Raw genomic sequence first — 89806 nt, 5'->3', positions numbered from 1 at the left:
TGAGTGTGAGAGGCCCCCAGCTAGACCACTGGGTTGATAGGCAGGATGTGGAAGCAAGGACTAAAGACTTGTGTAGCTGACCTGTACTAATAGGCCGATGACTTTCAACACACAATAAAACAATATTGAACTGATGATTTCAATGCTGTTCGCGTTCACTATGCGGTTACGAGACAACAACCTCTAACCAGCAAATACGGATACAAGACTTTGTAGCACCGGAAAACACTGACCAGGAAACGTTTTGGTTTGTGTGCTTCGTGATTGTTACGGCGGTCATAGCGTGGGGGAAACGCCCGGTCCCATACCGAACCCGGAAGCTAAGGCCCACTGCGCCGATGGTACTGCACTCGTGAGGGTGTGGGAGAGTAGGTCACCGCCGGACTTAACTTGAGTAGATGGTTTGAGGCCCTGGTACCGTTTGGTGCCGGGGCCTCACCTGTTTAACCCGTGCAGGGGCCAGGCATGAAAGCCTGGCCCCTGCACTTGTTTAAGCACTGTTCCTGTTGGCTTGCGGCCTGCCTATTATCGAAGCATCGCAATCGCTTTGAACCGCTTCAAGCCGTCCAAGGAGTGAGAAGACTAGTGGGCTGCTTCTTCGGCTTCAATTATTGACGCGAGTGCCAGGTCTTCGATGGTGAGCATCACGGTGCTATCCGACCGGTCAAATAGCTGCAGGGTGATGCTCCGGCCATTACAGCGCCACATGCCCACCGGCTGATCTTCGTCGTCCCAAGGGCGCTCAGGAGTGCCATACAGTTGGGAAAGCTGCGCCTGCAGGGCTTCGTAGCCATACTGGGCCACCGGGTCCTGGGCGTTCAGCGATCCGTAGAGGTGGGTGCAGACGCTGAGGAATTGCTGACGGTAAGTATCCCAAAAACTCACCATTTTTCCTGGCAGGCCGAGGTCTAGGCTCATCATTTGATGTGGTGAATCGTGGTCTTCGGCATCAACGTTGTTTCCGGAAACGAATCCAAGGGCACCGAACAGGACTTCACGCTCGACTTCGGTCTTTGGCCAGGGGCCTTGGACCAGGCCCTGGACAATGGGCATGAGGTCGCGGGGACCAGGGGACAAACTTGGGGATGAGTCTGGTGGCGGCATACTGCGAGCCTACCTTTGACGCTTAGTCTCCCGGAAGATGAGCGTGAAATTGTATTTCGCTTACAGGTTCTGCATCCAACGCAGATGCTGGGCGGACATCGCCGATGCGAACGGGCCTGTCTTTGCTTTCGCACCGGTTGCCTGATGATGCATCGTCGCTGCTTGACGTGGCTGGCCGGCAACCCTACAGTCAAGGCACCGGGGACCTGGTGGTGAGGCTATAGCTACAGGAGCTAGCGATGGGACAATTGACATTCAGCATCAACGTCACGCTGGATGGCTGTGTAGATCATCGCGAAGGCATCGCCGACGACGAATTGCACGACTACTTCACACGACTGATGAATGCGCACGGAGCGATGCTCTGGGGGCGTGCCACCTACGAGCTGATGGAAGATTACTGGCCGGCCGTCGCTCATGGAGATATCGCAGCGCCACCAGCGCTGCTTCGCTGGGCGCAGCAGCTGGAGGAGAAGCCCAAGTACGTTGTCTCAAGCACCCGCACCGCGTACTCGTGGAAGAATTCGCACTTGCTAAGCGGCGACCTACGCGCCTCGGTGCAGAAGCTGAAGGACCAGTACCCCAATGGAGTGCTGCTCGGTAGCGGCAAATTGGCAACGGTTCTGGACCGGATGGAACTTATCGACGAATACCACTTCCTAGTCCATCCAGTCATCGCCGGGCATGGACCAACCCTGCATGAGGCAGGATTGCAGGATTCCCGTCACCTCCAGTTGATATCAGCGCAGCCACTGGCCAGCGGGGCAATCGCAGCCAGCTATCAGCGTGCAGGCTGATTCCCATGACGATGGCGATTTTGCCTTGGAATTCCGGGGCAGAATCAGGAAAGCGGACACCTTTTCTTGCCGGGTAACTTCGTGTTTTGCACGATGGCAGCAAGTGCTTGCATCCGCAGGCCGAAGCCACGAAAGCAGTCGAAGAAATAAGCGTCTTGGCAGAGGGCAATCTGCGTTGCCAAGGAGCGATGATCGCGTAGCGTAGGAATTATGGATACGCTTTTTTTCGCCCATCGCGGCAGCTCCCATAAATATTCGGAGAACACTCGTGCTGCCTATCTGCAGGCCATCGACGAAGGCGCCGATGGAATCGAATGCGACGTCCATCTGAGCAAAGACGGAATCGTCGTCTGCCACCACGATCCAACAGTCGACCGCACCTCTGATTCAGCCGGTCTGGTTGCCGGATTTACCTTGGCCCAGATGAAAGCCATGGACTTCACTGGAGTCGTTCCGAGCATGGTCCCGGCCGAGTACGGGGCGGAGAATGAACAGCTCCTGAGCCTCGGCGAACTTTTCGAGCTCATTGAAGCACGCGGCAAGCCAATTGGCCTGGCTATCGAAATCAAGCATCCAAGCCCCTATGGCCACCTGCTCGAAAAGGGTGTGCTGCAGGTTCTCGCAGCCCATGGCTTCGACCCGCAGACGGGCACGGCCGGCTCGCAAGGGCAGATCGCGGTGACCCTGATGAGCTTTGAGCCGAATTCCCTGCGCTATCTGGCACGCACCGTCAGCACTTCACTATTGTGCCAACTGATGACCGAGGTCAACCCGGACTATGTCCGGCAGCTCATTGATTCCGGCGACCTGGGGCGAGCAGGTGTCTACGATGTTCTTTACCGCTCCGTGCCTGAAGGAATCGAACTGATCAACGCAGGGGGAGCTGGCATCATTGGATCCGGGGTCGCCTGGACCCGAGCCAATGAGCATCTTGTGCGCCGATGGCTGGAACAAGGGCTGAAGGCGCGCATCTGGACGGTTGACCGTCCCGCGGATGCGCAATTCCTGGTGGACCTGGGTGTCGGGGAATTGACGAGCAACCGCCCGGCAGAACTGCGCAAAGAATTGGAGCTGAGCTAGGCCACATGAACACCGGAGAAATCGCACAGGTCAACCTGTACCTGCAGGACACGTACATTTTTGCTGCGGAGGCCCGAGTCATTGCGACGGGAAGCGGCGAAGACGGGCAGTGGATTGCCCTGAGCCCCAATATCTTCCATCCCCGTGGTGGAGGCCAGCCCGAAGACTCAGGCACCGTGGACGGGCTGCCTGTCTCAGTCCAGCGCGACGCGAATGCACTGGTGGTCTTGTACGGCGCCGGCGCCCGGCAGGTGGGTGATCAGGTCCTAGCTGAGATCGATGGCGAGCTGCGCCTTTCCCATGCCGCATTGCACACCGCAGGGCACGTCCTGGGCTTCGCTGGCGAAGACCGCGGCTGGCAGCACCAGGGCCACTCGCACTTCCCTGGGCAGTCGCGGCTCGACTTCGATCCGGCCAGCCTCGACCTGCCATTGGGTGATGAGAACGAACGGGCCGCCGCCAAGGCCTGGCTCCAAGGACGCGTCGATGAACTCATCGCTGGCGGCGGAGAAATCACAACGGCCACCGATGCTCAGGGCATCCGTACCGTGAGCATCGCCGGGGTGAATGCCGAACCTTGCGGTGGCACCCACGTGAAGCACCTGAACCAGCTGCAGCACGTCGAGATCGGCGACGCAAAGGTCAAGCGCGGTGTCTACAAGGTCAGGTACGATGCACGCCACGTCCGCTAGCTGGTTCACTCCGGCGACCAGGATGGGCCTTTCCATCGCGATCGCCACCGGGCTCTACGGCATTTCCTTCGGGGCCCTGTCCATTGCTGCAGGACTGGATCTGTGGCAAACCGTTGCCTTGAGCGCCTTGATGTTCACCGGCGGATCGCAGTTCGCCTTTATCGGCGTGATCTCAGGCGGAGGTGCTGCCTCGGCAGCGTTCTCCGCCGCTTCGCTGCTGGGAATCCGCAATGCCGTGTACGGGATGCAGATCAAGCAGGCATTGCGGCCTTTGGGACGGCATGTGCCCTGGATGGCCCAGGTGACCATCGATGAATCCACCGCAGTCAGCTTGGGGCAATCGGACCTGGCCGAGAAGCGCCGTGGTTTCTTCACCGCCGGGATGGGCGTCTACGTCCTGTGGAATCTGTTCACCCTCGTCGGAGCCTTGCTCGGAGAACGCATGGGGGACCCCGCGGCTTGGGGGCTCGATGGCGCCGCGGTCGCCGCCTTCATCGGTTTGCTCTGGCCGCGCTTGAAGTCAGTTGAACCGGTCATGATCGCGATTGCGGCCGCAATCCTCACCGCGCTGGCTGTGCCGGTCACCGCGCCGGGCTTGCCGATTCTGGTAACCGCGGCCTGCGCTGCGATCTACGCGGTGGCCACCGGCCGCCGGACCCCGGCTGCGACCGAGCACGGCGATCTGGAAAGCATTGAGGAGGACCAGCCTTGAGCGAATTGAGCTGGTGGATTCTGGGAGCCTGCCTGATGGCCTACGCAATCAAGCTCTGCGGCTACTTTGTGCCACGCAAGGTTCTGGACTCGCCGACCATGTCCCATGTCGCGGCCACGCTGACCATTGCGTTGCTCGCCTCGTTGGTGACGGTCAACGCCTTCACCTCCGGGCAGGAACTGGTGATTGACGCCCGTATCGGTGCGCTCGCGGCGGCGATTATCGCACTGGCTTTCAAGGCACCCTATCTTGTCGTCGTTGTCGTCGGTGCTCTGGCGGCCATCGTCTTGAGGGCGAGCGGACTAGCTGCCTAGATATTGCCTGCAAGGCGGATGACAAGCACAAGGCGTAGTGGGACAGTGGAAGCATGATTGTAGCTTTCTCCGTAGCCCCAAGTAACGACAACCCCAACGGTTCGGTCCACGATGCAGTGGCCGAAGCGGTGAAAATCGTCCGCGATTCTGGCCTCCCCAATCGCACCAGCTCCATGTTCACCGAGATCGAAGGTGAATGGGACGAAGTCATGGAGGTAGTCAAGCAAGCCACCATGGCCGTTGGCCGATTCGGTTCGCGCGTATCGCTGGTGTTGAAAGCCGATATTCGGCCCGGTTACGAAGGTGAGCTCGATGGCAAAATCCAACGCCTGGAGAAGGCTATTGAGGATAGTGAGGAGAACATGTCGTCATGATCCACCATTCTGCAGAGCACCATGCCGCAGCCGTCGATGAATATTTGGAACAGGCGCTGGGGTTGCGCGTTGATGCCTTGGAGGCAGGCCGGGAGCATTCCCATAGTGCCGGGCTTCCACGGATTGAAGTCAGTCCTGCCCAGGGAAAGTTCCTCCAGCTGCTCACCGAGATCACAGGTGCCCGGAGGGTCCTCGAGATCGGAACCCTCGGAGGCTACTCCACCAGCTGGCTCGCCCGGGGCGTCGGTGCAGCTGGTACCGTCATCAGCTGCGAATTTGAACCCCTGCATGCCTCGATTGCGCGTGAGAACTTGCAGCGGGCAGGGCTTTCAGAACGTGTTGAAATCCGGTTGGGGGCCGCTCAGGGTTCCATGGATTCGCTGATTTTCAAACGCGTTGCACCATTTGACCTGATCTTCATAGATGCCGATAAGCGCAACAACGTGCCCTACCTGGAACGCGCACTGGAGCTGGCGCATTCAGGCACCGTGCTGGTGCTCGACAACGTGGTGCGCAGCGGCGCGGTCTTGGATGACCCATCCCGGCATGGGACGCAAGAAGCCGATGTTCGCGGAATCCAGGACTCTTTGCGGTGGTTGCGCGATGACCCGCGCGTATCAGCCACGGCGCTGCAGACTATAGGCGTCAAGGGGTGGGACGGGTTCGCGCTAGCGCGAGTCCTCTAGCGCGTTGGATAGCGCTCGGGGCGCTCGAATTCGAGTTCCCCGGCTTCATCGTGCTTGAACGGCGGCGACTTCAGGATCAAGAAGTACACGCCCAATCCGCAGAGAAGACCCATCGGCGGGCCGACCCACAGGGCATAACCGGTATTGCGCACCAGCCCCGCAACTACCGGGCCAACCAGCATGGGAACGATGTAGTAGTAGTGGTCCGGTTCGGCCGGGCCCCAGAAGCGTTCGAACCTGGCCAGAATGCTGAAGCCGGCGGCTAGGAGAACGCAACCGAGCAAAATCACCCAGAAGGTCGAGGAAAGGCTGATGGTCAGGGTCAGGGAACCGACAAGGCCACCAGTCAAGGCAGCGTATTTTGTATTCCGGTTCAAGTCCGACCCCCCTTTGAGCCAAAAAGTTTACGACTACGTGAATATTTTTTCAAGCATTTGGACAGTCCGCAATACTACTTTAGTAGGAGGGGGCCTTGGTGCGTTGGAAGAAAATAGCGAAGTCACTGCCGTAGGCTAGAGAAGTGCCGCAAATGAACGACTACCGAATCCGACTGGCTACTGAACAAGACGTCCGCCCAGCGCTGCAAATGAAATTGCAAGCCTGGCGAGAAGCGTACGCCACACTTCGCGATGAGTCCTTTTTCGCCCACCATGAAGGCCAACTTGATGGCCAGACAGCCTGGTGGGAACGCGGGCTGGCATCCGGAGCGCAGTTCTTCATCGCGGAAGACCGCGATGGCCGCATCATCGGGCTAGCCGGTGGAACTCCGGTGATCGAAGAAGACCAGGATGCCGGAGTAGACGTCGAATTGGGCATGCTCTATGTCCTGGAAGAGTACTACGGTACCGGACTGGGCCAGCACCTCTTCGATGTTGTCCTTGGACAGCACGACGCCCTGGTCTGGGTCCTGCAAGGCAACGAGAGGGCCCTGGCCTTCTTCGCGAAGCAGGGATTCACGCCTGATGGAACCAGTGAAGCCCTGACTGGCAGCTGGGATGGCTTAATCGAACAACGAATGGTGCGCGCGCGTGGCTAGGGATGCCAAGGAATCAATGCTCGGAGAGTATCCGATCGACACCGGAACGGCGATCATTGAAGCTGATCCCTACGGCGCCAGCCGCTATATCCTGAAGGTCAACGGCGTGCCCTCCTCCCATGTGGACCTGGAGGACCCGGCCTACCTCGATTTCGAGTACATGCGCTGGATGGAACCGGTCTTCGCCATCGGTTTCCCGGCCGGGCAATACGACGGGCGCGCCCGCAAGCTGCGCGTGCTCCACCTTGGCGGAGGTGGCTGCTCCATGGCCCGCTGGGTCGCGGCCAGCTATGAAAACGCCCGGCAGGTCGTGGTGGAACTGGATGCCAAGCTGGCCGAGCTGGTGCGCGTCCACTTCGAGGTTCCGCGCGCTCCGCTGGTACGCCTGCGCGTGGGAGACGCAGCCCAGGTGCTGCCCACCTTGAGCGATGCGAGCCGCGATGTGATCATCCGCGATGTCTTCGCCGGGAGCACCACCCCGCGCGTGCTGACCACGGCGGACTACGCCCGCGAAGCCCAGCGCGTGCTGGATGCCGGGGGCGTCTACATCATGAATTGCGGCGATACCGCGGACCTGTCCGGCGCCAAGGCGGAAGCCGCGACGCTGCTGGAGGTCTTCGAGCATGTGGCCATGATCGCCGACCCGCCGATGCTCAAGGGCCGGCGCTACGGGAACATCGTGTTCCTGGCCAGCGACGAACCGCTCAAGCTCGGCCCTGCATTCGAACGCAGCCTGCGCACTGCGCCGTTGCCGGCGCAGCTGGTTTCAGGGGCGGCAGTGCAGCGCTTCGCCACCGGGGCCGTGCCGATTACCGGCTAGCTCCCGGGGCCCATCCGGTATCCGCTCCCGTCTGCTGCGCGCTGCAGCAGGCCGTGGTCAACCATGTAGCGGCGCAGCAGCGCGACGTCCGGGTGGAATACCCGCAGCCGTTCATTGAGCTGCTCTTCGCGCAGTTCGTCCCCGGCTCCTATCACCGCATTGCGCAGGTAGACCAGCACTTCATGGCGGTCCGCTGGTTTCGCCGGGAGGCTATGCAGCTTGTGTTCGTCGAAGAAGCGGCGGATCCCGACGCGGTCGGCCTTCGCGGCCGAGGCCGAAGCCAAGGTCTTCTCCAGCAGTTCGTCGTTCAGCGCCCAGTCGGACCCCTCTTGGCGCAGAAGCCCGATGCTGGCCCAGCGCTCCAAGTCCTTGCGTTCGGACTTATTGGCCTGCTCGGGTACCCCGTGCCCGCTCAATACGGCCCCGAGAAGCCGGCGCATCGAGGGGTTCTTCAAGCCTGCGGCCACCTGGATCCACTGCCCAGCGGTGTTCTGCTGATCGCTCATAGAGCCCATCCTAGCCAGTGCCCGCCGGGACGGAGGCAAAAAACGCCCCGCCATCGCCGGAGCAATGACGGGGCGCCTGGAGGGCTTCGGGGCTATTTGACCCCGGCCCACATCTCAATCAGTCCGATGCCGAAGAACAGCACGAAAGCCGCGGAAACAACCCACATCAGCGGGTGGATTTCCTTGGCGCGGCCCTGCGTGGCGCGGATGAAGACGTAGGAGATGAAGCCGGCACCGATGCCATTGGCGATCGAGTAGGTGAACGGCATCAGGGTGAAGGTCAGGAAGGCCGGCAGCGCGATGCCCCAGTCGTTCCAATCGATCTTGGAGACCTGGGTGATCATCATGAAACCGACCACGACCAGTGCCGGCGCCACGGCTTCGAAAGGCACCAGGTAGATCAGCGGGCTCAGGAACATCGCGACGATCATCAGCAGGCCGGTGACTACCGAGGCCAGGCCGGTACGGGCGCCCTCGCCGATGCCGGCGCCGGACTCCACGAAGATCTGCGCCGAGGAGCTGGAGGTGCCGCCGCCGACGATCGCGCCGGCCGCATCCACCAGCAGGACCTTGTCCACGTTGGGGATCTGCCCGTTCTCGTCCATGGAACCAGCTTCCGAAGCCAAGCCCACCATGGTGCCCATGGCATCGAAGAAGATCGAGAGCAGGATGACGAAGGCCAGCAGCGAAGCGGCAGTGGCGCCGATCTTGCTGAAGGCGCCGAACACGCTGACCTGGCCGATCAGCGACAGGTCCGGAAGGGTCCACTCCGGCAGCGACGGAACCACCAGCGACCAGGTATTGGTCTCCATCGCGCCGATGTGGAAGACGGCTTCGAGGATGTTGGCAAGGATCGCAGAAACGACGATGCCGATCAGGATCGCGCCCTTGACCTTGCGCACCACCAGGGCCATGGTCAGCAGCAGGCCGACAACGAAGACCAGGATCGGCCAGCCCATCAGCTCTCCGTCGAAGCCCAGGCCCACCGGAACGGTGGTGTTCGCGGCATCCGGGAGGCGCTGGACGAAGCCGGCGTTGACCAGGCCGATCAGTGCGATGAACATGCCGATGCCCACCACGATGGCGGTTTTCAATCCGGCTGGAACCGCATTGAACACCGCGGTCCGGAACCCTGTGAGCACCAGGCCGAACATGACCACACCCGCAATGAGCACCAGGCCCATGACATCAGCCCAGGTCAGTTCCGGGTTGGTTGCCACGGTGATAGCGACGAAGGCGTTGACGCCCAAGCCGGTAGCCATGGCGAATGGGTGGCGGGCCCAGATGCCCATCAGGATGGTCAGGATGCCGGCGACAAATGCGGTCACCGCGGCAACGCGCTGGATGCCCAACTCGCCGCCCGAGGAATCGGCACCGGAAAGAACCAGCGGGTTGAGGACGACGATGTAGCTCATCGCGAAGAAGGTGGCGATGCCGCCGCGAACTTCGGTGGAGAACGTTGAACGCCGTTCCGAAATCTTGAAGTATCGGTCGATGCGCGCGGCCATAGCATTCCCGGACGCGGTTTGTGTGGAGGAGGACATGGAAAAATTCTATGACGTTTCGGGCGCTGATTCATATCGATCCGAGTGTCCAGTAGGCTGTACGCGAAAACTTTAGACCCAACTCACACCTAGAACTGCGGAAGCAAGTACATTGGTGGTAAGGGAAATCACATCCCGTTATATCTGAGGTAGTTGAGGAGCGAGTCTGATGAGTGACGAAGCACCAGTCGCAGCAGAGAAGATTGAAGGAATTGTCGTTGGCGTGGACGGATCCCAGCAGAGCAGATGCGCTTTGCGCTGGGCCGAACGCGAAGCGGTACGCCGCGGCAGCGTGTTGAATATCGTGTCCGCCTACACCATCCCGGTGTTCGCCGCGTCCTCCATGGACGCAGGCTACTCGACCCTGGATGACGACCTGATCCGCGGGGGAGCCGAGGACATTGTGCGCCAGGCGCGCGCAGAGCTTGAAGGCAGCACGGCGGCCATCCGCACCTATATCGAATCCGGCGACCCGTCCGGCGTGCTGCTGGACCTGAGCCAGGACGCCGAATTGGTAGTGGTCGGAACCCGTGGCCGCGGTGGCTTCGTTGGCCGCCTGCTCGGCTCGGTGTCCTCGGCACTGCCCGCGCACTCCAAGTGCCCGACCGTCGTGGTTCCGCTGGCCATGGCCAAGGAGCAGGAAGAGGCCGGTGCCGCCGCGGCGTCGAACCGCAACTGCATCGTGGTCGGCGTTGACGGTTCAGACCGCGCGCGTTCAGCGGTGCTGGCGGCCGCGGACGCGGCCATCGCCAGCGACCTGACGCTGCGCCTGATCTGCGCGGTGCCGCCGGTGGGGGCGGCGCTGGCATGGATGCCGGCGACCGTTGACCAGGAAGCCGTGCTGGAAGATGTGCGCTACCAGATGAGTGTGGGCTCCAAATGGCTGAAGTCGCACTATCCGTCGCTGAAGATGGAAACCGATGTGGTCTCCGGGCCTCCCGTCGAGGTGCTGATCCGCGAATCCGAGCATGCGGTACTGACCGTCACCGGCTCGCGGGGCCGCGGCGGCTTTACCGGGATGCTGCTTGGCTCAACCTCGCAGGGCGTCTTGCACCACTCCAAGGGCCCGGTGATGGTCGTGCCGGACTCGGATGACCCTCGCCTGGAGAACCGCAAGGACTTCGATACGCGGGCGCAGGAGCAGTGACCGCACGCCTGTAGCCAGAATGCAGGAAGGCCGCACACCCAAAAGGGTGTGCGGCCTTCGTGCTCGAGGGGTGGCGCTTAGTAGCGGGCTGCCTTCGGGTAGAGGTTGTTGACGTAGCTCAGTGGAGTCACCGAGATGCCGGCGTTCGGGTTGCGAGCGTGGACGACCTGGCCGTTGCCGATGTAGATAGCTACGTGGTAGAACGAGGAACCGCCGTTGGAAGACGAGAACACCAGGTCACCTGGGCGCAGGTTGCTCAGCGACACGTACTGCGGGGCGCTAGCGAACTGCTGGGACGAAGTACGTGGCAGGCTGATGCCGGATTTGCCGAAAGCTCGCTGCGAGAAGCTCGAGCAGTCGAAAGCATCGGGACCGTTGGCACCGTAAACGTAGTACTTGCTGGGATCATCCGCGGTCTTCAAGGCCCAGGAAAACGCTGCTGAGTAGTTGCTGCCGGACTGCGGCGCGACTTCAGGCTTCGGCTCCGGCTTAGGTTCCGGCTTTGGCTCAGGCTTAGGCGCTGGCTTCGGGGTGACCTTCGGCTTGGGCTCCGGCTTTGGCTCAGGCTTGGGTGCCGGCTTCGGGGTAGTCTTCGGCTTCGGCTCGGCCTTTTTGGTGGGTTCCGGCTTCGGTTCGGCCTTCTTGGTTGGCTTTGGCTCGGCCTTCTTGGTTGGCTCTGGCTTCGGCTCGGCCTTCTTGGTTGGCTCCGGCTTCGGCTCGGCCTTTTTGGTCGGTTCCGGCTTTGGCTCGGCCTTTTTGGTCGGTTCCGGCTTTGGCTCGGCCTTTTTAGTTGGCTCCGGCTTCGGCGCTACGGGAGGCTCGACAGCTTCCGGTTCCTCTTCAACCTTCTCAGGCTCCGACTCGACCGTTTCCTCTTCAGGTTCGGCCTGCTCCAGCTCACGTGGCTTTTCAACCGAGAGCGGCTGAACGGAGTCTTGCTTCGTTTCGGGAACCTTGGCGGTTTCCTCTTCGGCGATGGCGTCCGCGAGAGCTTTTTCCTGCTCCTGCGTTTCGCGCTCTTCAACCGCCTGGCGAACCTCGGCCTCTTCCTTCTGCTTCAAGGTAGCGAGGTGGCCGATCAAGTCATCGCGCAGCTGCTTCTCAGGTGAGATAGCTGCTTCGTAGGTGGACAGGGTGCTGTTCGCGGTCGCTGCGGCTGCGTCATAGTTGGCTGCAGCTTCTTCGGCGGCGTTCTGTGCCGCATCAGCATATTCCTGCCAAGCCGAAACGAGGCCTTCGGCCTCGGTGGCGGTGTTGACGGACTGGACCTTCTGTTCGCTCAACGCGTCGATGGTAGCGGCCTTGTAGAACAGGTCGCCTTCCTGGTTGTCATCAAGGAGCAGGCTCAGGGTCGAGGTGCCTGCGCCATTGCGGTAGATATCCGAAGCGATAGCACCCAGATCGTTGCGGCTCTGCTCCAGGTAAGTCTTTGCGTACTCGAGCTGTTCTACAGCCTTCTCGGCCGCAGCGGTGCGCAGATCGCGCTCTTCGCCGGCGGTGAGCAGGGATTCCTGAGCCTGAGCGGCCTCAGTTTCAACGCGCTTCAGTTCGGCGCGGCTGGAAGCCAGGGAAGCTTCGATGCGCGCGATCATCGCGTTCGTCGAAGCCTTATCCTTCTTTGCGTCCTGGACCTCTGCGTCCGAAGGTAGCGCGGAAGCGCTAGGTGCGGCAGCGATGGCCACAGACTGAGGAAGCAGAGCTGAAGTAGATGCGGAAGCGGGCAAAGCGCCTGCAATGCAGGACACCGCTAGGGCTAGGGTGCTTGCAGCAACACCGAGCGTGTGGCGAGTAGCCATATCGTTCCTCACTAAGTACTTGGATGACGCGGAGTGCGTGAGTCGTGACCTTCACCGATGAGTAGGTCACGATTCGGATAAGACTCCAAATAGCACATTAGGCCAATTAAGACACGCTTGGCAACACTGTTCACATCAGTCACATGAATCCCATTCGTGTAATTCGCCTGGGTATTCGGCGGTGATCTGCGAAGATAGTGGCATTTGGGATCTGTGTGGCTGATCAAGAGTGGCTGGGAAATTACTCAGACATATATCTCGCCTCGTTACCAAGGTATCGATTGTCATGAAGCTTGGGTAACGTGCCGGAGGGGAATGTGCGGCTGCAAGAAGGTTTGCCTTTAAAAGGGAAAGGTACTCCGGGAGGGCGCAAAGCTCTGCTTCGCTGGGTCTGCCTCGGAGGCGCCGGCTCCAATGGCGAAATCCTTTTGAGGGGGTGCGGTGCCGTGCTCCCAATCGGGATCACCTCGCTGCCCTTGGTGGCGGAGGGGCCCAGAGTCGCTGGGTGGACAAGGGCAAGGGGCATGCCAGGTTCCTCCGGCTGGCTGCACCTGATCACGCCCGGATAAAGCAGCCGCCAGCGGGGCAACGGGAAACCGACCGGCGCGCGAATCGTTGAGAGCCGGCTTTTGGGCGGCTTGCCCGCCGGTCGACTGGACCCGGATGGCGATTCCAAGCGCCATGCCTGTGCTTTGGGTCTCTTTCGACCTCGACTCGACCACTGCATTCGAGTATTTTTGTGAGGCAGATCTCAAAAGAAGATTCTGCGGATTTGGGGCTATGACCACCCTAAATCGTGCAATTTCGCGTCGTCGATTCCGAAGTGATGGGCCACTTCGTGCATCACTGTAATCCCAATTTCCCGCACTACATCTTCACGTGTTTCGCAGGCTCGAAGCGTCGGATTCTTGAAGATCGTTATGCGGTCGGGAAGTGCGCCCGTGCCCCAGTCCAGGTCCCGTTCCGTGAGTGCAATGCCCTCGTATAACCCCAGAATTTCAGGGTTTTCTGATTCTCCTGGAAGCGGCTCATACTCGTCTTCGATGAAGAAAATGACGTTGTCCATCATGGCGAATGCAGCCTCCGGAATGGCGTCGATGGCCTGCTCGACCAGGGTCTGGAATTCGTCGTCATCCATCTCAAAAAGCATGCTTCCAGACTAGGCCCGCGCACCCGATTTGGCATGGGTGAAACTCGTCCAGGTGCCGATTTTGCAAAAGCAAAAAACACTGCGTATAGTTATTGGAGTCCGCTACGGAGAAGCAAGAAACCGAAGCGAACAACTTAGGCCCCCATCGTCTAGCGGCCTAGGACACTGCCCTTTCACGGCAGCGGCACGGGTTCGAATCCCGTTGGGGGTACAAACAACCATTATGTGGTTGTCAGATGGAGAAATCCATTGGCTTGCGAAAGCAAGGCCCTGTAGCGCAGTTGGTTAGCGCGCCGCCCTGTCACGGCGGAGGTCGCGGGTTCAAGTCCCGTCAGGGTCGCTCAATTTACTATTTCAATAGTAGATTTGGTGTCCACTTAGTGGTACCAGGCTCTGTAGCTCAGTTGGTAGAGCGTTCGACTGAAAATCGAAAGGTCACCGGATCGACGCCGGTCGGAGCCACGCAGGCCCTCGGTTTATCCCGGGGGTTTTACTGTGTGACTTGAATTTATTCAAAGCACTAGGCCCTGTAGCGCAGTTGGTTAGCGCGCCGCCCTGTCACGGCGGAGGTCGCGGGTTCAAGTCCCGTCAGGGTCGCACACTAAACAGAAGCTCCGGATTCCGGGGCTTTTGCTGTATCCAGGGGCAGTTAGTTCGCGCGGCCAAGATGCCGCGGACCAATCCAGCGATTGCTCAGCCGGCGGTATGCGGCGGCGGCGCTAGTCATGTCCTCGTCTTCCAACGCCTGAATGCCGTGCATCAAGTCGTTCGCGGAATCATCGGGCCACACAATTTCTGCCAACAGGCCATAATCCAGTTCAATGACCGATCTGTTGTCGAAGGATTCCAGCCATCCGCCAAGGCTGCCCAGCTCCTCGAAGAGCTGCGACTGCGGCGCATGGGATGCCAGCGCTTGGACTGCCCAAGCCAGGCGGTCAATGGCCTGTTCGAAAGTGGCGTACATGCGAACCGTCTTCAGCTGCTCACCGCTGTGAACCAGCTCGTGCTCGTCGTCCTCGCGGAAGAGGGCAAACCAGCCCAGCGGGATGCCCCATGAAGAGGTCCTCGTGTGCAGATGGGTCAGGTCATTGGCCAGGCGGTCGGCATCAACGCGTTGTGCGTTAGCTTGCCGCGCTGCCGGCGGTACCAGCAGGTCGAAAACCTCGGCCCGCATGGCTTCTTCGGCTTGTTCGGCAGCGAGCAGGCTGCGTGCCTGCAATTGCCCCGGGCAATAGCGCGTGTGCTCGGCCCCTTGGTAGTCCAAGGACTTCACGCTGCGGAAGAATTCCGGCTCATTATGCGGGAACGGGTCGGAGACATGGCGCAGGGTGCGGCTCCACAGCCGCTCGTTCTCGAAGTCATCCCACTGCTCCGCGGTGCGCCGCGGGGTACGCAGGATGATGGACTGGGCCCAATCCTCGAAAGCATCCAGCGGCTCGTAGACGCGCAGGTGCGCTGTAGCTGCGGTCAGCTCTGCGGCGGGCCCAATCATCTTTGCCGCCATGACTAGTCGGCCAGCTCCACGATGACCGGGGCGTGGTCGCTGGCGCCCTTGCCCTTGCGTTCTTCGCGGTCAATGCTTGCGCCGGTTACGCGTGCGGTGAGCGCAGGCGAGGTGAGCGAGAAATCGATGCGCATGCCTTCGCCCTTCGGGAAACGCAACTGCGTGTAATCCCAGTAGGTGTATTCGCCTTCGGTGTGCGGGCGCACGACATCGGTGAAGCCCAGCTCCTCGAAGGCAGCGAAGGAGGCGCGCTCTGGCGCCGAGACGTGGGTCAACTTGTTCTCGAGGAAGAAGTCGATATCCCACACGTCTTCGTCCTTTGGCGCGATGTTCCAATCGCCCATCAAGGCAATCTGCGCCTCGGGGTTTTCCGCCAGCCATCGGGCGGATTCCTGCTTGAGCACATCCAGCCAGTTCAGCTTGTAGCCCATGTGCTCATCATCCAACGCGCGTCCGTTGGGTACATACAGGCTCCAGACACGCACTCCGCCACAGGTTGCCGCGATGGCGCGAGGCTCCTGGATCGGATTCTTGCCGGCCTTGCCGAATTCCGGCTGCCCGGGGAAGGTGCGCTCAACATCCTCGAGGCCAACGCGAGAAGCGATGGCAACGCCATTCCACTGGTTGACTCCGAAGTGCGCTACCTCATAATCGTTGTTCTCGAACAGTTCCCAGGGGAAATTGTCGTCTTTGCACTTAGTTTCCTGGATAGCCAGGACATCTACATCGGTACGTCGCAGCCAGTCCTCAACACGGTCGGCGCGGGCTCGCAGCGAGTTCACATTCCAGGTTGCAATCTTCACTAGTTCAACCTATCAAGTTTGCTGTCTTGTGCCACTTCAATTTAGTTGGAAGTCCGAGTATATTCGACACTAGTAGGTGACCTCAATCACTCAAAGGAGAGTCTGTTGCCTGAGATTCTGACCGAACGCCGGGGGCACCTGGGGCTCATTACGCTGAACCGGCCGAAGGCCCTGAACGCCCTCAACGCGGACATGTGCCGCGACTTCCTCGACGTGCTGCTGGAATGGCGCGATGACCCGGATATCGCCCAGGTAGCGGTTATGGGCGCAGGGGAGCGCGGCCTGTGCGCCGGCGGGGATATCGTGGCGATCTACCGGGATATCTTGGACCGCAGCGGTGCTTCGGCTGACTTCTGGCGCATTGAATACCAGCTCAACGTCCTGATCGACGAGTACCCCAAGCCGTACATTGCGCTCATGGACGGAATCGTACTAGGCGGTGGCATCGGCATCTCGGCGCATGGCAGCCATCGCATAGTTACCGAAACCAGCCGTTGCGGCATGCCGGAAGTCGGTATCGGATTCTTCCCGGACGTAGGCGGAACGCATTTGCTGGCGCGTGCCCCGCATGCGGCCGGACGATTGGCGGCATTGACTGGAATGAAATTCAGCGCGGCCGACACCATCGCTTTGGGCCTGGCCGACTCGTATGTGCCCAAGGCCCGGATCCCCGACGTGCTCGCAGACCTCGAGGCCCAGCCGGCCGCGTCGGTGCTGGCCAGCTATGCCGAGACTCCGGATCCTGGCTTCCTGCACGAAGAATGGGTACAGGCCTTTGGCGAGGCAAGCACCCCAGCGGTCATGCGTGCACTGGAGCTGCACGACTGCCCGCAAGCCCAAGAGGCGTTGAAGGCATTGGGCGCCGCCTGCCCGAGCTCGGTGCGCTTGGCCGAAGAACTGATCCACCTGGCTGGATCGGATTTGAGAACAGACCTGCAACGAGAGTATCGGGCTGCCGTTCACCGGCTTGATGACCCCGATTTCGCCGAGGGGATTCGCGCCGCAGTCATCGACAAGGACCGCACTGCGCAATGGACGGAAGCAGTCCCGGGGCTAAGCCCGGGCCAGCGCACGCAACGGCATTTGGAGCCCCTGTTCGGGGCAGAACTAACTTTCGCACTGCTCGGTGAAGATCTAGCGGAAAAGAGCCACTCATGAACGCAAAACCAGTTATCGGATTCCTGGGCATGGGCCATATGGGATTGCCCATGGCCATCAACCTGCACAAGGCAGGCTACCGGATCAAGGGCTTCGACGTGGTTCCTGGCGCGGTGCAGGCCGCCCAAGAGGCAGGCATCGGCACTGTGGCTACCGGAGCCGAGGCGGCCGCCGGCGTGGACATCGTCATCACGATGTTCCCTTCGGGCAAGCACGTGCTCGATGCCTACCGCGAATACCTGCTCGATAGCGCCAAGCCCAATACGCTGTTCCTGGAGTGCTCCACAATCGACGTAGCGCAGGCCCGTGAAGCGGCGCAGCTTGCGGTCGCCGCGGGGCATCGAAGCGCCGACGCTCCGGTATCCGGGGGCGTGGTCGGGGCAGAAGCGGGGACTTTGACGTTCATGCTCGGTGCGCAAGCCGAAGATCTCGGAGAGATCACCCCGCTGCTGGAGCACATGGGCAAGCGGATCGTGCACTGCGGCGGGTACGGCGCAGGCCAGGCCGCCAAGGTCTGCAACAACATGCTGCTGGGCATCTCGATGATTGGCGCTGCCGAGGCCTTCGTGCTCGGAGAACGGCTGGGCTTGGAGCACCAGGCGCTCTTCGATGTCATTTCCTCCGCGTCGGGGCAATGCTGGTCGGTCACCACCAATTGCCCGGTGCCCGGACCTGTGCCTGCTTCCCCTGCCAATCGCGATTACCAGCCAGGATTTGCCGCAGCGCTGATGGCCAAGGACCTCGGCCTGGCAGCTAGCGCGCTGGAGCATACGAGTACCGATGCCCAGCTCGGCTCCCTGGCCGCAGCGCTGTACCGCAAGTTCAGCGATGAGGGCGATGCGGGAACCGATTTTTCCGGGATTATCAACGCGATCCGCGACGGATCGCTATAGGAAGTCCCCGGAGGCCTTGCGGAATCGGGCCAGGATCTCGAAAATCTCGGTGGCGTCGGTGCCGGAGAGATCGCTCTGGGCAAAGAGCTTTTCGTTCAGATCGCCGCGGGCCGCAGGCAGCACTTGCTGGCCTGCGGCCGTGAGTTCCAAAAGGCGGGTGCGGCCGTCGGTCGGGTGCGGGATGCGCCGCACCAAACCGGTGGCTTCCAGGCGGTCTACCGAGTTGGTCAGGCTGGTGGCGTGGACCTGCAGGAGCTGGCTGGCCTGGCTCATGGGCAGGGAGCCGCGCTTGGAGAAACCGAGCAAGGCGAGTACTTCGAATCGCGCAAAGGTCAGCCCGTGCGGCTTGAGGATGGCATCGGCTCGCTGCAGGTAAATCGATGCCGTGCGCATCACCGCGGTAATTGCGGCCATGGAGTCGGCCTCGGCTGACCATCCATGGGAAATCCATTGTTCCCTGGCTTGCGCGATTGGATCGCGTGAGAGCGGAGAAGTCATGTGCATACCCCCAAAAGAAGACTTAGTCCAACAATATACTTGGACATCCTATGGTTTGGAAGGAATCCCCGGATGGACCTCTTGAATGTGGCCGGAGAACTAAGTGGAACCGAACGGCAGCGACTGCTTGGAATCAGGCAGGTAGCGCAGCATCAGGTGCGCAAGCAGTCCGTTGGCTATTGGAACCGCGAAGAATTTCCGACCGAGCTGATCGGAAAACTGGCCGAACTCGGACTGGGCGGATTGCAGCTGGGGGACAGCTCGCATTTGCTGCGGGGGCTGATCCATGCAGAACTCGCCCGCGCCGATATTTCAATCTCATCCGTGGTCGGCATCCACAACGAACTGGTGCTCGGGATGATCCGCGAATTGGGGTCGGAAGAGCAGCGCGCGCAGTGGCTGGGCAAGCTCGCCGGCTTTGAAGCCTACGGCGCATTTGCGCTGACCGAACCGGAACATGGATCGGATATCGCCGGCGGCATACGGAGCACCGCGCAGCGCGACGGTGACCAGTACGTTCTGAACGGGGCCAAGCGGTGGATCGGCATGGGCACCTTCAGCGATTTCGCGCTGGTCTGGGCCAAGGACGAGGAAACTTCGCAGGTCGGGGCCTACCTCGTTGAAGCGGACCGCCCTGGATATAGCGCCTCCAAGATCGAACACAAGATCGGGCTGCGCAGCATGCAGAATGCGGATATTCGGCTGGAGAATGTGCGGATTCCCGTCGCGAATAAGCTTCCAGGGGTGACCAGCTTCGCTGCGGCAAACCAGCTATTGATGCAATCTCGCGCGTGGGTGGGGTGGCAGGCTGTCGGCGCGATGATGGCAACGCTCGACATCTGCAGCGAGTACGTCGCGCAGCGCCAGCAGTTCGGGCAGCCGCTGGCCGCTTTCCAGTTGATTCAGCAGCCCCTGGCCGAAATTGCAGGCAACCTGAGCGCCTGCCTTTCCATGATGGGCGATATTGCCCGCAAGCAAGAGCGCGCGGAATTGCACATGGTGGATGCGGCAATGGCGAAGTCGACTGCCACCCGCCTGGCGCGGGATTCGGCCGCCTTGGGCCGAGCGATGCTTGGCGGCAATGGCATTGTGAGCGATTTCGAAATGGCCAAGGTCTTCTGCGATGTCGAGATTCTCCATACCTATGAAGGCACCTATGAAATCAATTCGCTGATTGTGGGACGTGCCCTGACCGGAGTCAGTGCCTTCGTGTAGCCGGGGCATCCGTCCGTTGGAATCTTTCCAGCTAATTCATAACAAGTACTTTCCAAAGTGGAAAGTACTTGTTATGGTTGGGGAACCCGGAAGATCAAAGCCAAAGGAGCAGGACAATGAAGATGCCATTCAGCACCTGGTACACCATCATCACCGTTGCGGCAGGTCTGGCCTTCGCGGCAATGGCCATGACCGCCTATGCCACGGGCAACAACTCCCTGATCTTCATTGGCATGGGCTTCTTCATGGCAATTTGCATGACCATGACGTCCGTCTACGCACAGCGCCAGCAGAAGGCTCGCAAGGCGGCCAGCAAATGAGTTCCGGCAAGAAAATGAGCCCTGAAGAGCAACTGGCCGCCCTGGGGTCGGCGCGGCAGGGAATGCAGCGTGCCGCCGGGTACGGAGCCAAATTGCTGGGCACCTATTGCATCATCTTGGGAGTGCTCATGGGCGGCCTGGCCGCACTGCTGCAGGTCTTTCGTCCCGATGCGGATTTTATCGGCTTCATCGTCATCATGGCGTTGTTCTGCGTATCCGTTGCAGCAATGTCCTTGGCTTACGGGAAGCTCTACCGCTCGCTGCCGCGCGGGCATTCCAAGATGTATCTTCGGGGGTTCATTGCGAGCATGGTGCTTTACGCGGTGGCAGTGGCCTTGCTCGGGGCGGGACCCATGGGCTGGGGCGCCATCGCGTTGATCTGGATTATCGTTGCCGCGCCGTTGTTCCTGACCGGAATTGCGATGGTGCGCAAGTGAATGCCCATGCTCGCGAACGGCTCAACGACGACTTCTCCAACCCGGTACGGCTTTCACTGATGGGCTCCTTGCAAGCCGTGGACGAAGCCGATTTCAAATCCTTGAAAGAAGCCATCGGCATTTCGGATTCGGTGCTTTCCCGGCATCTGAGCGCACTGGAAGCCGGCGGTTACGTGCAGATCAAGAAAGGGTATGTGGGCAAAAGGCCTCGTACCTGGGCGAAGCTGACTTCAGCTGGGCAGGAGGCCTTTGCGCAACATGTCCAGGCGCTGAAGGAAATCACCGGCTTGGGGTAATCCTTAAGCGCGCCACCATTTGTCCCAGTAGGTGGCCGGTACGGTGCGCTTGTGCCGGGATCCCACGAAGCGCCTTTCGATGACCTCGGCTGCCGCAGGGTCAATCTCGCGGCCTTCGAGGTAGTCATCAATCTGCGGATAGGTCAGGCCAAGTTCCTCTTCATCTGCGCGCAGCGGCTGGCCGTCCAGCAGGTCCGCGGTAGGCTCCTTGGCCCACAGCAGCTCAGGAGCCTGCAGCTCGCGCAGCAGTGCCTGGTTCTGGCGCTTATTCAGCCCGGCCAGGGGCAGGAGGTCCGCTCCGCCATCGCCGAACTTGGTGAAGAAGCCGGTGATCGATTCGGCCGCGTGATCGGTGCCCAGGACCAGCATCCCGCGGTCCCCGGCCATGGCGTACTGCATGATCATCCGGGTGCGGGCCTTGAGGTTTCCGCGGTTGAAATCGCTCAGCGCCAGGTGGCCCGCATCGGCCAGGGCTTCATCGAAAGCGGCGACAGGCTTTTGGATGTTCACCTCGAACTGCTCGTCGGCAGCCACGAAATTCATGGCCGCTTCCGCATCGGCCGCATCCTTCTGCACGCCATGCGGCAGGCGCACCGACACGAAGCGCGCCTCGCCGCCGGATTCGCGCACCTCTTCGACGGCCAACTGGGCCAAGCGGCCAGCCAGCGTCGAATCGATGCCGCCGGAGATGCCCAGCACGAAACCCCGGGCACCGGTAGCGGCCAGATAGTCCTTGAGGAAGTCGATACGACGGCGAATTTCGTCGGCCGCGTCGATTTCCGGGCGCACGCCCAGCTCTTCAATGATCTTTGCTTGCAGTTCACGCATGCTTCTAATCCTAGGCATGAGCCCTCGCCGTGCGGTACCGCTGCACAGGCTGGGAACGAAAGTTAATCTGTTCTCAACAAATCCCGGAGGGGCTATTCGGAATCCTGGTCCGGGTCCCAGCCGAGATTGCGCGCGATCTTCTCCAAGGCTTCGACCACCGCGTCATATTCGGAACCGTCCAGATCCTGGCCGAACTGGGTGCGGATCTTTTCCACGAGCTCACTGAGCTTGAGCAACGAGGTGTGGCCCCGATCGGTGATGGAATACTCGCCGTTGATTGCCGTAACCCAGCCGGATTCGATCAACTCGGCAAGGTGCTCTGTCAATGATTGCGGTTCATCCGGCGAGGCGAAGAACGGGGAAAGCCCGGCGTCCAATTGCGCCTCGGTGGCAGGTTGCTGCTCCAGCAGGTTGAGCACCTGCCATTGCCTGCGTGTCACACCGTGCTCTTCCAAAGTCGCTGCAAACTGCTCGTCAATCAGCGAATCCACCAATTTCAGCCAGTAACCCAAGGGGCGTTTTGCGTTCATGGAATCAGCCTAGCCATGATGCCGACTAGAATCGAGGGTATGAGCGAAACCAGCGCCCGTGAGCGACTAAAAGAACTGATCCAAGAACTAGCCATTGTGCGCGGCAAGGTCACCTTGTCCTCGGGCAAGGAAGCTGATTACTACATCGATCTGCGCCGTGTAACCCTGCACCAGGAAGCCTCGGGCTTGGTTGGCGAAGTCATGCTTGGCTTGCTGGACGAGGCCAAGCTGGAATTCAGCAATGTGGGCGGCTTGACCATGGGCGCTGACCCGGTAGGCACCGCCATCATGCACACCGCCCGGGCCAAGGGCCGCGCCATCGACGCTTTCGTGGTCCGCAAGGCGCAGAAGTCCTACGGCATGGGCCGCCAGGTCGAGGGCCCAAGCGTCGAAGGCCGCGATGTCATCGTGCTCGAGGATACTTCCACCACCGGCGGTTCGGCGCTGACCGCTGTCGAGGGCGTGCGCAAGGCCGGCGGCAACGTGATTGCCGTGGCCGTGATCGTTGATCGCGACACCGGAGCCAAGGAACGCATCGAAGAAGAAGCCGGCGTTCCGTACCTGTTCGCCTACGGCAAGAACGAGCTGGGCCTGTAGCCGGCAAGCGATTCCCTGCACAGCACCTCGTTGCCCACCGGAGAATTCCCGGTGCGCGGCGGGGTGCTCTGCTTTTCCCGGCTAGCTGCTGCGCGCGGGGCCCGTGGTCTCGCGCGGGACGAGCACGGCAGGCAGGTGGCCGGGGGAGCGGACGTCCTCGCCCGCAAGCAGGCCCAGCAGCATGCTCACCGCCTGGGCGCCCATCTCATGCAGCGGCTGGCGCACGGTGCTCAGCGGGGGAGAGGACTGTGCCGCGGCCGGGATGTCATCGAAGCCGATGATCGAAAGATCGCCGGGAACCTGCAGCCCGCGCTCGCCGGCCACCTGCAAGGCGGCCAGGGCCGAGAGGTCATTGGCCGCGAAGATCGCCGTGGGCGGCTGGGGCAGGTCCAGCAGGTCATGGGCGGCCTGCACCGCGGCATCATGCTGGTAATCGCCATCGTGCGACAGCTGCCCATCGAATTCCACGCCGGCCTCTTCCAGCGCTTGGCGGTAGCCCTGCTCGCGCAGGTGCGCGGAAGCCAGGTCCCCGCGCCCGCGGATGTGCCCGATGCGGCGATGGCCCAGATCCAGCAGGTGCCGGGTGGCCGTATAGGCCCCGGAACGGTTGTCCACGTCGATGGCGATCGGCATTTCCGGACCGGCATGCGGGTCAATGGCGACGACCGGCACCGAGCTGTGCGGGACTTCCACGGTGGGGGTGACGATGATGGCGCCGTCGATCAGCGTTCCGCCCAAGCGGGACAGGGAGCGGCGTTCCCAGCCGGCATGCCCTTCGGGGGAAAGGTTGCCCGCGTAGGCCATTAAATCGTATTGGGTTCCGCGCAGGGTTGCGGAGATGCCGTTGAGCAGGCCCAGCGAGAAGGGCTCGAACTCCGCCACCAGGATGCCGATGATGTTGGTCCGGGTGCTGCGCAGCGAGGAGGCGACCAGCGAGGTCTCGTAGCCCAGTTCGCTGATGACCTGGTGGACCTTGGCGATGGTGGCCGGGGCGACCCCGTAGCGGCCGTTGACGACCTTCGAGACGGTGGAGACGGAGACCTGCGCGGCGCGCGCGACGTCGTTGATGGTCACGCGTGCGCTGGAAGGCTCGCCGGGGATCTGCGGCTGCTGGGCATTGGCGATCCCGGGGATTCCGGTCTGAGGGGTCATCACGTCACTAACAGTAGCGCAAAATACTCCGGAATTCCGTGACTTCACGGGGGCATGACGACCGATTGCGGATCTTTCGACAACGTTTTCGCAATGGATTTCGAAAACGTTATCGAAAACGATTGACATGACCTGCGTCACGGTGCAATTCTTGGTGGAGCCAATCGCCTGCCGTCCGATGCCGGCAGGTCTTCATCACAGCTGAGGAGCACGAGCATGTTATCCAAGATCCGAGGTGCGCAGATTCTGGCGCTGGCCGCCACGACTGCCCTGCTGGCCACCGGCTGCGCCGCCGATGCAGGCCAGGAAGGGACGTCGGCAGACGGAACCACCACCATCACCTGGTGGCACAACTCCAATAACGGCGACGGCAAGGCCTACTACGAACAGGTTGCAGCCGACTTCGAAGCCGCCCATGAAGGGGTGGAGGTCGAAGTCAGCGCCATGCAGCACGAGGACATGCTCACCAAGCTCGATGCGGCCTTCCAGAGCGGCGACGCCCCGGATGTCTACATGGAACGTGGTGGCGGGGAGCTCGCAGCCCACGTGGCCGCCGGGCTGACCAAGGACCTGACCGAGGCGGCCTCCGAGGAAATCGCCTTCCTCGGCGAGAACGCCGGCGGCTGGCAGCTCGATGGCAAGACCTACGCCTTGCCGTTCTCGCTGGGCGGTGCGGGGTTCTGGTACAACAAGGCGCTGTTCAAGGAAGCGGGCATCGACTCGGCCCCGCAGACCTTCGATGAACTGATTGCGGCCACCGGGAAGCTGAAGCAGGCCGGCATCGACCCGATTTCCATCGGCGCCGGCGACAAATGGCCGGCAGCCCACTACTGGTACTACGCGGCAGTGCGCGAATGCTCCCAGCAGGCCCTGGCCGATTCGGTCGCCAATCTCGATTTCAGCGACCAGTGCTTCACCAAGGCCGGGGAAGACGTGGACCAGCTGATCAAATCCGAGCCATTCAACCCGGGCTTCCTCTCTACCCCGGCGCAGTCCGGCCCCACCTCCGCTTCGGGCCTGCTGGCCACCGGAAAGGTAGCCATGGAATTGGCTGGCCACTGGGAGCCAGGGGTCATGCAGGGCCTGACCGAAGACGGCACTGGCATGGGGGAAGACGCCGGATGGTTCCCCTTCCCTGCCATTGAGGGCGGCCAGGGCGACCCGGCCGCGCAGCTTGGCGGAGGCGACGCCTGGGCAGTTTCCGAAGGCGCCCCCGACGCGGCGGTGGACTTCGTGAAGCACATGCTCTCCGACGAGGTCCAGCGCGGTTTCGCCGAGCTGGACATGGGCCTGCCGACCAACCCGGCGGCCAAGGACGCGATCTCGGATCCGGCATTGGCTTCGCTGATGGACGTGCGCGACAAGGCGCCATATTTCCAGCTGTACTTCGACACCTCGTTCGGCGCCTCCATTGGCGGGGCCATGAACGACGAGATCGCCCTGCTCTTCGCCGGCAAATCCGACGCGCAGAAGATCGTCGACGCCAGCCAAGATGCCGCTGACCTGGAGAAGTGATCCACGCCGTGGCCCCAGAAGTAACCTACGCAGCCAGTCCGCCAGCCAGCGGTGGCCCAGGGCTTTCCGAAAGGCGGCGTTCCACGCCAAGCGGACTGCCGCCTGCCGGTGCCAAGCGCACGCGCAAGCCCGCGCAGCGGCGCAAGAACCTGGAGATCCTGTTCTTCGTCAGCCCGGCATTGCTGCTGATCGCGGTCTTCATGCTGGTCCCCATCATCCAGGCCGTGCGCTTCTCGATGTACAACTGGAAGGGCTTCGGTCCGCTGGTGGACTTCGTGGGCTTCAAGAATTACGTCCGGGTGCTGGGCAACGAGGTGTTCACCGATGCCCTGGTCCATAACCTGGTCATCATCGGCGGCTCCATCGCCCTGCAGCTGCCGATCGGCCTGGGCATCGCCCTGCTGCTGAACCGGAAGATGAAGATCCAGTCCCTGCTGCGCACCATCATCTTCGTGCCCTACGTGCTGTCCGAAGTCATCGCCGGGGTGGTCTGGTTCCAGCTGCTGCAGCCGCAGTACGGGGTGATCGACACCATCTTGTCCAAGCTGGGAATCCAGGGGCCGGCCCAGGGCTGGCTGGGCACGCCGGAACTCGCTTTGTGGACCGTGCTGGCAGTGCTGACCTGGAAGTATCTTGGCCTGGCGGTGATCCTGTTCCTTGCCGGGCTGCAGGGGGTGCCGTCCGAGCTCTACGAAGCGGCGGAAATCGACGGCGCCTCCTGGTGGCAGATCCAGCGCAAGATCACCATCCCGCTGCTGGGCCCCACCCTGCGCACCTGGGGCTTCTTGTCCATGATCGGCTCGCTGCAGCTCTTCGACATGGTCTGGATCCTCACCGGCGGCGGACCGGCCAACGCCACCACCACGATGGCCAGCTTCCTGGTTTCGGAAGGAACCAAGCGCCAGAACTTCGGGATCGCCGCGGCCGCCTCGGTCATCTTGTTCATCGTCGCCCTGGTTCTGGCCATCTCCTACCAGCAGTTCATCCTCAAGCGGGATTCGCAGCCCGATGATGAGCGCACGAAGCGGAAGAAGGCCAAAGCATGAGCGCCACCCTGGCTACCAGGCCCCAGCACACCCCCGCCCAGGCAAAACGCGCCAAGAAGCGCAACGGCCGGCAAGGCGGAAACGTCCTGGTCTACGCCATCGCCTTGGCGGTTGTCGCGATCACCCTGGGCCCGGTCCTCTACGGGGTGCTCGGCGGGTTCCGCACCAACGCGCAGCTGGCCGAGAACCCGGCAGGCCTTCCCGAGCCGTGGGTGCTGGAGAACTACGCCGGCGTGCTGAAGAACCCGGATTTCTGGCAGTACGCGCTGAACTCCACGATGATCGCGGTGATCACCACCATCGTCGTGGTGGTCTTCGGCATCATGGCTGCCTACCCGCTGGCCCGCTACACGTTCCGCCTGCGCGAGCCGATCTTCATGGTCTTCGTGCTTGGCTTGCTGTTCCCGGCCACCGTGGCGATTGTTCCGCTGTTCATCCTGATTACCCGGGACCTGGACATGGGCAACACCTGGTGGGGCGTCGCCCTGCCGCAGGCGGCCTTCGCGCTGCCCATGACCGTGGTCATCCTGCGCCCCTTCCTGATGGCGCTGCCCCAGGAGCTGGAAGAAGCCGCCCAGCTCGATGGCGCCAGCCGCATCGGCTTCTTCTGGAGGATCCTGCTGCCATTGTCCGGGCCGGGCATGGTCACCGTCGGCGTACTGGCCTTCGTCGGCTCGTGGAACGCCTACCTGCTGCCGTTGCTGCTGCTGCAAGGGGATATGCGCACCTTGCCGCTGGGCGTCGCCGACTACTCCAGCGAGCACTCGGCCGACACCGCCGGCGTCTTCGCGTTCACCGCGCTGGCGATGATCCCGGCACTGATCTTCTTCCTGGCCATGCAGAAGCGCATCGTCAATGGACTGCAGGGCGCAGTCAAGGGCTGATCCGCCCCCGCAAGCAATCGAAATCTTTGAAGACAAGGAACTGCCATGAAAACCGTCGAGCAAACCTGGCACGACATCTCACTTCCTGCCGAACAGCGCGTCGCCGCGCTCATGGATGAAATGACCCTGGAAGAGAAAGCCGGGCAGCTGGGCTCGTTCTGGATCCGCCCGGAGGAAGAAAACCAGGACGGGGAAGGCAACGTCGCGCCGATGGCCGACACCTTCACCGCAGGCCCCAGCTTCGAAACCGCCATCAAGGACGGCTTGGGGCATATCACCCGCGCCTTCGGCACCATCCCGCTGGCCCCCGCCGAAGGCCGCGAACGCCTGGTCGAGCTGCAAGAACAGGTCATTGCCGCGAACCGCTTGGGCATCCCGGCCATCGCCCACGAGGAATGCCTGACTGGCTTCACCACCCTTGGCGCGACCTGCTACCCGGCGTCCATTGCCTGGGGCGCCACCTTCAACCCGGAACTCATTGGCGGCATGGCCCGGCGCATCGGCGCCGACATGCTGAAGATGGGAGTGCACCAGGGCCTGTCCCCGGTCTTGGACGTCACCCGCGACTACCGCTGGGGCCGGGTGGAAGAGACCATGGGCGAAGACCCCCACCTGGTTGGGGAGCTGGGTGTAGCCTACGTGCGCGGGCTGCAGGACTCGGGGGTGCACGCCACCTTGAAGCACTTCGCCGGCTACGCGGCCTCGCAAGCCGGGCGCAACCACGCGCCGGTCTCCATGGGCCCCCGGGCGCTGGAAGACACGGTGTTCCCGCCGTTCGAACGCGCGGTTCGCGAGGGTGGAGTGAAGTCCGTGATGAACTCCTATGCGGACGTGGATGGCGAAGCGCCCGCTGGCAGCCACCGGCTGCTCACCGAAGTGCTGCGGGGCCGCTGGGGCTTCGCGGGAACCGTCGTGGCGGACTACTGGTCCGTCAGCTTCCTGCACAGCATGCACGAAGTCGCAGAAGACGAGGACGCCGCGGGCCGGCTGTCCCTGGAAGCCGGCATGGACGTTGAGCTCCCGGAGACCACCGCCTTCGCCAACCTGGCCCAGGCGGTCCGCGCCGGAGCGCTGGAGCAGGAAGTCCTGGACACCGCGGTGCGCCGCGTGCTGGCCCAGAAGCTGCAGATGGGCCTGCTGGATCCGGGCTGGAACCCGCGCCAGGCCTGGCTGGGCGATGACGTGGAACTGGATTCGGCCGATAACCGTGCCCATGCCCGGAAAATGGCCGAGGAATCGATCATCCTGCTGCGCAACGAGCAGATCCTGCCCTTGGCCAGCCCGGCACGCTTGGCGGTCATCGGGCCCAGCGCCTCCCAGCCGCGCACCCACCTGGGCTGCTACTCCTTCACCAACCATGTCTACTCGCGCTTCGCCGAGCAGCAGGACTACGGCGTGCCGATGGCCTCGATCCTCGAAGCCTTGCAGCAGGCTCCCGCGCTCGCCGGATCGCAGATCGAGTATGCCCGTGGCGTGGACTTCACCGATCTGGATGATTCGGGCATCGCCCAGGCGGTCCAGGCCGCCCGCAACGCCGAAGTCGCGGTGGTTGCCGTTGGCGACCTCGCCGGGCTCTTCGGCCGTGGCACCTCGGGGGAGGGCTGCGACGTCGTCGACCTGCGCCTGCCCGGGCGGCAGGGGGATCTGGTGGAAGCCGTGCTGGCCACGGGGACCCCGACGGTGCTGGTGCTGGTCACTGGGCGCCCGTATTCGCTGGGGCAATTCGCTGATCGCACCGCGGCCATCATCCAGTGCTTCATGCCCGGGGTGGAAGGCGGGCCGGCACTGGCTGGCGTGCTGACCGGCGAGGTCAACCCCTCGGGCAAGCTGCCGGTGCAGATCCCCGACCATATCGGCGGGCAGCCGGGCACCTACCTGGCTTCCAAGCTGGCCTGGCATTCAGAAGGCGTAACCAACCTCGATCCGCGTCCGCTCTACCCCTTCGGCTACGGCAGCTCCTACACCAGCTTCGAGATCTCCGGTCTGGAACTGCCGGAAACTGAAATCGCTGCCGACGGCACCATTCGGGTCAGTGCCACCGTGGCCAATACCGGAGCGCGCTCCGGCGCCGAAGTGGTGCAGCTGTACCTGGCTGACGCGGTGTCGCAGGTGGTGCGCCCGCGCCGCTGGCTAGCCGGCTTCGCCAAGGTGCAGCTTGAGGCAGGGGAGTCGAAGCGCGTGGCTTTCACCGTGCATGCGGACCGGACCTCGTTCACCGGGCTGTCCGGGAAGCGCATTGTGGAACCGGGCAAGTTCACCGCGCTGGTGGGAACCAGCAGCGAGGACCTGCCACTGCAGGCCGAGTTCCGGATCACCGGGAAGGTGCGCGAAGTGGCCGAGGGCCGCGTGCTGGACACCCCGGTGGACATCGCGTAGCCGCTAGGCGGTGCGCCGCCGCAGGGTCAGGGAACCGACGATCAGCGCGGCGGCGATCCAGGCGGCGATGACCAGCATGCTGCTTGCCGTCGCCGAATCCACTGTTCCCGCCGCGGCATCCGAGAGGGCGTCGATGGCGTGGGACAGCGGAAGCCAGTCGCCGATGGCCTCCAGCGCGCCGGGCAGCTGCTCGCGGGGCAGGATGATTCCGGACAGCAGGAACTGCGGGATGACCAGCGCCGGCATGAACTGAACCACCTGGAATTCGGTGCGTGCGAAGGCGCTGGCCATCAGGCCGAGGCTGATGCCCAGCAGCGCGTCGAGGGCGGCCACCGCGAACAGCAGCCAGAAACTGCCTTCGATCTCCAAGCCGCAAACCCAGATGGCGAAACTGACCGCGATCATGGTCTGGAGGATCGCAACCAGGGTGAACGCCAGCGCGTAGCCGAAGATGAATTCGCCCTTGGCCAGCGGCATGCTCAGCAAGCGCTCAAGGGTTCCGCTGCGCCGCTCGCGCAGTGTTGCGATGCTGGTTACCAGGAACATGACCACGAATGGGAACAAGGCGATCATTGCGGGGCCAATGCGGCCGAATGCCGGGGTGTCGGTGAAGATCCATGCGATCAGGCCGATCAGCAGGCTGGGCACGATGAGCATCAAGGCAATGGTCCGCGGGTCATGGCGTACCTGGGCCAGGACCCGACCGGTGGTGGCGAGCGTCCGTTTCATGGCTGGTTCCCTTTTGCCGCGATCAGGGCAACGAAGGCATTTTCGGGATTGTCTGCACCGGTTGACTCCATCAATGCAGCCGGGCTCATCTGGCCGAGCAGCTTCCCCTCGCGCAGCAGCAGGATTTCATCGCAACGCATGGCTTCGTCCATGACATGGCTGGAGACGACAAGGCACAGGCCGGTGGCCGCCAACTGCGAGAACATCGCCCACAGATCCGCACGCAGCACCGGGTCCAAACCCACCGTGGGTTCATCCAGGATGACAATTTCCGGCGAGCCGAGCAGCGCGATGGCCAAGGACACCCGATTGCGCTGTCCGCCGGACAGGCCCATGGCCAGCCGGCCAGCCTGGTCCGCCAGGTCCGTGGCTTCGAGGACTCGATCCACTTCGGCTGGGGGGTGGCCGAGGATCTTGGCGAAGTAGGCGATGTTCTGCCGGACACTCAAATCGTCATAGACGCTGGCTGCCTGGGTCATATAGCCGACCCGGTTGCGCAGGGACTTGTGCCCGGCGGGCTTTCCGAGAACGGAGACTGTTCCGCTGCTGATGACCTGGTTGCCCACGATGCTTCGCAGCAAGGTGCTCTTGCCGCTGCCGCTGGGGCCGAGCAAGCCGATGATCCGTCCCGGCGCGAGCTGGAATTCCACGTGGTCCAGGACCAATGCCCTTCCGCGTCTGACGTCGAGCCGCTGCACATCGACACAAGCCGTTTTATTCATCACATAATGAATTAGGGACCTCTGCCAGCAGCATGTCAATGGTTCAACGCAGGCAATTGGCCGGTGAGGTAGCGCTGGATGGTGGGGGCCACCAGCTCGATAACCTGCTCATCATCCATGGAGGCCAAAGGCTCCAAGCCAATGATGTAGCGCGCGACAATCAGGCCGACAATCTGGCTGGCCACCAGGGCTACCCTCGGCTCGGCGCTTTCTTCCGGCAAACGCGCACCCAAGCGCGAGAAGATCTGCTCTTGCAGGAATGGACGGAGGATTTTCGCCGCGCTGCTGCTGGAGACCAAGCCCCGGATCATTGCCGTTGCAGCCGTGCGGAAAGCCGGCTTGCTCCAGGTAGCGAGCAATGCGCGAGTCAGCGCCTCGCCCATCTCCTCCAACGGCGCTGTTGCCGCCTCGGCGATGATTTCCCCTGGGTTGACGGGGATGCGCATGGTCTGGACAAACAAGTCGCTCTTGTCCTTGAAATAGTGGTGAACCAGTGCTGGATCCACCCCGGCTCGGCGCGCTACCGACCGGAGGCTGGCTGCCTCGTATCCGGCACGGGAGAACTCCTTGGACGCGGCTTTGAGGATCGCCGCTCTAGTTGTCCCCGTGTTGCTGCCTTTGGGCCGTCCACGCTTCCGCGCGCTCGGGACCTCGTTCGGTACTTGCTCGGTCACGGTTTCAGCATACTTCCGGAATCTTGCGTCAACGCAGCAAGGCCGGGCAAAAGCCCGGCCTTGCTGAATCCGCTAGCTGCTACTTCTTGGCTGCAGGCGCTTCCGCTGCAGCGGCACCCTTGGCGAGTTCCGCGTGCAGATTCGCCACGGATGGGAACTGCAGGTCCGGGCGGAACGGGAAAGTGTCCATGTCCTCGCGGGCGGTGATGCCGGTGTAGACCAATGCGGTCAGCAGTCCGGCTTCCATGCCCGCAACGATATCGGTGTCCATGCGGTCGCCGATCATTGCGGTGGTTTCCGAGTGCGCATCGATTCGGTTCAGGGCAGAACGGAACATCATTGGGTTCGGCTTGCCCACCACGTATGGCTCGCGGTTGGTTGCACGCGAGATCAAGGCCGCGATCGCACCGGTGGCTGGCATAATGCCTTCGGTGGACGGCCCGGTAGCGTCCGGGTTGGTGGCGATGAACTTCGCCCCGCCTTCGATCAGGCGGATGGCCTTGGTGATGGCTTCGAAAGAGTAGGTGCGGGTTTCGCCCAGCACGACGTAGTCAGGGTTCTGGTCGGTCATGATGAACCCCGCATCATGCAGGGCAGTGGTCAAACCGGCTTCGCCAATGACGAAGGTGCGGCCGCCGGGGCGCTGGCGAGCCAGGAACTCTGCAGTGGCCATCGCGGAGGTCCAGATGTTTTCCTCCGGGACGTCCAGGCCCGAGGCCAATAGGCGGGCACGCAGATCGCGCGGGGTGTAGATGGAGTTATTGGTCAGGACCAGGAAGCGCAGGTTGTTGTCGCGCCAGTAGCTCAGCATCTCGGCGGCGCCCTTGATGGCCTGGTTCTCGTGAACCAATACGCCGTCCATGTCCGTGAGCCAGCATTTGATGTCGTGGACAGTTCGCGTACCGCGGATTGAAGTTGTCACGAGGCGTGGATCCTCCCTAGGGAAATATGTGGTGGGAGCTATCGGCACTGAAAGTATCCCGTTCTATTAAGAGATTACACAGGCGCACGCAAATGCACCGTGAACAAGGGCACGAACATAACGAACTAGGCTTAATACTGTGAACGAAGAAACGCATGAACCAGTTAATGACCCGAGCGCGCAGCATGTGATCGGATTAGGCCCCTGGGAGGGGGAACTGCCAACCGACGGAAAATACGATCCCCAGTTGCTTGCCGAGGGCGACCGGCGCAACGTCGCGGACAAGTACCGCTACTGGACGATGGACGCCATCATTGCTGATCTTGACGAACGCCGCCACGATTTCCATATCGCCATTGAAAACTGGCAGCACGATATGAACATCGGCACCGTGGTACGCAGCGCAAACGCTTTCCTGGCCAAAGAAGTCCATATCATCGGCCGTCGCCGCTGGAATCGACGAGGCGCCATGGTTACTGATCGTTACCAGCACGTACGGCACCATGCAACGGTGGAGGAGTTCGTTGCCTGGGCTGAGGGCGAGGGGTTGACGATTCTGGGAATCGATATCTTCCCGGACTCCGTTCCACTGGAGACCTACGACCTGCCGAAGGACTGCGTGCTGGTCTTCGGGCAGGAAGGTCCGGGACTCAGCCCGGAAGTCCACGCTGCGGCCAAGGACACCTTGTCCATCGAGCAGTTCGGCTCGACTCGTTCAATCAACGCGGCATCCGCAGCCGGGATTGCCATGCATGCGTGGGTACGCAGGCACGTGTTTGGGCAAAAAGTAGGTTAACAAGAAATTTAATACTGACGAGTTTAGTCGAGCATCTGGATTAGTTATCATTTTCCGCCTACTCTGGGTTTTAGTTATGAAAACGTGATCTGGGAGAGGGCGGTCGTGAAACGACGTCATCAAGTAAACCGTGACTTGCTGTTGCCCGGGCTGCCTCGACGCAGAAGGCCATTGGTTATATGGTCCACTTCTATCGTCGCCGCGCTCGGACTGACGGGAGCCCTGGCGATCCCGATCATGGCTCAGGCCGGTGACTCCAGGCAGGGCGATATCCCTGTAGGCATCGATGCTGTGGCAGATCCATCAATGTTCAACGGACCGGTCTACGTCAGTGCAGATGCGCCGCTGAACTCATTTGGCGGTTCCGGCAAGGAGCTGGCTATTGACGGCCGTCCCGTTGGAATGCTTGATGGCGCTGACGCGGGCTCAGAAGCGTCCGGCAATGACAACGAATCCTCAGCTCTGCTTGCGGGCATGGTCGGCGAGCTCGGCAAATTGCCTGGCGACCTGCAACTGATGCACCCGGTCAAGACCCGCAGTATTTCCAGCCCTTATGGCTGGCGTGCCAACCCTACCGGTCCTGGCAACCAGATCCACATTGGCCAGGACTACCCTATTTCCTGCGGCTCGCCGGTCTACGCTTCTGAAGCTGGAACGGTGACCGTATCGGCATGGGCTGGGCACTCCGGCATGCGCGTGACTATCGACCACGGCAGCAATGTCCAGACTGGCTACAGCCACAATTCGAAGTTGATTGCCAAGGTGGGGCAGCGAGTCGAGCAGGGTGAACTGATCGCCCTGGCTGGCACTACCGGCAACTCGACCGGTTGCCACGTGCACTTCGAGGTCATCATCGACGGCCGTTGGCATGATCCGCGCAACTACCTGCCAACCATTCCGGGCCAGCGCCAGGCGATGATTAATTCGCAGCGGCTGACAGTCAATGCGGGCAGTGCTCCCAAGGGCAACGGCTCCCGGGTTCCTGATCGGGCTCCAAGCGGCCCGGATCCAGACGTCATTGTCCCCGAGGATGACACTCCAAGCATTCCACGGCCGAAGCCAAGCCCATCGGAGTCACAGCGCCCGTCGCCGAGCGAGAGTGAAAGTCCGAGCGGTTCGCAGTCTCCAGATGGTTCACAGAGCCCGGACGGTTCGAAGAGCCCTGATAGCTCGAAGAGCCCAGATAGTTCCAAGAGCCCTGACGATTCGAAGAGTCCAGACGCTACGAAGAGTCCAGGCGCTACGGACGGACCCGAAGATCCGGATGCCACTGATGAGGTGGAGGCTCCAGCTCCAGCGCCAACGAAGCCAGAAGAAGAAGTCGCTACGGATACTCCAACGAAGTCAGATCCTGCGCCAAAGACGGATTCGTCGAAGTCGGCCTCGACCGGAACTGAAACTCCGGCGGCTTCCAAGAGCTCTGCATCAGTGCCCAGCACCACGACCAAGACACAGCTAGCTCCGTCGGGAAGCACCTCTGTAAGCGCAACAACCGAATAGAGAACGTAAAAAGCCAGCGGCCAACCATAATGAGACAAGCTCTCATCTGGGTTGGCCGTTTGCTTTGCGGTAAACCGCGGAATTCCCCGTGTCACGATACGAGATTTAGGGCTTAGTTAGTGACATAGCCGATAGGATGGATGGCGAACCGCCGTCAATGGAGACGCGTAACCTCGCTAATCACCAGGAGTGAAGCATGCCTATCGCAACCCCCGATAAGTACAATGCAATGATCGATGCTGCCAAGGCAGGCGGCTACGCCTTCCCAGCAGTGAACGTGACCAGCTCGCAGACTCTGAACGCCGCAATTCGCGGCTTCGCAGAGGCTGAATCCGACGGCATCATCCAGGTCTCCACCGGCGGCGCCGCATACTGGTCTGGTGCATCCATCAAGGATATGGTTACCGGCTCGCTGGGCTTCGCGGCCTTCGCGCGCCAGGTTGCCAAGAACTACGGCGTGAACATCGCCTTGCATACCGACCACTGCCCAGCGGACAAGCTGGACGGTTTCGTGTTGCCGCTGCTGGCCGCTTCGGAGGCTGAAGTCGCTGCAGGCCGCGATCCATTCTTCAACTCCCACATGTGGGACGGCTCGGCTGAGACCCTCGAAGAGAACCTGCGTATTGCTGCTGAACTGCTGCCACGCACCGCTGCCGCGAAGCAGATCCTCGAAGTTGAAATTGGTGCCGTGGGCGGCGAAGAAGATGGCGTCGAGAACGCGATCAACGACAAGCTGTACAGCACCGTCGAAGATGCCTTGGCTACCATCGAGGCTTTGGGCGCCGGTGAAAAGGGACGCTACATCACCGCGCTGACCTTCGGCAACGTCCACGGCGTTTACAAGCCAGGCAACGTAAAGCTGCGCCCAGAGATCTTGAAGGATATCCAGGCCCAGGTTGGTGCGAAAATCGGCAAGGCTAACCCATTCGATCTCGTATTCCACGGCGGATCGGGCTCCTCCGAGCAGGAAATCGCTGACGCTGTTGCCTACGGCGTGATCAAGATGAACATCGACACCGACACCCAGTACGCATTCACCCGTCCGGTCGCAGGCCACATGCTGGGCAACTACGATGGCGTGCTGAAGATCGACGGCGAAGTTGGCAACAAGAAGACCTATGACCCGCGCGTTTGGGGCGCCAAGGCTGAAGAGTCCATGGCTGCCCGCATCGTTGAAGCTGCCCAGCAGCTAGGCTCGGCCGGAAAGTCGCTGAAGTAACCATGGTCGGAGAAAACCTGCTGGGTATCCCGGAAACCCTGCTTCCGGAAGAAACCGAAGTGCTGGCACGCTATGAAGCCGGTGATGAAGCCACGGACTTGGCGGCAAAGTTCCCTGCCTCGTCACTGGTTTGGGCGCTGCTTGCCAACGAAGCGCACAGTGAGGGCCGCATCGTGGAGTCGTACGCGTTCGCACGAGTTGGCTACCACCGAGGCTTGGACTCGCTGCGCAAAGCCGGCTGGCGCGGACAGGGCCCTGTGCCTTGGCGCCATGAGCCAAACCGAGGCTTCCTTCGCTCGCTCTATGCGCTAGGCCGTGCGGCCGCAGCCATCGGCGAGACTGAAGAAGTCGACCGCATCGGCAAGTTCCTGAACGATTCGGATTCGACGGCCAAGGCTGAAATCGAAGCTGGCAAGTAAGCGATACTCCAACAGCTAACGGCGGCTATTCTCGCAGAGAGAATAGCCGCCGTTAGCTGTTTAACGCTTCGAGGGCATGCTCAAGAAGTAAGAGAACTCGTGTGCGCGGAAGCTGAGTAAAACCAGCCAGACGGCACACTCTCCGTCAGCAGAAGGCAAACATGCAAGTCAAGACCTATTCAGTAACATGAGGGCGTTCTCATGTTGTTCTACTTTTGGACTCATTTAGTTCACCTAAAGTTCATTTAGAAGGGATCATCACTTCACACTTTTGAAAGGGATAGCGATGTTGTCATTCTGGACGGGACTAGCCTCAAACGTCATCGGCATTACGGTGCTGGTGTACTTCGTATACTTCCGCCGTCACTTCCGCCGCGACCTCGTGCTCGCATATATCGCCTTGAGCATGGGAATCTTCGCGGTCACCTTGCTGCTTTCAGGCAGCGGCGCAGGCATGGGGCTGGGGCTGGGGCTCTTCGGCATCCTCTCAATCATTCGCCTTCGCTCAGACACGCTGACCCAGGAAGAAGTCGCCTACTACTTCATTTCGCTGGCCATTGGTTTGGTCAACGGCCTGCACCCGGATCCGGCATGGTTGGCTCCGTCGGCCACCGCAGCCCTCGTGCTAGTCATGTTCCTGGCGGATCACCCGAGCTTCGCTCCGCGCACCGAGCGCCAGACTGTGACCCTGGAACGTGCCTACCCGAAGAAGGCGGATCTGCAGGCTGCATTGGAAGAACTGCTGGATGCCAAGGTGCTGCGAACAGTAGTTGTCGAGCTGGACATGGTTCGCGATCTGACCATCGTTGATGTCCGCTTCCGCACCAACATGGCCGGCAGCAAGTCCACTGCCAAGTCCAGCGCATCCGAGAGCTTCTCCGGCACTTATGAATTGGCGAACAGCCAGTCTGCACCGGCAGCGCAGAACGGAGCCAAGCAGGAGACGTGGTCCTGATGACGACATATGCGGCCAAGGGAGCGGACCTCGTCGTCTCCCAGGCGCGCGCGGCTCTCGAAGAAGCCGTCATCGGCCGGGAACCGATCAGTCTCGAAGACGTGATTTCCGAAGCCGCGCTGCAGACCCGAGTCGACAAGAAGTTCCTGCTGGCCCCAGAGGAGTTCACGGCATTATCCGAGCGCTTGGGCGATCAATTCAAGATCATGCAGATCGATGGCCTGCGCACCTTCCGCTACGAATCGGTGTATTTCGATACCGAGGACTACGACCAGTACCGCGCCCACCGCCAGGGGCGGCGACGGCGATACAAGGTGCGCTCGCGCACTTATGCTGACACCGGGCTGTCGATGTTCGAGATCAAGACCAAGGGGCTTCGCGGCTCGACGGTGAAGCACCGCGTCGAGCAGGATCTGGACAGCGCCGGCGAGCTGACCGAAGAGAATCTCGAGTTCCTGGAATCGGTCCTGCGCCGCGAGTACGGGCAGGACGTGCCCCAACTGCAACCTGTGCTGGACAGTGCCTACCGGCGTGCAACTTTCGTGAACCCCATCGATGGCGAACGGCTGACCTGCGACGTGGAACTGGAATACGCCAACGGCGATTCGAGGGTTGACGGACCGGACCTGGTTGTCGTGGAGACCAAGTCCGCTGATGGCCGGGGCGCGTCGGACCAGGCCTTGGCCGAGCTGGGCATCCGAGAGGTATCGATGTCCAAGTATTGCATCGGCATTGCACTGCTGAACCCGCAGCTGCCGGCCAATCGCTGGAGCCGTTTGCTCCAGCAGAGCTTCGTTCCGGACCCGACGTTGCGCTAGATTCCGTGCAGGATTCGGCTAGCGCTCGGAGGCGAGTCGGTAGCCGAATCCGCGTACCGTCTCAAAACGTTCCGAGCCGAGCTTGTTGCGCAGGTAGCGGACATACACATCCACCACGTTAGACCCTGGATCGAAATCATAGCCCCAGACCCGGGAAAGCAACTGCTCGCGGCTGAGCACTTGGCCGGGGTTGCGCAAGAAGGCTTCGGCCAGCGCGAATTCACGCGCGGAAAGGTCGACTTCGCGCTCATTGACCGTCACCCGGCGGCGCAGCAGGTCCATGTTCAGGTCCTCGTGGGCCAGTGAGGAAACCTCGGGTGCGTTGTCCTCGGCGCGCAGGCGCAAGCGCACCCGCGCCAGCAACTCATCGAAGTGGAATGGCTTGGCCATGTAGTCATCGGCACCGTTCTGCAGGCCGGCTACCGTGTCTTCCACGCTGCCGCGTGCGGTCAGGATGATCACCGGAGTATCGATCTGCGCGGCGCGCAGACGCCGCAATACCGAGAAGCCGTCTTCATCCGGCAGGCCGAGGTCGAGGATGATCAGCTCATGGTCACCGTCAATGGCCTGGGTGAAGCCATCATGCCCGGTTTCTGCGATGGATGAGGTCAGTCCCGCAGCACGCAGCCCCTTGGCTACGAACGAACTGATTCGCGGTTCATCTTCAATGATCAGTATCTGGCTCATGCTTCCTTGCTTCCAGTCGTCAACGGCATGTCAATGTAGAACGTCGAACCCTTGCCATGTTCCGAGTTCACCCACACGCGTCCGCCGTGGGTCTCCGCTATGGCCTGCACGATGTTCAGCCCCAGGCCGGACCCGGAAGAACGAACAGAGTTCTGGCCCCGTCCAAAGCGCTCGAAAATACGTTCAAGATCTTCAGCCTGGATGCCCACGCCCGCATCGGATACCCACCAGCGCAAGGTGGTGTTGCCATGCCCATCGCGCACGATCTCGTTGCCCAAGCCGATGCGGCTATCCGCAGCAGAGAACTTCACCGCGTTGGCGCAGAGCTGCAGCATGGCTTGGGTGGTCCGGACCGGGTCGAGAGCCACGGTGGCCTCGGTGCGGTAGTCCACGCGCCACTGGCGAGGCCCCAGGCCGCGGGCCTTGTCGAGGATGTCGTCAAGCAGCTTGCCGACTTCTGCCGGCTCCACCTGGAGAAAATCCGTGCGGTTGGACTTTGCCAGGGTGACTAGGTCATTGATGAGCAAGGACATGCGCCCGAGCTCGTCCATGGCGATATCGCGGCTCTGGGCAACGTCGTCCGGATCGTTGGGATCCATCAGTTCCAGATGCCCGTTGATGATAGTCACCGGCGTGCGCAGTTCGTGCCCGACGTCATCAAGCAGCTGGCGCTGGGAGCTGAGCGCACCTTCAAGGCGATCCAGCATTTCGTTGACTGTGACCGTCAGTTCAGCGAATTCGTCGTTTCCGGAAACTTCAATGCGCTGGGATACGTCGGTCTCCGAGATCTGCTGCGCGGTAGTTTGCAGGCGGCGAATCGGGTCGAGCATTCGTCCAACCACAAGCCAGGCGGCCAGCGCGGCCACGAGCATGACCGAGGCGCCGACGGCACCATAGATCATGAAGTTGCGGTCGTTGGCGATAGCCTCGGCAGAGTAGTCATAGGCCAGCACGAAGGCGCCATGCTCGTGGTCTGCAGGGAGGCTAACCGGAACAACGACGGCGCGGTAGGTCGTGATGTCCGTGTCGACAGTTCCCAAGCGGATATGGTTGGCGTCCTGGACGCTTCTGGCCCATTCGAGGAATTCCGGATCATCTTCCAGTCGGGTGTTGACGATATCCGGTGCGGTCCAACGCACCTCGTCACCAACCAGGGAGAGCATGCCCTGCTTCGGGGAGGGCAGGGTGCGTTGCATTGCGATATACAGCAAGTCTTCGGCGTGCTTGAAGCGTTCCATGGTTCGCGGATCGACACCAGTATCGGTGAGAACTTCGAATTCCTTGACGGTGCGGGTCAATGACTCGTCGAGGCGTTCATTCAGTTCGTGGCGTTGAACCGCAAAGCTCGCGGTACCCGCTGTCAGCAGGGCCAGGCCTACCAGGAGCATCATGCCGGTCAGGACCCGTGCTCGGATGGACCAGCGGCGTTCTGGCGCTCTAGTCATCGTCGTCGTCATCGTCGTAGTCGTCGTAATCGTCATCGTCGTCGTCATCATCGTCGTACTGGGTGCCCGAAGGAGGCAGCGGAACGACGGTCTTCTTTGGCGGTGCCGGTGCTGGAGGTTTCGGCTTGGGCTTCGGTGTCGGGGTAGCGCTAGGCTTAGGCTTTTCCGAGGTTTTCGGCTTGGCGGAGGTGCTCGATCTGGAAGACGGATTTTGGGATCCAGTCGCTGGGGCAGAAGGCGAGGAGGAGGGGCTGTTGGGGGTGCCGCTCGTCGGAGACGGAGTTGCTTCTTCGAAGATGAACCCTTCCCCGAGGTCCTGGTCCGCCGGACCTTCCAAGGCTTGGCTGATTCCGAAAGCGCCAAGAAACACGACTGCGATGACAGCGATTGTCGCAAAGACGCGGCGCAAAGCTTCCTTTCCCATGTTTTTCATTGTGGCTGAAATAAATGAGATATAGATGAGAGACGCCGTTAGATGACAAAAAGCCTGTCTCGGCTAAGCCAGGTGCTCGAAGATAATTACCGTCTGGGTGGATGAGAACGCGCGGTTGGAGCCCAAGTGCGCGGCCACGAATGCCCGTAGGTCTTCGATGCTTCTGGTAGCCACCCGAACCAGCAAATCCGGCGAGCCGCCAAGAACGAAGACTTCCTTGACCTCGGCGAGCTCTTTGAGCTGATGCGCCGAGGAGAGCAAGCGGTCTCGGGCTGTGGACGAGACCACAATAGAGATCATGGCGTTGACGGCCACGCCAAGAAGTTGCTCATTGATCGCAGCATGGTAGCCGGTGATCACCCCCGCCTTGGAGAGGGCTTTCACCCGGCCCAAGCAGGTGGACGGCGCCAGGCCGACTTTTGCAGCCAGGACGTTATTGGCAATTCGAGCATCCTTGCTCAGCTCGGCGAGAATGGACAAATCCGCTTCGTCTACACGAACAGGATTCGGCTTGGCGTCGCCTTGAACTGTCCATAATGAACCTGCCACGGTTGATCAACTCAATTCTTTGGGAAAGTTCAGATTTAGTCGCACTATATCGAATCTGATTCTACGATGGAAACACCATGGAGAACGGAAGTTCTCCCGCTTTGATCTTGGCTGAACAGGAGATCCAATGACCACGGAACTGACCCGAGAGACCCTTGCCCAGTTGGACGCGGCAGACCCGCTGGTGGCCTTTGGCGACCGCTTCAACCTCCCGGAAGGCGTCATCTACCTCGATGGCAACTCATTGGGCGCGTTGCCGAAGGGTGCGGCCGAACGTGCCGCCCAGGTGGTGACCGAAGAATGGGGCCAGGGCCTGATCCGTTCCTGGAACACCGCCGGCTGGTTCGAGATGCCGCTGAAGCTCGGCGACAAGCTGGGGCGGCTGCTGGGCGCGAACCCCAGCGAAACCGCGATCACCGATACCACCACACTGAATCTGTTCAAGGCCTTGGCATCGGCACTGCGCACGCAGAAGGCTGATGCCCCGCAGCGCCGGGTGATTCTCACCGAACGCGACAACTTCCCAACAGATATCTATATCGCCGAGGGATTGGCTGATCTGGTCAACTCGCTCTCGCAGGAAACAGGTGTGGCCTATGAAGTGAAGCTCATCGATGGCGAGGCGTCGCTGCGCGCTGCACTGGACGAGACTGTCGCCGTGGTTGCCCTGTCGCACGTGAACTACCGCACCGGTTCCATGTGGGACATGGACGAGACCACCGCAGCAATCCACGGCTCCGGAGCCCTGGTGGTCTGGGACTTGGCTCATGCCGCGGGTGCAGTGCCGATTGACCTGAATGCAGCAGATGCCGACTACGCCGTGGGCTGCACCTACAAGTACCTCAACGGCGGCCCGGGCTCTCCGGCCTTCATCTGGGTCAATGCCCGCCACCATGAACGTTTCTGGCAGCCCCTGTCCGGCTGGTGGTCGCACAAGTCGCCCTTCGAGATGGCTGATAGCTACACTCCAGCAAATGACATTCGCCGCTTCATGTGCGGTACCCAGCCGGTCACTTCGCTGGCCATGATCGAGGTTGGCCTGGATATCGCGCTGGAAGCGGACATGGACAAGGTGCGTGCCAACTCGCTGGAGCTGGTGGACCTGTTCATCGAGCTGGTTGAGACCCGCTGTGCCGGCTACGGCCTGGAACTGGTGACTCCACGCGAACATGCTGCTCGCGGAAGCCACGTCAGCTTCCGCCATGAGCATGGGTACGAAATCATCGCTGCGCTCATTGACCGGGGTGTCATCGGGGACTACCGCGAACCGGAAGTCCTGCGCTTTGGCATCACCCCGCTGTACCTGACGCGTACCGATATCTGGGATGCCGTGGAGAAACTGCGTGAAATTCTGCACACCAATGCCTGGCAGCGCGAAGAGTACGCCGTGCGTAATGCCGTGACATAACGCAAATTCCGCCGCTTTCAGGCCTTGGTGCCCCGAAGCCAGCGAATCTGCGCGAGAGTAACCTTAAGAGCAGCACGGCATTTTCGATGCCGTGCTGTTCGCATAGGTCTAAAGGGAGCATCGTTGGGCAAGCAGCCGGTACGCGCCACTGAAGTCGGTTCGGGTTTGAAGAAGTCGCTGACTCCTGGGCAGATGTCCATGATCGCGCTGGGCAGTGCCATCGGCACCGGCCTTTTCGCGGGCAGCAAGCTCGCCATCGCCATGGCCGGTCCCTCGGTGATCATCAGCTACCTCATTGGCGGGGTCGTCGCCTTGCTGGTCATGGGCGCATTGGCGGAAATGACCGTCAAGCAGCCGGTGGCCGGTTCCTTCGGGGTCTACGCCGAACGCTATCTTGGACGTTTCGCCGGGTACCTGACCAAGTACCTGTACTGGTCTGCGCTGATCTTCGCCGTGGGCACCGAAGTCAGCGCGGTAGGCGAGTACATGCAGTACTGGTTCCCCGAGATTCCAAGGCTGGTTTGGGTCCTTGTCTTCTCGGCCGCGCTTTTGGGCGTGAACTTCTCCAGCGTGAAGATCTTCGGAACCACCGAATACTGGTTCTCCGCGATCAAGGTCTTCGCGGTGGTCGCGTTCATCATCATTGCCCTCTGGCTGGTGTTCCACGACCCCAGCGACCAATACGGGTTCCATAACTACTCGGCCGAAGGCGGCTTCTTCTCCAATGGCCTGTTCGGCATGTGGACCGCTGTCATCGTGGCGATCTTCTCCTACATGGGCATCGAGGCGATCTCCATTGCCGCCGCAGAAGCAAAGAACCCCAAGATTGCCGTACGCAAGGCCTTCAAGGTCTCCTTCCTGCGCTTGCTGCTCTTCTACGTGTTCACCATGGCCCTGATCCTCGCGGTGGCGCCCACCAGCGAACTGCTGGCCGGCGGATCGCCATTTGTCACTGTGATGTCCCAGATGGGTATCCCGTTCGCCGATTCGGTACTGAACTTCGTGCTCATCATTGCCGCGCTCTCGGCCATGAATGCCCAGCTCTATGCGGCAACCCGCATGCTGCATTCGCTGGCTGATTCCGGGCACGCGCCGCGCCTGGCACACCGGACCAACAGCGCGGGCGCTCCTATCCACGCGGTGTGGATGTCTGCCGGAGGCATCGCCGTGGCAGCACTGGTCTACGCGCTGGTTCCGGAGGGAGGCTTCGGCATCATGATGTCGCTGGCTACCTTCGGTGCCCTGGCGACGTGGTTCATGATCCTGGTGACCCACGTGTCCTTCCGCCGCCAGGTGCGCCTGGACCGGGCCGTCCTGGAGTACAAGCTGCCAGGCTACCCGGCCGCGTCGATTCTCGGCTCGGTACTGCTCGCCGGCCTGCTGGTGACCTCGTTCTTCGTGCCGGAATTCAAGTACACCCTGATCTTCGGTGTTCCCTTCGTCATCGTGATGTCGGTGCTCTACAGGCTGGTTTTCGCCGGCAAGAAACAGCCTGCGGCGAAGTAGCAGGGCAGTCGTCCGCGGTACTGGTTCGCTGGAGATCCGCGGCGCGGGCACTAAGATCTTAAGGGGCCTGCCGGTTGGCAGGCGCCGCAACTTTCGAGGAGCAATGGTGGCCAAGCTGTATTTCCGCTACGGAGCGATGAACTCGGGCAAATCCACGAGCTTGCTGCAGGCTGCCTTCAACTACGAGGAACGCGGCCAGCGTATCCTGCTGGCCAAGCCGGGGGTTGACACCAAGGGCGAGAAATCAATCGTTTCCCGCCTGGGAATCGAACGCGAAGTCGACTTCAGCGTGGGGCCGGAAGAGAACCTCCGCGAGAAGTTCGCGGCCCATTGCCTCGGCGATGACCCTGATGCCTTGCTGCCGCATGTGGATGCGCCGCCGGTAGCCTGCCTGCTGGTCGACGAAGTTCAATTCCTCTCCCGCACCCAGGTCGATGATCTTCTGCGCATTGCCGTGCTCGATGATGTCCCAGTGCTTGCCTACGGTATCCGTACCGACTTCCGCACCCGTGCCTTCCCGGGCTCGGCACGCTTGATGGAACTGGCGCACTCGCTTGAAGAGCTGAAGACCATCTGCCGCTGCGGGCGCAAGGCCATGTTCAATACCCGCCGATCGGGTGACCACATTGTTTTTGATGGAGACCAGGTCGCTATCGACGGTGAAGAGGTCTGGTACGAGTCGCTGTGCGCTGCCTGCTATCTGGAAGCATCCGGCGGCAAGCTGAGCTAGCTCAGCAGCCTTTCGGACCGGCAGCCAGCGGCCGGTCTGCCCAGTGGCGGCTAGTCCGGTAGCAGTCGAGTGCCGCGTTGCGCCGATAGGCAAGACCGTGCGCGCACCGATCGATGCGCTCCTGTGCCGGACAGTGAAACATATGCCCGGCATCGGACAAGCGCGGGAACGATACGACCAGCTCGAAGAGCAGAATGGAAATTCATCCCGCTGGCCTTGCCTCCGGCTCATCAGGATCCCTCGAAGGCGCAAAACCCATGGCGGAAAGAACGGCCTGCGTCCGGCCGCAAGCACATGCCAGCGGTTCCAGGAGGGAGCCGTGAACAAGGAATTGACGCATGATGCGATCGAGCAAGGGTGTACTGCCGGAGCTGTTGCCATGGCAGTGCTCCACGACCTGGCGCGCAGGACGCCCAACCGTACCAGGATTTCGCGCAGGAACGGATCGCCGCCGCTCGGATGTGCGGCACGCCAGTGATTGCGCGTTGGGTGGCTGATATGGCCTTGGCCGAGTTCGCGTAACTGGAGATCCAGTGCAAAGCAGCCTGGCTGCTTGTCGACTCGGTGCAGGAAGCGAAGGACTACCTGGCAAGTTTGGTTGAGGACGCCCCGGCGCGAGGCGCTAGCCGATGAGGCCGGCAACGGCCCGCTGCAGGCCCCAGTCGAAGCCGTCAGCCAGGGGTGCATCGACATCGAGCTGCACGAGGTTCTGGCGGTAGGCGACCGAGCCGAGCACGTGGTTCAGCAGCAGCTGCTGTCCATGGCGGGCATTTTCGGCAGGCAGCCCTGCTGCTTCCAGCAGGGTGCGAAGCTGCAGCACCGGCTGGAGCTCGGTGGCCTGCATTGCGGTGGCGACTTCGATGACCTCGGGGCTGTCCTGGATCGGCAGCAACGCGAGGTAGAGCTTGCGCGCCAGCTGCAGGATTGCCTCGGATGGGGAATTGTAGTCCTCGGCAACCACCGACAGCGCAGGGGTGTTCAGCAGCTGGGCGGCAACCTGCGCCAGCAGCTCCTGCTTGTTCTTCACATGCCAGTAGAGCGCACCGACCTGGACATCAAGTTCCTTGGCCAATCGGCGCATCGACAAATCAGCCAACCCGAACTGTTGCAGGATGCCGACCGCGGTGTCCACGACCGTTAACTGAGTCAATGCCATGGTGACAAGTCTAGTCGCAACGCCTGTGCGCGTTCAGGTTCCAAACACCGTGCGGTTCAGGAAGCCGTTGCGGAACTTGCCGGACGGATCCAGGCGCTGCGCCAAGGCAATGAAGTCGTTGAACTTCGGATACAGCCCGGCCAGTTGCGCGCCGGTGGCTGCGAAGAGCTTGCCCCAATGCGGACGTGCCGCAAAAGGTGCCAATGCTTCCTCGATCCGTGGAAGGAGCGCCTCGACAGCCTCCTGCTGGGGCTTCCACGTGAAGTGCAAGGCAATGCCGTCACGGCCGTAGTTTCCACTGAGCCACAGGTCATCGGCGGCAATGGTGCGCACTTCCGAGACCAGCAGCAGGGGAGTGATGGCAGGAGAAAGACTGCGGACAGCCTGGATCGTTTCGACTGCGTGCTCGCGCGGAACCAGGTATTCGGTCTGCAATTCATCGCCGGCACTGGGGGTGAAGTCCATGCGGAAATGCGCCAAGCGATCCGACCATGCACCGGCCTGGCCCAACTGGATGCTGCAGATCCCGCCGTCGGCGCCGGGCAGCGGGTGCAGCGCAGCGGTCGCCGGGAACCCGCCGAATCGGCCCTGGTCAATATGCTCTGCCAGCGCGTCGCCAACGCGGCGCTTGAGCCAGGCCTGGCCTACCTGCTCGCCGCTCCAGTCAGTGAACAGGCTGACGCTGTAGGCCGAAGCCTGAATGGTGTCGAAGTCCTCGAGCACCTTGTCCCAGGACAGGTCCTGGTAGACGGTCTGCTCCACCTCGAAGCTGGGCACGATATCCAAGGTGAGGTGGGTCAGCACGCCCAACGCACCCAGGCCGACCACGATGCCATTGAAATCCTCGCCGCCGCGCTTCACGCTCAGCTGCGAGCCATCGGCCAGCACCAGTTCCACCGCGCGCACGGCGGTGGCGAGGTTGCCATGGGTTTCGCCGGAACCGTGGGTTCCCGTGGATACCGCCCCGGCAACCGAGATATGCGGCAGGGAGGCGAGATTGTGCAGGGCATAGCCGGCGCGTTGCAGTGCATCAGCCAGGGCGCCGTAGGTGGTGCCGGCGCTGACGCGCACGGCCATGGCCAGCTCATCAATCTCGATGGCTTCTGGCATCTTGGCCAGAGAGATCATCAGCTCCTCGGTATCGGCGATGTCATTGAATGAATGGCGCGAACCCAAGACCTTCACGGATTTTGCAGCACGCACCAGGTTCCGCAACTGTTCAAGGCTGGTGGGGTAGAGCAGTTCTTTGGCCCGGTATTCAAGATTTCCGGCCCAGTTCAGTTCCCTGTTGCGCAGTTCCAAGGCTATTCCCTACTTGTCGAGCCACTGGCTGGAAACCAGTGCGCGGTAGCGTTCCAGTACCTGCGGGGCCGGTTCCATCGCCGGGACTTGGGCAGTGCCCTGTGCCCAGTGGGGGAATTCTCCGGCCAGGACGCCGGCCGCCTGGCGGGCGGCTCCATCGGCCACGTATTCGCCCGGGGCGGGGACCAGGATTGGCAAGCCCAGGATCTGTGCGGCGATCTGCTGGACCGCGCGGGACTGAGCGCCCCCGCCGACCAGGATGACGCGCTGGGCTTGGACACCTTGCGCTTCCAGTGCGCGCAGGCCGTCGGCCAGCGAGCAAACTACCGCTTCCACCGCGCTGCGGGCCAGATTCGCGGCGGTGTAGTTGGCTCGGGTAATGCCATGCAGCGAGCCGGTGGCCTCTGGCAGGTTAGGGGTGCGCTCGCCGTCGAAGTAGGGCAGCAAGGCCAGGCCGTCGCAGCCCGGGGCGGCGGACAGCGCCAGGTCATTGAATTCTTCGAGGCTGGCCTGCAGCAGGCTGGCAGTGGCGTCGAAGATGCGGGTGGCGTTCAGGGTGCATACCAACGGCAGGTAGTTGCCGGTAGCGTCGGCGAAGCTTGCCACCAGGCCGGAAGCATCTGCCGAGGGGGAATCGGCAACCGCGAAGACGGTGCCGGAGGTGCCCAGGGACATCACCGCATCGCCCACCTTGGCGCCTACGCCCAATCCGGCTGCGGCGTTATCGCCCGCGCCGGCACCGATCAATGCGCCAGACGCGGTGCGGCCAATGGATTCCAGCGGGCCAGCGACCGTAGGCAGAATCGGGGCGTGGCCCAGATGCTGCTCCAGCGCCTCGTAGTCATAGGCGTTTTCGGCGGCACGGTAGTAGCCGGTGCCCGAGGCATCCGAACGATCGGTGCGCAGGGCGGCCAGCCCTGCTGCCCCGGAGCCCGGGCCGTAGCCGGCCAGGCGCCAGGACAGCCAGTCGTGCGGCAGGCAGACGGCAGCGACCTTGGCCGCGTTCTGGGGCTCATTGTCCCTCAGCCAGCGCAGCTTGGTCAGCGTGATCGAGGAGACCGGGACGGTGCCGGTGCGCTGTGCCCAGTACCGGGCACCCGCCGCGGCATCGCCCTGGCCTGCCTCGGTGATGATCTGGCTGGCCGCCTGCGCGCTGCGGGTGTCGTTCCACAGCAGTGCCGGGCGGATCACCGCACCGCTGGCGTCGAGCACCACCATGCCATGCTGCTGCCCGCCCACCGAGATGGCGTCCACGTCGTCCAGGCCCCCGGCCTGGGCGATCGCTTCCTGCAATGCGCTGAACCAGGATTCCGGATCCACTTCGGTGCCATCGGGGTGCGAGGCACGGCCGGAGCGGACCAGGGCGCCTGTTGCGGCGTCGCGGATGACCACCTTGCATGACTGGGTGGATGAATCTATGCCGGCAACGAGCGTCATTGTTCTTCGGCTGCTTTCTGCGGTGGGCGGGGGTGAGCGGTCTAGCGGGCGTTGAGCAGGTGCTCGATGGCCAGCTGGTTCAGGCGGATGAACGCGAAGTTGCGCTGCGCTGCGGCGTTGGCGTCGAAGTCGGCGAAGCTTGCCGCATCGTCCATCAGCTGCTGCGCGGTTTCGCCGGCGTCCAGGGTGCTCTCGCCCAGCTCGAACACGCCCGAGAGCTTCATCGCCTCCTGGACCTCGGGGTCTGCGCGGAATGCCTGTGCGCGTTCCTTGAGCATCAGGTACATGGACATGTTTGCCTTGGCGGAGTCCCACACGCCGTCGTAGCCGTCGGTGCGCGATGGCTTGTAGTCGAAGTGGCGGGGGCCATCGTACTTGGGTCCGCCGGTCGGGAAGCCGTTCTCCAGCAGGTCGACGGTGAAGAAGGCGCTGGTCAGATCGCCGTGGCCGAAGACCAGGTCCTGGTCGTACTTGATGCCGCGCTGGCCGTTGAGGTCGATGTGGAACAGCTTGCCTGCCCACAGCGCCTGGGCGATGCCGTGGGTGAAGTTCAGGCCAGCCATCTGCTCGTGGCCGGTCTCCGGGTTCAATCCGACAATGTCCCCGTGTTCCAGCTTCTCGATGAAGGCCAGGCCGTGGCCTACGGTGGGCAGGAAGATGTCGCCGCGTGGCTCATTCGGCTTCGGCTCCAGCGCGATGCGCAGGCTGTAGCCCTTGTCCTTGATGTAGCCGGCTGCGGTGTCCACGCCTTCGCCCATGCGGTCAAGTGCCGCGGCCAGGTCCTTCGAGCCGTCGTACTCGGCGCCTTCGCGGCCGCCCCACATGACGAAGGTTTCGGCGCCCATTTCGGCTGCCAGGTCGATGTTGTGCAGGACCTTGGCCAGCGCGAAGCGGCGGATCGAGCGGTCGTTGGAGGTGAAGCCGCCATCCTTGAATACCGGGTGGCTGAACAGGTTGGTGGTCACCATCGGGACCTTCAGGCCGGTTTCCTTGAGTGCTGCACGGAAGTCCGAAAGGATCTGCTCGCGCTGGGAAGCGGTGGCGTCAAAAGGAATCAGGTCGTTGTCGTGGAAGGTGATGCCGTAGGCGCCGAGCTCGGCCAGCTTGTGGACAGCTTCCACCGGATCCAGGTTCTTGCGGGTGGCGACACCGAAGGGATCGGCACCGGTCCATCCCACGGTCCACAGTCCAAAAGTGAAGCGGTCGGCGGCGGTTGGCTGAAGAGTCATGGGATGCATCCTTGGATCGGGGGTTGGCTGATGCCATTTAGTTTATGTCCTGAACTATATGGGTGGTGATGCGCTAGAGTCAATAGCGAGCAGTGAACGATTCGTCCCAAAAAATTCTCAAGGAGAAGGCATGCGCCAACCAGCGTCTAGCGCCCGTGCCGCAAGCTCTTCGGCCCCGGGTAACGTCGGAGACGTGCGCAAAGCCAACCTGGCCAGGGTCCTATCGGTGATCGCAGGCGCAGGGGAAGACCAGCGGTTATCACGCGCCGATATCGCCCAACTCAGCCAGCTCACCAAGGCCTCGGTCTCCAGCCTGGTCGCCGATTTGCTGGCGGCCGGACTAGTTATCGAAATTGGCGTGCACCGCGACGGGGAACGCGGGCGGCCCTCGGTGGGGCTCATCCTGAACCCCGCACGCTGTGTCATGGGCATGGAAATCAACGTTGACTACATAGCCGCCGGGCTGGTGGACCTCAGCGGCAAACTGCTGGCACACGAAATCCTGCCCAGTGCCAACCACAGCTCAACAGCCAGCGAAGTGCTCGCTGCGCTGGGAGAGCTGAGTCAAAGGCTCCAAGCTGCCGCCCGGGCCCAAGGGCTAATGATTCTCGGCGGCGGGTTGGCTGTTCCTGGTTTGGTCAACGAGGAGCGGTACACCGTCCTGCAGGCCCCTAACCTCGGCTGGGAGCGGCAAGACCTGGATGTCGCAGCATTGCTGCCCGACGCCAAAACCCGCTTCAGGCTCTTTAACGAAGCCAACGCCTCAGCGCTGGCCCAGCAGCAGTTGATGGACGTCCAAGAACGCGACTTCCTGTTTGTCTCCGGGGAAGTGGGCATCGGTGGCGGATTGATAATCGACGCTGAACTTTTTGCCGGTCCCCAGGGACACGCCGGTGAACTCGGGCATGTGGTGATTGCCCCCGAGGGCAGGGCCTGCAGCTGCGGCGGTCGTGGATGCTTGGAAACCATTGCCGGGCAGGAAGCGATCCTGGCTGCCGCTGATCTAGGGGCGATGGTCGATAGCGCCTCGCGCCAACGGCGGATCCACCAGCTATTCCAAGCGCTGGAAACCGGAACCGAACCCGCGCTGAGCGCGGTAGCCGAGGCCGGAAAATCCTTGGGAATTGCGGTGGCCTCGGCCATGCGCCTGTATGACGTTTCCACGGTAGTCTTTGGCGGGCACTTTGCCGCCCTGGAACAGTGGCTACGTCCTGCCATGGAAGCCAGCCTCCAGATGCACGCGCCGAGCATCGCCGGCCAGGCTCGACTGCTGTGCTCGCCGCTGGGCCAAACAGGTGCGCTGGTCGGTGCCGCGCGCAGCGTGGCGGGGGACCTGTTGGAGGCCCCGCATCAGCTGGTGGGTTGAGAAACGCCTACCGGCTGCTGCAGTTCGGTCACCCAATCACCTTGGTCTTCGGAGATGGCACGCACGTAGACTTCGCGGCACGGACCGGTCGGAACCAAACCGCGGGCTAGGACTTCTTCGTGCACGGCCTGCCAGCTTTCATGGATGGTGTCCATGGAGCCGAGGTGCACTCCGCAGATGGCTTCGGGCACCGCGGGGAGCTCGATGATTTCGACATCGGCGAGGTTGGGAGCGTTAGTGGCGTATCCGGCAATGACCTCTACTCCATCCTCAGTTCCGTTGTATTGCGCAATGGGCGTGGCAAGGCTTTGGCCCTGAATGGACTGCGCGATTCTGTCGAAGAGCGGGCCGATGCGACCAGCGATTTCAGGTTGCTCGGACACCGTGAAGCGGCCTGCGGCCAAGCGCACTGCGGGCAGTGGCTTGTGGATGATTTCAATGCGTGACATGAGATTCTCCTTTGAGATCAAGCGCAGGCGCCGTTGCACATCCTGCAGCCGCTGCGTGGCCAGCCGGTGTTCGGCCTCGACCTGCGCGGCACGGTTCTGCAAGTGCTCAGCAATCTTTTCCGCGGTGGCTCCCTGATCCAGGATCAGGGAAACCTCTTCCAGGCCGAAACCCAGCTCGCGCAAGGCCACGATCTGATGCAAGCGCTGGAGCTGGGAAGGGTCGTAGGAACGGTAGCCGCTGCACGGGTCTACGTGGGCGGGCTTGAGCACCCCGGCGGTATCCCAGTGCCGCAGCATGCGGTGGGTAACCTGGCCGATCTGCGCAAACGCCCCGATGGATAGCATGCTTCAGTTCTCCGCCCTCACACTGTGTCAGGGTCAAGCCCTTGGCTGGTTTTGGAATAATTGTTGCATCGCGAGAGTTCTCCCGGGCGGTTTTGACGGCCGGCAAAGTTCCGGAATCTCCGAGCAGCTACGCATGAATCCTTGGATGAGGCAGCAGCTGGCTATAGTCTTCCAGGGTGAAGACCCGTCAAACCGCCTTGCGCTTCCTCAACCTGGCTCGGATACTGTGGGCGCTGGCCACCCTGGGCGCTATCGTGGCGACCTACGCCGACACTGCCTCACGGGGCCCGGTGCAGCCACTGAATTTCTTTGGCTACTTCACCATCCAGTCGAATCTGGTGGTGGTTCTGGTCGGGCTTATCGCAGGACTGATGGGCCTAGCCAAGGGTGCTTCGATGCCCCGCTGGGTTGTGGGCCTGCGTGCCATGGCGAGCGTGTGCATGGTCGTGGTCGGGCTGATCTACCTCACGCTGCTGGCACCCTTAGGGGCCGCAGGCGGGGTTCCGCTTCCTTGGGCGAATTGGGTAATGCATATTCTCGGTCCCCTGCTGGTTCTGGCCGATTGGCTCTTGGCCAGGGACCGTACTTCCCTGTCCTACCGGGCGGTGCCGCTATTGCTGATTTACCCGTTGCTCTGGACCGGGGTAGTGCTGATTCGCGGAGCGTCCGATGGATGGGTTCCTTACCCGTTCCTCGACCCGGATCAGGGATACCCCGTCATTGCCCTGTACGTTGTTTCCATTGCCGTGCTCTTCGCGGGAATAGCTTTTCTGGTTGTCGCTTATGGCCTGCGTGGGCGACATCGTGACGTGCAACTCGAGATTCGCTAATCGTTTCGGTAAACTTTGGTCGTAAGAGCCCCTAACTCTTGCAACGGACCTTCAGGTTTCAGTGAGCAGGACAGGGGCATATTTTTTGTCCGGCACCGTGCCGGGACGGCGCTAAGCACGCCGCAACCGCTGCTTTAAGCAAGGGGGAGGATCCCATGCCAGCAATCGTGATCGTCGGAGCCCAATGGGGCGATGAAGGCAAAGGAAAGGCTACCGACCTGCTCGGTGGCAAGGTCGACTATGTAGTGAAGCCAAACGGCGGCAACAACGCCGGGCACACCGTGGTCGTAGGCGGCGAGAAGTACGAGCTCAAGCTCCTTCCTGCCGGCATCCTTTCCCCGAACGCCACTCCGATTATCGGCAATGGCTGCGTGGTGAACCTTGAAGCCCTCTTCGAAGAAATCGACGGCCTGGAATCGCGCGGCGCCGACACCTCGAAGCTGCGCGTTTCGGCCAACGCCCACCTGGTGGCCCCGTACCACCAGACCATGGACAAGGTCACCGAACGCTTCCTGGGCAAGCGGGCCATCGGCACCACCGGCCGCGGCATCGGCCCCGCCTACATGGACAAGGTCGGACGCCTGGGCATCCGCGTGCAGGACGTCTTCGACGAGTCCATCCTGCGCCAGAAGGTCGAAGGCGCACTGCGCCAGAAGAACGAGCTGCTGGTCAAGATCTACAACCGCCGCAGCGTCGAGGTCGAGGAAATCGTCTCGTACTTCCTCTCCTACGCCGAGCGCCTGCGCCCGCTGGTCATCGACTCCACCTACGAGCTGAACAAGGCTCTGGACGAGGACAAGGTCGTGCTGATGGAAGGCGGCCAGGCCACCTTCCTGGACGTGGACCACGGTACCTACCCATTCGTGACGTCCTCCAACCCGACTGCTGGTGGCGCGTCCGTGGGTTCGGGCATCGGCCCGACCCGCATCACCCGCTCCATCGGCATCATCAAGGCCTACACCACCCGCGTGGGTGCTGGTCCGTTCCCTACCGAGCTGTTCGACGACATGGGCCTCTACCTGCAGAAGACCGGTGGCGAATTCGGCGTAAACACCGGACGCCCGCGTCGTTGCGGTTGGTACGACGCCGTGCTGGCTCGCCACGCTTCGCGCGTGAACGGCTTCACCGACTACTTCGTCACCAAGCTGGATGTGCTCACCAACATTGAGCAGATCCCGGTATGCGTGGCCTACGACGTTGACGGCGTGCGCCACGACGAAATGCCGATGACGCAGACCGAGTTCCACCACGCGAAGCCGATCTTCGAGTACTTCCCGGGCTGGACCGAGGACATCTCGGGTGCGCAGAGCATGGAAGAGCTTCCGGAGAACGCAAGGAACTACATCCTGGCCCTGGAGAAGATCTCCGGCACCCGGATCTCCGCCATCGGCGTGGGACCGGACCGCGATCAGACCATCGTGCGCCACGATCTGATCCAGGACTAGTTCCTGTAGCCAAGGAGCCGCCGCAGTTCATCAGCTGATGAACTGCGGCGGCTCTTTTTCGTTTGCGTAGCGCCAAAGCATGTTGGCCACGAGATCCAGTCACACCCAGATGAAACTCTAGGATTGAATGGTGCCTGCCGGTTGTGCCGAACAGGCGCAACCAGTATGTGGATGTACCAAGAAGGAACTCGAATGCCAGAACAGATTATTGTCAGCGCCGTCATTTTCAGAAACGATGCGGGGCAGGTTCTGACAGTCCGCAAACGGGGTACGGCATCATTCATGTTCCCTGGTGGCAAGCCAGAGCCAGGGGAAGCGGCTATTGATGCAGCGATGCGAGAAGTGAGCGAAGAGCTGGGAGTGAGCTTGGATTCAGCATTGCTGCGTCTCATTGGAACCTTCACGGCCCCGGCGGCTAACGAAGAAGGGCATAGCGTTCAAGCCACCGTATTTGAACATCCGTTGGTACCGATTGCTGAACCTCTGGCCGAAATTGAACAGCTGCGGTGGATTGACCCATTAGCGGAACTGGACGAGCTCGCTCCTTTGCTCAAAGACGTGGTCTTCCCAGTCTTGGCCGCCCAGCACCGAAAGATTCGAAGGCTGGCAGTTTTCACCGGCTCCGCTTCGGGCAATTCACCTATTTATGAGCAGGCGGCAGAAAACTTCGCGCGCACTGTTGCTGCCTCGGGTCGAGCCATCGTCTACGGCGGCGGACGGGTAGGCCTGATGGGATCAATTGCTGATGCTGCCCGAGCGGCCGGTGGAGACGTTTTCGGAGTTATGCCGCAGGTCCTGGTTGATGGTGAACTGGCGCATCCAGGATTAACGAGCTTGGAAGTTGTGCCCGACATGCATGCTCGCAAGCACCGCATGTCAGAACTGGCTGATGGTTTTGTCGCCCTGCCTGGTGGCGCCGGAACGTTGGAAGAGCTCTTTGAAGTATGGACTTGGCAACAGCTTGGAATCCACGCAAAACCGGTAGCACTCCTGGACGTCGACGGATTCTGGCAGCCGCTGCTGAGCATGCTGGATCACATGACGGATCAGGGTTTCCTGGCCCCGAAGTTCCGTGACTCATTGGTGGTCGCCAGCGAACCGGAAGCGCTTTTGGATGCCCTATCCTCGTGGGAAGCGCCAGCGGCAAAATGGGGCGCCGGTTCCAAGAACTGAAGCTCGATGAACCAAACGAGCCCTGTGCCCAGCGGTTTTCACCGCTGGGCACAGGGCTCGAATCTATCTGCTCGACTCGGTATTCCTGGCGGACTAGAGCGTAGGCTCTTGTGCCGTGGCATTGATCGGAGCGTCCTGGATCTTGCCCGCAACCCGCAGGTTCCAGTGCTCAATCACCTGTCGGTCCGTCGACTTGGTCAATAGCGAAACAGCAATGAACGCTGCTGCCGAAGCGATCAGGCCATAGTAGATCGGCTCATTGGCATAGACGCCGTCGAACTTGTTCTCGGCCTGGATCTCCAAGATGATCATGGTGCCCAAAGTAGCTATCGATCCGGCAGCCATGGAGGCCGTAGCGCCAAGGCCGTTGCCGCGCTTCCACAGCAGGCCGCCGATGATTGCCACCAGCAATCCGCCCACCAGGATGTCATAGGCAATGGTCAATGCTGCGACCACGTCATCCACCAAGATCGCCAGCGCGACCGTCACGACGCCCAAGGCCATGACCCAGATGCGGTTTGCGCGCACGTCATGCTCCGGGTTCTCATCGGTATTCACTTCCAAGTGCTTGCCGAACCAGCTGGCGACAAATGGGGTGACGTCGGTGCGGGCCACGGTGGCGGCGGCGATCAGCGCACCGGAGGCGGTGGACATCATCGCGGCCACGGCCGCGGCCATGACCAATCCGCCCACCGCAACGGGCAGCAACTGAGTGGCGACCTCGGCATAAACCACGTCCTTGTTATCCGCCGCGCCGGCGATGTTCGGCAGCGCCACCTTCGCGGCCATGCCAATCAGTGCGCCGGCAGCACCGTAGAAGATGCAGTAGATGCCGGCGGTCATCCCGCCCCAGCGGGCGACCTTCGGGGTTTTGGCGGTGAAAACGCGCTGCCAGATATCCTGGCCGATCAGCAAGCCCAAGGTGTAGACCACGAAGTAGGTGATGATCGACTGCAGCCCCATGCCGGTGAAGCTGAAGAATTCGGCGCCCACGCGCTCGCGGATGCCATCCATGCCGCCTGCGGCATTCATGGAGAATGGCAGCATCAGGGCGAAGATGCCGACGGTCTTGATGACGAACTGCACCTGGTCGGCCAGGGTGATGGACCACATGCCGCCGATAGTGGAGTAGATGACTACGATGGCGCCGCCGATGGCGATGGCCAGCCATTTCTCCCAGCCGAAGAGCACCACGAAAATGGTGGCGTAGGCGCTGGTTGAGGTGGCGCAGAGCATCAGCGTGTAGGCCAGCATGACGATGCCGGAGGTATTGGTTGCCGCCGCGCTGCCGTAGCGCAGGGTCAGCATCTGCGAAACGGTGAAGACCTTGAGCTTCTGCAGCGTCGGGGCGAAAGCCAGCGACAGCAGGATCACGCCTGCGCCAATAGCCACCACGAGCCACATGCCGGAGATCCCGTGCTTGTAGCCCAGGCCAACGCCGCCCACGGTCGAGGCTCCGCCGAGCACCACCGCCGCCATGGTTCCGGTGTAGAGGAAGGGGCCCAGGCGCCGGCCGGCCACCAGATAGTCGCTGCTGTTCTTGGTGCGGGATTTGCCCCACCAGCCAAAGGCCAGCATTGCGGCCAGGTAGGCGGCGACAATCGCGCCGTTGATGAATTCCATGGAGAACCTCGATGTCCGGATAAAAGCAGCGCTTACCTTAAGTAAACTTTTGTTGCATCACAGGCTACTAGCGCTGGCGCTGCCGATCAATGGAAATCGCGAACATTGCCCACCGCACTGCTCTGGCCAGCCGCAATGTGACGAAGCAAACCGTTCCATTCAGTGAAACTTTCTAGACATTTTGCACTCAAATATGATTCATATACGGCATCGTGTCACATATGCGTAGCATTCGATCGGCAATGTGTGCAATCGCAGCTTGTTTAGTACTGTTTCACGTTGACGCAGCGTTGCATCATTGGCCAGCAGGGCCGTTTTCTCCGCCGTTGCGTCAGACGATTTCTCGAAACCAGAAAGACGCCTAGAAGATGAGTGAAAATGGTCAGGGCCTGACAAAGAAGTCGGCCGGACACGTCATTGTCGACACGCTTGCCGCGCACGGCGTGGAACGCGCCTACGTGGTGCCGGGTGAAAGCTACCTGGATGTCCTTGATGGGCTGCACAACTCGCCAATCGAAACCGTGGTCTGCCGCCACGAAGGCGGAGCCACCTACATGGCCGAAGCCGAAGGCAAGATGCACCAGCGCCCCGGCATTGCCATGGTGACCCGTGGCCCGGGAGCTGCCAACGCCCACGTCGGCCTGCATACCGCATGGCAGGATTCGACCCCGCTGGTGCTATTCGTGGGGCTGATCCCGTTCGAGCACCGTGAAAAGGAAGCCTTCCAGGAATTCGATCCCAAGGCATGGTTCGGCACCGGCGCCAAGCGCGTGATGATCCTGGACCACGCCGATCGCGCCAGCGAAGTCGTCGCCGAGGCCATGTTCGCTGCCATGTCCGGACGCCCGGGCCCGGTGGTCGTCGGCCTGCCAGAAGACATCATCCGCAACGAAGTTTCCGCCGAAGTCCATCCGGAAATCCCGGTGGCTACCGGCGGCATGACCGTGACCGACTGGAAGGCGCTGAATACTGCCTTGCAGGAAGCGGATAAGCCGCTGTTCATTTTCGGCGGCAACGACTGGTCCCACGAAGGCGCAGCGGACTTCACTCGTTGGCTCGAGGAACACGACCTGCCAGCCGCTGCCGAATGGCGTTGCGAGGGTACCGTGCCTTTCAACTCGCCATCCTATGTTGGCCCGATCGGCTACGGCCGCCCCAAGCCGACCTATGACCTGCTGGAAGAGACTGATCTGCTGATCTTCGTCGGCACGGTTCCAGGCGACGTCATCACCGACGGCTTCAATGTCCGCCAGAACTGGGACAAGAAGAACTTCCTGGTCACCATCGACCCGTCGCTGCGCGGACGTTCCGGCCCGGTATCGCACCAGATTGTCGCCAAGCCCGATGTCTTCGTTCGCGACCTGCTGCTGATGGATTTGCCGGTCAAGGAATCCTGGAAGGAGTGGACTTCCCGGATGCGCGGCGAGCAGGAGAAGTTCGCCGAACTTCCACCAGCGCAGCCTTCCGCGGGCCAGGCGAGGATGGCGACCATGATGGCTAATCTGGTTGGATCCCTGCCCGAAGACGCCCTGGTGACCTTCGGCGCTGGCGAGCACACCAACTGGGCCCACCGCTACTTCCCAACCAACGGCTACGCTTCGATGCTCTCGGCACGCAACGGTTCCATGGGCTACTCGATTCCTTCCGCCGTCGCCGCTTCGCTGAACTACCCGGGGCGCCGCGTGGTGACCATCGCAGGTGACGGCGAGTTCTTGATGAATGGCCAGGAGCTGGCTACCGCTGCCCAGTACGGCGCCACCCCGCTGGTGATCGTCATGGACAACCAGCAGTACGGCACCATCCGCACCCACCAGGAACGCCAGTACCCGGAACGGGTTTCCGGAACCCAGTTGGCCAACCCCGACTTCGCGCTGATGGCGCAGTCCTTCGGCGGGTTCGGCGTCCGCGTCGAGAATGATTCAGATGTCCCGGCTGCCCTGGAAAATGCGCTGAAGGCCATTGACGAAAACAAGAAATTCGCGTTGATCCATTTGGTGGTAGAGCAGGGAATCAAGGCCTACTAGGCACTGGGTGCGCTCAGCGAACAGTCGGGTCTGCGACGTATAATTCCAGCGGGTGTCGTTTCTAGCGATACCCGCTGGATGCTTTAACCAGCAGAGGCAACAGACCGAGACCTTCAACCGTGGAGCGGCCCTAGAATGAACGATGCCCTTATTGCTAGCCTTCTCCGGGCCGTAGAAGCAGCGCCGGACGACCATGCCCTGCGATTGCACCTGGCTGAACAGCTCGATGGTGCCGGTCGATCCGCCGAAGCGCTGTCCCATGTCAGCATCGTGCTGCAGCAGGAGCCGGGGAACGCGTCCGCGCTGGGAATGCTTGGAGCGATCAGCGCGTCGATGGCCGCAACGATGGCCCCGCAGGCGCCCGTCGCACCCGCAGCGGATGCCGCGCCGGCTGGAAACCAGCAGAACGATACGCCACCAGGCTACGACTGGGAAGCAGGTTCCAAGGAACTCGGCAGTTCGCTGCCGGCGCCCTTTATTGAAGGACGGGTCCCACTGCATTCAGATGCGGGGTCCGATGTTCCGGAAGCTCCCATCGAGAACCCGGCCGGACCGGGAGTCACCCTGGATGATGTGGGTGGCTTGCAGGCGGTCAAGGACCGCCTGCACGAATCCTTCCTGGCACCGATGCGCAACGCCGCAATTGCCAAGGCTTTTGGCAAATCATTGCGCGGCGGGCTGCTGCTGTATGGGCCACCGGGATGCGGCAAGACTTTCCTGGCTCGCGCGGTGGCCGGTGAGCTGAAAGCCAATTTCATGTCTGTCACCATTACCGATGTGGTTGACTCCTACATCGGTGAAACGGAAAAGCGGCTCAAGGCGATTTTCGACCAGGCCCGCAAGAATGCTCCAACGGTTCTCTTCATCGATGAGATTGATGCCATCGGCATCCGCCGCGGTTCGCTGACTGGATCGGGCGCGTGGATGCGCCAGATGGTCAATCAGCTGCTGATCGAGATGGATTCGCTTGCGGGAAACAACGATGGCCTTTACGTTCTGGGGGCTACCAACCACCCATGGGATCTGGACGAAGCACTGCTGCGTCCAGGCCGGTTGGACCGGACCCTGCTGGTGACTCCGCCGGACGCGCCGGCACGTGAGTCCATCTTGCGGTACCACCTGAAGAACCGCCCGATTGCCGGAATCGCCCTGGAATGGATTGCGGCACAGACCGACGGATTCTCGGGCGCGGACCTGGAGCACGTGTGCACCACTGCCGCCGAGAAGGCAATGATGCAATCCATCGAGCGCAACGAGGTTCTCCCCTTGGACATGGGCCATATCAGAACTGCCCTGGCGGAAATCAAGGCGTCGACTTTGCCGTGGCTGGAATCCGCGCGAAATGTGGTGCGCTTCAGCAACCAGCATGGCCGCTACGATGATTTATCCGAGTATCTGGTTTCGCAGAACATGCTCTAGAAAGCACCGGGGGAGTACACCGCATGGAATTCGAGCGACTGCATTACCGGATCACCCACCACCTGGCGATCGGACGGGAAACCGAAGCGATTGCCTTGCTGAAGGATAACCTCAACGAGCACCATCAGGTCCCTGCCTTCTGGATCCTCTATTCGTCATGCCATTTGAGCCTCAAGCAGTGGGCCGAAGCGGAGTCCGCTGCCAGAGCCGGGCTGAATCTGGATCCTGCCAACCCGGTGGCCGGGGAGTGCCTGGCCATCGCCCTGATGCGCCAGCATCGACGGGAGGAGGCGCTGCTGGCGATCCGGCAGGTAATCGAAACGGAACCGGAATACGGCAACGGGCACTACTGGCTGAGCATGATCACGCTCAGCGATATTCGGAGCAACGATGACAGGGTGCTGGCCCGCCAAGCCATCGAGCACGCGATTCGGCTGGAGCCGGGGAACCCCGATTACTACCAGGGCGCGGCAATTGCTGCCGAAGCCCAAGATGACAACCTGGCGGCTCTCGGATTCCTCCAATCCGGGCTGCAGATCGACCCCAATCACCAGGGGCTGTTGCGGGCGGCCGGAAGTATCGGCAATGGCGAAAAAATCGTCGGAGAACAAGGCGATGTGCTGCGTGGATTGATATCCATGGATCCGATGAACGAAGGCCTGCATCAGGACTACGCGGAAACCTTCGTTGCGAAGCAAACTGCCTACGCTAATCGGTTCTGGCTTTTCACTCCGGTGCTGGCAGTTGCCGCCGCCCTGGGGCAGCGGGCTGGTGGAACCGGGGCACTGCTGGCGATTGCCGCCATTGCCATCGTGGCCGGGCTCTTTGGATGGTGGAACAAGAAGGCGTACAGCAAGGCGGCCAGGTCGTTGCCCGCCGGCTACGCCAAGGACATTGATGCGCGCTTCCCCAAACTGCCCCGAGCTATTCGCTCCTACCGGATTGGTTGGCTCCTGAGCACGAGCGGAGCGGTCCTGGGCTGTTTCCTGCCGGTGGCTGGCATCATCGTGATGCTGCTCGGTGTGCTGGCAAGCCAGCTAGGAGCACTGTGGATCCTGCAAGAAAATGCTGGCCCGCCAAGAAAGGGCTCCGACCGCCACGAGCAACGCCGGTACCTGGTCCGGTGCAGCGGCTTGCACGCGGCTGGCTTCTGGAAGCGGGCGTGCCTGGCGCTCATCCAGCTAGTGCTCTTAGGGATTTGCTTGGCCAATGAAAGCAGGATCGCTGCCGTGCCAGCCGGATCGGTGGCCGCCGGACTGCTGGTACCCGGAGTCTCCTTGCTGGCAGCCCAAGTCCGCCTGGGGTTCAAGGAAAATGCCTTCGCCTACGGGCTGGCTGTCAGCTCCTCGGCCAAAAACCGGAACTGGGCCATGCTGCGCGGCAATATCGGCGGCCTGTATTTCATCGGAGTGCATCTGTTCGCCGGACTGCTTGCCGCAGCTGCTTCGCTGGGGCTGCTCATATCGGGAGTGGAGGGTTCGCTGGATTCGCCACCGGAGCCCCGTCATCCAAGCCAGGATAGCGTCCTCGACGAAGACTTGCTGAATCAGCTCAAGGATGTGGAAACTCCGGATTCCCAGCCCCGTGAATACTCGATCCCTTCGCTGCCGGACATGCCCGATATTCCGTCCCTCGGCGTCCCGAACCAGTGAGCAGGAACCTACGCGGAAAAGATCACAACGCCGTGGGCCTTTCTGTCTTGGCACGCGCCCGCTGAAGAAATAAGATGAATTGCTACCGATTCCCGTGAGCACTAGAACCCCAACCACGAGGTGGATAATCTGATGGCACAGATGAGCGAAGAGCTCATTGAGCAGTGGGCTGACGCAACTGCTGAAATCTACAATGAGTCCCTGACTGGCATTAATCTGAGCCGTCTGCCCGAGGCAGTGGCTCAGTACGTCGACCTATTCGCGCAGAGCGAGAACTTGACGTTCAATGGGGAGGCCACCCCCACCGATTACTTCGATAATCACCCATTCCTCGCGGTGACCGCAGTGCTCAACAGCCCAGAGGCGCTGGAAGCCCTGGATTCCGATGCGCAGGACGCGTTGGATGCGATGGTTGACTTCACCGAGGCCTGGTACAACTTCGACCTCGAGAATGAGCCGGAACTCGGTATCTCCGAGGCGGATGGCGACGACGAAGAAGACTGGTAAGCCTTCTGCCGCCCAGGGGCCGGCACCCAGCAGCGTACGCGCGCTGGGTGCCGGCCTTTGCTGCAGGCGGCCGGAAACCGGATTGCATGCCAACAGCCATGAAGCTATTCCATTTGGCCGCCGAGGGTGGCACTATGCGGATATGAGCCAGTTCAGCGTTTTCGAGAGCACCGTGGTCATTCACCTGCCGGTGCACCGTGTCTGGGAGCTGCTTACCGATTGGGCAGCAACACCCTTGTGGATCCATGGGATCGGCTCCATGCATTCGGACGACCCGCAGCTCAAGGTCGGCACCCAGCTGGTATACCGCGTTGCCGGCCATGAACGCGTGTATCGCGTCCATGACCTGATCGAGAACCGCTTGCTGATCCTGCACACCTCGGAGAACCCCGATGGGCTCTCCTACCGCTACGACCTGAAGGACGACGCGGGGCATACCGAGGTAGTGCTGCAGGTGGCAATCATCAACCCGGATCTGACGGTGGAGCAGTGCGAGGAGCTGGCGGCAAATATCCGCGAAAGCGAAGGGGACAAGCTGGACCAGCTGCGGCTGTACGCAGAGCAGGCCCCCTGAGCACCTGCGCGGCGCAAGACTATTTCGTCGCGCCGGGAGCAGGAGCCGAAGCATAGGCCGTCGAATTCTCCAGCTGGCCATTGAATAGCTGGTCCACGGTGACCGGGGTGTAGCCCTCGGCCTTCAGCTTCTCCACGAGATCCGGCAGTGCCTTGACTGAGCTCTCATGGATGTCATGCATCAAGATGATGGAGCCCGGATGGACTTCGTCCATGGCGATGCGCACCGTTTTCTCCGGATCGTGGTGCTTCCAATCCAGGGTGTCAACATCCCACAGCACCAACGGGTAGGGCACCAGCCGGTCATAGACGGCACCGTGATTCCCATAGGGCGGGCGGAAGACGGTGGGCTCGTGGCCGGAGGCCTTTTCTACCGCTTCGCTGGTCCATCCCAGCTCATGCTGGATCTGTTCCCTGGTCAGCGTCGTGAGATCCGCATGGTCCCAGGTATGGCTGCCCAGCTGGTGGCCTTCGGCGGCCATGCGCTTGACCGCGTCGGGGTATTTGGCAATGTTCTTCCCGACCATGAAGAAGGTGGCTGGCGCATCCGCGGCCTTCAGCTCGTCGAGCAGCCGCCCGGTGTACTGGCCAGGTCCGTCATCGAAGGTCAGCGCCACGCATCGAGCCACGGCGCAATCCACCTGCTCGCTTGCCGCGGAGCCCGTGGGCTGCGCATCGGGAGCAGGCGCTGGTGCAGGGGAACAGGAAACCAGGAATGCCGGGCCCAGCGCCAACAGGGCCAGCAGGGCCAGGCGCGCCATGTCGGGCAATCGAGAAGTCATCCTTCCACCTTCCCGTCATGCCCGGTCCGTGCCCGGGAACTACACGCGAAAATCTGCTGGGAGTTTGATCAGTGCCGGCCCAGCGCCAGCTGGTCGCAACCGGTCAACTGCGCTCGCCGTCCAGCTCCGCCGGAACGGGGTCCGAGAGCGGATGCGCTATTTCGTCGCGGGCAAATTTCCCGGCCCACCATGCGATGATTCCGAACAGCGGCGAGGCGAGGCCGGCAATGACGAATATCGCCTGCAAGCTGAGCACCTGGGTCAAAGGTCCCGCCGCCGCCATGGACAGCGGCATCAGCGCCAGCGAAACGAAGAAATCCAGGCTGGAGATTCGCCCGAGCAGGTGTCCGGGAACCCGGCGCTGGAGCAAGGTGCCCCAGATGACCATGCCCACGGCGTCGGTGATGCCGAAGGCCAGCAGGATCGCGAAGAGCATCCACGCGGCATCGACGTAGCCCACCAGGGCCAGGGGCAAGGTGCCCAGGCACCAGCAGGCGGTCATCAAGCTCAAGTAGCGCCGCGGGAATTTCGCGGACGCGACCAGCAGCGAGCCGATCGCCGAACCGAGGCCGAAGAAGGCCAGTGCGAAGCTGAACAGTTTCGCGTCCCCGTGCAGGTTGCCGCTGACGATGAAGGGCAGCAGCACCTCGAAGGGCCCGATGAAGGTGAACACCGAAATGACCGAGAACAGCAGCGTCCACAGCAGCCAGCGGGTGCGCACCGTGTAGCCGATGCCTTCGCGCAGCTGCCGGAACATCCCCGGCTGTCCCTGGCCGTCAACGGGGCCTGGCGCGTTGTACGCCTGGCGGTTGGGGATCCGGCGCAGCATCAGCAGCGCCGCGAGGTGGATTACGCAGATGCCGACGATGGCGTGCGCCGGCGAGAGTCCCGCCACCACGAATCCGGCGGCCATCGGGCCCAGGGCGGTGTGCACCACCGGCCGGGCTGTCCCTTCCAATCCGTTGGCGGCCAGCAGCTGCTCGGCGGGCAGCATCTTGGGCAGCAGTGCGGAGTAGGCGGGGTAGAAGAAGGCCGACCCGGCCCCGCCGCAGAAGCCGGCGAGCATCAGGTGCCACAGCTCCAGGGCACCGGCCATGGCCAGCACCGCGGTGATGCCCATGACTGCCAGCGATAGCGCCTCGACCAGCATCACGATCCGCCGGCAGGAATGGCGGTCCGCCATGATCCCGCCGAGCAGCACGAAGCAGAGCAGCCCGGCGGCACTGGCGGTGGCCACGGCAGAAAGCTGGATGGGCCCGCCGCCCAGCTGGCGCACCTGGTAGACCATTGCCACGGCCCACATGCCGGCGGCGAAGGTGGAGAGGACAAGTGCGCTGGCCAGCAGGGCGTAGTCGCGGTAGGCGAACGGCTTGATGAGGCGCAGTGCAGAGGTTTTGAGCGCGCTCATGGAAGCTCCTGCGGTAGTGCGTAGGAACTATCATCCATCCACTGATTGAGCTTTGTCAATCAGTGGATGGGAATTAAAGAACTCCGGGGACCACGCGATGGCGCGTGGTCCCCGGAGCTCGGCTTCGCGCTACTCGGCGTCGTGGTCGGTTTCCAGGATGGCCGCCAACTGCTCCAGGGCAGCTTCGGCTCCTTCGCCTTCGGCGCGCAGCACTACGGTGGTTCCGTATTCCGCGCCCAGGCCCATCAGCGAGAGGATGCTGGACGCGTCCAGCGCCTCGTCCACGGGCTCGCCCTGAAGGGCGATGGTGACCTCGACCGGCGCCTCGGCCGCGGCCTCGGCGAAGATGGCTGCCGGGCGGGCGTGCAGGCCGACGCGGCTGCCGATGATTGCTGTACGTTCTGCCATGATGGCTCCTTCAGGATCTCTTGAACGGTTGATTGCGGTAAATTCGGGGGCCTAGAGGCCAAATCGGTCCAGCTCGCCCAGCTGCGCGCGCACGGCAGTGCGTGCCGCCTCGGCCGACTCGGCGTCCAAGGCCAGCTGGGACAGGCGCTGCGCAGTGGGCAGGTCTACGGTGCGCAGCACCGCGGCAACCGGTGCCAACGCCCGCTTGTTCATGGACAGGGTGTCCACGCCCAGGCCCACCAGCACCACGGCCAGCGCCGGGTCGGCGGCCGCTTCGCCGCACACTCCGACGGGTTTGCCGCCGGCCGCCTGCGCACCGGCGGCGGTGGCGGCCACCAGGTGCAGCACTGCCGGCTGCCAGGGGTCGTTGAGCTCGGCCAGGGCACCGAGCTGGCGGTCCGCGGCCATGGTGTACTGGGTCAAGTCGTTGGTGCCGATGGAGACGAAATCGCAGCGCTGCAGGATCTGGCCTGCCAGCACCGCCGCCGAAGGGACCTCGATCATGGTCCCGGCGGTGGCCAGGCCAGCGGCCTTGGCCAGCTGCGCGAATTCCTGCGCTTCGGACGCAGTGGAAATCATCGGCGCCATCACCCAGATTTCGGCCTGGTGCTCGCCAGCGGCTTGCGCGATGGCCTGCAGCTGGCGTTCGAGCACGCCCGGGCTGGACAGGTCGGTGCGGTAGCCGCGCACGCCGAGGGCCGGATTCGGCTCGCTGGCATCGGTCAGGAAGGGCAGCGGCTTGTCCGCTCCCGCATCCAAGGTGCGCACCACGACCTTGCGGCCGGGGAAGGCGGCGAAGACCGCACCGTAGGCTGCCACCTGCTCGTCATGGGAGGGCTCCTTGTCCTTGCCCAGGAAGCAGAACTCGGTGCGCAGCAGGCCCACGCCCTCGGCGCCCGCCGCGGCGGCCAGCTGCGCGTCGTCGCCGCTGCCGACATTGGACAATAGCGGCACGCGGTGCCCGTCGCGCAGCTGCCCGGTGCCGGAGAACTCCGGCAGCGCCTCGCGGTTGGCGTAGGTGGCGGCCAGGTGCTCTTCGGCCTCGCCGGGACCGGTGATGACCAGCCCGTCGATGCCGTCCACGAAGACATGGTCCCCGTCGGCCAGCGCTGTGGTGCCGGCAGCGGCCACGATGGCCGGAAGGCCCAGCGAGCGCGCGATGATGGCGGTATGCGATTGCGGCCCGCCATCGGAGGTGACCAGCGCCAGGACCTTGGCCGGATCCAGCGTCGCGGTATCGGCCGGAGCCAGGTCCACCGCGGCGAGGATGAAGGGCTGGTCGGAGTCCGGGATGCCCGGGGCGGGCACGCCGCGCAGTTCGGCGACGATGCGCGAGCGCACATCGAGCACATCCCCGGCGCGTTCGGCCATGTAGCCGCCGAGCGCCGACAGCTGCGTGGCGACCGCGTCGGCGGCCTCCCAGATGGCCGATTCGGCGCAGGTGCCCGATGCCACCAGCTTGGTGGCCGACTTGAGCAGCGTGCGGTCGCTGGCCATCAGCGCGGTGGCCTTGAGCACGGCTTGGGCATCGCCGGTGGCCTGCGCCGCGCGTTCCTTGAGCTGCGCGGCGACCGCCTGCGTGGCCTCGGCCAGGCGCAGGGATTCGGCTTCCGCGCTGGAACCTGCTGGCAGGGGCGCGCCGTCGGCGGGCGGGAGGATGGGGTCGGGCATGCGGCGCACGGATCCGATGACCCGTCCGGCGCTGACGCCTACTCCGGTGAATTTCTGGCTCATGCTGCGGCCTTTGCCTCTTCAGCGGCCCGTGCGGGGGCCTTGCGGACATATTTCTTCAGGATGATCACCAGCGCCGCGGAAACCAGCGTGCCGATCACGGTGGCCACCAGGAACATCGGCCAGGTGCTGTCCATCGCGAAGAAGACGAAGATGCCGCCGTGCGGTGCCTGGGAGAGCACATCGAAGCTCATGATCAGCGAGCCGGTGACCCCGGCACCCACCATGGAGGCCGGGATGACGCGCAGCGGGTCGGCCGCGGCGAAGGGGATGGCGCCTTCGGAGATGAACGCGGCACCCAGCAGCCAGGCCGCCTTGCCGTTTTCGCGTTCCGCCCCGGTGAACAGCTTCGGGGACACCGCTGTGGCCAGGGCCATCGCCAGCGGCGGAACCATGCCGGCAGCCATCACGGCTGCCATGATCATCAGCGGGGCCGGGTTCTCGGCCACCGAACCGGCGCCCAAGCCGGCTACCGCGAAGGAATAAGCGACCTTGTTGATCGGCCCGCCCAAATCGATGGCCATCATCAGGCCCAGGACCAGGCCGAGGATCGCCGCCGCGGTGCCGGACATGCCCGCCAGCCAGCCGTTGAGGGCTTCGGTGAGCTGGGCAATCGGCCCGCCAAGGAACAGGAACATCAGGCCCGAAGCGATGATTGAACCGAGCAACGGAACAATGACCACTGGCATCAGCCCGCGCAGCCAGCGTGGCACGGTCCAGGAATTGATCCAGCGGCAGGCCAGGCCGGCGATAACGCCGCCGACGATGCCGCCAATGAACCCGGCTCCCATGAAGCCTGCCACGGCACCCGCGGTGAAGCCCGGGGCGATGCCCGGACGGTCGGCGTAGGCATAGGCGATGTAACCGCCCAGCGCCGGGACCAGGAAGCCCATGGACAGGCCACCGATCTTGAACGCCACCGCGCCGAGGTAGACCAGGAAGCCAGCTTCCGGCAGATTGAACAGCGTATTTTCGGTCAAGTACTGGTCTGCTGCATCAGTGATGGCGTAGCCGCCGAGCAGGAAGCCCAAGGCGATCAGCAGGCCGCCACCGGCGACGAACGGGATCATGTAGGAGACACCGGTGAGCAGCGCGCGCTTCAGGCCAGCGCCGAAGCCCTCGGAAGCAGAATCCGTGGAGCGCTCGCTTGCCGTTTCGTTGCCGGCTGGTACCTTGCGGGCCGCCGGATCCTTGGCCGCGGCCAAGGCATCCTTGAGCAGCTTTTCGGGTTCATCCACACCGCGCTTGACTGGAACCTGGATCACTGGCTTGCCGGCGAACCGCGATTGGTCGCGCACGTCGACGTCCACCGCAAAGATCACCGCGTCGGCCTGGGTGATCAATGCCGGATCCAACGGCTTGGACCCCGAGGACCCCTGGGTTTCCACAGCGAAGTCAATGCCGAGTTCTTCGGCGGCCTGTGCCAGGGAATCGGCGGCCATGTAGGTGTGGGCGATGCCGGTCGGGCAGGCGGTGACGGCCACGATCTTCGGCCGCGCCGTGGCAGCGGGTGCTGGTGCAGGTGGTGCAGGTGGTGCAGCTGGTGCGGCGGGGGCATCGGAGAGTACTTCGGAGACCAACGCGACGATTTCCTCGTTGCTCCTGGCTGCACGCAGGGCCGCGGTGAAGGGTTTCTTCACCAGTGCGCGGGCCAGCTTGGAGAGCAGCTTCAGGTGCTCCTTGTCGGCGCCTTCCGGGGCGGCAATGAAGAAGACCAGATCTGCCGGGCCGTCCTTGGCACCGAAGTCCACCGGGGTGCCCAGCCGGGCCATGGCCAGGGTGGGAACGGTGACCGCTGCTGAGCGGCAATGCGGAATCGCGATGCCGCCGGGCACGCCGGTGGCCGTCTTCGCCTCGCGGGCCAAGGCATGCTCGGCCAATTCGGCAGCGCTGGCGGCTCGCCCGGCCTGCGTGATCTGCTGGGCCAGGTACTTGATGACGTCGGTACTCGTGGAACCTAGATGCGCATCCAGGGTGACGAGCCGGGTTTCGATCAGATCGCTCATGGTCAGGATCCTTGCCTTGGGGTGAGTTCGATGACGCTGACCGCATCGATGCGGAGGTCGGTTGGGGTTGGGATGCCGGAGCCGGGCAGCGAGGCCGCCGCGGTTCCGTAGGCGATGGCCTGGCGCAGCTTGAACGCCGGCAAGTGGCCTGCCGTGTCTGCCAGCAGATAGCCGGCCAGCGAGGAATCGCCGGCACCTACCGTGCTGCGCGGGGTGATAGGCTGCGGCCAGCCGTGCCAGCAGCCCTCGGCAGTGGCCAGTACCGCGCCGTGCGCACCCAGGGTGGTGAGCACCGCGGCCCCGGGGCGGCGCAGCAGCTTGGAGCTGGCGCGAGCGGCCAGCCCGGGATCCGCTTCGAGCTGGGCTTCGCCCAGGTCCTCGCCCAGCAGCTCGGCAAGCTCTTCGGCGTTGGGCTTGACCAGATCCGGGATGTGGATCTCGTCGTGGGCGAAGAGCTGGCGCAGCGGCTCCCCAGAGGTGTCCACCGCAATCTTCGGGCACTTCGAGCCCAGCTGCTCGCGCAACGACGCGGTAAGCAGAGCGTAGTAGTTCGCCGGCACCCCGGGTGGCAGCGACCCTGCCATGACCAGCCAATCGGCGCCAGCGCAGGAATCGCGCACCAGCTCCGAGAGCTGCTCCAACGTGGCCGCGTCCAGCTCAGGACCGGCCTCGTTGATCTTGGTGGTCGATCCATCCGGCGAGGTCAGCGTCGTGTTGGTGCGCAGCGCAGCATTGATTTCCAGCGCCCGGTAGGGCAACTGGTCGGCGGCCAGGGCGGCGATGAGCGGATCGTTTCCGGCTCCGGGGAGTACAGCGAGGGTCCGCTGCCCGGCGGCGAGGATGGCCCGCGCAACATTCACGCCCTTGCCTGCGGCCTGCAGGTGGCTGCCAGCGGCCCGCTGCACCGCACCGGGCTGCAATGCGGCGACCAATTCGATGGTCTTGTCCAGCGCCGGGTTGACGGTCAGTGTGATAATCATGCGATCACCACCTCGACATCCGCCGCTTCCAGCGCAGCGGCAAGTTCAGTGCCGGGTTGCTGGTCGGTGACCAGGGTGTCGATGTCTTCGAGCCGGGCGAAGCAGACCAGGGTTTCCTGGTCGAATTTGGATCCGTCGGCCAGCAGCACCACGCGGCGGGCACTGGCGACCAGGGCGCGCTTGACGGCAGCTTCCAGCGGGTCCGGGGTGCTCAGGCCGAATCCTGCATGCAGCCCGTTGGTGCCGATGAAGGCGATGTCGGCCCGGTACTGGGAATACTCCTGCACGGTGCGGGCTCCGCTGGAGGCGCCGGTGATGCCGCGGACCCGCCCGCCGATCAGCTCCAAGGCGACATCCGGGCTGTGGACCAGCACCGAGGCAATGGGCAGGGCGTGGGTGATGACCACCAGTCCGGTGCCCGCGGTGCTCTTGAGCATGCGTTCGGCCAGGATTTCCGTGGTGGTTCCCGCGTCGATGATGACCGAGGCATCGGAGACCGGCAGCAGGCTCAGCGCGCGCTGGGCGATGCGGGCCTTGGACTCTGAATGGATGGCGGTGCGCACCACGTAGCTTTCCTCGCGGGTGCTGGCTTCGGTGATGGTGACCGCTCCGCCGTGGACGCGGCGCAGGTAGTTCTCGGATTCCAGCTGGGCCAGATCCCGCCGCACGGTTTCCCGGGTGATATCGAAGCGCTGCGCGAGCTGGGCGACGGTTACTTTCCCGTCAGCTTCCAGCTGCTCAACGATCAGCCGGTGTCGTTCTTCGGCGAACATTCTTGCCTCCGCAATTCCTCATGACCTGCAACACATTGATCTGTGTTTCCATGACTTTATGCCCGATTATGTGGCATCGTCAAGTGAAAATCTGGGGAATCTTTGGCCTTAGTTGGTTTTGAGTGGGTTTGCTAGGGGTTATGCAGAATCAACGCTGGGAGATATGCGTAACCAAGGCAGCGTGCGACTCGATTCTTTCCTCCGGAAATCGCTAACTGTGCGGCCTCAGTTGACTGGAAACCCAGCTAATGAGCAAGACGTCTGTACGGCCAGGAACCAGGGCGGGCAGTTCATGAATTCGACAGGAATCATAGGTTGCCGGGCGAATGAGTTGCGTCAGGATGACGTGCCTGGATCAAGCCATGCCACTCTCCGCGCTTGAATGCGTTCGGTCGAGTTGGCTGAAATGCAACGGTCCTTTGTGCATTCCTTTTCTCTTCGGATGTTCCTCTGCCAAGGTATAACTTCGACCGGAACAGCGTGGAGGCGATCTGAGGTCAGCTCTGATATTTGCACTAGTGGGCGTCTGCTAAAGTCTTTCCGTTGGATTGGCATTTGGCGATGGATTCGTTAGTGCGTTCTCGCATGCTTCCTAGTTGCATTGGGGTCGAATTTACTTTGACGGTGAAAACCATGGGGCCCACCGGCAATCCCGGATCGGCGTCACTGCCATAGATGCCAGAGGCCCGCAGCTCGAGGTCGTATTCGCGAACTTCACCGGAGAGTTCGATTGTTATCTAGTTCGAGCGTTACTGCCGAACCAAGTTCGTGATCACCGGAGTAGCATCGGGGAAGTATCGCGTCGAGGGCTGTATCGAATTCGGCCCGTCCTACCAGAGCACCGAATAGCTCGTGATGAATCCAGTGGTCATCGCAGCGGAATCGAATGACGAGGAAGCCCTGGACTTGGCGATCGGCGGCCTTAGCCTTGATTGATCCGCGAGGGGATCCGAAGAGACTGGTTATGGAGTCCTTGAAAAGCCTCTCGCGACTAATGGGGCCCGCATGATCCAACGAAATTAGTTGCGGCACATGGTTGGGAGATTCTAGGACTAGTGAGTTCTCAAGGATTCTCGTTCTCGGCTGGGGAGCGGTGCCCGGCGAGACTTCTAGCAACCATTGAGTTGAAAGATGTCTCTGGATGGGTGTCGAATTCTTTTGTCATTGACGAACTTGATTGGTGATTAGTGAGCACTCTCAGTCAGAATCAGCGCAGCTCGATAGCCATCTGACTCGAGACAAGACATGGCTTCTAGTTGCTGGAAAGCTATCGGTAGGCAGGTAGCATCCACCCAGCTCTCCCCGCTACTAACATCGACCCAAGGGTCCTCGATGAGAATGACGGGACGTTCCGTGGAACCAGCCGTTCCATGGCAGAGTAGCCAGTGCGGAACATCGTAGCCGAGCATCTGCTGCAATGACACCAGCAACAAGACGCGGGCACCCTGACTTAATACTTTGTGAATCTGTGAGATTTCCATACGCATAGAGGTCACCGGCAACCCGGTAGCTTCTGCACGGCGGCGCGAGTCAGCCTGCAAGATGCCCCGCCAGCCACGTTCAACCTCGGGATAATAGTCGACGATTACTGGCTTATCGGTATCCAAAGACACCTGAACTGAGCTTGCTGGCCAGCGCTCAGCGATGGCCAGCCCGAGCCCCACGGGTTCGCAAGCCATGAAATTAGTCGCTTGACGCCACAGTAACAACTCGGCGGTACGCAGGCGATCCATCGTTGCAATGCTCATCGTTTCCCCGTGCGCGGCCAGCGCGGAAACCGCCGCGCAGGTGAAGTTCTCGCTTTGCTGGTAGTGCGAGGTACGCAGATATCGGGCTGGATGTGACCAGTGCACATAGCCGAATTTTGGAATCGATACCGACGCATCTGTGGTGAAGCGTGGAGTAGGCAACGACTGGAAACCCATTTGTTCAGCCAGGTCTGCGAGCCACGGTTCTTCCGACCAGCTTTCCCATTTCACGCAGGCCAGATCTTTTTCCCTGGCGTAGTCCAGCACCGCACGGACGAGCTCTTCATATGCAGCTGTGTCGCGGGCAAGAACCCCAGAGATCTTCACGTATGCAGTCGCCGAACGGGCGGTAAGCAATGCGGCACCGAGTATGGTGGCATCTGATGACTGTATCGTGAGCAGCCGAGCGTTGACCGTTGCCATGAGACTTTCCCACGGACCTGATATGCAACCCAGATGCCGTAGTTGCGCCGGGTGCTGCTCGGGGTCAAAGGCCTGGATTCTCGTTTGCCGGGCAGAGCGTTTCGCCATGATTCCTTACTATTAGGTGGGGTGGAGGCGGCGTCGGTTAGGATCCTCGCTTAACACCTAGCCGCGTGATCGGTACAAAAGCCAAATGAAGTACGGGGAGCCGAGTAACGACACGATCAGACCGGCGGGAATCTGTGCCGGCGCGATTGCGGTACGGCCCAAGGTATCGGCCAGGCAAACTAGCAAGGCTCCGAAAACCATGGACACCGGGATCGCCCGGTGATGGCGGGAACCCACCAACGACCGCGCCAGATGCGGGGCGATGAGTCCGACAAAGCCAACCACACCTACGGCCACGACGCTGAGTGCCGCAAGCAGCGCGGCAATGGACAATGAGACTAATCGGATGCGAACGGTCTTGACGCCCAGCACCCGGGGCAGGTCTTCGTCGATGGCTAGCAGGTCCAGTTTGCGTCCCATGAGCAGTACGACCGGAAGAGCTAATGCCAACACCGTCAGAACAGGTAACACGTCTGCGAACTGACGTCCATAAGTTGAGCCAGACAGCCAGGTGTAGATGCGCGGAGTTTCCCACGAATTAATGCTCAGCAGCAGGTAGGTGGTGACCGCAGAGAGCGTGTAGCCTGCACCGATGCCGATTAGCACAAAACGTTCAGGGGAGAATCCTCGACGCCAGGCTAGGGCGGTGATGGCAGCGAAGGTCGCGAGCCCGGCAATCACCGCAAAAATCACCAGTAGCGAGCGGGAACCGCCAAAGGCGGTGACCACTACAGCCGCGCCCAGCCCTGCCCCCGCAGTAATACCCAGGATTCCGGGCTCGGCCAATGGGTTGCGCACGGCGCCCTGCACCAAACAACCAGCCAGTCCCAAGGCGGCTCCGGCACCCAGCGCCGCGCTGGTCCGTGGTGCACGTTCGGAGAAGGCGCGGGCAATGAGCTTGGGCGCATCATCCTGGAACCACAAGGCGAGATCTCCCAGCTTGAGTAACATGCTCCCGGCCAAAAGGCCTAGAATCACCGCTCCCAACAGCAAACTGAATCCCAGCGTCATGGTGAGAACGAATCGGCGGTTGCTGCGCAATTTGCTTGCTACCTGTAACGGGTTGCGGGAGCTGGAAGCTTCGGGCAGTCGCATTGCCAAGATGATGATCAGCACCCCGCCCAGGATCGCGGTGGGAACTCCAGTAGGAATGGAAGCCGCACCTTGCGCACCGAGCGAGGCACGAAGCGAAACATCGGCCAGCAGGATCAGTAGCGCACCAATCAGGCCGGTGGCGGGGAGCAAGAACAGTTGACGGCGCAAGACTACCAGGCGGCGCGACAGCAGTCGGGCGAGCACGGGGGCGCCAAGCCCTACAAAAGCAATCGGGCCGGACAGCGAAACGGAAACGCCGGTGAGCAGCACAGCACACAGGACGGCGAGAGTGCGGGTTGAGCGCACCGGGATGCCGAGCACCGCAGCGTTTTCATCACCCAAGGACAGGACATCCAGTCGGCGAGAGAGCAAGAGGCAGATGGCCAGCACCACCAAGATCACTGGCAGACTGCGCAAGAATGCATCGAGATTTAATTGGGCCAGCGACCCTGAACCCCAGGCATACAGTCCAGTCGTATTTTCCTTGAACAGCAGCAAGATGATTCCGCTGCCTGCTTCCAACGCCATGGCGATGGCAGAGCCAGCGAGGATCAACCGGGTGGTGGCGGTTCCCGCGCTGCGCCCAGAGATAGCCAATACGATCCCGGCGGCGAGCAGCCCGCCAGCGAATGCGAGAGTGCTGGAAGCCAGCGTGGACATGCTTATTCCCAAGGCAGCAGCCACGCTCAACGCGAAGAATGCACCAGAGGTGACAGCCAATGTGTCCGGCGAGGCCAGCGGGTTGCGGGTGACGGATTGGAGCAATGAACCTGCCACCCCCAAAGCCAGACCAACGGCGGCACCCGCACAGAGGCGCGGTAGCCGGGAGCCGGTGAAGATCTCGGCGGCTCCTACCCCTCCGATACGGGTGTCATCTCCGGTGAGTGCGCGTAGCAGTTCACCCAAACCAATACCGGAGGTCCCCTGGGTGAGGTGCCAAGCACCCACCAGCAGTACCGCTGCCGCTAAGGCGGCGAGCAGACCTAGGCCAGTGGCGAGACGGGTACCGGTGACTGGCGCGGGGGAATAACCAGGGCCGGTCATTCGGATGCCGACCCTGCTGTCCACGATGTGTCGCTCTGCTGATTTTTCAGCGGTTTTCATTTCAGTTGTACGCTACTTGGCTTCCGAGGCGGAGGTCAGTGCATCGGTGAAGGCATCTACCGCTTGACTGGTGGATTTCGGCCCGCCGGCACCCCAGATGTTTGGGAACTGGAAGGTCCGGCCATCCTTGACTGCGGTCAAGTTGTTCCAGATCTCGCTGGATTCCAGCTCGGTGGTCCACCCGGTGCCTGCGTCGTTGGAGTAGAACAGGTTGACGTCGCCAACGCCCGCTAGGCCTTCTATGTCCGTCTGGGCCAGTCCGTATTCTTTGTTCACGCCGCCGGATCCGAAGGACTTGTTGATGTCATCGTTCCAAGCTGGGCTCAGGCCCAGTTCCTTGCCAAGCTCTGTGAACAGAGCCCCGTCAGTGTATGGACGAATCGTCAGGTTGGAGCCGTCAACCCAACCGTCGAAGAAGAGGAAGTCGGTGGTTTCCAACTTCACCTCGGAGACTTCCTGTTTTTTCTGCGCCAAGTGGGCGTCGAATTCGTTGAGCACTAACGCAGCACGCTCGGTGCGGCCGGTGGCTTCGGCGACCTGTGAGAAGACTTTTTTCATGTTGCCGATGGGATCCGCAGAATCGTTGCCCTTGACCGCCAATACGGGAACGTCGCCCTTATCAAGCTGCGACAGCACGGGGTCTTCTTCACTAAAAGCGTCCACGATGATTAAGTCGGGGTCCAGCGCGTAGATCGAATCCAGATCTGGCTCGCCACGTTCACCCACCGAAGCAACACCCTCAGGCAGCTCCTCTGCAGTGACGTAGGTGCTATATCCATCTGGGGAAGCGACGCCCACCGGAGTGACGCACAAGGTTAGTACATCTTCAATTTCCTGCCATTCGAGCACCACCACGCGCTCGGCTGGTTTATCCAATTCAAGTGTGCGGCCCAGATCATCGGTCATAGATACCGGATCTGTGCTAGTGGCGGTGGTGTCATTCGCGCAACTTGCGGATGCGGCAGCGGGGCTCCGTTCGGCACCAGCGCTGCTAATGTCCGTGGTACCGCAAGCGGTGGCTGAGAACAACAGTGCTAGAGCGGCCGCTGAAGTGACTGCATTTCGAGCGAGTGTAGGCATAGGTTTTCCCTTGTAATTATATGTTTCGGTGGTAGAAAGAAAGTGGTTAGCTCATCCGGTGGCGGCTAACCGGTTCGATGCGCAACAATCCATTCTGCTTATCAGAGAGGACCTGCACAGGGATCTCATAGACCTCCGAGAGGTTATCTGCGGTGAGGACCTCAGCGGGGGTTCCTGAGACGTATACCCGGCCGTGTTTCATCAGCACCAGCCGATCAGCCAACGCGGCGGCTTGATTCAGGTCATGCAGGACGATGCCGATGGCTAGGCGATCTTGACGGGCTAGATCATGGACCAGATCTAGGGTCTCGACCTGATATCTCAAGTCGAGGTGATTGGTCGGCTCGTCGAGAAGCACCACATTGGTTTGCTGTGCCAAGCACACGGCCAACCAGACACGTTGAAGTTCTCCACCGGATAGTTCCCCAGCTGCCTTCCGGGACATCGAGGTAGTGCCAGTCAGTTCCATGGCCGAGGCAATCGCCGCATGATCCGCATCGGATAGCCCCGAGAAACCGCGCCGATATGGATGGCGACCGAAGGCGACGATATCTGCCACGGCTAACCCTTCCGGGGTGGCGTGGGACTGCGCGAAGAGCGTAACTTCGTGGGCGAATGTTCGTCCATTCAGCGTGCTAATTTCGCGGGCCTCTCCGTGAGAATTGGAGAGCGTGATCACCCCCGCGGCGCGCTCATGCAACCTTGCCATGGAACGGAGAAGTGTGGATTTCCCGCTGCCATTGGGTCCAATGAGTGCGGTGACTTCACCCGGGGATAAACGGATGGAAGCACCGTCCACTACAGTGCTTTTGCCGTAGCGCAGCACTACCTCGTGGGCGAGCATCGTTCCGGCTGCGGCGGATGCTGCTCCGGACGCCACGTCTAGCATGCGTAAGGAACGGATTGAATACGTCCGATTTGAATAGGTATTTTCACTTAGGTAAGTCTAAGTTAACTAATCGATGTCAGCAATCGATGATTTCTGACAGTGCATCCGGCTTTTCGGTCACCTATTCACATTTGCTAAGGCGAATGTGCCAGGTGTGGAGCCCATGGTGCGTCGAAAAGCGTCGATAAAAGTACTCGGCTGCGCGTAGCCCAGCATTTCAGAGATGTCTTGGACGCCTTCACCGTTGGTGAGCAGCTCCAGGGCGCGATGAATTTTCACCGCTTGACGCCACTGGGCAAAGGATAAGCCGGTTGCTTCGCGGAAGACTCGCGTGATGGTTCGTGAGCTGATTCCAGCATCTACCGCCCATCGCTCGAGAGATCGGTTATCCGCAGGGTTGGCTAGTAAACGGTTGGCAATGCCATGGATACGAGGGTCATCGGGCAAGCGCAGCGCTAGCTGATGAGCTGATGGTTTGAGTACGTCGAAAACTACAGCCTCCGCACGCGCTCTGGCTTCTTGGCTCAGTTCCCGACTGGATAAATGGACCAGCAACGACTTAAGCAACGGTTTCATGTCGATCACTGTAGGGGTACTGAATGGGGTGGTGGTTCGTTCAGGGGAAAAGAACGCGCTGAAAAGTTCTACATGTGCGGTCAGGCGTCCACCGTGCAGCGCTCCGGACGGAATCCACAGACCATGACCCTCGGAGACCGTAAAAATCTGTCCTTCGATTTGAGCGGTGAGTGTCCCATCTTGGGTCCATAAGAGCTCATGGGCCAGGTGCGAATGAGGCTCCCACTCCGTAGAGACATCAATGGTGTGCGTTTCGCTCAGAATCACAAATGATGAGGTCGCATCGCTAGGCAAGGCAGTTGCTTGCACTAGAGCAGTACCTGGTTCACGGGACCAAGTACCAAGCCCGATGGTCGAGGTAGGAGGGGAAGTCATATTTGCAGTATAGAAAGTATTCGGCATGACATAGCAGGTTTCATGTTAGATCTACCGAACCCCTTGAAGAACGGTTCAATAATCGCGTGCCAAAATTCTACGGATCGGCTACTAAACCAAATACATTTCACCCCCAACTGGTTCAATCAGGAATCTAGGCTGCGTTCGGTTACCCACAGAAGGCTATTCCAGTGTGTAGTACTCAAGCATGTCATCACGTTTTTCCAGTCTGAATCCTCGACTGGTGAGCAGTCGGGTTGAAGCAGTGTTAGCCGGAGCTACGCGGGCACTGAATTTCGTAATTCCGTATATCTTGGGAATTGAAATCAGGGTGCTATCGAGCACGGCTCCACCAACTCCTCGCCCCCATTGATCTGGAGATACCCAGTAACCGACCTCCACGCAACTTTCCTGCCGGGTGCAAAACACGAGGCCCACTGCTGCATTTGCTTCAGTAGCTAGGAACCATCGAGAGCCCCCCACAGTGTCGAGTGGTTCATGTTGGAGGGATTGCTTAACGCAGGCGTTGATGGTTTGCCGGTCCCATGGCTCCCCATACCCAATAAAACGAGCTACACGTTCATCCGAGGCCATGCTGGCAAAGAATTCGGTGTCTGCGCTGCGAAATGGACGCAGGGTAATTGATTGTGAGCGCGACATCCAAAGCCTTTCGATGTCGTAAATTTAAAAAACTCTTAAATGCATTAAACAGTACTAGACCTACCTATGGCGCTCTTATTTCAAATAGAGGTCAATGAGCGCTCAGAATCCCGCGCCGACCGCGCCGAGCGTCCCATAGCGGAAACCGAAGAACACGGCCCAGTGAAACGGTCCACAACGAGAACCTGCGCAAAGAACTGTTGAAGGTGAAACGGGAGAACGGCTTCATAAAAGTTGTCGGCGCCTATCGCGCCTCGAACAGTTAGGAGTAAGCGCGGTCTCAGACTTCATCGAAGCCCACATAGGCGAGTATCCAGTGAACTGGATGGGCAGGAAACCCAGAATTCCAGGGGCAGTCACTACCGATGTCTGAACGCCTGCCAAGAGCTGAGCGAAGCCTAAGTCCTGCGAGCACACCGCACGAAACTGCTCCAGGACGAGTGTGAGGCGTCCAACCAGGTCGCCGGTGGCGGACAATTAGTGGATTTGATCCGCAAAAACCATGAGGAAGACATCTCGACATCCACGGTGATGTCGCTCATGAAAGAGCTGAGAATCCGGGCCAGGCGGATGAGCGCCTTCAAAACCACGACCGTGCGTGAGCGCCAATCCCGGACGGTGCGTATAGAAAACCATAGGGTCGACAATCTCGGCATGCGTGACTTCCGCTCCTCGCGGCTTGCGGCGAAACTGTTAGGCGATATTGCCTGCCTGCGCGCCGGTGAAGGCTGGTTGTATTTGGCGACGGTGATCGATTTGAATTCGCGACAGATCGTGGGCTGGTCAATGGGTAAGAACATGTAAACGTAGTTGGCCATTGACGCGAGGGGGCTTGCTGCGTCGCAGGCGTTCATCCAGTTTGGTAGTGTGTTCCATTCAGACCGAGGCCCCAATGTACCTCGGCGCGTTCCAGAGGTGGTGTGCTGCGCACAGGGTGCGGTAGTCGACGGGACGCGCCGGGGTGTCCCTGGGATAACTCCGTCGCCGAGTCAGCCTTCTGGACGATCAAGAAGGAAATGTTCCACCACAGGTTCTTCAGCAGCAGGGTGGCTGCGTGTGCCGCAGTGAAGAAGTGCATCGCGGTTTGGTACAACAGGAAGCGCCCGTATACGGCAAATGGCGGAGTTAGCCCCCAGGCGGTTCTGGACTCGTATCAGGAAAGGGATCCTCTAGCTTTGACGGCTTGAGGAAATGTACAAAAAGATCAAAGTTCGTGTCCCAAAAACTTGACCAGCTCACAGTAAGGGGTGAGCAAGGCCAGGGAGAGAGCGCCGGCGACCTGTTGGAGCGGCGTGAAGCCGGCACGCCCGAGGATTTCGGTGTCGATATGACGGGCACCGAGGAGGGATAGCTGCGCGAAACCTGCAAAGCCCACGAGAAGCAGGGCGATCGCGAGGATCCCGCGCGGGATCCTGCGCTTTTCGCCCGCGTAGACGCGGTGGTATTCGGCGGCGGGCGGAACGCGGGAAGCGGATATCGGTTCGTCGATTTGGAGGAGCCAGTTTGAGGCGGCGTTCGGCATAGTTGTTTTCCTTTCGCGGGCTTAGCTGGCGAGTTCGTCGATCCAGCTCGATCGCATCCGCAAGGCTCGTTCCGTGCTGCCAAGGACGGCCGCGAATCCGATGAAAAGGTTGCCCTGGAGCGGGAGTTGCACAGGAGAAGTGAAGGTGCCTATCGAATCGGCGATGGGAGGAATCTGGGATATCGATTCAAGGATCTGAGGCACCGTGATGCACAGGCCGGCGAGGACCAGCGCGGTCGAGACGATGCCGATGAATCGGCTCAGGCCCGGATGCCTGTGATGCAGTCTGGCACGGCACCCTTCCGCGGATGCGGGATCTGGGGCCAGCTGCAGTTCGCTGCCGCCTGCAGGCATATAGTGGCAGCGCTTGAGTCCGAAGCCGTTGGCAGCGACTTCGATGTGGCCGCCTGGGACTGGGAAGCGCGCGGGCATCTTCGAGTACGAGTGCAACGATCCATTCACATAGAGGCGGGCCCTGATCACGCCATCAGCCATGTCGCCGCCGTGGCGGACATCAACCGTGTAGGTGGATGCTGTCCCATCGGGAGAGGGTAGGGCGATGGTGCGCAAGGACCTGCTGAATATCTGCCACCAGCGCAAGCGCTTCACCGGCTCGCCGGATCCGGCACGCACGCGATGGTTCAACCACCTTTTGAACTTCATTTTCCGTCCTCGCTTCCAGACTAGTACGCCGTAATAGTCAATAATGGGATAGACTAGCACACTGTAATAGTTTTGTAACGAGAGGACGCCATGGGCAGCCAGCCTGATGCATCGAGAGAAGTGGGCACGCGTGAGAAGATCCTGATCGCTGCGGCGACGATGCTCGGTGAGGATCCAACCGCGCGCTTGAGTGTTCGGGCGGTCGCCGCTCGCGCTGAAGTGAGTACGGGTTCACTGCGGCATTTCTTCCCTACGCAGCGTGCCCTCGTCGACACTGTCGTCGCCGGAATCTACGACGTCGACATTCCCGACGATCCGATCAACGATCGGGCTCTCATGCCGGCCGAGCGCCTGACCGCATGTTTGCGGCTGCTCCTCGCGCAGTTCGGTGCCGGCGATCGCGCCCGGGAGCAATGGGGATTCTTGTATGACGCGTACGTAGCCTCCGCACCGTCCGAAGATGAGACGAGAACCTACCTCGCGCTCGAGCGGATGGGGCGTCATCGCGTGGAGCGGTGGTTGGGTGCGCTTATTGAGGAAGACGCAATTCCCGCCGGCCAGATTGAGCAGCGGGCACGATTCCTCGCGACCGTAATCAGCGGCCTCATGACGGAGCGTGCTCTGCCCTCCGAAGCGGTACGGGTTGAAGCTGAAGCGGAAACGCTCCGTCTTGCCGTACACGCAGTGACGACCGCATGGAATGCGGCTTAAGCGGCTCCAGTGCGGGAATACTTAATCGTCAGCAAGCGGAGCTTCCGGCGTGAAGGCGCATGCCTCCGGCCAGGTTCTGGCAAGTGTCGGAGCTTGGCAGGGCCAGGACTGCCGACTTTGATTGCAGGCTGTTGAGCGTTGGAATACGGCCGTGTATCAGCCGCGCCGCGCCAGGCACGCCGCCACGACGCTTTGCGGGAGCCTCGATCACATCAGCCGCCGGATCGGAGGTCAACCGGAAACCAAGTTTGCCGAGGCCCCCACCGCCGTGTCATCGGTGGGACGAGCCAGCCACGTGTACACGTGGGCAATGGCCCGGTGATCCAAAGCCGCAGCCAGCAGCAGGCCGGCCGAGAGGTCCTGGCCTGCCGAGTCGAAATAGCAACTGGTCTCAGCACCGGGGTCATGAGAGCCAGAAGCGAACTGCTCGGCCAGCTTGGCCGCGCGCACTTCGCCAGTAACGTACGAGAGCGTAGTCCACCACCAGGCCGGATCTTCCAATGCAAGCGGCTGGGGTTATGCCGGATTGATGGTGGGAGATACGCGCAACCGAAGCAGCGTACGACTCGAGTCTGTCCTCCGTGATTCGCCATCTGTGCGGCCTCAGCTGACGGGAAACCGTACTAAGGAGCAAGGCGTCGGTACGGCAAAGGCCCGGGGCGAGAATGTCTTGAATTCGACAGGAATCCCAGGCAGCTTCGCGAGTGATTTGCGTCAGGACAAAATTCCCGGATCCATTCATGCCGCTCTCCGTGCCTGAATGCATTCGGGCGAGTTGGCTGACATTCAACAGTCCTTTGCGCATTCCTTTTCTCCTCGGATATCACTCTGCCAAAAGGATGGATTCTGCCAGAGCAGCGTGGGACGGGCTGAGGCCAGCCGGTACACTCGTAATAGGGGGCATCCGCCAAAGCTTTCTTCGCCGCTTGGTGCTAAGACTGGTGGTGCGTTCGAGCAGCTCGTCGGCGAGTTCGAGCTTTTTAAAGTAGGGCATCCCAGCCGATACAAGTTGGTGATCACCAGAGCATCATTGGGTGGAACAAGTCGAGTGCTTCATCCAACCCGGGCCGTCGGTCCAGCGCATCAAATAACTCCTGATAAATGTAGAGATCATCAATTCGGGCCCCGCGTTGAGAATGTCTTGGATTTTGCTGTAGGTTCCGTGAGCTTGGGCTAATATGCAAGTGCATCCCGTTAGCTTGGTCGGGGAATCCTTGAAGGTAGCTCCTAATGTGAGGGTGGAGTGGCGGGCTTATCGCAATGCTATCCGTCCCCGGAAAGATGCAGCTCGGAGACCGAACGTACTGAGTGGGACGCAAGCCCGGCTCAATATTCACGTACTAGAAGTGATCATCCGATGAAGAACATCCGGGATGAAGCCCATTCAAAGTACCTACGCCAGATATTTTCTCGAGAGGGGAATAGGGGAGATTCAAATATGGATCCGCCCAGTTTCGTCTATAGCTTAGGTACAGTCGCGCCGGAGGTTGGTTCCTCAGTCGCGGGTTTTCCGGACGTCAAGTACTGAGACCAGGATAGCGGCCGCTGTGAATGGCACCCCGCCGAGAGCGATCATGGCGAGTTCCGGTGAACCGCCGAATTCGATGATGCCATGGGTGAAGACGAGTTGGGATGCGCTTTGAAAAGCGACGTGGATGCCGACAGCGGTCCACACGCTGCCAGTGACGAGTCGAACGTAGCCCAGTACAATTCCCATGGCCGCGAACAGTGATACGTCGAGTGGGCTGACTCCGCCACGGAGGAAGACCGCAGTAGCAACGAAGAGTGCAGTCTGCACGCCGATGACCCACCACGATGGCAGACGTTCTGCAAGAACCGCGGACACGTAGCCGCGAAACACAAGCTCTTCGGGAATCGCCTCAGTTAAGAGCACCGCGAAAAAGATCAGGCCGAATACAAGCCAAAATTCGGCGGCGGCCACGGGAATCTGTAACGGATTGCCAAGTAGCCTGAGAACAAAGAAAGTGGCGACCGCAGGTACAGACCACGAGGCGATGCCCAGGGCAAACGCTCGTAGATCGCCGGAGGCTGTGGTGAAGCCGGCAGCGCTGAGAGAACGTCGCCCTGACCAGCGAACGAGGATCACAAGGACGGCGATCACGAGGCCAGAAATGGCGAAGCCGCTCAGGATGCGCGTCCAGAGGGTTCCGTGTGCGGTCGGGTCGGTCGAGTTGTTAAGTGCCACCGCGAGCAGAAGCGTACCTACTAGGACTCCGATCATGAAAGCGATGCGAACTAGAACCGACCAGAGTGGTAGCGGTATCCGTTGCTCTTGTGCGGTTTTCGGTTCAGGCCCTGTCATCGTGGGGGTGCCTCCGTTAGTCGAGCATTGCAGTCAAGAACAGCTAATTCGTCACGGTCAGCCGCGGGTCTCGGCCTATAAACGTAGCGGACAATGAGGGAGTTGTCAGCGGTCCAATCTGAAAATCATCTGCGTGACGCGGGCATACCGAGCGATCCATCAACTTCTTCTTGGGTATCTCTGGCCTCTGACAGGCTTAGAAAGTAGATGATGCGCTAGGCGTTGTCGGCTATTTCTTTTATGCGCAGGCGTTGTTCTTCCCACTGCGCGGGCGTCAGATCTGGAATGTTGGGTGCTGAGGGGCGTAACCCGACGAAACCGTCCAATTGCTCGCGTACGATATCCATGTGTCCTGCATGGCGATGAGACTCGGCGATCATATGAATCAGGAGACGTTCCACTGTCGTATGCCGATGCGTTCCCCACCAGGGAACAACGGCAGGGGAATCCAGATCCAAATAATCCAAAACTACGTCGGCAGCGGTGGTTGCCTCGCGGTAGATATTCATGGCATCAGCTAAGGTCATGTTCGGTGGCGGGCGGAAGTCGGCCTGGGCGTCTTCGTCTTCGGAAATGTCTCGGATAATGGGATTCTCAATTTTCTGTCCGAGGCATCCGACGAAATACTCTGATTCGGTGACGGCTAGGTGAAGCAGCAACCCCATGACATGGGTTCCTGTGGGTGCCAAGGGCGTACGCGCTTGGGTGTCGCTCAAGCCTTCGCATTTCCACAAGATTGCTTCGCGGGCATCATTCAGATATTCGCGTAGATGGGCCCCAGTGCCGCTATTGCCAATTGCCATGTGCTGAGTCTAATGCCGCGCAGGGGTCATGCCCCGAAGGATGCTGGACCGAATGCCCAAGATTCCGCCCGGCTTGTTTGACGGGAAATAAACGGCAGTCGCACCGCAGGTTCCCACGGAGAGGCATTCGCCTAATTCGGGCAAGGGGGCATATCCGGGTGAGCGATCGATAGCGTTTTCGTGAAGGGCATGCATAGGAAGCAACGTACGGGTCCGCCGAAATTTCGAGTTCATTTGGCTAGGCAATTGCCAGTCGCCAGTACCTCCGGCCTCCAAAAGATCTTGCCGCGTCCCATTTTCTCCAGCCCATGCAAATGCATTGCAAAGCAGCCGTTGCTGCTAGGCAAGGCGGCGGGAGGATACCAACGAGTAATTCAAGGGCTATTTGCGATTGCGGTTCTCGGGCCGAGTGCCGGACACCTGGAGAGCTGGCACCAGATGGTTTCTAATAACTGGCCGTAGCCGGCCGGTCGTTGTCGTGAGCAGTCCGCCGAGCCGCAAAACTCAGCAATGCCCCTGGGCAGGTGGCCTAGTACGCACAGCTCCCGAAGAAGAGCTCCGGTAGCGACGGCAAAAATGGGTGCATGCAACGCAATGTTGCATGCACCCATTTCCTGGAATCTTGGACTCCCTAGGCAAGTACCTGGCGCTTGGAGGAAATGACGCCGGTATTGAATCCAGCCAGGCGCAGGCCGCCGTGGAAGCGGGCGTGCTCGATCTTCACGCAGCGGTCCATGACCACATTCATGCCCGCGGCCTCGGCGCGCCGGGCCACTTCCTCATGCCAGGATCCCAGCTGCAGCCACAGGGTCTTCGCGCCTACGGCCAGGGCCTCGTCCAGCACGGTAGGCAGGTCATCGTGCTTGCGGAAAACCTCGACCAGATCCGGGGTCTCCGGCAGATCGGCCAGCGACTTGTACACCGGCTGGCCCAGGATCTCATCGAGTACCGGGTTGATGAAATACACCTTGTACTTGGAGGAGGAGAGCAGGTAGGTAGCCACGAAATAGCTGGCGCGCGATGGCTTGTTCGAGGCACCGACAATGGCGATGGACTTGGTGTCGCGCAGGATCTCCAGGCGCTGTGCGGCTCCAGGGCCTTCCCAAGCGGTATCAACGGCAGTCATTAGATTGCTCCTTTCGAAGCGGTTGGCAATGCGCAGGCGGAACCGTCATAGGCCGGAGCCTCGAACCCTGCGGCGGAAGCGGCAATCGCTTCCTGCGAAGCGGCCAGCGCCTGGTCCAGATCCCAGAGGATGTCCTCGACATCTTCCAGTCCTACCGACAGGCGGATCAGATCTTCTGGCACGCCAGCGGAGACCAGCTGCTCGGCGCTCAGCTGCTGGTGGGTGGTGGAGGCCGGGTGCAGCACCAGGGTGCGGGCATCGCCGATGTTGGCCAGGTGGCTGGCCAGCTGCAGGGCTTCGATGAACTTCGAGCCGGCTTCGCGCCCGCCCTTCACCCCGAAGCTGAAGACCGAGCCGACGCCCATGGGCAGCAGCTCCTTGGCCTGCGCGTGCTGCGGGTGGGATTCCAGGCCGGCATAGTTCACGTAGGTCACGCGCTCATCGGCCTGCAACCAGGCAGCGACCTGCTTCGCGTTGGACAGGTGGTTGTCCATGCGCTGCGGCAAGGTCTCCAGGCCCTGCAACAGCTGGAATGCGGACTGGGCCGGCAGAGCCGGTCCGAAGTCGCGCAGCTGTTCGCTGCGCAGCTTGGTCAGGAAGCCGTACTCGCCGAAGTTGTCCCACCAGGAGACGTTGCCGTAGCTGGCAACCGGTTCGGTCATGGTGGGGAACTTGCCATTGCCCCAGTTGAACTTGCCCGACTCGATGACCACGCCGCCCAGGGTGGTGCCGTGCCCGCCGATGAACTTGGTGGCCGAGTGGATCACGATGTCCGCGCCGTGCTCGATAGGGCGCAGGATGTACGGGGGAGTGAGCGTCGAATCGACTACCAGCGGGAGATTGTGGCGGTGCGCCACCTCGGCCAGGCCCTTCAGGTCAGCGATGTCGCCGGACGGGTTGGCCACCACCTCGGTGTAGACGGCCTTGGTGTTTTCCTGGATCGCCGCTTCGAAGTCGGCGGGATCATTGGAGTCGATGAAAGTGGTGTTGATGCCGAAGCGGCGCAGCGAGACATCGAGCTGGGTGATGGTGCCGCCATAGAGCTTCGAGGAAGCCACAATGTGGTCGCCTGCCTGGGCCAAGGCCGCAAAGGTGACGAATTCCGCGGCCATGCCCGAGCCGGTGGCTACCGCTCCGATGCCGCCTTCCAGCGAAGCCATGCGCTCTTCGAAAGCCGCTACGGTCGGGTTGCCGATACGCGAGTAGATGTTGCCGTACTTCTGCAGGGCAAAGAGGTTGGCCGCATCGTCAGCGTCCTTGAAGACGAACGAAGTGGTCTGGTAGATCGGCACTGCGCGTGAGCCATGCTCGGCATCGGGGGTGCCTCCGGCATGCAATGCGCGGGTGCGGAATCCAAACTTGTGATCTGCCATGGTGGCTTACGACTCCTCGTCGATTGGGGTTTCGCGGGCTCCGCAGGGCGGACCGCGATCGAGGCAGGAATCCCGGAATCAATGTCGCTTCCTGCTGTCGTCCAACGGGTAGGCGGCTGCATCGTTTCTGGCGGTAGCACCGTAACCACCGGATGTGGCAGGTTGCTGCGGCGTCATCGAACCAGATCTCTCAGCCGCTCGGGATGGTGTAATAATCTTCGCAACATGACCGTTCGTGACCCAACTATGAGTCGTAACGTTGCGTATTGGAGCTGTTATCGGAGATTCTTCGATACCTATTACCCCGGTTAGGCTGGAGTCATGGATACTTCGCTGGCACTGGTGCGACACGGGCAGACCGATTGGAACCTTGCAGGGCGCCTGCAGGGGCGTACCGATATCCCGTTGAACGATACCGGGCGCGAACAAGCTCGCGAGGTCGGGCGCCATCTGATCGGCCAGAACTGGTCGCTGGTACTTGCTTCACCCTTGGAACGTGCCCGGGAAACTGCCGCGCTGATTGCCCAGCAGATCGGGGCCGAGACGGGGAACGCTGTTCCGGAACTCATTGAACGCGGCTTCGGCCCGCTGGAAGGCCGGATCATGGCCGAGGTCAGCGAAGCGGAATCGGCTGCTGCCAAGGACCTGCGTGAGCCGCGTGCCCAGATCTTGAGTCGTGCGGTGCCAGCGCTGCTGGACTTGGCCAGCAGGCATGCCGGGCGCAAGGTCATGATTGTCAGCCATGGGGCCACCATGCGCACCATCCGCGACGCATTGGCCGGAACCACGGATCCCCAAGGCGTGGAAAATGGCGAAATGCTCCACTTGGACTTGATCCGCCTTGAGCAGATCGCCAGCGAATTGGATCTGGTGGCATTCTAGGAATCCATGGGTATCTGCGTGAAGGAATTTTTTTCGTTCACGCCTCACAAAATGGTCTCCTCGTACGTTTACATGGTGAGAAGCCATGAAGGCGCAAAATTCCAGGAGAGCCATGCAAGCACCGTTCGAGCGGATAGTCCAGGACTATGGACTGAACGTCCTGCGCGTTTGCCGTGCCCTGCTTGATGAGCATCGCGCGCAAGACGCCTGGTCCGAAACGTTCCTTGCCGCGCTCAAGGCGTACCCGCAACTGCCGGAGGACGCCAATGTCCTGGCATGGCTAGTGCGTATTGCCCGGAACAAAGCCATTGACGAGTTGCGCAGGAACAAGCCGGAAATCCTCATCGGCCAAGACGTGGACAGCCTGGCCCCATCGGCCCAACGGCCGGATCTGCAGTTGGAAAA

At 61.6% G+C, this 89806-nt stretch carries 88 protein-coding genes, 4 tRNA genes, 1 rRNA gene, 1 pseudogene and 1 riboswitch (1 of these 95 cut by a window edge); of the genes and pseudogenes, 48 read left to right on the top strand and 46 right to left on the bottom strand.

Annotated features, from left to right (window positions below):
• The first annotated feature begins 268 nt into the window (after positions 1-268).
• Positions 269-385: ribosomal RNA gene (gene rrf, locus AAZQ98_RS12705) — 5S ribosomal RNA — on the top strand.
• A 197-nt stretch (positions 386-582) separates the two neighbouring features.
• Here rrf and AAZQ98_RS12700 read toward each other — a convergent pair.
• Complete coding sequence (locus AAZQ98_RS12700) at positions 583-1077, bottom strand: hypothetical protein (RefSeq protein ID WP_434692725.1); 495 nt, start codon at positions 1075-1077, stop codon at positions 583-585.
• Positions 1078-1343: 266 nt separating this feature from the next.
• Here AAZQ98_RS12700 and AAZQ98_RS12695 point away from each other — a divergent pair, with 266 nt between their 5' ends.
• The 7 genes from AAZQ98_RS12695 (at position 1344) to AAZQ98_RS12665 (ending at position 5759) form a co-directional block, all read left to right on the top strand.
• Positions 1344-1901: a dihydrofolate reductase family protein gene (locus tag AAZQ98_RS12695; RefSeq protein WP_402473751.1), complete on the top strand. Its 558-nt coding sequence runs from the start codon at positions 1344-1346 to the stop codon at positions 1899-1901.
• A 210-nt stretch (positions 1902-2111) separates the two neighbouring features.
• Positions 2112-2981, top strand: a complete 870-nt coding sequence (locus AAZQ98_RS12690) for a glycerophosphodiester phosphodiesterase (protein WP_105657872.1) — start codon at positions 2112-2114, stop codon at positions 2979-2981.
• Positions 2982-2986: 5 nt separating this feature from the next.
• Positions 2987-3673, top strand: a complete 687-nt coding sequence (locus AAZQ98_RS12685) for a hypothetical protein (protein WP_105662673.1) — start codon at positions 2987-2989, stop codon at positions 3671-3673.
• Positions 3654-4385: an AzlC family ABC transporter permease gene (locus AAZQ98_RS12680; protein WP_400291003.1), complete on the top strand. Its 732-nt coding sequence runs from the start codon at positions 3654-3656 to the stop codon at positions 4383-4385. The genes AAZQ98_RS12685 and AAZQ98_RS12680 overlap by 20 nt, the downstream gene beginning before the upstream one ends.
• Positions 4382-4699 carry an AzlD domain-containing protein gene (locus tag AAZQ98_RS12675; RefSeq protein ID WP_434692722.1) on the top strand — a complete coding sequence of 106 codons (318 nt, stop codon included), beginning with the start codon at positions 4382-4384 and terminating at the stop codon, positions 4697-4699. Before AAZQ98_RS12680 ends, AAZQ98_RS12675 begins: the two co-directional genes overlap by 4 nt.
• A gap of 53 nt (positions 4700-4752) precedes the next feature.
• Positions 4753-5073, top strand: a complete 321-nt coding sequence (locus AAZQ98_RS12670; protein WP_400291005.1) for a thiamine-binding protein — start codon at positions 4753-4755, stop codon at positions 5071-5073.
• Positions 5070-5759 carry an O-methyltransferase gene (locus tag AAZQ98_RS12665; RefSeq protein ID WP_402473749.1) on the top strand — a complete coding sequence of 230 codons (690 nt, stop codon included), beginning with the start codon at positions 5070-5072 and terminating at the stop codon, positions 5757-5759. The genes AAZQ98_RS12670 and AAZQ98_RS12665 overlap by 4 nt, the downstream gene beginning before the upstream one ends.
• Here the strand turns inward: AAZQ98_RS12665 and AAZQ98_RS12660 are convergent.
• The gene (locus AAZQ98_RS12660) at positions 5756-6136 is read right to left on the bottom strand and encodes a hypothetical protein (protein ID WP_400291007.1); all 381 of its coding nucleotides are present in this window, start codon (positions 6134-6136) and stop codon (positions 5756-5758) included. The genes AAZQ98_RS12665 and AAZQ98_RS12660 overlap by 4 nt on opposite strands.
• A gap of 152 nt (positions 6137-6288) precedes the next feature.
• On the opposite strand from AAZQ98_RS12660, the gene AAZQ98_RS12655 reads away from it, so the two are divergent.
• Both AAZQ98_RS12655 and AAZQ98_RS12650 read left to right on the top strand, forming a co-directional pair.
• On the top strand, positions 6289-6795 hold the full coding sequence (locus tag AAZQ98_RS12655) for a GNAT family N-acetyltransferase (protein ID WP_286172335.1): 507 nt from the start codon (positions 6289-6291) through the stop codon (positions 6793-6795).
• Complete coding sequence (locus AAZQ98_RS12650; protein ID WP_286134238.1) at positions 6788-7615, top strand: spermidine synthase; 828 nt, start codon at positions 6788-6790, stop codon at positions 7613-7615. The genes AAZQ98_RS12655 and AAZQ98_RS12650 overlap by 8 nt, the downstream gene beginning before the upstream one ends.
• On the opposite strand, the gene AAZQ98_RS12645 is transcribed toward AAZQ98_RS12650, so the two are convergent.
• Both AAZQ98_RS12645 and AAZQ98_RS12640 read right to left on the bottom strand, forming a co-directional pair.
• Positions 7612-8121 (bottom strand): DUF2087 domain-containing protein, encoded by a 510-nt coding sequence (locus tag AAZQ98_RS12645; RefSeq protein WP_402473748.1) that lies wholly within the window; start codon positions 8119-8121, stop codon positions 7612-7614. The genes AAZQ98_RS12650 and AAZQ98_RS12645 overlap by 4 nt on opposite strands.
• A gap of 92 nt (positions 8122-8213) precedes the next feature.
• Positions 8214-9665, bottom strand: a complete 1452-nt coding sequence (locus AAZQ98_RS12640; RefSeq protein WP_181148871.1) for an NCS2 family permease — start codon at positions 9663-9665, stop codon at positions 8214-8216.
• 169 nt (positions 9666-9834) lie between these two features.
• Here AAZQ98_RS12640 and AAZQ98_RS12635 point away from each other — a divergent pair, with 169 nt between their 5' ends.
• On the top strand, positions 9835-10812 hold the full coding sequence (locus tag AAZQ98_RS12635; protein ID WP_105657882.1) for a universal stress protein: 978 nt from the start codon (positions 9835-9837) through the stop codon (positions 10810-10812).
• 77 nt (positions 10813-10889) lie between these two features.
• Here AAZQ98_RS12635 and AAZQ98_RS12630 read toward each other — a convergent pair whose 3' ends face one another.
• A complete protein-coding gene (locus AAZQ98_RS12630; RefSeq protein ID WP_434692715.1) occupies positions 10890-12608 on the bottom strand; it encodes an NlpC/P60 family protein in 1719 nt (572 codons plus the stop codon).
• 778 nt (positions 12609-13386) lie between these two features.
• A complete protein-coding gene (locus AAZQ98_RS12625; RefSeq protein WP_402735213.1) occupies positions 13387-13746 on the bottom strand; it encodes a metallopeptidase family protein in 360 nt (119 codons plus the stop codon).
• Positions 13747-13896: 150 nt separating this feature from the next.
• On the opposite strand from AAZQ98_RS12625, the gene AAZQ98_RS12620 reads away from it, so the two are divergent.
• The 4 genes from AAZQ98_RS12620 (at position 13897) to AAZQ98_RS12605 (ending at position 14355) form a co-directional block, all read left to right on the top strand.
• Positions 13897-13969, top strand: a tRNA-Glu gene (locus AAZQ98_RS12620).
• A 55-nt stretch (positions 13970-14024) separates the two neighbouring features.
• Positions 14025-14098: transfer RNA gene (locus AAZQ98_RS12615), tRNA-Asp, on the top strand.
• A 49-nt stretch (positions 14099-14147) separates the two neighbouring features.
• Positions 14148-14220 (top strand) — tRNA-Phe (locus tag AAZQ98_RS12610).
• A 61-nt stretch (positions 14221-14281) separates the two neighbouring features.
• Positions 14282-14355, top strand: a tRNA-Asp gene (locus tag AAZQ98_RS12605).
• 52 nt (positions 14356-14407) lie between these two features.
• On the opposite strand, the gene AAZQ98_RS12600 is transcribed toward AAZQ98_RS12605, so the two are convergent.
• Together AAZQ98_RS12600 and AAZQ98_RS12595 are read right to left on the bottom strand one after the other, a co-directional pair.
• Positions 14408-15262, bottom strand: a complete 855-nt coding sequence (locus AAZQ98_RS12600; protein ID WP_286134704.1) for a hypothetical protein — start codon at positions 15260-15262, stop codon at positions 14408-14410.
• 2 nt (positions 15263-15264) lie between these two features.
• Positions 15265-16065 (bottom strand): exodeoxyribonuclease III, encoded by an 801-nt coding sequence (locus tag AAZQ98_RS12595; protein WP_105657885.1) that lies wholly within the window; start codon positions 16063-16065, stop codon positions 15265-15267.
• A 105-nt stretch (positions 16066-16170) separates the two neighbouring features.
• Between AAZQ98_RS12595 and AAZQ98_RS12590 the strand changes: the two genes are divergently transcribed.
• Both AAZQ98_RS12590 and mmsB read left to right on the top strand, forming a co-directional pair.
• Positions 16171-17223 (top strand): 3-hydroxyisobutyryl-CoA hydrolase, encoded by a 1053-nt coding sequence (locus AAZQ98_RS12590; protein WP_434692711.1) that lies wholly within the window; start codon positions 16171-16173, stop codon positions 17221-17223.
• A complete protein-coding gene (gene mmsB, locus AAZQ98_RS12585) occupies positions 17220-18116 on the top strand; it encodes a 3-hydroxyisobutyrate dehydrogenase (RefSeq protein ID WP_332727630.1) in 897 nt (298 codons plus the stop codon). The genes AAZQ98_RS12590 and mmsB overlap by 4 nt, the downstream gene beginning before the upstream one ends.
• On the opposite strand, the gene AAZQ98_RS12580 is transcribed toward mmsB, so the two are convergent.
• Positions 18111-18614 (bottom strand): MarR family winged helix-turn-helix transcriptional regulator, encoded by a 504-nt coding sequence (locus AAZQ98_RS12580; RefSeq protein WP_105658003.1) that lies wholly within the window; start codon positions 18612-18614, stop codon positions 18111-18113. The two genes, mmsB and AAZQ98_RS12580, sit on opposite strands and share 6 nt — an antisense overlap.
• A 72-nt stretch (positions 18615-18686) precedes the next feature.
• On the opposite strand from AAZQ98_RS12580, the gene AAZQ98_RS12575 reads away from it, so the two are divergent.
• From AAZQ98_RS12575 to AAZQ98_RS12560, 4 genes are all read left to right on the top strand, one after another.
• Positions 18687-19829, top strand: coding sequence for an acyl-CoA dehydrogenase family protein (locus tag AAZQ98_RS12575; protein ID WP_402473745.1), 1143 nt, complete (start codon positions 18687-18689; stop codon positions 19827-19829).
• Positions 19830-19945: 116 nt separating this feature from the next.
• On the top strand, positions 19946-20149 hold the full coding sequence (locus tag AAZQ98_RS12570) for a hypothetical protein (protein WP_402473744.1): 204 nt from the start codon (positions 19946-19948) through the stop codon (positions 20147-20149).
• On the top strand, positions 20146-20586 hold the full coding sequence (locus tag AAZQ98_RS12565) for a hypothetical protein (RefSeq protein WP_402473743.1): 441 nt from the start codon (positions 20146-20148) through the stop codon (positions 20584-20586). The genes AAZQ98_RS12570 and AAZQ98_RS12565 overlap by 4 nt, the downstream gene beginning before the upstream one ends.
• The gene (locus AAZQ98_RS12560; protein WP_105657891.1) at positions 20583-20882 is read left to right on the top strand and encodes a winged helix-turn-helix domain-containing protein; all 300 of its coding nucleotides are present in this window, start codon (positions 20583-20585) and stop codon (positions 20880-20882) included. Before AAZQ98_RS12565 ends, AAZQ98_RS12560 begins: the two co-directional genes overlap by 4 nt.
• Positions 20883-20885: 3 nt before the next feature.
• Here the strand turns inward: AAZQ98_RS12560 and nadE are convergent, their stop codons facing one another.
• Together nadE and AAZQ98_RS12550 are read right to left on the bottom strand one after the other, a co-directional pair.
• Positions 20886-21710 (bottom strand): ammonia-dependent NAD(+) synthetase, encoded by an 825-nt coding sequence (nadE, locus tag AAZQ98_RS12555; RefSeq protein ID WP_402473742.1) that lies wholly within the window; start codon positions 21708-21710, stop codon positions 20886-20888.
• Between the two features lie 92 nt (positions 21711-21802).
• The gene (locus AAZQ98_RS12550) at positions 21803-22240 is read right to left on the bottom strand and encodes a MarR family winged helix-turn-helix transcriptional regulator (RefSeq protein WP_434692706.1); all 438 of its coding nucleotides are present in this window, start codon (positions 22238-22240) and stop codon (positions 21803-21805) included.
• Between the two features lie 39 nt (positions 22241-22279).
• Here AAZQ98_RS12550 and pyrE point away from each other — a divergent pair, with 39 nt between their 5' ends.
• The gene (gene pyrE / locus AAZQ98_RS12545) at positions 22280-22837 is read left to right on the top strand and encodes an orotate phosphoribosyltransferase (RefSeq protein WP_400291028.1); all 558 of its coding nucleotides are present in this window, start codon (positions 22280-22282) and stop codon (positions 22835-22837) included.
• A gap of 81 nt (positions 22838-22918) precedes the next feature.
• Here the strand turns inward: pyrE and AAZQ98_RS12540 are convergent, their stop codons facing one another.
• A complete protein-coding gene (locus AAZQ98_RS12540; RefSeq protein ID WP_105657895.1) occupies positions 22919-23989 on the bottom strand; it encodes a LacI family DNA-binding transcriptional regulator in 1071 nt (356 codons plus the stop codon).
• Positions 23990-24205: 216 nt separating this feature from the next.
• Here AAZQ98_RS12540 and AAZQ98_RS12535 point away from each other — a divergent pair, with 216 nt between their 5' ends.
• From AAZQ98_RS12535 to AAZQ98_RS12520, 4 genes are read left to right on the top strand one after another with little or no spacing between them, the layout of a single operon-like run.
• Complete coding sequence (locus AAZQ98_RS12535; protein WP_434692702.1) at positions 24206-25504, top strand: ABC transporter substrate-binding protein; 1299 nt, start codon at positions 24206-24208, stop codon at positions 25502-25504.
• 8 nt (positions 25505-25512) lie between these two features.
• Positions 25513-26550: a carbohydrate ABC transporter permease gene (locus AAZQ98_RS12530; RefSeq protein ID WP_105658004.1), complete on the top strand. Its 1038-nt coding sequence runs from the start codon at positions 25513-25515 to the stop codon at positions 26548-26550.
• Positions 26547-27434: a carbohydrate ABC transporter permease gene (locus AAZQ98_RS12525; RefSeq protein ID WP_105657897.1), complete on the top strand. Its 888-nt coding sequence runs from the start codon at positions 26547-26549 to the stop codon at positions 27432-27434. Before AAZQ98_RS12530 ends, AAZQ98_RS12525 begins: the two co-directional genes overlap by 4 nt.
• A 45-nt stretch (positions 27435-27479) precedes the next feature.
• Positions 27480-29810 carry a glycoside hydrolase family 3 N-terminal domain-containing protein gene (locus AAZQ98_RS12520; RefSeq protein ID WP_332595176.1) on the top strand — a complete coding sequence of 777 codons (2331 nt, stop codon included), beginning with the start codon at positions 27480-27482 and terminating at the stop codon, positions 29808-29810.
• Between the two features lie 3 nt (positions 29811-29813).
• On the opposite strand, the gene AAZQ98_RS12515 is transcribed toward AAZQ98_RS12520, so the two are convergent.
• From AAZQ98_RS12515 to AAZQ98_RS12500, 4 genes are all read right to left on the bottom strand, one after another.
• On the bottom strand, positions 29814-30539 hold the full coding sequence (locus AAZQ98_RS12515; protein WP_434692698.1) for an ABC transporter permease: 726 nt from the start codon (positions 30537-30539) through the stop codon (positions 29814-29816).
• Positions 30536-31261 carry an ABC transporter ATP-binding protein gene (locus AAZQ98_RS12510; RefSeq protein ID WP_434692696.1) on the bottom strand — a complete coding sequence of 242 codons (726 nt, stop codon included), beginning with the start codon at positions 31259-31261 and terminating at the stop codon, positions 30536-30538. The genes AAZQ98_RS12515 and AAZQ98_RS12510 overlap by 4 nt, the downstream gene beginning before the upstream one ends.
• A gap of 35 nt (positions 31262-31296) precedes the next feature.
• On the bottom strand, positions 31297-31935 hold the full coding sequence (locus AAZQ98_RS12505) for a TetR family transcriptional regulator (RefSeq protein ID WP_402473738.1): 639 nt from the start codon (positions 31933-31935) through the stop codon (positions 31297-31299).
• Between the two features lie 79 nt (positions 31936-32014).
• The gene (locus tag AAZQ98_RS12500; RefSeq protein ID WP_105657902.1) at positions 32015-32857 is read right to left on the bottom strand and encodes an HAD-IIA family hydrolase; all 843 of its coding nucleotides are present in this window, start codon (positions 32855-32857) and stop codon (positions 32015-32017) included.
• Between the two features lie 139 nt (positions 32858-32996).
• On the opposite strand from AAZQ98_RS12500, the gene AAZQ98_RS12495 reads away from it, so the two are divergent.
• From AAZQ98_RS12495 to AAZQ98_RS12470, 6 genes are all read left to right on the top strand, one after another.
• Complete coding sequence (locus AAZQ98_RS12495; RefSeq protein WP_434692693.1) at positions 32997-33653, top strand: TrmH family RNA methyltransferase; 657 nt, start codon at positions 32997-32999, stop codon at positions 33651-33653.
• Positions 33654-33758: 105 nt separating this feature from the next.
• A complete protein-coding gene (locus tag AAZQ98_RS12490) occupies positions 33759-35153 on the top strand; it encodes a peptidoglycan DD-metalloendopeptidase family protein (protein ID WP_434692690.1) in 1395 nt (464 codons plus the stop codon).
• 196 nt (positions 35154-35349) lie between these two features.
• Positions 35350-36372 carry a class II fructose-bisphosphate aldolase gene (fbaA, locus tag AAZQ98_RS12485; RefSeq protein WP_105657905.1) on the top strand — a complete coding sequence of 341 codons (1023 nt, stop codon included), beginning with the start codon at positions 35350-35352 and terminating at the stop codon, positions 36370-36372.
• A gap of 2 nt (positions 36373-36374) precedes the next feature.
• A complete protein-coding gene (locus tag AAZQ98_RS12480; protein WP_105657906.1) occupies positions 36375-36791 on the top strand; it encodes a DUF3151 domain-containing protein in 417 nt (138 codons plus the stop codon).
• A gap of 286 nt (positions 36792-37077) precedes the next feature.
• Positions 37078-37746: a DUF4956 domain-containing protein gene (locus AAZQ98_RS12475; RefSeq protein ID WP_434692688.1), complete on the top strand. Its 669-nt coding sequence runs from the start codon at positions 37078-37080 to the stop codon at positions 37744-37746.
• Positions 37746-38564 (top strand): polyphosphate polymerase domain-containing protein, encoded by an 819-nt coding sequence (locus AAZQ98_RS12470; protein ID WP_434692685.1) that lies wholly within the window; start codon positions 37746-37748, stop codon positions 38562-38564. The genes AAZQ98_RS12475 and AAZQ98_RS12470 overlap by 1 nt, the downstream gene beginning before the upstream one ends.
• 18 nt (positions 38565-38582) lie before the next feature.
• Here the strand turns inward: AAZQ98_RS12470 and AAZQ98_RS12465 are convergent, their stop codons facing one another.
• The 4 genes from AAZQ98_RS12465 to AAZQ98_RS12450 all read right to left on the bottom strand — a co-directional run bounded on the left by AAZQ98_RS12465 (position 38583) and on the right by AAZQ98_RS12450 (position 41678).
• On the bottom strand, positions 38583-39251 hold the full coding sequence (locus tag AAZQ98_RS12465; RefSeq protein ID WP_105657909.1) for a response regulator transcription factor: 669 nt from the start codon (positions 39249-39251) through the stop codon (positions 38583-38585).
• Positions 39248-40696, bottom strand: a complete 1449-nt coding sequence (locus AAZQ98_RS12460) for a sensor histidine kinase (protein WP_434692682.1) — start codon at positions 40694-40696, stop codon at positions 39248-39250. The genes AAZQ98_RS12465 and AAZQ98_RS12460 overlap by 4 nt, the downstream gene beginning before the upstream one ends.
• A complete protein-coding gene (locus tag AAZQ98_RS12455) occupies positions 40689-41120 on the bottom strand; it encodes a hypothetical protein (RefSeq protein ID WP_434692680.1) in 432 nt (143 codons plus the stop codon). Before AAZQ98_RS12455 ends, AAZQ98_RS12460 begins: the two co-directional genes overlap by 8 nt.
• Positions 41121-41192: 72 nt before the next feature.
• Complete coding sequence (locus AAZQ98_RS12450) at positions 41193-41678, bottom strand: Lrp/AsnC family transcriptional regulator (RefSeq protein ID WP_105662647.1); 486 nt, start codon at positions 41676-41678, stop codon at positions 41193-41195.
• Between the two features lie 127 nt (positions 41679-41805).
• On the opposite strand from AAZQ98_RS12450, the gene kynU reads away from it, so the two are divergent.
• The 3 genes from kynU (at position 41806) to AAZQ98_RS12435 (ending at position 45322) form a co-directional block, all read left to right on the top strand.
• On the top strand, positions 41806-43086 hold the full coding sequence (gene kynU, locus AAZQ98_RS12445; protein WP_434692677.1) for a kynureninase: 1281 nt from the start codon (positions 41806-41808) through the stop codon (positions 43084-43086).
• A 123-nt stretch (positions 43087-43209) separates the two neighbouring features.
• Positions 43210-44592 carry an amino acid permease gene (locus AAZQ98_RS12440; RefSeq protein ID WP_400343179.1) on the top strand — a complete coding sequence of 461 codons (1383 nt, stop codon included), beginning with the start codon at positions 43210-43212 and terminating at the stop codon, positions 44590-44592.
• A 106-nt stretch (positions 44593-44698) separates the two neighbouring features.
• Positions 44699-45322 (top strand): thymidine kinase, encoded by a 624-nt coding sequence (locus AAZQ98_RS12435; RefSeq protein ID WP_105658007.1) that lies wholly within the window; start codon positions 44699-44701, stop codon positions 45320-45322.
• Between the two features lie 622 nt (positions 45323-45944).
• Here the strand turns inward: AAZQ98_RS12435 and AAZQ98_RS12430 are convergent.
• The 4 genes from AAZQ98_RS12430 to xylA are packed head-to-tail and all read right to left on the bottom strand — an operon-like array spanning position 45945 to position 50446.
• The gene (locus tag AAZQ98_RS12430; RefSeq protein WP_105657914.1) at positions 45945-46478 is read right to left on the bottom strand and encodes a TetR/AcrR family transcriptional regulator; all 534 of its coding nucleotides are present in this window, start codon (positions 46476-46478) and stop codon (positions 45945-45947) included.
• A gap of 33 nt (positions 46479-46511) precedes the next feature.
• Entirely contained in the window at positions 46512-47780 is a 1269-nt protein-coding gene (locus AAZQ98_RS12425; RefSeq protein WP_105662645.1) for an FAD-binding protein, read from the bottom strand.
• 9 nt (positions 47781-47789) lie between these two features.
• Positions 47790-49217, bottom strand: coding sequence for a xylulokinase (xylB, locus tag AAZQ98_RS12420; RefSeq protein ID WP_400343176.1), 1428 nt, complete (start codon positions 49215-49217; stop codon positions 47790-47792).
• Positions 49218-49258: 41 nt separating this feature from the next.
• On the bottom strand, positions 49259-50446 hold the full coding sequence (xylA, locus tag AAZQ98_RS12415; RefSeq protein ID WP_400343174.1) for a xylose isomerase: 1188 nt from the start codon (positions 50444-50446) through the stop codon (positions 49259-49261).
• Positions 50447-50576: 130 nt separating this feature from the next.
• Between xylA and AAZQ98_RS12410 the strand changes: the two genes are divergently transcribed.
• A complete protein-coding gene (locus AAZQ98_RS12410) occupies positions 50577-51812 on the top strand; it encodes an ROK family transcriptional regulator (RefSeq protein WP_332488375.1) in 1236 nt (411 codons plus the stop codon).
• Here the strand turns inward: AAZQ98_RS12410 and AAZQ98_RS12405 are convergent.
• The gene (locus AAZQ98_RS12405; protein WP_105657919.1) at positions 51797-52606 is read right to left on the bottom strand and encodes a MerR family transcriptional regulator; all 810 of its coding nucleotides are present in this window, start codon (positions 52604-52606) and stop codon (positions 51797-51799) included. The two genes, AAZQ98_RS12410 and AAZQ98_RS12405, sit on opposite strands and share 16 nt — an antisense overlap.
• A gap of 176 nt (positions 52607-52782) precedes the next feature.
• Here AAZQ98_RS12405 and AAZQ98_RS12400 point away from each other — a divergent pair, with 176 nt between their 5' ends.
• From AAZQ98_RS12400 to AAZQ98_RS12390, 3 genes are all read left to right on the top strand, one after another.
• Positions 52783-53436 carry a Pr6Pr family membrane protein gene (locus AAZQ98_RS12400; protein WP_105657920.1) on the top strand — a complete coding sequence of 218 codons (654 nt, stop codon included), beginning with the start codon at positions 52783-52785 and terminating at the stop codon, positions 53434-53436.
• Positions 53437-53591: 155 nt separating this feature from the next.
• Entirely contained in the window at positions 53592-54881 is a 1290-nt protein-coding gene (locus tag AAZQ98_RS12395; protein WP_388024618.1) for an adenylosuccinate synthase, read from the top strand.
• Between the two features lie 192 nt (positions 54882-55073).
• Positions 55074-56054: a TIGR00730 family Rossman fold protein gene (locus AAZQ98_RS12390; protein ID WP_388024617.1), complete on the top strand. Its 981-nt coding sequence runs from the start codon at positions 55074-55076 to the stop codon at positions 56052-56054.
• Between the two features lie 93 nt (positions 56055-56147).
• Here AAZQ98_RS12390 and AAZQ98_RS12385 read toward each other — a convergent pair whose 3' ends face one another.
• Complete coding sequence (locus AAZQ98_RS12385; RefSeq protein ID WP_388024616.1) at positions 56148-57677, bottom strand: sodium:solute symporter; 1530 nt, start codon at positions 57675-57677, stop codon at positions 56148-56150.
• Between the two features lie 368 nt (positions 57678-58045).
• Here AAZQ98_RS12385 and AAZQ98_RS12380 point away from each other — a divergent pair, with 368 nt between their 5' ends.
• The 5 genes from AAZQ98_RS12380 to AAZQ98_RS12360 all read left to right on the top strand — a co-directional run bounded on the left by AAZQ98_RS12380 (position 58046) and on the right by AAZQ98_RS12360 (position 63853).
• Positions 58046-59701 carry a thiamine pyrophosphate-dependent enzyme gene (locus AAZQ98_RS12380; RefSeq protein ID WP_400343165.1) on the top strand — a complete coding sequence of 552 codons (1656 nt, stop codon included), beginning with the start codon at positions 58046-58048 and terminating at the stop codon, positions 59699-59701.
• 135 nt (positions 59702-59836) lie between these two features.
• Positions 59837-61120, top strand: coding sequence for an AAA family ATPase (locus AAZQ98_RS12375; RefSeq protein WP_434692669.1), 1284 nt, complete (start codon positions 59837-59839; stop codon positions 61118-61120).
• A gap of 23 nt (positions 61121-61143) precedes the next feature.
• A complete protein-coding gene (locus AAZQ98_RS12370; RefSeq protein WP_434692666.1) occupies positions 61144-62772 on the top strand; it encodes a hypothetical protein in 1629 nt (542 codons plus the stop codon).
• A gap of 132 nt (positions 62773-62904) precedes the next feature.
• Positions 62905-63279 (top strand): hypothetical protein, encoded by a 375-nt coding sequence (locus tag AAZQ98_RS12365; RefSeq protein WP_105657927.1) that lies wholly within the window; start codon positions 62905-62907, stop codon positions 63277-63279.
• 142 nt (positions 63280-63421) lie between these two features.
• Positions 63422-63853, top strand: a complete 432-nt coding sequence (locus AAZQ98_RS12360; RefSeq protein WP_166650869.1) for an SRPBCC family protein — start codon at positions 63422-63424, stop codon at positions 63851-63853.
• 19 nt (positions 63854-63872) lie between these two features.
• On the opposite strand, the gene AAZQ98_RS12355 is transcribed toward AAZQ98_RS12360, so the two are convergent.
• The 13 genes from AAZQ98_RS12355 to AAZQ98_RS12295 all read right to left on the bottom strand — a co-directional run bounded on the left by AAZQ98_RS12355 (position 63873) and on the right by AAZQ98_RS12295 (position 79998).
• Positions 63873-64634 (bottom strand): polysaccharide deacetylase family protein, encoded by a 762-nt coding sequence (locus AAZQ98_RS12355; RefSeq protein WP_332488359.1) that lies wholly within the window; start codon positions 64632-64634, stop codon positions 63873-63875.
• Between the two features lie 103 nt (positions 64635-64737).
• Positions 64738-66042, bottom strand: coding sequence for an MFS transporter (locus AAZQ98_RS12350; RefSeq protein ID WP_105657930.1), 1305 nt, complete (start codon positions 66040-66042; stop codon positions 64738-64740).
• Positions 66043-66171: 129 nt separating this feature from the next.
• Entirely contained in the window at positions 66172-66450 is a 279-nt protein-coding gene (locus AAZQ98_RS12345) for an HPr family phosphocarrier protein (protein ID WP_105657931.1), read from the bottom strand.
• A gap of 51 nt (positions 66451-66501) precedes the next feature.
• Positions 66502-68184 (bottom strand): phosphoenolpyruvate--protein phosphotransferase, encoded by a 1683-nt coding sequence (ptsP, locus tag AAZQ98_RS12340; protein WP_402473721.1) that lies wholly within the window; start codon positions 68182-68184, stop codon positions 66502-66504.
• Positions 68181-70187, bottom strand: coding sequence for a PTS fructose transporter subunit IIABC (locus tag AAZQ98_RS12335; protein ID WP_434692664.1), 2007 nt, complete (start codon positions 70185-70187; stop codon positions 68181-68183). The genes ptsP and AAZQ98_RS12335 overlap by 4 nt, the downstream gene beginning before the upstream one ends.
• Before the next feature lie 2 nt (positions 70188-70189).
• Positions 70190-71167: a 1-phosphofructokinase family hexose kinase gene (locus AAZQ98_RS12330; RefSeq protein ID WP_105662631.1), complete on the bottom strand. Its 978-nt coding sequence runs from the start codon at positions 71165-71167 to the stop codon at positions 70190-70192.
• Complete coding sequence (locus AAZQ98_RS12325) at positions 71164-71940, bottom strand: DeoR/GlpR family DNA-binding transcription regulator (RefSeq protein WP_105662630.1); 777 nt, start codon at positions 71938-71940, stop codon at positions 71164-71166. Before AAZQ98_RS12325 ends, AAZQ98_RS12330 begins: the two co-directional genes overlap by 4 nt.
• A gap of 1184 nt (positions 71941-73124) precedes the next feature.
• Complete coding sequence (locus AAZQ98_RS12320) at positions 73125-74111, bottom strand: peptidase C39 family protein (protein WP_332488351.1); 987 nt, start codon at positions 74109-74111, stop codon at positions 73125-73127.
• 165 nt (positions 74112-74276) lie between these two features.
• A complete protein-coding gene (locus AAZQ98_RS12315; protein WP_332498887.1) occupies positions 74277-76358 on the bottom strand; it encodes an iron ABC transporter permease in 2082 nt (693 codons plus the stop codon).
• 72 nt (positions 76359-76430) lie between these two features.
• A complete protein-coding gene (locus AAZQ98_RS12310) occupies positions 76431-77324 on the bottom strand; it encodes an ABC transporter substrate-binding protein (protein ID WP_332488347.1) in 894 nt (297 codons plus the stop codon).
• Positions 77325-77544: 220 nt separating this feature from the next.
• Positions 77545-78387: an ABC transporter ATP-binding protein gene (locus AAZQ98_RS12305; protein ID WP_105657938.1), complete on the bottom strand. Its 843-nt coding sequence runs from the start codon at positions 78385-78387 to the stop codon at positions 77545-77547.
• Positions 78388-78504: 117 nt separating this feature from the next.
• Positions 78505-79338: an AraC family transcriptional regulator gene (locus AAZQ98_RS12300; RefSeq protein ID WP_434692659.1), complete on the bottom strand. Its 834-nt coding sequence runs from the start codon at positions 79336-79338 to the stop codon at positions 78505-78507.
• A 183-nt stretch (positions 79339-79521) separates the two neighbouring features.
• Positions 79522-79998, bottom strand: a complete 477-nt coding sequence (locus AAZQ98_RS12295; protein WP_105657939.1) for a GNAT family N-acetyltransferase — start codon at positions 79996-79998, stop codon at positions 79522-79524.
• Between the two features lie 111 nt (positions 79999-80109).
• On the opposite strand from AAZQ98_RS12295, the pseudogene AAZQ98_RS12290 reads away from it, so the two are divergent.
• Positions 80110-81185, top strand: a pseudogene (locus AAZQ98_RS12290) (IS3 family transposase); the annotation flags it as partial.
• A 17-nt stretch (positions 81186-81202) separates the two neighbouring features.
• Here the strand turns inward: AAZQ98_RS12290 and AAZQ98_RS12285 are convergent.
• Positions 81203-81520 carry a hypothetical protein gene (locus tag AAZQ98_RS12285; protein WP_434692657.1) on the bottom strand — a complete coding sequence of 106 codons (318 nt, stop codon included), beginning with the start codon at positions 81518-81520 and terminating at the stop codon, positions 81203-81205.
• Positions 81521-81541: 21 nt separating this feature from the next.
• Positions 81542-82183: a hypothetical protein gene (locus AAZQ98_RS12280; RefSeq protein ID WP_434692655.1), complete on the bottom strand. Its 642-nt coding sequence runs from the start codon at positions 82181-82183 to the stop codon at positions 81542-81544.
• Positions 82184-82273: 90 nt separating this feature from the next.
• Between AAZQ98_RS12280 and AAZQ98_RS12275 the strand changes: the two genes are divergently transcribed.
• Complete coding sequence (locus AAZQ98_RS12275) at positions 82274-82894, top strand: helix-turn-helix domain-containing protein (protein WP_105657943.1); 621 nt, start codon at positions 82274-82276, stop codon at positions 82892-82894.
• Positions 82895-83125: 231 nt separating this feature from the next.
• On the opposite strand, the gene AAZQ98_RS12270 is transcribed toward AAZQ98_RS12275, so the two are convergent.
• From AAZQ98_RS12270 to AAZQ98_RS12250, 5 genes are all read right to left on the bottom strand, one after another.
• Positions 83126-83395, bottom strand: coding sequence for a hypothetical protein (locus AAZQ98_RS12270; protein ID WP_404598727.1), 270 nt, complete (start codon positions 83393-83395; stop codon positions 83126-83128).
• A 994-nt stretch (positions 83396-84389) separates the two neighbouring features.
• A complete protein-coding gene (locus AAZQ98_RS12265; protein ID WP_219844127.1) occupies positions 84390-85136 on the bottom strand; it encodes a CPBP family intramembrane glutamic endopeptidase in 747 nt (248 codons plus the stop codon).
• Between the two features lie 296 nt (positions 85137-85432).
• Entirely contained in the window at positions 85433-86020 is a 588-nt protein-coding gene (locus AAZQ98_RS12260; RefSeq protein ID WP_434692651.1) for a DinB family protein, read from the bottom strand.
• Between the two features lie 631 nt (positions 86021-86651).
• On the bottom strand, positions 86652-87146 hold the full coding sequence (locus AAZQ98_RS12255) for a CoA-binding protein (protein ID WP_105657946.1): 495 nt from the start codon (positions 87144-87146) through the stop codon (positions 86652-86654).
• Positions 87146-88519, bottom strand: coding sequence for an O-acetylhomoserine aminocarboxypropyltransferase/cysteine synthase family protein (locus AAZQ98_RS12250; protein ID WP_133834308.1), 1374 nt, complete (start codon positions 88517-88519; stop codon positions 87146-87148). Before AAZQ98_RS12250 ends, AAZQ98_RS12255 begins: the two co-directional genes overlap by 1 nt.
• A 115-nt stretch (positions 88520-88634) precedes the next feature.
• Positions 88635-88729, bottom strand: a riboswitch (SAM riboswitch).
• Positions 88730-88840: 111 nt separating this feature from the next.
• Between AAZQ98_RS12250 and AAZQ98_RS12245 the strand changes: the two genes are divergently transcribed.
• Both AAZQ98_RS12245 and AAZQ98_RS12240 read left to right on the top strand, forming a co-directional pair.
• Positions 88841-89401, top strand: a complete 561-nt coding sequence (locus tag AAZQ98_RS12245; protein ID WP_434692649.1) for a histidine phosphatase family protein — start codon at positions 88841-88843, stop codon at positions 89399-89401.
• Positions 89402-89513: 112 nt separating this feature from the next.
• A protein-coding gene (locus AAZQ98_RS12240) for an RNA polymerase sigma factor (RefSeq protein ID WP_332595234.1) crosses the window boundary here: on the top strand, positions 89514-89806 show its 5' portion. It continues 205 nt past the right edge of the window; 293 of the gene's 498 nt are visible here — the first part of the coding sequence; its start codon is at positions 89514-89516; its stop codon lies beyond the right edge, outside the window.

Source organism: Glutamicibacter sp. Je.9.36, from assembly GCF_051129975.1.
GTDB lineage: Bacteria > Actinomycetota > Actinomycetes > Actinomycetales > Micrococcaceae > Glutamicibacter.
The sequence above is the reverse complement of the archived record's forward strand: the minus strand, read 5'-3'. Positions and strand labels throughout refer to the sequence as shown.

Excerpts from the sequence above, each read along its gene's own strand:
- AAZQ98_RS12510 (WP_434692696.1), bottom strand. The coding sequence starts at position 31,261 with ATGAATAAAACGGCTTGTGTCGATGTGCAGCGGCTCGACGTCAGACGC.
- AAZQ98_RS12520 (WP_332595176.1), top strand. The coding sequence starts at position 27,480 with ATGAAAACCGTCGAGCAAACCTGGCACGACATCTCACTTCCTGCCGAA.
- AAZQ98_RS12665 (WP_402473749.1), top strand. The coding sequence starts at position 5,070 with ATGATCCACCATTCTGCAGAGCACCATGCCGCAGCCGTCGATGAATAT.
- AAZQ98_RS12465 (WP_105657909.1), bottom strand. The coding sequence starts at position 39,251 with ATGAGCCAGATACTGATCATTGAAGATGAACCGCGAATCAGTTCGTTC.
- AAZQ98_RS12315 (WP_332498887.1), bottom strand. The coding sequence starts at position 76,358 with ATGACCGGCCCTGGTTATTCCCCCGCGCCAGTCACCGGTACCCGTCTC.
- AAZQ98_RS12535 (WP_434692702.1), top strand. The coding sequence starts at position 24,206 with ATGTTATCCAAGATCCGAGGTGCGCAGATTCTGGCGCTGGCCGCCACG.
- AAZQ98_RS12575 (WP_402473745.1), top strand. The coding sequence starts at position 18,687 with ATGGACCTCTTGAATGTGGCCGGAGAACTAAGTGGAACCGAACGGCAG.
- AAZQ98_RS12275 (WP_105657943.1), top strand. The coding sequence starts at position 82,274 with ATGGGCAGCCAGCCTGATGCATCGAGAGAAGTGGGCACGCGTGAGAAG.
- AAZQ98_RS12285 (WP_434692657.1), bottom strand. The coding sequence starts at position 81,520 with ATGCCGAACGCCGCCTCAAACTGGCTCCTCCAAATCGACGAACCGATA.
- AAZQ98_RS12265 (WP_219844127.1), bottom strand. The coding sequence starts at position 85,136 with ATGATCGGAGTCCTAGTAGGTACGCTTCTGCTCGCGGTGGCACTTAAC.
- AAZQ98_RS12695 (WP_402473751.1), top strand. The coding sequence starts at position 1,344 with ATGGGACAATTGACATTCAGCATCAACGTCACGCTGGATGGCTGTGTA.
- kynU (WP_434692677.1), top strand. The coding sequence starts at position 41,806 with ATGACCACGGAACTGACCCGAGAGACCCTTGCCCAGTTGGACGCGGCA.
- AAZQ98_RS12365 (WP_105657927.1), top strand. The coding sequence starts at position 62,905 with ATGGCACAGATGAGCGAAGAGCTCATTGAGCAGTGGGCTGACGCAACT.
- AAZQ98_RS12685 (WP_105662673.1), top strand. The coding sequence starts at position 2,987 with ATGAACACCGGAGAAATCGCACAGGTCAACCTGTACCTGCAGGACACG.
- AAZQ98_RS12320 (WP_332488351.1), bottom strand. The coding sequence starts at position 74,111 with ATGGCAACGGTCAACGCTCGGCTGCTCACGATACAGTCATCAGATGCC.
- AAZQ98_RS12295 (WP_105657939.1), bottom strand. The coding sequence starts at position 79,998 with ATGTCGCGCTCACAATCAATTACCCTGCGTCCATTTCGCAGCGCAGAC.
- AAZQ98_RS12640 (WP_181148871.1), bottom strand. The coding sequence starts at position 9,665 with ATGTCCTCCTCCACACAAACCGCGTCCGGGAATGCTATGGCCGCGCGC.
- AAZQ98_RS12360 (WP_166650869.1), top strand. The coding sequence starts at position 63,422 with ATGAGCCAGTTCAGCGTTTTCGAGAGCACCGTGGTCATTCACCTGCCG.
- AAZQ98_RS12395 (WP_388024618.1), top strand. The coding sequence starts at position 53,592 with ATGCCAGCAATCGTGATCGTCGGAGCCCAATGGGGCGATGAAGGCAAA.
- AAZQ98_RS12345 (WP_105657931.1), bottom strand. The coding sequence starts at position 66,450 with ATGGCAGAACGTACAGCAATCATCGGCAGCCGCGTCGGCCTGCACGCC.
- AAZQ98_RS12300 (WP_434692659.1), bottom strand. The coding sequence starts at position 79,338 with ATGACTTCCCCTCCTACCTCGACCATCGGGCTTGGTACTTGGTCCCGT.
- AAZQ98_RS12260 (WP_434692651.1), bottom strand. The coding sequence starts at position 86,020 with ATGGCAATTGGCAATAGCGGCACTGGGGCCCATCTACGCGAATATCTG.
- AAZQ98_RS12580 (WP_105658003.1), bottom strand. The coding sequence starts at position 18,614 with ATGACTTCTCCGCTCTCACGCGATCCAATCGCGCAAGCCAGGGAACAA.
- AAZQ98_RS12600 (WP_286134704.1), bottom strand. The coding sequence starts at position 15,262 with ATGGCGGCAAAGATGATTGGGCCCGCCGCAGAGCTGACCGCAGCTACA.
- mmsB (WP_332727630.1), top strand. The coding sequence starts at position 17,220 with ATGAACGCAAAACCAGTTATCGGATTCCTGGGCATGGGCCATATGGGA.
- AAZQ98_RS12565 (WP_402473743.1), top strand. The coding sequence starts at position 20,146 with ATGAGTTCCGGCAAGAAAATGAGCCCTGAAGAGCAACTGGCCGCCCTG.
- AAZQ98_RS12280 (WP_434692655.1), bottom strand. The coding sequence starts at position 82,183 with ATGAAGTTCAAAAGGTGGTTGAACCATCGCGTGCGTGCCGGATCCGGC.
- AAZQ98_RS12625 (WP_402735213.1), bottom strand. The coding sequence starts at position 13,746 with ATGGATGACGACGAATTCCAGACCCTGGTCGAGCAGGCCATCGACGCC.
- AAZQ98_RS12470 (WP_434692685.1), top strand. The coding sequence starts at position 37,746 with ATGACGACATATGCGGCCAAGGGAGCGGACCTCGTCGTCTCCCAGGCG.
- AAZQ98_RS12250 (WP_133834308.1), bottom strand. The coding sequence starts at position 88,519 with ATGGCAGATCACAAGTTTGGATTCCGCACCCGCGCATTGCATGCCGGA.
- AAZQ98_RS12475 (WP_434692688.1), top strand. The coding sequence starts at position 37,078 with ATGTTGTCATTCTGGACGGGACTAGCCTCAAACGTCATCGGCATTACG.
- AAZQ98_RS12455 (WP_434692680.1), bottom strand. The coding sequence starts at position 41,120 with ATGGGAAAGGAAGCTTTGCGCCGCGTCTTTGCGACAATCGCTGTCATC.
- AAZQ98_RS12690 (WP_105657872.1), top strand. The coding sequence starts at position 2,112 with ATGGATACGCTTTTTTTCGCCCATCGCGGCAGCTCCCATAAATATTCG.
- xylA (WP_400343174.1), bottom strand. The coding sequence starts at position 50,446 with ATGACTCTTCAGCCAACCGCCGCCGACCGCTTCACTTTTGGACTGTGG.
- AAZQ98_RS12245 (WP_434692649.1), top strand. The coding sequence starts at position 88,841 with ATGGATACTTCGCTGGCACTGGTGCGACACGGGCAGACCGATTGGAAC.
- AAZQ98_RS12305 (WP_105657938.1), bottom strand. The coding sequence starts at position 78,387 with ATGCTAGACGTGGCGTCCGGAGCAGCATCCGCCGCAGCCGGAACGATG.
- AAZQ98_RS12390 (WP_388024617.1), top strand. The coding sequence starts at position 55,074 with ATGCCAGAACAGATTATTGTCAGCGCCGTCATTTTCAGAAACGATGCG.
- AAZQ98_RS12515 (WP_434692698.1), bottom strand. The coding sequence starts at position 30,539 with ATGAAACGGACGCTCGCCACCACCGGTCGGGTCCTGGCCCAGGTACGC.
- AAZQ98_RS12405 (WP_105657919.1), bottom strand. The coding sequence starts at position 52,606 with ATGCTATCCATCGGGGCGTTTGCGCAGATCGGCCAGGTTACCCACCGC.
- AAZQ98_RS12370 (WP_434692666.1), top strand. The coding sequence starts at position 61,144 with ATGGAATTCGAGCGACTGCATTACCGGATCACCCACCACCTGGCGATC.
- AAZQ98_RS12480 (WP_105657906.1), top strand. The coding sequence starts at position 36,375 with ATGGTCGGAGAAAACCTGCTGGGTATCCCGGAAACCCTGCTTCCGGAA.
- fbaA (WP_105657905.1), top strand. The coding sequence starts at position 35,350 with ATGCCTATCGCAACCCCCGATAAGTACAATGCAATGATCGATGCTGCC.
- AAZQ98_RS12335 (WP_434692664.1), bottom strand. The coding sequence starts at position 70,187 with ATGAGCGATCTGATCGAAACCCGGCTCGTCACCCTGGATGCGCATCTA.
- AAZQ98_RS12350 (WP_105657930.1), bottom strand. The coding sequence starts at position 66,042 with ATGAGCGCGCTCAAAACCTCTGCACTGCGCCTCATCAAGCCGTTCGCC.
- AAZQ98_RS12430 (WP_105657914.1), bottom strand. The coding sequence starts at position 46,478 with ATGGCATTGACTCAGTTAACGGTCGTGGACACCGCGGTCGGCATCCTG.
- AAZQ98_RS12255 (WP_105657946.1), bottom strand. The coding sequence starts at position 87,146 with ATGACTGCCGTTGATACCGCTTGGGAAGGCCCTGGAGCCGCACAGCGC.
- AAZQ98_RS12325 (WP_105662630.1), bottom strand. The coding sequence starts at position 71,940 with ATGTTCGCCGAAGAACGACACCGGCTGATCGTTGAGCAGCTGGAAGCT.
- AAZQ98_RS12330 (WP_105662631.1), bottom strand. The coding sequence starts at position 71,167 with ATGATTATCACACTGACCGTCAACCCGGCGCTGGACAAGACCATCGAA.
- xylB (WP_400343176.1), bottom strand. The coding sequence starts at position 49,217 with ATGACGCTCGTTGCCGGCATAGATTCATCCACCCAGTCATGCAAGGTG.
- AAZQ98_RS12460 (WP_434692682.1), bottom strand. The coding sequence starts at position 40,696 with ATGACTAGAGCGCCAGAACGCCGCTGGTCCATCCGAGCACGGGTCCTG.
- AAZQ98_RS12550 (WP_434692706.1), bottom strand. The coding sequence starts at position 22,240 with ATGAACGCAAAACGCCCCTTGGGTTACTGGCTGAAATTGGTGGATTCG.
- AAZQ98_RS12655 (WP_286172335.1), top strand. The coding sequence starts at position 6,289 with ATGAACGACTACCGAATCCGACTGGCTACTGAACAAGACGTCCGCCCA.
- AAZQ98_RS12630 (WP_434692715.1), bottom strand. The coding sequence starts at position 12,608 with ATGGCTACTCGCCACACGCTCGGTGTTGCTGCAAGCACCCTAGCCCTA.
- nadE (WP_402473742.1), bottom strand. The coding sequence starts at position 21,710 with ATGCGTGAACTGCAAGCAAAGATCATTGAAGAGCTGGGCGTGCGCCCG.
- AAZQ98_RS12385 (WP_388024616.1), bottom strand. The coding sequence starts at position 57,677 with ATGGAATTCATCAACGGCGCGATTGTCGCCGCCTACCTGGCCGCAATG.
- AAZQ98_RS12540 (WP_105657895.1), bottom strand. The coding sequence starts at position 23,989 with ATGACCCCTCAGACCGGAATCCCCGGGATCGCCAATGCCCAGCAGCCG.
- AAZQ98_RS12380 (WP_400343165.1), top strand. The coding sequence starts at position 58,046 with ATGAGTGAAAATGGTCAGGGCCTGACAAAGAAGTCGGCCGGACACGTC.
- AAZQ98_RS12525 (WP_105657897.1), top strand. The coding sequence starts at position 26,547 with ATGAGCGCCACCCTGGCTACCAGGCCCCAGCACACCCCCGCCCAGGCA.
- pyrE (WP_400291028.1), top strand. The coding sequence starts at position 22,280 with ATGAGCGAAACCAGCGCCCGTGAGCGACTAAAAGAACTGATCCAAGAA.
- AAZQ98_RS12635 (WP_105657882.1), top strand. The coding sequence starts at position 9,835 with ATGAGTGACGAAGCACCAGTCGCAGCAGAGAAGATTGAAGGAATTGTC.
- AAZQ98_RS12570 (WP_402473744.1), top strand. The coding sequence starts at position 19,946 with ATGAAGATGCCATTCAGCACCTGGTACACCATCATCACCGTTGCGGCA.
- AAZQ98_RS12410 (WP_332488375.1), top strand. The coding sequence starts at position 50,577 with ATGCGCCAACCAGCGTCTAGCGCCCGTGCCGCAAGCTCTTCGGCCCCG.
- AAZQ98_RS12355 (WP_332488359.1), bottom strand. The coding sequence starts at position 64,634 with ATGACTTCTCGATTGCCCGACATGGCGCGCCTGGCCCTGCTGGCCCTG.
- AAZQ98_RS12680 (WP_400291003.1), top strand. The coding sequence starts at position 3,654 with ATGCACGCCACGTCCGCTAGCTGGTTCACTCCGGCGACCAGGATGGGC.
- AAZQ98_RS12670 (WP_400291005.1), top strand. The coding sequence starts at position 4,753 with ATGATTGTAGCTTTCTCCGTAGCCCCAAGTAACGACAACCCCAACGGT.
- ptsP (WP_402473721.1), bottom strand. The coding sequence starts at position 68,184 with ATGAGCCAGAAATTCACCGGAGTAGGCGTCAGCGCCGGACGGGTCATC.
- AAZQ98_RS12645 (WP_402473748.1), bottom strand. The coding sequence starts at position 8,121 with ATGAGCGATCAGCAGAACACCGCTGGGCAGTGGATCCAGGTGGCCGCA.
- AAZQ98_RS12310 (WP_332488347.1), bottom strand. The coding sequence starts at position 77,324 with ATGACCGATGATCTGGGCCGCACACTTGAATTGGATAAACCAGCCGAG.
- AAZQ98_RS12375 (WP_434692669.1), top strand. The coding sequence starts at position 59,837 with ATGAACGATGCCCTTATTGCTAGCCTTCTCCGGGCCGTAGAAGCAGCG.